Below are 110597 nucleotides of genomic sequence, written 5' to 3'. Positions count from 1 at the left end.
AGAGGGGTCCGGGCTGCGCGGACGGGTGAACCTGCTGAACTGGGACGGCCGCGGCGCCCCGCCCGGGCTCTTCCCGGACAAGGGGCCGGAACCGGGCACCCTGGCAGCGGCGGAGGACCAGCCATGAGCCGCCGCGACCGGGTGCTCTACCTCGCCGCCGCGTGGTGCCTGTCCTACCCGGACGAGGACCTGCTGGGCAAGGTCCCGCTGATGCGGGCCGCGCTCGCCGAGTTCCCCGGTGCGGGGGCGGACTTCGACGAGGTGCTGGACGCCTTGGAGAGCACGCCGCTGATGGAAAGCCAGGCCGGCTACGTCCGGGAGTTCGACCTGGGCAAGCGCCACGCCCTGCACCTGTCGTACTGGACGGACGGGGACACCCGTCGGCGCGGCGAGGTGCTCGGCAGCTTCAAGGCTGCCTACCGGCAAAGCGACGTGCTGGTCGACACCCAGGGGGAACTGCCGGACTACCTTCCCATGGTGCTGGAATACGCCGCCCGGGTGGACCTTGAGGCCGGCCGCGGGCTGCTGGGCCGGTACCGGGCCAGCCTGGAGATGCTGCGCTTCGGGCTGCTCCGGGACGGGCTGCCGCACGCCCGGATCCTGCAGGCCGTCTGCGCGACGCTGCCGGGAAAGTCGCCCGCGGATGAGCAGGCCGTCATGCGGATGGCCGGGTACGGGCCGCCCACCGAGGCCGTGGGGCTGGACCCGTACGACCCGCGCCTGCTGCCCGTGAAGGGGGTCTGACCATGGAGCTGTCGGTGCTCGATATCGTGCTCTGGGGGGTCCTGCCCTACGTCATGGTGGTGGTTCTGGTCGGCGGCCTCATCTGGCGCTACAAATACGACCAGTTCGGCTGGACCACCCGGTCCTCCCAGCTCTACGAGTCCCGGCTGCTGCGGATCGCGTCGCCGCTGTTCCATTTCGGCCTGCTTGCCGTGATCGCCGGGCACTTCTTCGGCCTGGTCATTCCGATGGCGTGGACCGAGGCCGTGGGGATGAGTCAGGAGTTCTACCACTTCAACGCCCTGCTGGTCGGCGGGATTGCCGGGGTCGGGACGCTTGGCGGGATCATCCTGCTGATTTACCGGCGGCGCACCACCGGGCCGGTCTTCATGGCCACCACCAAGAATGACAAGACCATGTACGTCGTCCTCACCGCGGCCATCGTCTTCGGGCTCTGGACCACGCTGGTGAGCGTGTTCGAGGGCGAGCACGGACACAACTACCGCGAGACCGTGTCCCCGTGGTTCCGCTCGCTGTTCATCCTGCAACCCGACATCGCGGCGATGGCGGAAGCCCCGTTCTCCTTCCACCTGCACACCCTGGTGGGCATGGCGCTGTTCGTGATCTGGCCGTTCACCCGGCTGGTCCACGCGTTCACGGCGCCGTTCCACTACCTCTTCCGGCCCTACATCGTGTACCGCTCCCGCGACCGGGACCGGAACGGCAAACGCCGCGGGGTCCAGGCGGGGGCCGCCACCCGCACGCCCTCCACCGCCGCGCGGCCCGGCTGGTCCGCCGTCGGCACCCGCGACCGTGACACCCGGAACCGCTGACCCGCCCGCGGCGCCGGGACCGCGCCGCCGCACCGAGAGGAGGCCGCCATGGCCGAAGTAACCCCGCCCGCGGCGGCGGCGACGGCGGCAACCGCGCCGGCAGGACAGACGCTCAACCTCGTGCTCGCCACCGCGGCCTCGGTGGCGGGGTTCTGGGCCTGGAATTCGGTGGCCACCCTCGGGGCGTTCTACACGCAGAACCTCCAACTCACCCCGGCCACCACGGGGATCCTCGTCGCCATGCCGGTCTTCGTCGGATCGCTGGGCCGGATCGTCGTCGGCGCCCTGACGGACAAGTACGGCGGCCGGGCCCTGTTCAGCTTCGTCCTGCTCGCCGCCGTCGTGCCGATCCTGCTGGTCGCCGTCGGCGGCAGCATCCGGTCCTTCCCGCTCGTGCTCGGCGCAGGGCTCCTGCTGGGGGTGGCCGGCACCGTGTTCGCCGTCGGTATCCCCTTCGTCAGCGCCTGGTACCATCCGTCGCGGCGCGGCTTCGCCACCGGGGTGTTCGGCGCCGGGATGGGCGGCACCGCCCTCGCCGCGTTCCTGAACCCGCGGCTGGTGGCCTGGATCGGCTACTTTCCGACGCACCTGCTGATCGCCGCGGTCCTGGTGGTCATGGCCGCGCTGGTCTGGTTCCTGATGAAGGAATCCCCGGCCTGGCACCGCAACGACGCCCCGGTGCTGCCCAAGCTGATCGACGCCGCCAAAACCCCGGTGACGTGGAAGATGTGCTTCCTCTACGCCGTCGTCTTCGGCGGCTTCGTGTCCTTCGCGACCTACCTGCCGACGTACCTGCGCGACATCTACAGCTTCGACCCGAGCGCCGCCGGCGCGCGCACGGCCGGCTTCGCCCTGGCGGCCGTGCTGGCCCGGCCCGTCGGGGGAGTGCTCGCGGACCGGTTCGGACCCAAACCCGTCGTGGTGGTCTCGCTCGCCGGGGTCGCGATACTCGCCTGGGTGGTGAACCTGCAACCCGACGGCGATGTCCCCGCCGGGCTGACGTTCGTCGCGATGGCTGCCGCCCTGGGCCTGGGCACCGGCGGCGTGTTCGCGTGGGTCGGGGTGCTCGCCCCGGCCGGGAAGGTGGGCAGCGTGTCCGGCGTGGTCAGCGCCGCCGGCGGCCTGGGCGGCTACTTCCCGCCGCTGATCATGGGCGCCACCTACGACGCCGCGTCGCGCAGCTATTCGATCGGGCTCATGCTGCTGGTGGTCACCGCGCTGGTGGCGCTGGCGTTCACGGTCTTCGCCATGCGCGCCCGGCCCAAGGCCACCGTCGCCCCCGCCTGACCCGCCCCGCCCCGGAAGCGTGAACGGACACTTGGGGCCCCCCGGAAGCGCGAACGGACACTTGGGGCCCTTAGCGCTGGGCGCGAAGTGTCCGTTCGCGCTCTTGTGCAGGGCGCGAACGGACACAGCCTCCTGCTAGCTTGGTGGCATGAGACGGGGCTGCAAAAGGGACAGGCGCGGCGCCTGCCTGGGAAACGAGACCGGCTACGCGCGGGTCTCGACGAGGGCCCGGGACCTAGCATGACGACGCATGTTTCAGTACGAGATGCAAAGGCCAACTTGCGCGCCGAGATTCGTCTCCGCCGCCGCAGCCTCCCGGCGAGAGAGCAGGAGACGGTAACGGCCGGCCTGACAGAGCACCTGGTAGCTCTGGTCCGTCACAGGGCCCCTGGCTTGGTGGCCTGCTACCTCTCCGGCGGGGACGAACCGAACACCCGGCCGTTCCTGGCCTGGGCCGCCGCGAATGGCGTGGAGGTTCTCGTTCCGGTGAGCAGGCAGGACGGGTTGCTGGACTGGGTACCTGCATCAGGCGGCCGCGAGCAGGTTGGCTTGTTCGGCATCTCCGAGATGATCGGTGAGGTGGTGCCAGCCGGTGTGTTCCAGACCGTCGATCTGTTACTTATTCCCGCAGCTGCGGTTGACGGTTCGGGAATGCGGATGGGATGGGGCCGCGGGTACTTCGACCGGGCTCTTGCGTCTTTGGAGGAACCTCCAGCGGTATTCGCGGTCATTTACGACGACGAGTTCCTTGAAGCCGTACCGCGCGAGAGCCACGACCGGCCCGTTGACGGAGTGGTCATGCCCAGCGGGATCCGAGTGTTCTGACCGGCAAGACCCTCTTTGGCTGCGCCCGTGCGGCCGTGTTGCGCCCGGTCAGAGGGCGTCGGTGGGGGCGGCCCGGTGATCTATTTCGGCCGTGAGTTTGTCGATCCGGCCCAGGGCGGCATTAAGCCGCTCCACGGTCGTCCACAAATCCGGGTGCTCGTGGCGGATCTGCTCGAGTGTGGCGCCGGCAGAGGTCAGGGTGGAGAGATCGTAGCTGACGTTTGTGCGTGCTCCTGTCAGCGCTGCCCGTAGGGCGCCGAAAGCGACGACGACATCGGCGATAAGCGCTGGATTGCCGTTGGTGGCAAGCCATTCCAGGTCTGTGATGGCACCGATGGCCTGCTTGCCGAGCAGCGCGGAGGATTTTGCGGCTTCGACGGAGGCTTTCTTTATGGCGTCCTCGCGTTCGGGACCGCGCTCGAGCCGGAACGCGGCCCCGAACGCTTTTGACGCGGACGAGTCGTCGTCGGCCAGTTGGAGGGCAGCTTCCCGCAGGGACCGCGCCCGGGCATGAACGTTGTCGAGTTCAGCGCGTTGGTGCTCGTCGGCGTCGGTGTATCCGGCGACCATGGACGTCAGTGACGCGGCTATGGCTAGCATCAGCCCAGCCCCGGCACCACCTCCCGGCGAACCCGCGGATTCCGCCAATGCGCGCGTCCAGTCCTCAACTGTCGAACCCTGCGTCGTTACTGCCTCAGAGTCAGCCACGAACTAAGTGTGCCCGGAACACATGTGTGCCGCCACCCGGCAGCGCAGGGCGCGAAGTGTCCGTTCGCGCTGTGTGGGGCGGGCCTTGAGTGTCGTTCGGGCTGTGTGGGGCGGGCCTTAAGTGTCCGTTCGCGCTGGGTCAGCCGAAGACCAGGTTGGCCGCGGTGAAGATGGCGAGGCCGGCCAGCGCCCCCACCACGGTGCCGTTGATCCGGATGAACTGCAGGTCCTTGCCGACCTGGAGTTCGATCTTCTCCGAGGTCTCCTCGGCGTCCCAGCGGGCCACCGTGTCGGTGATGACACCCGCGATGTCCGAGCGGTAGTTGTTCACCAGGTATCCGGCGGCGTCGCCGATCCAGGCGTTCACCTTGCCGGCCAGCTCCGGGTCCACCACCAGCCGGGTGCCGAAGTCGTGCACCGCGGCCTTGAACCTTACCGTCAGTTCGCTGTCGGGGTCGTCGACGGCGGTGAGCAGCGCGGACTTCACGGTGCCCCAGGTGCGGGAGGCCAGTTCACGCACCTCGGGATCGCCGAGCACCTGGGCCTTGACGCCCTCGGCCCGGGCAATCATGACCGGATCGTGCTGCAGGTCCTGCGCCAGCGACTTCAGATAGGTGTCGATGGAGAGCCGGACCTGGTGCTGCGGATCGGATTGCACGGCGCGGGTGAACTTGAGGATTTCGACGTACACCTTGTCGCCCACCAGCCCGTCGACGAACGTCGGAACCCACGAGGGGGAGCGGTCCGTGACCAGCCGGTTGACCGTCTCGTGGTTGTCCCGCACCCAGTCGACGGCGCGGTCCACGAGCAGGTCCACCAGCGCGTGGTGGTGGCCGTCGTCGAAGACCCGCTCCGCGAGCCGGCCCACCGGCGGGCCCCAGGGCGGAGCGAGCAGGTGCCGGCGGACCATGCCCTCGATCACGGCCTGGACATCGTCGTCGTTGAGGACCTTGAATGCACCGCGGATCACGGCCGCGCCTTCCTTGGCCACACGCTCGGGACCGCCGGGGCCGGACAGCCAACCGCCGACCTTGCGGGCGACGTCCACGCTGGCCAGTTTCTCCTTGACCACCTGCTCGGAGAGGAAGTTGGTTTCCACGAATTCGCCCAGCGACGCCCCGATCTGGTCCTTGCGCCGGGGAATGATGGCGGTGTGCGGGATCTTCAGGCCCAGCGGGTATTTGAACAGCGCGGTGACGGCGAACCAGTCCGCCAGCGCGCCCACCATCCCGCCCTCGGCCGCGGCCCGGACGTACTCCAGCCAGGGGTACTGCTTCTGCAGGGCGAAGGCGATGACGAAGATGACGGCCATGCCGATCAGCAACGACACAGCCAGCAGCTTCATCTTCCGCAGCGCCGCGGCCTTTTCGGCGTCTGCGGGTGAGAGCCGGTGTTCGACGCCGGCCGGGGGGACGGCGGTACGGGCTGGTCGTTCAGTGTTCACCTGCATGTGCCCAGCCTATCCGCGCATCCGTTACCGACGTCCGCTAACGTGTCAGCATGACTACCGAGGAGTCCGCCGCCGCCCGCCCGCTGGTGTACGCCCACCGGGGCGCCAGCGGCGCCTTCGCCGAGCACACCCGCGCCGCGTACCTGCAGGCAATCGCCGACGGCGCCGACGGCGTCGAGTGCGACGTCCACCTCACCCGCGACCAGCATGCCGTGCTGATCCACGATGCGACCCTGGACCGTACGTCCAACGGCACCGGCCCGGTCGCGGACCGCACCCTCGAGGAGCTCCGCCTGCTGGACTTCTGCTCCTGGAAGGGCGCCCGCATCCCCGAGGAGTACGGCGCCCCCTCCGCGCAGTTCCTGACCCTGCCCGAGCTGCTGGACCTGCTGCGCCTGGCCGGCCGCGAGATCGGACTGGCGGTCGAACTCAAGCACCCCAGCCCCTTCCAGCTCAAACTCGAGGACCGGGTCCTGGAAATCCTCGAGGCCGAGGGCTGGGACCGGGAGACGTCGATGCTGGATAACATCCGGGTGTCCTTCATGAGCTTCAGCCCGGACTCGGTCAAACACCTGCTCCGGTCCGTGCCCGCCTCCGCCATCTGCCAGCTGGTGGATGACGTGAACGTGGTGGAAATCCGGGAGGAACTCGGCCTGGGCGCCGTCACCGGCGGCGCGCTGGCCAACGTCCTCAAGGCCGCTCAGACCGAGGGGGAACGCATCCTGGACGATTGCGAGGTGGGCCTCGCCGGGCCGGGCATCGGCTACGTCCGCGGGCATTCCCGCACCGTTCGACGCTGGCTCGCGTCGGGCCGCCGGTTCCGGGTCTGGACGGTGGACTCGGCGGCCGACGTCGACCTCTGCCGGGAACTGGGCATCCAGGAGCTCACCACCAACCGCCCCGCCGAGGTCCGCGCCCAGCTCCTCGCCCGGGCAACGGCGAGCTAGTCCGAAGCGTCCGCGACGCCGGGCGGCCAGACCAGGTCGAAGCGCTCAAAGACGATCTCGTCCAGCTCCGACCACTCGCGGCCGGCCGCGGCGCTGGTGCGCGTCCAATAGGCGCGGTGTTCGCGCTGCCAGCTCTCAAGGCTCAGGTCGTCCTCACCTTCATCGCGGGCGAACGCCGCGTCGGCGCTGCTGAACGGACCGATCCGGAGCTCGGTGCTGCGAATGATCACCCGGGGCACCCCGTCGCCGTCGCACGCTATCCAGTGGGATCCGATCCGCGGCACCTCGTCGCCCCGGGCGGTGAAATCCAGCACGAGTTCAGCGGTCGCCCGCTTTCGACCGCTCAGGACCAGGGCGAGCAGCTCGTCAGCGAGCCGTTTCGAATCCCCGAAGTGTTCGACGGTGTATTCGGGCGCCGCGAGGACCCGAGCAGGGTGCGCTGCCGCGTAGGCGGCCCACAACTGGGCTGCGGCTTCAAGGTCGACGGGGGCGACGGGGCGGTTCTGCATCCGGCCATCCTTTCAGGAAAACGGCGCCGGATCAGATCAAGAGGTCAGGCAGCGAGGTCCCGCCGCCGCCAGCCGAGGTAGCCCAGCGCCCCCAGGGCCGCGGCGACGGCGGTCAACGCCGCCAGCCCGGGCAGCGCGTCCGGGCCGACCGGCAGCAGCGGTGAGTGCCGGAAGGGTGAGAGATCCATCAGCCATTCGGGGGCGTTCCAAAGCACGCCGAATTCACCGAGGGCGACAAACCCCAGCAGCACCACCCAGACTGCCCCCGCCAGCCGGGGCGCCCAGCCGAACACCGCCAGCGACACACCGATCAGTACCCAGGCGGCGGGAATCTGGGCCAGGGAGGCAGCCGTGGCGCTGCCGACCAGCGCGGGATCCTGCACGGCGAGGGCGGCACCGAGGCCGATCGACACCCCCGCGAGGGTCATCAGGGCGGCGGCTCCGGCCAGCGCGACAATGTAATGGCTGCTCGCCCAGCGGCTCCGGGTCGTGGCGGTCGCCAGCAGGGCCTCGGTGTGGCCCGCCGCTTCCTCGCTGCGCAGGTGGTTTGCCGCCGCCACGCCGTAGGCCGCAGCCAGCAGCCCCATGATGCTGATTTCCGCGGCCAGGAAGGCCTCGCGTAGCGCGGCCGCCCCGCCCAGCAGCTTGATCAGGTCCTGGGCATTCGGGGAACTGAGCAGCTCCGCGACGTTGCTGACCAGCGACCCGATCACGACGCCGAAGACCGCGAAGGCGACGGCCCAGGCCAGCCACACCCGGTGCTGCAGGCGCACGGCCAGCGCCCAGATACCGGTGAGCGACCCGACGGCCGGTCCAGGCCGCTCGTAGCGCAGCCCGGCGCCAAGATCCCGCCGCGCCCGGAGTGCAAAAGCAGCGGGGATGAGGAGCACAGTGAGCGCGGCCGGCAACGCCAGCACCCACCACCGGTCCCCGGCGAACGCCCGGATCTGCTGGTTCCACCCGATCGGCGAGAGCCAGGACAGGACAGAGGGTCCCGGCTCGGCAAGGTCGCCGACGGCCCGGAGCCCGTAGGTGACCGCAATGACGCCGATGCTGATGCCGGTCGCCGCCCTGGCGCCCGCGGTCAGCTGCGCCGCGACACCGGCCACGGCGCAAAAAGCCATTCCGGTGGCGGCCCAGCCCAGGCCGAACGCCAGGGAACCCGCCGCGGGAAGGCCCCCGGCAGCCAAGGCGGCGGCGGAGAGCAGCCCGACGGCCAGGCTGGCACTGAAACCGATGCCGAGCGCGGCGGCCAGCGGAGCGTCCCGTCCCAGCCGTCCGCCGGCCAGCAGCTCCAGCCGGCCGGTCTCCTCGTCGGCCCGGGTATGCCGGATGACGAGGATGGCCATGAGAACGGCCAGGATGGCGGTCATGAACGCCGTGTACTTGATCAGCGACAGAGCCCCCAGCGAGGCGGGGTCGTAGATCCGCCCGAACAGCGCGACCATCGACGCCGTGGCATTGAGCGCGTTGGCAGCCTCGACCCGGCTGCCAACGTCCGGGTAGAGATCCGCGCCGGCCAGCGCCGTCGAATAGGCAACGGCTGCGAAGCCGGCCACCCACAGCGACAGCAGCCAGCGGTCCCGCCGCACACCGAGCCGGACCAGGACCCCGGTACCGGCCAGCGTCTCAGGCATCGCCCGGCCCCGGGACGCCGGCCCCCGGGCCCCCGCCGGAAGCGGCCGCGACGGCGCCGGGCCCTTCGGCGCCGGGCGTCCCGGTGCCGTCCCCGGAGCTGTCCACGGCGCCGTAGTGCCGCAGGAACAGGTCCTCCAGCGTCGGCGGCTGGCTGGTGAGCGCCCGCAGCCCGGCCCCCGTCAGGACCTGCAGGAACGGGCCCAGTCCGGCGGGATCCAGCTGGGCGCTGACCCGGTGCCCGGCCACCGCCAGGTCATGGACGCCGGGCAGGAGACCCAGGTCCGGCGGCACCACGTCGACGTCGGCGGTCACGGAGGTCCGGGTGAGGTGCCGGAGCTGCTCCAGCGGCCCGCTCTCCACCACCCGGCCGGCCCGGATGATGCTGACCCGGTCGGAGAGGGCCTCGGCCTCGCTGAGAATGTGGCTGCTCAGCAACACCGTCCGGCCCTGGGACCTCAGGTCCCTGACGCAGCCCCGGAACGCGTCTTCCATCAGCGGGTCCAGTCCGCTGGTGGGCTCATCCAGCAGGAACAGTTCCGCGTCGGTGGCCAGCGCGGCGACCAGCGCCACTTTCTGCCGGTTGCCCTTGGAATAGATGCGGGTCTTTTTCGTCGGGTCCAGCTCGAACAGCGCCAGCAGCTCGTCCCGCCGCGCCGGGTCCTGGCCGCCCTGCAGCCTGCCGAGCAGCTCGATCACCTCGCCCCCGGTCAGGTTGGGCCACAGCGCCACATCGCCCGGGACGTAGGCCAGCCGGCGGTGCAGCCGCGCCACGTCGCGCCACGGATCGAGCCCCAGCACCCGGGCGGAGCCGGCGTTGGCGCGGAGCATGCCCAGCAGGAGCCGCAGCGTCGTCGACTTGCCGGACCCGTTGGGGCCCAGGAAGCCGTGCACCTCCCCGGCGGACACCTCGAAATCCAGCCCGTTGAGTGCGGTCACGGGCCCGAACCGCTTCACGACGCCGGCCATCTCGACGACACTGCCCATGGCCCCCACGCTACGCCCGGCACCCGGCCGCGGACCCCTGCGGAAGGTCCCGTTTTCCCCGCCCCGGGCAGGTTACGCCCCGGGTTCGCGGGCGCCAGCGCGGCTGTGGTTGCATGGTTCCATGCATTTCCGCTGGTCCCCCCGGGCAACCACCACGCTCTCCGCGGCCGCCCTGAGCGGACTGCTGCTGGCCAGCGCGGCAAAACACTTCCGCGATCCGGACTTTTTCGGCCCGGTGGTTCCGGACATCCTGTGCCGCGACGACTCCGGCAGCCGGCCCAACGGGCCCCTGGCGGTGCTCTCACGGGAGGAATGGGTGGCGTTGAGCGGGCTGCTGGAGGCCGGGGCCGCCGTCGGGCTCCTCGTGCCGCCCGCGCGCCGCACGGTGGCCGGCTGCGTCGCGGCCATGTTCACCGCCTTCCTGGCCGGACACCTCGACGCGCTCCGCAAAGCGTACGGGCCCGGCGGGACGCCGGCCCAGCGCCGCCTCCACACCCTCCGCCTGCCGCTGCAGGCGCCGCTGATCGGCTGGGCGTGGAGCCTGGCGCGGCCGAAGCGGCGGCCCCGGTGAAGCTCTCGCAGTCTCCGGCGTTCCGGGTGGGGCTCTCGATCAGCGTCGCCACGGGCCTCTACGGCGTGTCCTTCGGCGCCCTGTCGGTGGCCTCCGGCCTCGACTTCTGGCAGACCATGGCGCTGAGCCTGCTGCTGTTCAGCGGCGGCTCGCAGTTCGCGTTCATCGGCGTCATCGCCGGCGGCGGGTCCGGCCTCGCCGCGATGAGCGCGGCCACGCTGCTGGGCATGCGCAACGGCATCTACGGCATGCAGCTCAACGCGCTGCTCCAGCCCCGCGGCTGGCGGCGGTTCGTGGCGGCCCATGTGACCATCGACGAGTCCACGGCCACCAGCACCGGCCAGACCGACCCGGCGGAGCAGCAGCGCGGATTCTGGACGGCCGGGATCGGTGTGTTCGTCCTCTGGAACGCGTTCACCGCGGTGGGCGCACTGGCCGGGGCGGCCCTCGGTGATCCGAAACAATGGGGGCTTGACGGCGCCGCGGTGGCGGCCTTCCTGGGCCTGCTGTGGCCGCGGCTCAAGGGCCGCGAACCCGTCGCGATCGCCGTCGTCTGCGCGCTGGCCACCGTGCTGGCCGTGCCGCTGGTGCCGTCCGGCGTGCCGATCCTGGTCGCCGCGCTGGTCGCTGCGGTGATCGGTTGGTTCAGTCACGGACGCAGGGACGAGGGTCTGGAACCCGACGTCGACCCGTACGCGGCAGAGCACGACGCCGGCCGGCGCGCCGCCCGCACCGCGGAGGAGGCGGGATGACGCTCTGGTGGTGGCTGCTGCTGTCCTGCGTGCTGGCCTACGCCTGGAAGCTCGTGGGGTACCTGGTGCCGGCCAGCCTGCTGCGGAACCCGCGGACCTCACGCGTCGCGGGGACCATGACGATCGGGCTGCTGGCCTCCCTGACGGTGGTGAACGCCGTGGCGTCGGGACAGGCGCTGGCGCTCGACGCGCGGCTGGGAGCGCTCGCCGCTGCCGCCGTCGCACTCCTGTTCCGGGCCCCGTTCCTGGTGGTGGTGCTGGCCGGCGCCGGCGCCGCGGCCGGACTGCGGCTGCTGGGCTGGGGGTAGGTGCCCGGGCTTTAGCCCCTTGTTGTGCCCGGGTGCCGGTGGGACGATTCGAGCATGACCGACAATGACGCTCAGCCTGCCGCTGCCCCCGGCCCGGACGTCCCCGAAGGCAAGCCGGCCAAGGCGCACGAGCACTTCGTCTCGCCCGGGGCCGAGTCCACCCGGGAACTGCGCGAAATGGCCCGGCGCCGGCGAGAGGCAGAGGAGAAACTGCAGCACCACCTGCAGGAAGCCCACCACCTGCACGATGCCAGGGAAAAGCCGGCGGCCGGGAAGTCCGCGCCGGAGAAGCCTCCCGCGGACTGACGCACCGCTGCGGGCGGTCCGGTTACGGCGGGTGCCGCGGCCCGGGTGGCTCAGACGGAGGCGAGGAACCCCAGTACCCGGTCCTTCAACAGCCCAGCCGCGTCGGGGTCAAAGGCATCGAGCGAGGAGTCCGCGAAGAGGTGCTGGTCGCCCGGATAAACGAACAGCTCCGCGGCCGCTGCGGACGCGGCGAGGTCACGTGCCGCCGGCAGGTCCTCGTCGAAGAACTCATCGTCCTGCTTGCCGTGGATCTGCACCGGTACGTCGGCCGGCCACGCGTCCCCGAACTCGGTGACCGGCAGGCATGAATACATCAGCAGGGCACCGCGGGCGCCGGACCGGGTCTGTGCCAGCCGTTGGGCGATCGTCACTCCAAAGGAGAACCCGGCGTAGACGACTCCCGGGCCGAGGCGGTCGGCTGCGGCGGCGCCGCGGGCCCGGATGGCGTCGAAGCCGGTCCGGCCGGCGAAGCCGAAGCCCTCCTCGATGCTCGCGAAGGTATGGCCGTCGAACAGGTCGGGAGCATGCACGGTATGCCCCGCGTCCCGCAGCTCGTCGGCAAACGCCCGCACCCCCTCGGTCAAGCCCTGGATGTGGTGGTACAGCAGCACTTCGGCCATGTCAGCGGCTCTCCCTCGGCGGCGATCAACTCCCGGCTGGAACGTCCCCGCGATGCTAATCCGTCCCGCCGGGGCAGGCAACCCCCGCCCGGGGCGGAAACCCCGGGCCGGGCCGCTGAGGTTCCGGCGCTACTCGCCGTCGACCGTGACGACGATCTTGCCGCGCGTGTGCCCCTCCATGTTGAGCCGGAATGCGTCCGCCGCCCGGGCCAGCTGGAAGGCCTGCGCCACCTCGACCCGGAGCTTGCCCGCGCGAAACAGGCGAATGCAGACCAGCAGAGTAGCTGCGTCCGTGTTAGAGCACGGAGAGGAACTCGCCCGGTTCGACGTCGAAAGCCCGCGCGCCGCTGAACCAAGAGAGATCGCCACGCTGGACGACGCCACTCGCAGCAAAGCTCAGTTGTCGCTTGCCCGTGCAGCAGACCCCAAGATGTACTATTACTGGCGCGGCTTCACGTGAATTTCAAAGCAAAGCGAAAGGCCGCGATATCGACGCAATGGTGCGCGAAAGGAATCAGAATGAGGATGGCCGACGTGGATTTCGATACACCATTGTTCACGGATCACCCCCCAGGATGGCAGACACCGTCGGACATCGTTTCAGGGTTCAATCTCGCCTGGGCGCTCGAACTGAAGGAACGGATGCGAATATCGTCGTCCCAACCGCACGCTGAAGGCGTTCGTCAGCTACTGCCAGCAGAATATCGATTTGACACGCTTGGTCGTCTCATTACTCTGAACCCCCTTGCCTCAATTGCACAATTCGGCCGCAACCCTCTCATCCGACTGAGCTCACTTTGTGGGGCGTGGCAGCTCTTCGACCTCATGAATCAGACCTGGAGGATCAAGCCAGGTGATTTTCAACAATTCTCTGACCTTCTTGCTTTTGTAACGGGCGGGAGGGAGCGACCGTCGCTGTATCGGGACCTGAGCGCGAACATCAGTAAGTGCCTGCTGGCCGTGCGCGTTCGTCGTGCATACAGCGAACAGGACGAGCTGGACCTCGCTGAGGAGTGGTTCCTCACTGGCGACGAAGAACTCACCTTTACGGATAACCGCGGGTCTGGCTCCCTTCTCTTCCACTTCAGTAAGATGCACCAAGTGCCTCTGCCGCTCTTCAGCCATGAGTTCGTAGAGACCGTGTGGGCTACCGCTCGGGTTACTGTGGATCGGCTCGGCCCCGACCGCGTGATTGCCATGCACAGCGATCGCATCGAGTCATTGACGGACCTGCTAGAGCGAGGCGCCGAGAAAGCCACGAAAGCGCAGCAGGAGATGCCATGGCAAAGCTTCCAGTGGTTCGATTATTGGCCAGGTTGGCGCTGATCGGCGGCCACCCACTTCAAATCATCGGCGAGGCCGCAGTGGTTGAGAGAGTGCGGCAAGTCACGCAAAACAGCCGGACCGGCTATTCCGGCGCCCCGGCCCCGGCCGGCACCCGGCCGCCGCGGCGCCCAGGAACCGTTACCTGGCGGCGCCGAGGCCCGCGAGTTTCAGGATCAACTGCAGGCCCTCCGGGGTGCCGGGCCAGTGCCGTTTCACCGCGTCCCCGCCCGCCCGGGCCACCACGGAACGCAGCACGAGGGCCACGATGACGACGTCGTCCGCGTAGCCGATCACCGGGATGAAATCCGGGACCAAATCGATGGGGGAGAGCAGGTAGGCCAGCAGCAGGGCCAGCCGGATCCTGACGCCCACCGCCACGGTTCGGTCCGCCACCAGGCGCCGGATCAGCCGGAGCAGGTCGGGCAGCAGCCGGAGGGCGTCCTTCATGGTCACGGTCTCCGGGTGCCGCCGGGCGTAGCCCCACAACAGCGCCAGCAGGACCGCGTAGACCAGCAACAGGCCGCCCACTACGCCGGCAAGGGTTTCCCAGCTCACGGGGTCAACGCTACGTGCTCCGGGGGGTTGAGCTGAAGCCGACGCCGAACGCGGTCCCGTACGTCGTTCCGGGCATCAGCGACTGGGGCGGCAGCGGGCGGTCCGGCCGCTCGGCCCGGATGGCGTCCTCCACCAGCGCCACCGGACGGCGCCACGCGTCCGACCCCGCTTCCATGGTGTCAACGACACCGATCAGCATGGCCAGGAGCCGGATGATGTCCGTCATCGAGATGTCGCTGCGCAGCGTGCCCTGGCCCTGGCCCCGGCCCAGCAGGACCGCGACGGTTTCGATCAGGTCTCCGGTGATCCCGGTCAGCACGCCGCGCCGGCCGGCGACTGCCCCGAGCAGGTTGGCCTCGTCGCTGGCGACGGCCATCAGCGCCTCGACCACCCGGAACAGGCCCTCGGCGGCGTCCTTGCCCGCCAGCGCCTCTTCGATAACCGGGTTGACACGCAGCTTCAGCTGCTGGTGCAGGGCGGCGAGGACCAGTTCTTCCTTGTCGGCGAAGTTGCGGAACAGCGTGGCCGGGCCCACCCCGGCGGTGACGGCGATGGTCTGCAGCGGGACCTCGGGCCCGTGTTCGCGGAAGCATTGGCGGGCAGCGGCAATGATTTTGTTGACGTTGCGGGCGGCGTCCGCACGAAGCGGCCGGCGCTCTACTCCCCGGTTCATTTGCTCAGGGTAGCAACGCGGGGAGGGAGTGGACCTGTTACCGGCGGGTACACATTTTTGTGACAGGCCGGCGGGATCCTGCAGCCGCCGGGGCCGTCCCGGCGCGTGGCACACTGGAGCCATGTTGCTTGCATTTTCAGTCGCCCCCTCGGGCCGGCCGGAGGGCGCTGCCGCCGGCGGTGCCGCCGACGACGCGTCGGTCCACGACGCCGTCGCGGCCGCCGTGCGGATCGTCCGGGACTCCGGCCTGCCGAACCACACAGACTCCATGTTCACCACCATCGAGGGTGCGGAAGTGCTCGAAGGGAATATGAAATGATCGTCGCCTTCTCGGTGGCTCCTTCCGGCGCTCGAGCAGACGGGGCAGCGCCAAGCGACGCATCCGTGCATGAAGCTGTCGCCGCGGCTGTTCGTGTTGTTCGGGAATCCGGTTTGCCCAACCGGACGAGCTCGATGTTTACGGAGATTGAAGGCGACTGGGATTCCGTCATGGACGTTGTGAAGCGGGCAACCGAAGCTGTCGGTGCCTACGGTTCCCGAGTGTCCCTCGTCCTCAAAGCGGACATTCGACCCGGATACTCGGGCGAGCTTGACGGGAAAATTCAACGTCTCGAAGCGGAACTGTCCAAATAGATCCAGGATTTCTCGTCCGGGGCCGGTCGTGCGGAAGAGTTCGAAGCTTCAGCCCTCGGGGTCGACGGCGATCCGAACGTTGGGGCCTGACGAGGCTGAATACAGAATTCTTCAGGTTGGACTCGAACCGTATTTAGTGTGGAGCTTCCGTCCGGAGATCTTGGCGGACACTTCAAGGTTGGGGTGGGGTTGCTTGGTGTGGCGGGTCTGAGCGCAAGGTTCCTTGTAATGTTCTCTGACTCTTCAAGGTTGGGGTGGGGTTGCTTGGTGTGGCGGGTCTGAGCGCAAGGTTCCTTGTAATGTTCTCTGACTCTTCAAGGTTGGGGTGGGGTTGCTTGGTGTGGCGGGTCTGAGCGCAAGGTTCCTTGTAATGTTCTCTGACTCTTCAAGGTTGGGGTGGGGTTGCTTGGTGTGGCGGGTCTGAGCGCAAGGTTCCTTGTAATGTTCTCTGACTCTTCAAGGTTGGGGTGGGGTTGCTTGGTGTGGCGGGTCTGAGCGCAAGGTTCCTTGTAATGTTCTCTGACTCTTCAAGGTTGGGGTGGGGATGCTTGGTGTGGCGGGTCTGATGTTCTCTGACTCTTCAAGGTTGGGGTGGGGTTGCTTGGTGTGGCGGGTCTGAGCCCAAGGTTCCTTGTAATGTTCCCTGAGTCTTCAAAGTTGGGGAGAGCCATGCCGTGCCGATGCTGCAACTATCAGATCGCGCCAACAAACTTACAAAGTAGATGGACTCTTCAAGGTTGAGGCGTTATCCTTGATAAGTGGATATCAAAGCCTTCGAAGCGTCCCCAGCGGGTAAGCTCGTCCCAATCTCCGGCACGGACGCTAGGAGCGAAGAGCCTTGGGCGCATTTTGCCTATGTGCCGAATCCTCTCCCGCCAGAAGTTCCACTGACGCCTGAGGCGCAGATCGCCCTCGGTGAGGCGGACAGGGCGCTCGGAGCCCTTAATGCGTACCTCACGCTGATCCCTGACCCGCAGTGGCTGGTTCGACCAACGCTTTCAAAGGAAGCAGTCAGCACTTCCGCGCTGGAGGGAACTTTTGCTTCTCTTGAAGAGGTGTTAGAGGCGGATTACATAGATGAGAAGAAGTCGACAGCTCAGGTCCGCGAAGTTAGGAACTACTTGCGGGCAGCGGAACGATCTCTCGAGTCGCTGAAGACTCGACCGGTATGTCGAAGTGTCTTAGAAGAGTTGCAGGGAATTCTGGTCAAGGGAACCAGGGGTGAAACCTATGATTCAGGGCAGTTGCGGAAGCGTCAGGTCTTCATAGGCAACCATGGCCGCCCGGTCTCCGAAGCGCGCTTCGTTCCGCCGCCGCCGGGGAAGGTTCTCGAGGACGGATTTTCTGATTGGGAAAAGTGGATCAATTTGGCGGACCGCGTGCCGCTACTCATCCGCGTGGCCCTCGGCCACTATCAGTTCGAGACACTTCACCCATTTGCGGACGGCAATGGCCGAATCGGTCGCCTGGTGATGACTCTGCAGCTCATTGAAAGCAGGGTGCTGGATTACCCGATTCTAAACATGGCTTCATGGCTAGAACCGCGGCGCGAGGAATATATTGACCATCTGCTCAAAATGAGCCAAACCGGTGACTTCGATCCGTGGATTCGGTTCTTCATGAAAGGCGTTGCGGAGCAGTCGCTGGCAACAACGAAGGCCATCCGTGCGCTACTTCAGCTAAAAGAATCGATGCAGCAACAACTCCGTGACGTGAAAGACAAGAGTATTGCAACATCCCTAGCTGCCGACCTTATCGGGAACCCCATTTTTGATGTGAGTAGTATTGCGCGGCGCTATGACGTTTCTCCTCAGGCCGCGAATAACGCCGTCCACAAGCTACTCAAGTTGGGGCTCGTGGAGCAGGTTGGTCAGCGAACCTACGGCCGTCTTTTTGTTTGCAACAAGGCCATGCGCATCATGAATTCCTTCTAATTTCTGCAGGTGAGCCGTCCTAGGCCTTGCCTATTGGCGATTCCTCCTCAGGGAGGATGCAAGCGAAGTGTTCCTCTGATACTCCGTTCAGGCTCGGCGGTCTGAGTGGTGGATCGGTCCACGACCTCAAGTAATCGAGGGCGAATGGGACGAGGTGTTCGACGTCAAGCGCGCCACCGAGGCGGTGGGCCGCTACGGCAGCCGGGTCTCCCTGGTCATCAAGGCCGACATCCGGCCCGGCTACAGCGGCGAACTGACCGGCAAACTCGACCGGCTGGAGCGGGCCCTCGGCCCTACCGCGGGGTAGCAGCAACTGCAAGACTGGGCCGCATGATCGAGCACCGGCCCGAATCGCGCTGGACCGCCGTCGAGGAGTACCTCTCCGGGCTGGTGGTCCGGCCCGACGCGTCCCTGCGGCACGCGGTGGAGGCGGCGCTGGAAGCGGGGATGCCGCCCATCGAAGTGGCCCCGAACGCCGGCAAGCTCTTGAAGCTGCTGGTCCAGCTCTCCGGCGCCCGGCGGGTGCTGGAGATCGGCACCCTGGCGGGGTTCAGCACCCTGTGGATGGCCCAGGGACTGCCCGACGGCGGCCGGATCACCACCTGCGAATACCTGCCCCGGCACGCCGAGGTGGCGCGCGCCAACCTCGACCGGGCCGGGCTGGGCCACCTGGTGGAGATCCGAGTGGGGCCGGCCCTGGACACGCTCCCTGCGCTGGAGGGCGAGGCCGCGGGGCCCTTCGACTTCGTGTTCATCGACGCGGACAAGGAAAACAACGTCCGGTACCTGGACTGGGCCATCCGGTTGGGCCGCCCCGGCACCACCGTGGTGATGGACAACGTGGTCTGGGAAGGTGCGGTGCTCGATCCCGGCCGGGACGCCGTCAATGCCCCCGGGATCGTCGCGGCGCTGCAGATGATGGGAACCGATCCCCGGCTGGACGCGACCGTCATCCAGACGGTCGGATCGAAAGGCTGGGACGGCTTTGCCCTGGCACTGGTCCGCTGACGCCGCCCCGGCAGGACCTCCCGCCCCGGCCCGAAGTGCTAAGTGTGCTTAGATTTAGGCAGGAGCGGCTTCGGCCGCCGGCAGGACAGCACCAAGCGCACTTCGCAAAGGACACGGACGACCCGATGAACGCGACCCAGGACCCCGGGCGTCCCCGCGCCGTGCGGATCAGCTCGACCCCGGACGACCTTGCCCGCCTGCAAGCGCTGCTGGAGGCTGCCGAAGCCGGCGTCGGGGATGTCCCTGCCCTGCTGGCTCTGGCCACGGAGGCGGGCACGGTGACGCCGAAGCCCGGCTCGGGCGGAACGGCCTTCCTCTGGGAAACCCTGGCCTCGGTCACCGCCGTCGACACCGCCGCCGGACGGATCCTGGAACCGCACCTGGACGCCGCCGCGATCCTCGCGCAGGCCGGCGCCGAAACCGGCGGCCCGGACGTTCCGTGCGAGGGAACCTGGGGAGTCTTCGCCGCCGAGGCGCCGGGCCTGAAACTGGAAGCCACCGACTCCGGTGCCGGCACCGTCCTCAGCGGCGCCAAGCCCTGGTGTTCCATCGCCGCGCAGCTCGACCACGCCGTCATCACCGCGCACCTTCCCGACGGCGGCCGCGCGGCCTTCGCCGTCGACCTCCACGCCGCCGGGGTCAGTTTCGAGGACCCGGCATGGTCCAGCCTGGGCCTGCGCGAGATCCCCAGCGGGACCGTGCACTTCGACGCCGTCCCGGCCGTGCCGCTCGGCGGAGCAGGCTGGTACTACCGGCGCCCCGGGTTCGCCTGGGGCGGCATGGGCGTCGCGGCGTGCTGGCTGGGCGGCGCCGTCGCGGTGGCCCGCAGCTACAAGGACGGGCTGCAGAAGGCCGCCGACGGCGGCCGCGAACCGGACCAGCTGGCCCTCGCGCACCTTGGCGAGATCGACCGGACGCTCACCGGCCTCATCCATACCCTTGCCCGCACCGCCGCCCGGATCGACGCCGGGGAGCTTTCCGGCCCCGGCGCCTGGAGCGAGGCGCTGCGCGTGCGCGGCAGTGTCGCCACCGCCGTCGAACGCATCCAGGCCCTGGTGAGCCAGAACCTGGGACCGGGTCCGCTGGCCTTCGACGCCCGCTACGGCAAGCGGATGGCGGACCTTGCCCTCTACGTCCGCCAGCACCACGCCATGCGCGACGACGCCCAGCTCGGTGCCCTGACGTTCAAGGGGGACCACCCGTGGTGAGCTTCACGCACCACGACGCCGGCACCAGCGAAAGCGCCTGGGCGGCCAGCGGCGTCCCCGCCCTCCCGGAGCTGCCGCTCGATGCCGGGGAACTGGCCGGTTCCGCGTTCATCGTGCTCGCCGCCCACCCCGACGACGAGTCCCTGGGAGCCGGCGGGCTGATGGCCCGGCTGCACGGCCTCGGCGCCCAGGTGCGGGTGCTGCTGTGCACCGCCGGGGAGGCCTCGCACCCGGACTCGCCCAGCACCACCCCGGAGCGCCTCGCCGAGGTGCGGCTGCGGGAGTTCGACGGCGCCCTCGGCGGCCTCGTGCCCGGCGCCGACTGGCAGTACCTCAGCCTGCCCGACGGTAAACTCGCCGCCCACCGGGACCGGATTGTGTCCGCCCTCCACGAGGCCGCGGCCGCCACCGGCCAGCCCCCGCAGCGCATCGTGCTGGTGGCCCCGTACCGCAACGACGGGCACACCGACCACGACACCGCCGGCGCTGCTGCCGCCGAGGCCGCCGCCTCCGCCGGCTACGGGCTGCTGGAATACCCCATCTGGTACTGGCTCTGGGCCGGCCCTGAGGACCGGGCCTGGCATTCCTGGCTCCGGCTGCCGCTGCAGCCGGCGGAGGAACAGGCCAAAGCACGGGCCATGGCCGCCCACGCCTCGCAGGTCCGCGCGCTCTCCGACCAGCCCGGGGACGAGGTCCTGCTCCCGCCCGACTTCCTGGAACATTTCGCCCGGTCCTGGGAGACCTTCGCCTGGCAGCCGCCCTCTGTCGCCGGCTCCGGAGGCTACGCAGCCGCCGACGCGGAGGGCCTGTTCGACACGGTCCACGCCGGCAGCGACGACCCCTGGCAGTACACCACCAGCTGGTACGAGCAGCGCAAGCGTGCGCTGACGCTCGCAGCGCTGCCGGGCCGGGACTACGCCGCCGGCCTGGAAATCGGCTGCTCAATCGGCACGCTGAGCGTGGAACTGGCCGAACGCTGCGGCACCTTCCTGGCCGTCGACGCCAGCAGCGCCGCGCTCGCGCACGCCACGCGGCGGCTCGCCCACCTGCCCGGCGCGCAGACCCGGCACCTGACCGTTCCGCAGGACTGGCCGGAGGGCGAGTTCGACCTGATCGTCGTGTCCGAGGTCGGCTACTACCTGGCCCCCGGGGAACTGGACGTGCTCTTCGAGCGGGTCGAGGCGGCGCTGCTCCCCGGCGGCACGCTCGCGCTCTGCCACTGGCGGCACCCGATCGAGGGCTGGGAGCTCGACGGCGACGCCGTGCACGCCGCGGCGCGGCGGCAGCTGCGCTGGGCGGACGCCGGCCTCTACCGCGAACGCGACTTCGTCCTGGAAATCTTCCGTGCCCCCGGGGCGCCGCAGTGAGCAGCGCGGCGCCGGCGCCGCAAAAGCCGCACCGCCGCCCCGGCATCGACGCGTTCGCCGTGGTCATGCCGGCGCACAACGAGGACCAGCACATCGACCGGGCGCTCCGGGCGGTGCAGCGGGCCGCCGATGAGCTGCAGGCCGTGCGGCCGGACGTCTCCGTCCGGGTGATGGTGGTGCTGGACAGCTGCACCGACCGCTCGGCCGGGATCACCGCCGGCTACGTCAGCACCGACCCGCGCTTCACCATGCTCGAGGTCCAGCTGCGCAGCGCCGGGGCCAGCCGGGCGGCCGGTGTCCGGGCCGCCGTCCTCGGCCCGCGCCGGCGCACCCCCGGCCAGCGGTCCCGGCCGCTGCCCTGGCCGGGCCGGACCTGGCTCGCCAACACCGACGCCGATTCGCAGGTCCCGCCGAACTGGCTGGTGCGCCAGCTCGAATTCGCGGAGGCCGGAGCCGACGCGGTCCTGGGATCGGTGGAACCCGACCCCGTCGGCATGGATCCGGAACTGCTGCGCCGCTGGCTGGACCGCCACCCCTTCGAGGAGAACCACCCGCACATCTACGGGGCCAACTTCGGGGTCCGGGCCTCGGCCTACCTGGCCGCGGGCGGCTTCTCCCAGCTGGAATCACACGAGGACCGCACCCTGGTCCAGAGCCTGCGCGGCCTGGCCTTCACCGTCCTCGCCACCGACAGCATGCGGGTGCTGACCTCCGGACGGACCCACGCCCGGGCGCCGCACGGCTTCGGTACCTACCTGCGCTCGCTGGGACGGCAGCGGCCGCCGGCCGCGACCGGCAACTGACGCCCCGTCCGCCCCGGCGGACCGCGGCCGTGCGGTGACTTTAGGCCCTAACCCGGCCTGCCGGTCCGGCGCATCCTCGAAGTCATGAGGTGCCGGGGTCGGGGCCCGGTGCTGCGCGTGACGGGCGGCGGGCGGTGAATCCGAGCGCCGGCGCCACAGCCGGTGCCGCGGGGGGCGCCCTCGCCGGCCTGAGCTCCGAAGAGGCGGCGCGCCGGTTGCGGCAGGCGGGGCCGAACCGGCTGCCCCGGACCCGCGCGGTGCCCGGCTGGCGGCGGCTGCTCGCCGAGATGACACACTTTTTCGCCGTGATGCTCTGGGCCGCGGCCGCGCTGGCGTTCGTCGCCGGCATGCCGCAGCTGGGCATCGCGATCATGGTCGTCATCGTGGTGAACGGGGTCTTCGCCTACATTCAGCAGGAGCGCGCCCAGCACGCCGCGGCGAAGCTGCGCGAACTGCTGCCGGCCATGGTCTCCGTCCGGCGCGACGGGCGCATCGCCAAGGTCCACACCACCGAACTGGTGCCGGGCGACGCCGTCGTGCTGGTTGCCGGGGACCGGATCCCCGCGGACCTGGTCCTGGGACTCGCGGCGGGCTGCTCGGTGGACGAATCGATGCTCACCGGCGAGAGCGAAGCGGTCCGCAAGGCCGCCGGCGAGGAGGTGTTCGGCGGCACGTTCCTGGTCATCGGCTCGGCCGAAGGGGTCGTCGCCAGCACCGGCGGGCACACCCGGCTCGCCGAGATCGCCTCGCTCACCGGCCGGGTCGAGCCGCCGCCGAGCCCGCTGGCCCTGGAACTGCAGCGGATCGTCCGCCTGGTCGCCGGCGTCGCCCTGGGCATCGGCGCCCTGTTCTTCATGCTTTCGCTGCTGGTGGGAATCTCCTGGCGCGACGCGTTCCTCTTCGCGATCGGCGTGGCCGTGGCACTGGTTCCCGAGGGCCTGCTGCCCACCGTGACCCTCTCGCTCGCCGTCGGCGCCCAGCGGATGGCCGCGCGGAACGCGCTGGTCCGCAACCTGCAGGCGGTGGAAACCCTCGGCTCCACGACCTTCATCTGCACGGACAAGACCGGCACCCTGACCCAGAACCGGATGAACGCCGTCGAGGTCTGGACCCCGGCCGGCCTGCTCGAAATCAGCGGGCAGGGGTACGGGCCGGACGCGCGCATCAGCGCCGGGGGAGGCGCCGCCGGCGCGGAGGCGCTCCGGGCGGCGCAACGGCTCAGTACTGCGGCGCGTGCGGCCTCGGTGGGCCGGGCGGTGCCCTACGAGGGCCAGTGGGTCGCCGAGGGTGACCCGATGGAAGCCGCCATCGACGCACTCGCCACCCGGCTGGCCGGCCTCGGCGCCGCGGGCAGCGGCGGGTCGGGCAGCGGCGGGTCGGCGCCGGAGCCGACCCGCCGCTTCGCCTTCGACCCCCGCCGGCTGCGCGAGTCCGCGCTCGCCGGAGCCACCCTGTACGTGAAGGGCGCGCCCGAGTCCGTGCTCCCGGTGTGCCTCGGCGAACCCGGCGCCGCCCGGGACCTCGTGGACCAGATGGCCTCCCGCGGTCTGCGGGTGCTGGCAGTCGCCGAACGGCAGCTGCCCGGGCCGGTTCCCGACGGCGCGGCCGCCGAAACGCTGGAGACCGGACTGACGCTGCTGGGCCTGATCGGCCTGCACGACCCGCCGCGCGCGGAGGTCCGGCTCTCGCTCCAGGCGGCCCGCGAAGCCGGGATCCGGGTGGGCATGGTCACCGGCGACCACGCCTTCACCGCCGCCGCCATCGCCCGGGAGACCGGCCTGATCGGCACCCCGGAGCTGGTGCTGGAAGGCCACACCCTGCCCGAAGATGACCAGGTGCTGGCGGCGCTGCTGGACCGCGACGGCGTCGTGGTCGCCAGGGTCTCGCCCGAACAGAAACTGCGCGTTGCCCGGCTGCTGCAGCACCGCGGCCACGTGGTGGCCATGACCGGCGACGGCGTCAACGACGGGCCGGCGCTGCAGCAGGCGGACATCGGCGTGGCCATGGGCCGCAGCGGCACCGACGTGGCCCGCGAAGCCGCCGACCTGGTGCTGCTCGACGACGACTTCGCCACGATCATCGCCGCGGTGGAGCAGGGCCGGGCCACCTACGCCAACATCCGGCGCTTCCTGACGTACCACCTCACCGACAACGTCGCCGAACTGACCCCGTTCGTCTTCTGGGCTCTCTCCGGCGGCCGGTTCCCGCTGGCCCTCAGCGTGCTGCAGATCCTGGCCCTGGACATCGGCACCGACCTGCTGCCCGCCCTGGCCCTGGGCAGCGAGGCGCCCAGCAAGGGTGCCCTGAAACGGCCCCCGGAACGCCGCCACCTGATGGACCGGGCCCTGATGATCCGGGTGTTCGGCCTGCTGGGGCCGGTGGAGGCCCTGATGGAGATGGCGGCCTACACCGCCGTGCTCCTGGGCGCCGGCTGGAGCCCGGGGGCCGAGCTGCCGGCGTCGGACGCGCTCATGGCCGCTTCCGGCGCCGCGTTCACCACCGTCGTCCTGGCGCAGCTCGCCAACGCGTTCGCCTGCCGCAGCGCCACCGAGCCGCCGTGGCGGCTGGGCTGGTTCACCAACCGGCTGCTGCTCTGGGCAGTGCTGGCCGAGCTGGGCCTGCTCAGCGTGTTCCTGTTCCTCGGCCCGGTCGCGGCCCTGCTGGGCCACGCGCCGCCGTCCGCCGGGGGCCTGGCCGTCGCGCTCGCCGCCGTCCCGGCGGTCCTGGCCGCGGACTGGCTCTACAAGGCCGCCAGGCACCGCCGCCCGGCCGCCTCGGCTGCAGGCCCGGCTGCTCCCGGAAGCCCGGGGGCCCGCCGGGGCGCCTGACGGGTCCTTAGGCCCTGACCCTGCGGCCTGCCTAGCAGCAGGATCGGAGCATTGGCGGACGAACACCCCAAGGAGCGCCGGCATGCCCGAGCACGTGATGTGGTTTGACGAGATCGCCCTGGGCGACATCCCGCAGGTCGGCGGCAAGAACGCCTCCCTGGGCGAACTCACCCGTTCCCTGAAGGCCGGCGGCGTACGGGTACCCGACGGCTTCGCCACCACCGCCGCGGCGTACCGGAGCTTTGTCGAGGCGAACGGGATCGAACCGGCCATGCGCTCGCGGATCCTGGCCTACCGCTCCGGCGACGCCACGCTGCGCGAGACCGGGGAAGCCATCCGCGAGCTGTTCCTGGCCAGCGACTTCCCGGCCGCGATTGCCGCGTCGATTCTTGAGCACTACCGGGAGCTGGGCCGGCGCGCGGGGCTGGAACGGCTTTCCGTCGCGGTCCGCAGCAGCGCCACGGCCGAGGACCTGCCCGACGCCAGCTTCGCCGGACAGCAGGAGACCTTCCTGAACGTCGCGGGTGAGCGGGAACTGATGGACGCCTGCCGGCGCTGCTACGCCTCGCTGTTCACCGACCGCGCGATCAGCTACCGGGAAGTCAAAGACTTCGACCACCTCGACGTCGCGCTCTCGATCGGGGTGCAGCGAATGGTGCGCTCCGACGTCGGCGCCTCCGGGGTAATGTTCTCGATCGACACGGATTCCGGGTTTCCGCGGGCGGCCGTGATCAGCGCGGCCTGGGGCCTGGGCGAAACCGTGGTCCAGGGCAGCATCAACCCGGACAAATACCTCGTGTTCAAGCCTTTGCTGGCCGGGGCCGAAGGCGAGGGTCCCAGCCCGATCATCGAGAAAACCCTCGGGTCGAAGGCCCAGAAGATGGTCTACAGCCGCGGCGGCCACGCCCGGACCCGCACGGTGGACACCTCGGAGGCCGAGCGGCGCTCCTTCGTCCTGGCCGACGCCGAGATCCTCACCCTGGCCCGCTGGGCGGTCCGGGTGGAGGATCACTACGGCCGGCCGATGGACATGGAATGGGCCCGGGACGGTGAGACCGGCGAACTGTTCATGGTCCAGGCCCGGCCCGAGACCGTGCAGTCGCTCAAGTCCGGCAGCCGCTTTACCCTGCACCACCTCCGCGGCTCCGGGCCGGTGCTGGTGACCGGCGCCGCGATCGGCGACTCCATCGCCCACGGCACCGCGTGCGTGATCCGCAGCGCCGCGGACATTGCCACGTTCCGCGACGGCGCCATCCTGGTGACCGAAATGACCGACCCCGACTGGGTCCCGATCATGAAGCGCGCGGCCGGGATCGTCACCGACCGCGGCGGCCCGACCAGCCATGCGGCGATCGTCAGCCGGGAGCTTGGGGTGCCCGCCGTCGTCGGAACCGGCAACGCCACGGGCGCCCTGGCGGAGGGGCAGGCGCTGACCCTCTCCTGCGCCGAAGGCGATACCGGCCGTGTCTACGACGGGACCCTCGCCTTTGACACCGAGGACGTCGACCTGGGCGCCCTGCCGCCGACGCGCACGAAAGTCATGGTGAACATCGCCAGCCCCGCCGCCGCGTTCCAGTGGTGGCGGCTGCCGGCGGACGGCGTCGGCCTGGCCCGGATGGAGTTCATCATCAGCGCCCTGATCCGGGTGCACCCCATGGCACTGGTGCACCCCGACCGCGTGAGCGACCCGGAGGAGGCGGCACAGATCCGGGAACTGACGCGCGGCTACGAGGACCCGCAGGAGTACTTTGTGGACGCCCTGGCCCTGGGTATCGCCAAGATCGCCGCGCCGTACCACCCGAACCCGGTGATCGTGCGGCTCAGCGACTTCAAGACCAACGAGTATGCGCACCTTCTGGGCGGTGCCGCCTTCGAGGAGGCCGAGGAGAACCCCATGCTCGGCTTCCGCGGCGCCTCACGGTACTACGACGACCGGTACCGGGAAGGCTTCGCGCTCGAGTGCCGGGCCCTGAAGCGCGTCCGGGAGCAGATCGGCTTCGGCAACGTGATCGTGATGGTTCCCTTCTGCCGGACGCCGCAGGAAGCGGACAGGGTGCTGGCGGTGATGGCGGAGAACGGCCTGGTCCGCGGCGAGAACGGCCTGCAGGTCTACATGATGTGCGAGATCCCCTCCAACGTGGTGCTGGCCGGGCGGTTCGCCGAGCGGTTCGACGGGTTCTCGATCGGCTCGAACGACCTCACGCAGCTGGTCCTGGGCGTGGACCGGGATTCGGCGCAGCTGGCCGCGTTGTTCGACGAGCGGGACGAAGCCGTCATGGCGATGATCAGCGAGGCGATCCGGAAGGCGCACGAGGCCGGGATCAAGATCGGCATCTGCGGCCAGGGCCCCAGCAACCACCCGGAGTTCGCGGCCTTCCTGGTGGGCGAGGGCATCGACTCGATTTCGTTGAACCCGGACAGCTACCTCAGGACCGTTCCGCGGATCGCCGAAGCCGAGCAGGGCCGCTCCCGCGGCTAGCCGGCCCGTCCGCCCGGTCCGTCCTCTCAGGTGCCGGTGTCCGGCGGCCGGGCCCCAGGGCGCGCAGCGCGTTCAGGATGGTGGCCAGGTCCACGACCTCCTGGGACAGGGCGCCGGCGACGGCAGGCACGTAGCCGGCCGCCGCCGCGATCATCAGCGCCACGCTCAGGGCGATCCCGATCCAGATGCTCTGCAGCGCCACCTTGACGGTCCGCTGGCCGATCCGCACCGCGGAAGCGACCTTGGACAGGTCATCCAGGATGATCACGACGTCGGCGGACTCGCCGGCCGCCGTCGAGCCGCGCGCCCCCATGGCGATGCCGACGTCGGCGACGGCCAGGACCGGGGCGTCGTTGACGCCGTCGCCGACCATCATGACCGGGCGGCCGGGCAGGGCGCGCACCGCCTCGACCTTGTCCGGCGGCAGGCACTCGGCGCGGACGTCCGTCAGCCCGGCGGCTTCGGCAATGTGCTCGGCGGTGGCGAGGGCGTCACCGGTCAGCATCACCGTCTCGGTCACGCCCAGGCGCTGGAGCTCACCCAGGGTGCGGCGGGCCTCGTCGCGGATCGGATCGCTCATCACGAGGCACCCGGCGAATTCACCGTCCACCCCCACGTAGATGGCCAGTTGCCCGCTGGCAAGCTCTATTTCCTCCACCCCGTCGACCGATTCCGCCACGAAGTTCGGCTTGCCCACCACCACGTCCTGGCCGGCCAGCCGGGCGCGGACCCCGTGGGTGGCGTACTCGGTGGCCTCCGAGGCCCCCTCGAAAGCCAGCACCCGTGAGCGGGCCGCGTCCATCACGGAGGCGGCCAGCACGTGCGAGGAGTACTGCTCGGCGGAGGCGGCCAGCCGCAGGACCTCGTCCTGGGACAGCGACCCGGTGGCCCGGACTTCGACCAGCGCCGGCCGGCCGTAGGTCAGGGTGCCGGTCTTGTCGAACGCGGCGGTCCGGATCCGGCCCAGCAGTTCCAGCACCCCGGCGTATTTGACGATGATTCCGCCGCGGGCCGCCCGGCTCATGCCGCCCAGGAACGCCACGGGCGCGGCGATCAGCAACGGGCAGGGCGTGGCCACCACCAGGACCTCGGCGAAGCGGGCCGGGCTGCCGCTGATGATCCAGCCGGCGGCGCCGAGGACGTAGGCCAGTGCGGTGAACGGCACCGCGTACCGGTCGGCGAGACGGACCATGGGGGCCTTGCTTTCGGCCGCCTCCTTCACCAGGGCCACGATCCGGCTGTACTGCGAGTCCTCCATCCGCGCGGTGACCCGCATCCGGATGGCGGCCTCGCCGTTGAGCGAGCCGCTCATCAGGCCATCGCCCGCGGCGCGTTCCACCGGCAGGCTTTCGCCGGTGAGGGAGGACTCGTCGAAGGTTCCGGATTCGGAGAGCAGGATGCCGTCCAGGGGCACCACTTCACCGGGCCGCACCAGGAGGATGTCGCCGACGGCGACGTCGGTGGCGGCCACGTCCTCGTGGTGGCCGTCGGTGCTGGTTGCATTGCCGTCGTTGGCGCCGGCGCGTTCCCGGTGGGCGGTCTGCGGGACCCGCTCCAGCAGGGACGTCAGTTCCTTCTTGGCCCGCCCGGCGGCGTAATCCTCGAGGGCGGTGCCGCCGGCCATCATGAGCACGATGATCATCGAGGCGATATATTCGCCCACCAGGACGGTGCTGACGATGGCGGTGACGGCCAGGATGTCGATGCCCCACTGCCCGGCGAGCAGCCGGCGGACCATGCCGACGGCGAGGTAGGCGGCCACGGCCAGGGCGTAGACGCTGGCGGCGGCCCGCGCGATGCCTTCCTGGCCGGAGACCAGCAGCAGTATCACCGCCAGGAGGGCGGCGACCGTGCCCGTCACCAGCGGATACCGGAGCACAAGTTTCACGGTTGTCCCGTTCCGTCCGTTGCGCAAGACCGGAGCCTGCGCCTCCTTGCATCCTACTGCCGCCCCGGCAGCCCCCGCTTAGGTTGCGCGAACGGACACTTGGCGCCCCAGGGGTTGCGCGAACGGACACTTGGCGCCCCAAAAGCGCGCCGCGCCAGAGCCTGAAGTGTACGTTCGCGCGAGGGAGGGGGCCTGAAGTGTACGTTCGCGCGAAGCCGCGGGCCTTTCAGCCCTAGCCCGCCCGGGGCCCCTGGTGCCACGGTGAACCATGTGGTCGACCTTCGCCGCGGACCGGCGCCGGCTGATTGCCCTCGCGGCGTTGGCGCTGCTCATCGCCGGCATTGTCGTGGCCGCGGTGGTCCTCGCTGCCGGGCCGCCGGCCTCCGCACCCCAAGGCCCCGGCGCGGCAAGCAGCACCGTAACCCCGCCCGCGACCCCGACGGCCACCCCGAGTACCGCCCGGGCCACGCCGTCCCCACCGCCAACTACGCGGTCTCCAACTTCGACTCCTACGACGCCGCCGGTCACCGCGCCGCCCGCGCCTCCGCCGTCGAGGCCTCCCGCCACCGTCGCGCCGCCACCGCCCGCGGACCCGTTCCCCGCGGCGCTCCGGGGGATCGACGTCGAGGTCATCCCCGGTGCCGGCCGCACGGTGGCCCTGACGTTCGACGCCGGGGCGAACTCCGCAGGCCTGCCGTCCATCCTGCGGACCCTGGCTGCCAGCGGCGTGCGGGCCACCTTCTTCCTGACCGGCACCTGGGCCAGCGCCAACCCTGCCGGCGTGGCGTCGATCACCGCGGCCGGGCACCGGGTGGGAAACCACTCCATGACCCACCCCGGGTTCACCTCGCTGAGCGACGCGCAGATCGCCGCACAGCTGGCCGACGCCCGGGCGGCCATTTCCGCCGGCGGCGCCGAGCCGCGGCCGCTGTTCCGCTTTCCGTTCGGCGAGCGCGACGCCCGGACCATCGCCGCCGTCAACGACCTGGGCTACGTGCCGGTCCGCTGGACCGTGGACACGCTGGGCTGGAACGGGACCAGCGGCGGCATCACGGCCCGGATCGTCGAGGACCGGGTGCTGGCCGCCCTGCAGCCGGGGGAGATCGTCCTGATGCACATCGGCTCCAACCCCGACGACGGCACCACCTTGGACGCGGACGCCCTGCCGCGCATCATCGACCGGATCCGCCAGGCCGGCTACGGCTTCACCACCCTCGACGCGCTCCTCGGCTGAGTCCGCGCGCCCGGATGCCGGCACTGTTGCCGGGCCCCGATGACTGGTACGAATGACGCATGACGGAGTCGCCGACGGTTGCAGCTGCACTGGCGCCCGTCGATGCGGTGGTCTTCGGGCTCGACGGCGTGGTGCTGGACACCGCAGAGGCCCCGGCCGGGCCGCCGGCCTTTCCGGGCACGGTGTCCCTGCTGGAGAGGCTCAAAGCGGGACGGGTTCCGGTGCTCCTGGCCACCCCGGTTCCGGGCGCCGCGGCGCTGCTGGACAGCGCCGGCCTGACCGGGTTCTTCGACGAGGTCGTCGACGGGGACTGGGCCGCAGCGCAGACCGGGGAACCCGCCGCCGGCCGAAGACCCGACCCGGCGCTGGAGGCGGTGCGGCGGCTGGATATCCGCCCCGCCCGGGCCTTGGCCATCGTCGCCGAGCCCGCCGGGGCCGCGGCCGGCCGCCGGGCCGGCTTCGGACTCATCGTCGGCATCGACCGCGCCGGCCGCCGGGCCGAGCTGGAAGCCGCGGGCGCCGACGTCGTGGTCGAGGACGTCAGCGAACTGGACATCGGCCTGGTCATCAGCCACCCCTGGCTGCTCGTCTACGAGGGGTTCGACCCGGCGCACGAGGGACACCGCGAAGCCCTGACCACCCTGGGCAACGGCTACATGGCCACCCGCGGTGCCGCCCCGGAACACCGCGGCGGCGGCATCAACTACCCGGGCAGCTACCTGGCGGGCGTCTACAACCGGCTCGCCAGCGTGGTCCAGGGCGAACTGACCGTCGACGAACACATGGTGAACATTCCCAACTGGCTGCACCTGGACCTGCGGGTCGGCGACGGCCCCTGGTGGTCCGAGGGCGGGCTCACGCTGCGCAGCGAGCGCCGCACCCTGGACCTGAAACGCGCCCTCCTGACCCGGGAGGCGGTGCTGGAGGACGACGCCGGGCGGCGGCTGAGGGTGGTGCAGCGCCGCCTGGTCTCGATGGCGGAGCCCCACCTTGCCGCCCTCGAGACCGTGCTCACCGCGGACGGCTGGAGCGGCCGGGTCAGCGTCCGCAGCGGCTGCGATACGGAGGTCACCAACACCAATGTGCCCGAGGACGCCCAGCTGTCCACCCGGCACCTGGCGGGGGTGGAGGTGAGCGAGGAAAGCGCCGGCCGCGGCGCCGTCGGTCTGAGGGTGCAGGCACAAACGAGCCAGAGCCGGGTCGGCATCGCCCTGGCGCTGCGCACCGAGGTATCCGGGCCGGCGAACCCGGCGTTCGAACGGCTCGGCGGCCTCTACGCCCACCGCTTCGAGGTGCCGGCCGCGGACGGGGTACCGGTGACGGTGACCAAGACGGTGGGGGTGGCCAGTTCCCGGGACCACGCCGTCTCCTCGCCGCTGACCGGGGCCGAGGCGGTGCTGGCGCGCTCGGGCAGTTTCGAGGCGCTGCTGGCCGAGCACGAGCGGGCGTGGTCGCTGCTGCTGGCGCCCTTCATCATCGAATCCGACGCGCCCTCGCAGGCGCAGCTGATCCTGAACCTGCACGTCTTCCACCTGCTGCAGACCCTGACCACGCACACGGCGGAACTCGACGCCGGGGTCCCCGCCCGCGGCCTGCACGGCGAGGGCTACCGGGGGCACGTGTTCTGGGACGAGCTGTTCGTGCTGCCGGTGCTGAACTCCCGGCTGCCCTCGCTGGCCCGGGAACTGATCGACTACCGCTGGCGCCGGCTCGGCACCGCCCGCGACGCCGCCCGGCGGGCCGGGCTGCGGGGCGCGCTCTTCCCCTGGCAGAGCGGGAGTGACGGCACCGAGCAGACCCCGACGCTGCTGTACAACAAACTGTCCGGTCACTGGATGCCGGACTACTCGCACCGGCAGCGCCACGTCGGACTGGCCGTGGCCTACAACGCCTGGCAGTATTTCGAGGCCACGCAGGACCGCGGCTGGCTGACCCAGCACGGCGCGGAGCTGATCGTCGACGTCGCGCGCCTCTTCGCCTCCCTGGCCGACTACGACCCGCTGGATGACCGGTTCCACCTGCGCGGGGTGATGGGCCCGGACGAATACCACACCGGTCCGCCGGACAACCCCGGCGGAGGGCTCGACGACAACGCCTACACGAACATCATGGCCGCCTGGGTGTTCGACCAGGCCGAGTGGATCATGCGCTCGGTCCGGGGCTTCGACATGGAGGACCTCCGGGCCCGGCTGGGCGTCAGTGCCGGGGAGATCGCAGCCTGGGCGCGGCTGAGCCGGCGCATGTTCGTGCCCTTCCACGGGGACGGGATCATCAGCCAGTTCGCCGGCTACGAGGCGCTGCGCGAACTGGACTGGGACCACTACCGCCGCAGCTACCGCAACATCGAGCGGCTGGACCTCATCCTGGAAGCCGAAGGGGACAGCACCAACCACTACCGGCTGGCCAAGCAGGCCGATGTCCTGATGCTGTTCTACGTCCTGGGCGAGGACCAGCTGGCGGGCTTCCTGGCCCGGCTGGGCTACCCCGTCACCGCCGGGCAGCTGGCCGCGACCGTGGACTACTACCTGGCCCGGACCGCGCACGGGTCCACGCTCAGCCGGGTGGCGCACGCCTCGGTCCTGGTCCAGTACGATCCCGAACGCGCCTGGGCCACTTTCCGCTGGGCCCTGGACGCGGACCTGGACGACACCCAGGGCGGCACCACCAGCTCCGGCATCCACCTGGGCGCCATGGCCGGGACGATCGACGTCGTCCAGCGCAGCTTCGCGGGGCTGCGGATCACCCGCGACGCGCTCGACTTCACCCCGCGGCTGCCGGCCGAGCTCCGCCGGGTCGCTTTCCAGGTCCGCTACCGCGACCAGCTGCTGGCCGTGGACCTGGAAACGGACCGGCTGGTGGTGTCCGCTGCCCCCGGCGACGCCGCCCCGGTCCTGGTCCGGGTGGGCGGCCAGCATGTGCTGCTGCGGGCGGGGGCGCGGCATGAATTCTCCACGTTCCCCGCGGCGCGCCGCCGGGGCGGGGGCAGCTGGGGGGGGCGGACGGACCCGGGCTAGGAGCTGACGCGGACGACGGCGGCGCCGGTCACCCGGTCGGCGGCCAGGTCCCGCAGGGCCTGGTCGGCAGCCTCAAAGGGGTAGGCCACGGTGGTGGGGCGCAGCGGGATTTCGGCGGCGATCCGGAAGAACTCCTCGCCGTCGGCCCGTGTATTGGCGGTGACGCTGCGCAGCTGGCGCTCCTGGAACAGCTCGGACGCGTAGTGCAGGGGCGGGATGTCGCTGAGGTGGATGCCGGCGACCGCGAGCGTCCCGCCGCGGTCCAGGGCCCGCAGCGCGGGCGGCACCAGCCCGCCGGCGGGGGCGAAGAGGATGGCGGCGTCCAGCGGCTCCGGCGGTTCCTCCTCGGCGCTGCCGGCGAAGCTGGCCCCGAGGTCCAGGGCCAGCCGCCGGGCCTCCTCCGACCGGGTCATGACATAGACGCGGGCGCCCTGGTACAGCGCGATCTGGGCGGCGAGGTGTGCCGAGGCACCGAACCCGTAAATGCCCAGCCGGCCCCCGGCCGGCAGGTCGGCCCGGAACAGGGCGCGGTAGCCGATGATCCCGGCGCACAGCAACGGGGCGGCCTCCTCGTCCCGGAACGAGTCGGGGATCCGGTAGGCGAAATCCTCGGCGACGGTGAGCAGTTCGGCGTAGCCGCCGTCGCGGTCCCAGCCCGTAAAGGTGGGGGACAGGCACAGGTTTTCCTGCCCGCGCAGGCAGAACCGGCAGGACCGGCAGGTGCCGCCCAGCCAAGCCACGCCCACCCGTTCGCCGGGCCGGAACCGGGCGGCGTCGCGGCCGTTGCGGACTACCTCCCCGACCACCTCATGGCCGGGGATGACGCCCGGGTGCCGGGGCGCCAGGTCGCCCTCGGCGAGGTGCAGGTCCGTTCGGCACACCCCGCAGGTCCGTACCCGCACCAGCACCTCGCCCCTGCCCGGCTCGGGGTCCGGGCGCTCGCCGGATGCCAGCGGCCCGGAGCCGATCGGTCCCGGCTGCGCAACCCACCACGCTCGCACGCGGCCTCCCTTCCCGGTGTCTGCTTCGAACCGGCTCCCTGGGTGGGCCGGTTCTCCCACCCGGGGCTGCGGCCGCGGGGCCGGAGCCCCGGCTCAGCGGGTGATCATGACATTGCAGGCGGCCTTGTGCAGGACTGCCGACACGGTGTTGCCGATGCCGCCGTCGCGCCGGTGGGTGCCCAGGACCAGCACATCGGCGTCCTCGGCGGCTTCGACGAGTTCCCTGGCTGCCGAGCGCCCCTCCGCCAGGGCGCCGGTGACGGCCAGGTCCGGGTTGAGGCGCCGGGCTTCCTCCACGGCATAATCCAGCAGTTCCGCTCCGCGCAGCGGGGTGTGGCGGCCGTGCGCGGGAGCCCGGTTGCCGTCCGGATCGACGTGGATCAGATGCAGGCCGCCCCCGACGGCGGCGGCCAGGGCGGCGGCCTGCGCCACCACTGCGGAGCTCTCCGGGGCGGCGTCGATGCCGACGGCGATGGGTTTGCCCGGCAGCTGCGGCCGGCGGACCACCATCAGCGGGCCGGGCGCGGAGGCGGCGAGGTCCAGGCACACCGAGCCGGCCAGGTGGCCTAGGACCCCGCCCATGCCGCGGCTTCCGACAACGAGCAGGGCGGCATCTTTCGCCGCCAGGCGCAGGACCTGCGCCGGTAGCCCGGCTTCCATGACGCCGTCCACGTCGAGCCCGGGGTCCACGCCCCGGGCCAGGCCCAGGCCCTCGGCCAGGATGGTTTCGGCCGAGTGCCGGAGGCCGCTGCCGGCCACGCCTTGGACCGGTCCGAGGTCCTTCGTGAACATGGGCCAGACCCACGCATGCACGACCCGCAGGGGCATGCCCCTGGCTGCGGCGTGTTCGGCGGCCCAACGGACGGCCAGCTGGGAGGATTCGGAACCGTCGTACCCTACGGCGACGGCCGGGGCCCGGGAACCTGCTGCGGGTGCGGACATGGATCCTCCCGGATAGGCGGACATCACACCCCCAGCGGTGCGTGTGCCCATTACAGCCGGAGCGGACGACAGGGGCTAGGGGCTTTGGGCCCTGCGCCCGTCCGGACGCCCGGCCGGATGCCCGGCCGCGCGCCTAGGCCCGGCCGTACGCCTAGTCCCGCGACCGGTCCCGCGCCTGATCCCGTCCCAGATCCTGGGCTGCCGCGTCGGCGCTGTGCTCTTCGCGGAGCTCCCGGCCGCGGCGGATGTCCTCCTCTTCCTTGGCCTGCAGCTTGTCGCTCTTTTTGGTGTCCCGGGGCGGCAGCTGGATGGTTTCCTCGGCCGCGATGCCGGCCTGGAGCTGGCGTCCGCGCTCGGTTTCGGCGTCGAACTCCGCGCCGAAGAGCAGCGACATGTTCAGGATCCAGAGCCAGAGCAGCGCGATGATCACACCGCCGATGGCCCCGTAGGTCTTGTTGTAGCTGCTGAAGTTGGCGACGTAGAAGCCGAAGGCCAGGGAGGCCAGCAGGAACACCACGAGGGCGATGGCCGAGCCCATGCTCATCCAGCGGAACTTCGGCTGCTTGACGTTGGGGGTGGCGTAGTACAGCAGGGCGATCGCGAGGATGACGAGGACCAGCATCACCGGCCACTTGGCGATGTTCCACACGGCCAGGAAGGCGTCGCCCAGGCCGAGGAGGTTGCCGACGGATTCGGCGACGGGACCGCTGAGTACCAGCATCGCGGCCAGCACGACCACAATCAGCAGGTTGACCAGGGTGACGCCGAGGATGGTCCCGCGCAGCTTGATGAAGGTCCGGCCCTCATCGATTTCGTAGACCCGGTTCATGGCCCGGGAGAACGCGCCGACGTAGCCGGACGCGGACCACAGAGCGGTAAGCAGGCCGATGACCAGCGTCAGGCCGGCCGCGGAGGAGCTGGCCAGTTCCTCGACCACCGAGCGGAGCGTGTCCACGGTCTGGCCGGGGGCGATGCCCTGGACGACGTCGAGCAGCGCCGAAGTGGTCTTCTTAGGATCCCCGAACAACCCGAGCAGGGACACCAGCGCCAGCAGGGCGGGGAAGAGAGAGAGCACCGCGTAATAGGTCAGCGAAGCGGCGAGGTCCGGGCACTGGTCCTTGGTGAACTCCCGCAGGGTCTTCTTCGCAATGTATTTCCAGGACGGCTTCGTCACCTCCGACGGGCTGTCGGGCTTGCGCGCGTCCTCGGGAGCGGGTGCGGTGCGGGCTTTGGCGGTGCTGCTTTCGGTGGTCTCGGCGTCCATGGAGCCAGTTTCCGCGCTGGTGGTGTTCTTGGCCATCGCAATCTTCTTTCGTGGTTAAGCGCAGCGGCCGGTCGCCCTTCGCGTCAGCGGGGGCAACCGGCCGTCTACCGGGTCGGATCAGGCCTGCTGGACGTTGTCCTTGGCGTCCGCCGCGCGGTCCTTTACGTCGGAGACGGCGCTCTGGCCTTCCCCCTTGACGTTCTGGGCGGCGTCGGTGGCCGTGGCCTTGACGTTCTCCATGGCTTCCTGGGCCGGTTCCCGAAGCCCTTCGGCGACGTTCTTGGCCGCGTCGGTCAGCTCCGTGGTGAGCGGCTCGGCCGCCGACTTCAGGGCGTCGGCGGCTTCCCGTTCCTTGGTGCTCGCCGGGATCAGCGAGGACACCAGCAGGCCGGCGCCGAAGGCGATCAGCCCTGCGGCGAGCGGGTTGCCCTGGGCCTTCGCCTTCACCTGGTGCGGTGCATCGGCGACGGCGGAACCGGCGTCGCTCAGGTGGGACGCGGCGCTGCCGCCGGCGGAGTGGACGTTTCCGGCGGTGTGGTCGGCGGCTCCCATGACTTTCTCCTTCACTCCGAAGACGGCGTCTTTCACCTTGTCCGTCTGGCGGTGGACGATGTTCGACGGGGTGACCTTGTCAGCCACGGCGTCAACGTTGGTTCCGAGCCGGGCGCGGGTAGCTTCAATGTCGGCGCGGATTGCATCAGGGTTCTCACTCATTGTGTCTTCCTCGCTTTAGTGGCTGGGCTTGAGGGTCGGGGGGATTTCCTGGATCGTCTCGGCGGTCTGGGGCATGCCCTTGATCGCCTTGATTTCCTTGCGGCCGATCGAGGCCAGGACGGCGGCGATGATGCCCCAGATGACCGCGACAATGACGCCGGACCACCCGAGCCCCATCAGTGTTCCCAGTCCCCACCAGAGGGCGAGGGAAAGGAACAGCAGGACGAAGTGGCCTGCGACGCCGGCGCCGGCGAGCATGCCGCCGCCCTTGCCGGCGCGGCTGGTGGTCTGTTTCAGTTCGGCCTTGGCCAGTTCCACTTCCTGACGCATCAGGGTGGACATGTCGCGGGTGACCTCACCGAGCAGGTCGCCCAGGGAGGTGGTTTCCGCCTTGACGTGGGCCTCCGTGGGAGGCATCGGGGTGCCCGTGGGCATGTCGGCGCTCATCGATTGCCTCCGTCGAACGGATCCTTACGGTCGGGGTCGATGGCCGGATCGACACGGTAGGGGTCGGCAGCGAGCGGATCGTTCGCCCACGGATCGGCTGCGGTTCCGGAACCCTCCAGCGGGCTGGGCGGGTAGGTTTCGGCGCCCGTGGCCGCCGGGTAGGCGCCGGCGGTGCCCGCCGTCGTCGTCTCCGGGTAGGTCACCGGCGGCGGCGGCACGGCGACGCCGGCATCCGGAACCCGGGTGAACGGGGCGGCGTGCTGCGGGCCGGCCTGGGTGGTGCCCGTGGTAGCCGTCTCCGGCGCTCCGGCGCTCAGGCTCCGGCTCAACCGGCCGGCCAGGATGCCGGCGCCGGCGGCGGCGAGCAGGAAGGTGCCGGGACGCTGCCGGGCGAAGGACTTCACCTCGTTCAGGAGCGATCCCGGGTCCCGGTTGTCGAGCCAGGACGCCACGGAGGAGGACCGCTCGGCGGCCTGGCGGATCAGGTCGGTGGCGACACCGGGCTGCTCCGAGGAATCAGCCATGCTGTGCAGTTCGCTGGAGATCGAGCGAAGGCCCTCGGCGGCCTTCTGCTGCTGGGTTCCCGCCTGGGCGGTGAGGTCGGTCCGCGCCTGGTGCAGGAGATCCTTGGCGTTGCTCTTGACCTCCCCGGCGACGTTGGCCGCTTCGGCCTTGGCGGTTTCGGTGACGTTCTGGGCTGCATCCGCGGCCTGTCGGGTCACTTCGCCGGCCTCGCCCTTGGCGGTGTCGGTCTTCGAGGACGTCCCGGTGGAAGCGGTCGGGAACGTCGAGGTCTGCCGCAGGTCCGGCTCCGTCCCCTGCACCGTAGCGGGGGTGCCGTAGCTGCCGTCCTGGGGCCACTGGTTCTCTGTCATCGTCGCTCTCTTTCCCTGTAGATCTGCCGCTGGCGGTGAAACCAGCAGCGGCGAACTCGAATAGTAAGCATGATTACTATCGAATGATAAGCACGCTTCCAATTTGTTTTCAAGAACAATCCGAAAATCGTCCGGACGAGGGCGGCTAGGGTAAGAGCATGAGTACGACGGCGGACGGCTGATGGCCAAGCGGGGGAGGGCGGCCGGCCGCAGCGCGGCAAGTCCCACGCCCGGAGTGGTGGAGCTGCCGCGGGGTTCGCGGCCGGACGGACCCGTCGCGGGCGTGTACTACATCGACACCGGAGACTGCGAGCTGGTCCCGGACCAGGACAATTCGACCGGCTGGCTGCTGCGGATCAACGGCGTGATGAGCTCGCACATCGACCTCGCGGACCCCCTGTTCCTGGACTTCGAGTACATGCGCTGGATCGCCGCGCTGGTGGAATCACGCTGGCCGCCGGCGGACCGGCCCCGACTGCGCGCCCTGCACCTGGGCGGCGGAGCCTGCTCGCTGGCCCGCTACTTCCACGCCGCCTACCCGGAAGCCCGCCAGGTGGTGGTGGAACTGGACGGCAAGCTCGCCGAGTACGTCCGCGGCTGGTTTGACCTGCCCAAGGCGCCCCTGCTGCGCCTGCGGGTCGGGGAGGCCCGCGAGGTCACCGAGTCCCTGACGGCGCAGACACGCGACCTCATCATCCGTGACGTCTTCGCCGGTTCCCTGACGCCGCGGCCGCTCACGACGAGCGAATTCACCGCGCACGCCAAACGCGTCCTGGCTCCGGACGGGATCTACGTGGTGAATTCCGGCGACGCCCCGGCCCTGGCCAACGCCCGCGAGGACGCCGCCACCATCGCGGCAGCGTTCGCCCACGCGGTGATCATCGCCGACCCGGCCATGCTCAAGGGCCGGCGCTACGGCAACATGATCATCGCCGGCAGCGACGCGCCCCTCGGCGCCGATCCCGGCCTCGCCCGGCGCCTGCTCGGCGGCGCGGTCCCCGCCCACATCTGGGACGACGCGAAGGTCCGGGCCTTCGCCGCCGGCGCCATGGTCCGCCACGACCCGCCGGCTCCGCCGGCCCTGGGCGCGCAGGCCGCCGCGCCGCCGGGCGCTCCGCCGTCGTCGACCGCCCCGTAGCGGCCCTTATGCGGCCCCTGCGCGGCGTCTACGGAGCAATCGTTCCGGCCCCGCCGCGGCCCAGCAGCGCCTCGCGGTGCGCCTCGGTCTGCTCGCGCAGGGCCTGGACGACGGCGGCGACGGCCGGCCGGCGCATCGAGTCGGGGCGCAGGACCATCCAGTAGGGGAGCAGTTCGGCGAACTCCTCCGGCAGGAGCCGGACCAGGTCCGGGTGCAGGTCCGCGGCAAAACAGGGCAGGAAGCCGATTCCCGCGCCCGCGCGGGTGGCCTCCACGTGCACGAAGACGTTGGTGGAGCTCAATCCGTCGCGCATGGTCGGCACCAGCCGCCGCGGGGCGTCGAGGTCATCCACCTGCAGCATCGAGTCGACAAAGTAGACCAGCGGATGCGCCTTCAGTTCGTCCACCGACGTCGGGGTCCCGTACTCGGCCAGGTAGCTCCGGGAGGCGTACATGCCCAGCATGTAATCGCCCAGCCGGGCCGCCTCCGCCCGGTGCACCTGCGGCTCGCCGACCACCACCTCGATGTCCAGGCCGGAGCGCTGCTGCAGTGCCCGCCGGGTGACCGTGATGATCTCCACGCTGAGCCCGGGGTGGTGCCGGCGCAGCCGGGCCACCGCGGGCGCCGCAATGTAGGCGCTGAACCCGTCTGTGGCCGTCATGCGCACGACGCCGGTGACCGGGTCCGGCGTCGTCCCCGGCTTCTCCAGCGAACGCACCGCGCCCTCGACCTGCTCGGCCACGGCAACCGCGGCGGCGCCGAGTTCGGTCAACTCCCAGCCTCCGGAGGCCCGGGAGAGCACCCGCCCGCCGAGGGCCTTTTCCAGCGCCGCGATCCGCCGCGAGACGGTGGTGTGGTTCAGCCCCAGCACCTGCGCCGCCGTCGTGAACTTCGCCGAACGGGACACCGCCAGCAGCACCAGGAGATCGTCGGGATTCGCATTCATATCTGCAATTCTGCACATAGCCGGTGCCCGTTTGGCCATTGAATCGCAGAAAATGTGCGGCAATACTCGATAAGGCCCATTTTCAGTGCCGTGCATCACAGCGCGTGTCATCGTGGACACTAAGGAGAACTACATGAGCGTAGACCAACGCTCCGCAACACCCCCCGCCGCAGCCGCCAAGGGCGCCGGCCTCAAGAAAATCGTCGCCGCCTCGATGGTCGGAACCGTCGTGGAATGGTACGAATTCTTCCTCTACGCCACCGCCGCCACCCTGGTCTTCGGCAAATACTTCTTCCCCGCTACGGGCAACGAGCTCGATGGCATCATCCAAGCGTTCCTGACCTACGCCGTCGGCTTCGTGGCCCGCCCGCTGGGCGGCATCGTCTTCGGCCAGATCGGCGACAAGCTCGGCCGCAAACCCACCCTGCAGCTGACCATCGTCATCATCGGCGTCTCCACCTTCCTGATGGGCTGCCTTCCGGGCTTCGCGGAACTGGGCTACCTCGCCCCGGCCCTGCTGGTCTTCCTGCGCTTCATCCAGGGCTTCGCGCTGGGCGGCGAATGGGGCGGCGCCGTGCTGCTCGTGGCCGAACACAGCCCGAACGCCTCCCGCGGGTTCTGGTCCAGCTGGCCGCAGGCCGCCGTGCCGGTCGGAAACCTGCTGGCCACCCTGGTCCTGTTCATCATGTCCAACGTCCTCAGCGCCGCCGACTTCCTCGGCTGGGGCTGGCGCGTGGCGTTCTGGCTGTCCGCCGTGATCGTGTTCGTCGGCTACTACATCCGCACCCACGTCTCCGAGGCTCCGATCTTCCTGGAGGCCAAGGCCCAGCTCGAGCAGGAACAGGCCGTCAGCTACGGCGTCCGCGAAGTCATCCGCAAATACCCCAAGGGCATCCTCCAGGCCATGGGCCTGCGGTTCGCGGAAAACATCATGTACTACCTCGTGGTCAGCTTCGCCATCGTCTACCTCAAGAGCGTGCACAAGTACGACACCTCCTCGCTGCTGCTGGCGCTGCTGATCGCCCACGTCATCCACTTCCTGGTCATCCCGCAGGTCGGCCGGCTCGTGGACAGCTGGGGCCGCAAGCCGGTCTACCTGGTCGGGGCCATCAGCGGGGCCTCCTGGCCGTTCTTCGCCTTCCCGATGTTCGACACCCGCAACCCGGCCATCATCGTGCTCGCCGTGACGATCGGCCTGTGCCTGCACGCGTTCATGTACGCCGGCCAGCCCGCCCTGATGTCCGAGCTGTTCCCGACGCGGATGCGCTACGCCGGCGTCTCGCTGGGCTCCCAGGTCACCTCGATCTTCGCCGGCTCGCTGGCGCCCCTGCTGGCCACCGCATGGCTCAAGGACACCGGCTCCTGGCTGCCGACGGCCATCTACCTCGTGGTGGCCTGTGCCATCACCACGGCGGCCGTCCTCAGCCTGAAGGAAACCAAGGGCATCGCCCTGGAGGACGTGGACCGGGCCGACGCCGAACGCGAGGGACTGGTCCCGGCCGGACGCTGAACTGCTTGACTCGTCACCGGAGGTCGGTGGACCGTTTGACTCGAACCGTGTGTCTCTACGAATGGAAGGCTGGGTAATGGAAAATTCACTCAATGGCCGAAAGGCCCTGGTTACCGGCGGCGCGGGCGGGATCGGCGCGGCCAGCGTCCGCGCCCTGGCAGCGCGGGGAGCAAAGGTGGTGGTTGCCGACGTCGACGAAGCCGCGGCGTCCGCCCTCGCCGACGAGGTCGGCGGCACCGCCTGGGCGGTGAACCTGCTCGACGTCGACGCCCTGCAGACGCTCAGCCTGGACTGCGACATCCTGGTCAACAACGCCGGGATCCAGCGGATCAGCGCGATCGAGGACTTTGATCCGGCGGACTTCCGCCGCCTGATCACCCTCATGCTCGAAGCCCCGTTCCTGCTGATCCGGGCCGCGCTGCCGCACATGTACGCCAACAACTTCGGCCGGATCATCAACCTGTCCTCGGTCCACGGGCTGCGGGCGTCACCGTTCAAGAGCGCCTACGTCTCCGCCAAGCACGGCCTGGAAGGGCTTAGCAAGGTGACGGCGCTGGAAGGCGGCGCGCACGGCGTGACGTCCAACTGCATCAACCCCGGCTACGTCCGCACGCCGCTGGTCGAGTCGCAGATCGCGGACCAGGCCAAGGTCCACGGCATCCCGGAGTCGGAGGTGCTGGCCAAGATCATGCTCACCGAGGCGGCCGTCAAGCGGCTGGTCGAGCCCGAGGAAGTCGCGTCGCTGGTCGCGTGGCTGGCTTCGAACGACGCCGGCATGGTGACGGGCGCCAGCTACACCATGGACGGCGGCTGGTCCGCCCGGTAAATCCCGGCACCCCCGCCCCGCCACTGGAACCCGTCCGGACGTCAGCGTCCGGGCGGGTTCCGGCGTTGCGGTGCCCTGCACATCCTGTTGCACGGCCGCCCGGCCGCCCTGGCCGCTCCGGTAATCAGCGGAGGGCTTCGACGTCACGGTGGTCGAAATAGACCAGGGTGCCGGCCGGAGTGCCCGGGATGCGCAGCCCGACAAACGGCGCCCGGATGACCGTGACGGTTCCGGTGCGGCGGCCATTGAACGGGTCGTCCCCGGTGACCACGTCGCCGATCCGGAAGGGCGGGTGCGCCCCGCGGAGGCGGCCGGCTGCCCGCCCCAGGAAGCGTACGACGCGCGCCGCCGGCTGAAGAGGTGCGGGATGTGCTGAGGAAATGCCCATCGGACGGCTCCTTGCCTGCGAACGACGTTCATTCGCGGGGGACCGGAACGGGTGGACGGGCTCCCCAGCCTTGCCGCCTGTGTTCCGGTGCCCCCGTTCCGCAAGCGTAGGGACAAGGCACACCAGTAACACGAGTAACATTTACCTCTTCTTTTCAGAGGGCTACTTGGCCCGCGGCCGAACATACTCAAGTGGTTGCCTCCCGGACGCGGCAGCGCCAGGCATCGTCTGGTATTACAGACACCGCGATCAACCCTCGTGCCGCCTGGGCCCGGAGCCGGGTGCATCCTTAAGTACGGGATACCGGACACCACTCGACGCCGAAGAGGACCACATGACTGCAGCCACCCCGCCCCGGGAAACGCCCGGCACCGCGCCCAGGCAGGCCGCCAGGCCGGTCGCCAGAGCCGCTTCCAAGGTGCCGGCGGCCGAAAATACGCTGCGCATCCTAAAACTGCTGGCCTCAAAACGCGGGCCGATGGCGGCGTCGAACATCGCCACCACGCTGGGGCTGCCGCGGTCCAGCGTCTACCACCTGCTCGGCGTGATGGAGGCGAACGGCTTTGTGCTGCACCTGCACGAGGAGCAGCGCTACGGCCTTGGCATCAGCGCCTTCGAACTCAGCTCCGCCTACTCCCGCCAGGAGCCGCTCTCCAGGCTCGGCCGGCCCATGCTCGCCTCGCTTGTGGACGTGATCGGAGAGAGCGCCCATCTGGCCGTCCTGCACGGACGGGACGTGCTGTACATCGTCGAGGAACGGGCGAAAAACCGCCCCTCGCTGGTGACCGACGTCGGCGTCCGGCTGCCCAGCCACCTCACCGCGAGCGGCCGCGCCATCCTGGCCGCGCTGCCGAAATCCCAGGTCCGGGCGCTGTACCCGAACGCCGCGGCCTTCAGTTCCCGGCACGAGACCGAATCGCCGATAACCAAGTACTCCACGCTGTCCTCGCACCTGGACCAGGTCCGGCAGCGCGGCTACGCCACCGAGCACGGCGAGGTCACCCCGGGCTTCGGCTCGATCGCGGCCGCCGTCACGGACCACACCGGCTGGCCGACGGCCGCCGTCGCCGTGACGTTCCTGGAGGACAAGCTGCCCGCGGACCAATGGCCGGTGCTGGCCGCGCGGATCAAGAAAGTCGCCGACGAGCTCTCGCTCAGGATCCACGGACGCCGGAGCCCGCCGGACCGCAGTAGCTCCGGCGCGCGGCCGCCGAAGCGCATCCAGCCCGCGTCAGGCGGGTCTGGTATCCCGGACAGTGCCGTCCGAAACCCTCTGTTTGCGGGGTTCAGGACAGGCTTTAGTTGATACAGAACCTCTTCCCGGAACCACACGAGACAACGAAGGAGCCCCCATGGCACCCGCCGATTTCACCACCGGTGCCCGCCCGGTCAAAGCAGCCCGCGGCACCGAGCTCACCGCCAAGAGCTGGCAGACCGAAGCCCCGCTGCGCATGCTGATGAACAACCTGGACCCCGAGGTCGCCGAACGCCCCGATGACCTGGTGGTCTACGGCGGCACCGGCCGCGCGGTCCGGTCCTGGGCCGCGTTCGACGCCATCACCCGCACCCTGGAAACCATGGAAAAGGATGAGACCCTGCTGGTGCAGTCCGGCAAGCCCGTCGGCGTCTTCCGCACCAACGAATGGGCCCCCCGGGTGCTGCTGGCCAACTCCAACCTCGTCGGCGACTGGGCCACCTGGCCCGAATTCCGCCGGCTCGAGACCGAGGGCCTGATGATGTACGGCCAGATGACCGCCGGGTCCTGGATCTACATCGGCACCCAGGGCATCCTGCAGGGCACCTTCGAGACGTTCGCCGCGATCGCCCGCAAACTCACCGGCGACGAGAACGGCACCCTCGCCGGCACGCTGACCCTCACCGGCGGCTGCGGCGGCATGGGCGGCGCGCAGCCGCTCGCCGTGACCCTCAACGAGGGCGCCTGCCTGATCGTCGACGTCGACGAGACCAGGCTGCGCCGCCGCGCCGGCAAACGCTACCTCGACGAGGTCGAAACCGACCTCGACGCCGCAATCGCCAAGGTCCTGAAGGCCAAGGAAGAGCGCCGCGGCTGGTCCGTGGGCTACGTCGGCAACGCCGCCGAGGTCTTCCCCGAGATCCTGCGCCGGCACAACGCCGGCGAGCTCACCGTGGACATCGTCACGGACCAGACCTCGGCCCACGACCCGCTGAGCTACCTGCCCGAGGGCATCACGGTCGAGGAATGGCACCGCGAAGCCGCGGCCGACCCGGAAGGCTTCACCAAGAAGGCCCAGGCCTCGATGGCCCGGCACGTCCAGGCCATGGTCGAGTTCCAGGACGCCGGCGCCGAGGTCTTCGACTACGGCAACTCGATCCGCGACGAGGCCCGCAAGGGCGGCTACGAGCGCGCCTTCGAATTCCCCGGCTTCGTCCCGGCCTACATCCGCCCGCTGTTCTGCGAGGGCCTGGGCCCGTTCCGCTGGGTGGCCCTCTCCGGTGACCCCGAGGACATCGCGGTCACTGATGCGGCGATCAAGGAGCTCTTCCCGGAGAACAAGCACCTGCACCGCTGGATCGACGCCGCCGCCGAGCGGGTCGAATTCGAGGGCCTGCCGGCGCGGATCTGCTGGCTGGGCTACGGCGACCGCGCCAAGGCCGGGCTGCTGTTCAACCAGCTCGTCAAGGACGGCAAGGTCAAGGCGCCCATCGTGATCGGCCGCGACCACCTCGACTCCGGCTCCGTCGCCTCCCCGTACCGTGAAACCGAGGCCATGGCCGACGGCTCCGACGCGGTCGCCGACTGGCCGTTGCTGAACGCCCTGCTCAACACCGCCTCCGGCGCCACCTGGGTCTCCCTGCACCACGGCGGCGGCGTCGGCATCGGCCGTTCGATCCACGCCGGCCAGGTCTCCGTCGCCGACGGCACCGACCTCGCGGCGCAGAAGCTCGAACGCCTCCTCACCAACGACCCCGGCATGGGTGTCATCCGCCACGCCGACGCCGGTTACGACCGCGCCGTCGAAGTCGCCAAGGAACGCGGCGTCCGCATCCCCATGAGCGAATCCCGCTAACCCAGCCCCCATCGCCGTCGATTGCTCCGTAATCGCCGTTTTGAGCCCTCAAAAGGGCACCTACGGAGCAATCGACGAGGCTCCCAGGACCACACCCTCAAATTCAGGAAGGTCGAAATGACCGTCACAACCCACGAACCGCTCACCGTCACCCTCGGTTCCAGCGGCGTCACCCCCGAGGACGTCGTCGCCGTCGCCCGCCACGGCGCGCACGTGACCATCGCCCAGGACGCCCTCGACGCCGTCGCGAAAGTCCGCGCGCACATTGACGACCTCGCCCACAGCGAGGTCCCGGCCTACGGGATCTCCACCGGCTTCGGCGCCCTGGCCAACCGGCACATCCCGACCGAACTGCGCACCCAGCTGCAGAAGTCCCTGATCCGCAGCCACGCCGCCGGCATGGGTCCGGCGGTGGAACGCGAAGTGGCCCGCGGCATCATGTTCCTGCGCGCCAAGACCCTCGCCTCCGGCCGCACCGGCGTCCGGCCTGTAGTGCTGCAGACCATGGTCGATGTCCTGAACGCCGGCATCACCCCGGTGGTCCGCGAGTTCGGGTCGCTCGGCTGCTCCGGCGATCTCGCCCCGCTCTCCCATGTGGCCCTCGTGCTGATGGGCGAAGGCGAAGCCACCGGCCCCGACGGCGAACTGTACGGCGCCGCCGGAACACGGCCGGTCGCCGAGCTGCTCGCCGCGCACGGCATCGAGCCGGTGACCCTGGCCGAGAAGGAAGGCCTCGCGCTGGTCAACGGCACCGAGGGCATGCTGGGCATGCTGCTGATGGCCATCGCGGACCTCCGCCAGCTGCTCACGACGGCGGACATCACCGCCGCGCTCAGCGTCGAGGCGCTGCTCGGCACCGACCAGGTGTTCCTGCCCGAGCTGCACGCCGCGCTCCGCCCGCACCCGGGGCAGGCCGCGTCCGCGGACAACATGCTGCGGGTGCTCGCCAACTCCCCGATCGTGGCCTCGCACCGGGTCAACGACACCCGGGTCCAGGACGCCTACTCGCTGCGCTGCGCCCCCCAGGTGGCCGGAGCGGTCCGCGATACCGTCGACCACGCCGCCCTCGTGGCCTCCCGCGAGTTGGCCGCCGCGATCGACAACCCGGTGGTCCTGCCGGACGGGCGGGTCAGCTCCAACGGCAACTTCCACGGTGCCCCGGTGGCCTACGTGCTGGACTTCCTTGCCGTCGCCGTCGCCGACCTGGGCTCCATCGCCGAGCGCCGCACCGACCGGATGCTGGACCCGGCCCGCTCGCACGGCCTGCCAGCCTTCCTGGCCGCGGATCCCGGCGTCGATTCGGGCCTGATGATCGCCCAGTACACCCAGGCCGGGCTGGTCTCGGACAACAAGCGGCTGGCCGTCCCGGCATCGGTGGACTCGATCCCGAGCTCGGCGATGCAGGAGGACCACGTGTCGATGGGCTGGCACGCTGCCCGCAAACTCCGCCGCGCGGTGGAGAACCTGCGGCGGATCCTGGCCATCGAGCTGGTGACCTCCGCCCGGGCCCTGGATATCCGCACCCAGCTCTCCGGCGGCGAACTGACGCCGGGCCCGGCCGGGTCCGCCGTTATCGCGGCGCTCCGCGAGGTCGTCGAGGGCCCGGGCACCGACCGGTTCCTCTCGCCCGAGCTGGAAGCCGCGGATCGGCTGGTCGGTTCCGGCGCGGTCCGCGCAGCCGCCGAATCCGCCGTCGGAAATCTGGCCTGAAAACAAAGAAAATACGGGGCGGAACGACATTTCCGGTCCGGGCGTAAATGTTCGGCAACACGGCGGGCGCCGGCGCCGGAAATGTAGTAGGAATATGACCAAGACCACACCAATGACGTTGTGGCACAAAACTACAAACAGGAACCTACAAAGGGGTAGAAGTTCATGAAAGCACGCGGGACGGTTCTGTCCAGGCGCACGGCGTTCGCCGCCACGGTAACCGACTGGAAGAGCCTGCGGGCCGGGGACCGGGTGGAGATCGTCAAGCACGCGCAGGTTCTGGCGGCCGGGGACGTGGAGGAAGTGTCCTCCAGCGGCAACGTGCTCTGGCTGGTGCCCGAGGCGCCGTCGGAGGCACAGTTGTTCCTCAAGTCCGACGGCGTCCAGGTGCGGCGGAGCTAGGCGGCAACAACAAAAGGCAGGGGTCGGCGGGGAATGATCCCCGCCGGCCCCTGCCTCGTCTGCCCCAGGTGGGACCGGTGGAACTACGCGGCGGCAGCCTCGCGGGTTTCGCCGAAGGGAACCGTCTCGTCGAGCGCCACGGTGTACGCGCCCGGCTCGTGCCGGGTGACGGTGATCCCGCAGCGGCGGTCCCGGGCGGCCGAGGCGATCAGCGTGTTGACGGCGTTTTCGAGGCCATGGTGGACCTCGTGGGCGCTGGCGAACGAGAGCTTGATGGACGTGGCCTCGGAGGCCTCGGTCCGCATGGTGTGTGTGTTCATAAACTGGTCTTTCCTAGAATCAGGCCGGTTGGCCACCCTCTATTCTAATGGCTGCGGCGTGGCGTCCCAGCCTTGGGCGGATAGTGTGCAGTCAGCGGTATATCTTGGGGAGTGAGGGGCGCCGTTCTGTCTGGAACGGCGCCCCGACCCATTCCGGGGACGCTCCCGGTCGCGGCAGGAGGGCGTACCCATGTTTGAAGGACCCAGCGTCGCGTTCGTTGCGGCGGGAATCGCGGTTTTCGTCGCGGCCGTGCTGCCCAAGCTGCTGCGCAACATGCCGCTCTCGATGCCCATGGTGTTCCTGGGCGCGGGCATGCTGGCATTCACCCTGATGCCCGGCCTGCCCAACCCGGACCCCCTGCAGCACGGGGAGTTCGTCACGCACCTGACCGAGGTCTGCGTCATCATCTCGCTCATGGGCGCCGGGCTGGCGCTGGACCGGCCCGTGGGGCTCCGCCGCTGGTCGACGACCTGGCGGATGCTGGGCCTGGCCATGCCGCTGTGCATCATCGGGCTGACCCTGCTCGGGCTCTGGTTCCTGGGACTCGGCCTCGGCGCAGCGCTCCTCGTCGCGGCCGCGCTGGCCCCGACCGACCCCGTGCTGGCCTCCGAGGTGCAGGTGGGGGAACCGGCCGACGAGGATGAGGCAACCGAGCGCGAGGATGAGATCCGCTTTGGGCTGACCTCCGAAGCCGGGCTGAACGACGGGCTCGCCTTCCCGTTCGTCTACCTGGCCATCGCCATCAGCTTTGTCGGCGCCGCGCCGTCGGGCTGGCTGGGGAACTGGCTGGCCGTGGACGTGCTTTGGCGGATCGTGATCGGCGTGCTGCTGGGCATTGGTACCGGGAAGCTCCTGGGCCGGCTGTTCTTCTCCGCCCGGCATGAGAGCATCCGGCTGTCCAACCACTCCGAGGGGTTCGTCGCGCTGGCGGCGACGTTCCTGGCCTACGGTGTGACGGAGCTTGCCGAGGGGTACGGCTTTGTCGCCGTCTTTGTCTGCGCCGTCACCATCCGTGCCGCCGAACGCACCCACGGGTTCCACCGGGTCATGCACTCCTACGTGGAGCAGCTCGAGCGGCTTCTGACCGTGGTGATCCTGGTCCTGTTGGGCGGGGCGATTGCCCGCGGCCTGCTGGCCGGGATCGGGTGGGCCGAGGTGCTGGTGGCGCTGGCCTTCCTGTTGCTGGTGCGCCCGCTGGCCGGCTGGATCGGACTGGCCCGGGGCAAGACCGGGCCGCGGGAACGGATCGCCATCGCCTTCTTCGGAATCCGCGGCATCGGCTCGCTCTACTATCTTGCCTTCGCCCTGGGCCACGGGAACTTCGGCGCCCAGGCCCAGGAGCTCTGGGCCTTCGTGGCCCTCGTGGTGGCGATGTCCATCGTGCTGCACGGGGCCACCACCGCGCCGGTGATGAACCGGCTGGACCGGCTGCGCGAGCGCCGCGCGGTGGAAAAGCACGGCGACGAGGGCCAGGCCCCGCATACGGCCATCTGAGCGGCCCCTCCGGCGGCGCGGGGCGGCGGTCCGCCGGCCCCGGCGGCTACCGCAGCAGCGTGTTGACCAGCCGCGCGGCGACCTTCCCGGTGCGGCCGTCGACGTCGAATTCGGGGTTCAGTTCCGCGACGTCCAGGTGCAGCAGCTTCCCGCTCGCAGCAATCTGGCGGCAGACGGCGCTGATCACCGGCAGCGGGACGCCGTAGGCCGCGGGCGCGCTGACGCCCGGCGCCACGGATGCCGGCAGCACGTCGAGGTCGATCGTCAGGTGCACGGCATCCACCTGCGCGAGGAACGCGGCCACGAAAGCCTGCGCCGCCTCCGCGGAGCAGTCCTCATCCAGCAGGTAGTCCACGTCCAGTTCCGCAGCGGTCCGGAACAGCGCGGCGGTGTTGTTCGGTTCGGAGATCCCGACGACGGCGTACGTCAGTTCCCGGCCCGCGGCGGCCTCGGCCCGGGCCATCTGCAGGAACGGGGTGCCGGAGCTGGGTACCGGCTCGTCGCGGAGGTCGAAGTGGGCATCGAGGTTCAGCACGCCCACCCGGAGGCCTTCGCGGACCGCGGCGGAGCCGGCCACGCCCAGGTAGCTCGCGAACGCGGTCTCGTGGCCGCCGCCCAGGACCACGGGGAGGGCGCCGGCGTCGAGCAGCCCCGTGATGGCGAGCCCGGCGCGCGCCTGCCCGGCCTCCAGCGCGTCGCCGGCCACGGTGACGTCGCCGGCGTCGTGGACGTCGCGGTCGAGGTGGAAGGCGAGCGGGGACAGTGCCGCCCGGAGAGCTGCCGGGGCCGCCGCCGCCCCTGCCCGGCCCTTGTTGCGCCGCACGCCGGCGTCGCTGCCGAAACCGAGGATGACGGCGGGCCGGGCGCCGGCCTGGCCGGGCCCGCGGTGCTGCGTCGAAGGCTGGGCGAAGGGCGTCACGGCCTGCCACCAGCGGCGGTGTTCGGCGCCGTCGCCGTCGAACCTCCCGGTCCAGGGCTGCGGCGGAACATCGACGGTAGTGGTGGCGGAAGGCATGCTCCAAGCTCACAGCAGGCCGGGCCGGAAAACCAGCAGCGCCGCCGTCGGAGTGTCCGAAATCCCGGAAACTCCCTTAAATGCCGCCGAGATGACAGTTCACCGCAGTGTTTTCGAGAAACACTGCCGCGATCTGTCATCTCGGCGGAGGGGACGGCGCGCGGGGATCCTAGTGGATGCCGAGCGCCGCCTCGATCGGACCGATGCCGAAGAACAGCAGGAACGCGGCGGCCACGGCCCACATCAGCGGGTGCACTTCGCGGGCGCGGCCCTGGAAGAGGCGGATCAGCACGAAGGAGATGAAGCCGGCGCCGAGGCCGTTGGCGATCGAGTAGGTGAACGGCATGAGGGTGAAGGTCAGGAAGGCGGGGATCGCGATGCCCCAGTCCTGCCAGTCGATCTTGCCGACCTGGGAGACCATCATGAAGCCGACGACGACGAGCGCCGGAGCCACGGCCTCGAACGGGACGAGGTTGATCAGCGGGGTGAAGAACATGGCGACCAGGAACAGCAGGCCGGTGACGATCGAGGCCAGGCCGGTGCGGGCGCCTTCGCCGATGCCGGCGCCGGATTCAACGTAGATCTGGTTGGAGGACACGGACGCGCCGCCGCCGACGATCGCGCCGAGGGCATCGATCTGCAGCACACGGTCCACGTTCGGGATGTTGCCGTCCTTGTCGATGGTGCCGGCCTCGGTGGCCAGGCCCACCATGGTGCCCATGGCGTCGAAGAAGATGCTCAGCAGGATCACGAAGGCCAGCAGGGTCGCGGCCACGAAACCGAGGTGTTCGAACGCGCCGAACGGGTTGGCCTTGCCGATCAGGGACAGGTCAGGTGCGGCCCACTCGGTGAACTTCGGGGCCACCAGGGACCAGCCCTGCGGGTTGAAGTTCTTGCCGTCGAAGCTGGGCCCGATGTGCAGGGTGAATTCCAGGATCACGGCGAGGATGGTGGAGGTGACGATGCCGATCAGGATGGCGCCCTTGACCTTCCGCACCACGAGGGCGATGGTGAGGACCAGGCCGACGACGAACACCAGCGTGGGCCAGCCCAGGAGCTTGCCGTCGAAGCCAAGGCCGACCGGGACCGTGGTGCCGGCGACGTCGGGGATGCGGCGGACGAAGCCGGCGTTGACCAGGCCGATCAGGGCGATGAACAGGCCGATGCCGACCACGATCGCCGTCTTCAGCCCCTCCGGAACGGCCTTGAAGACCGCGGTCCGGAAGCCCGTGAGCACCAGGATCAGCATGGTGACGCCGGAGAGGACCACCAGGCCCATCATGTCCGGCCAGGTCAGGCCCGGGTTGGTCGCGACGGTGACCGCGACGAAGGCGTTGACGCCCAGCCCGGTGGCCAGGGCGAAGGGATGCTTGGCCCAGGCGCCCATCAGGATGGTCAGGATGCCGGCCGCGAAGGCGGTGACGGCTGCCACTGCCGGGAACCCGAGCGTGCCGCCGGAGGAATCGGCGCCGGAGAGGATCAGCGGATTGAGCACCACGATGTAGCTCATGGCGAAGAAGGTGGCGAACCCGCCGCGGATTTCGCGCGAGAAGTTCGACCCCCGCTCGGAAATCTTGAAATACCGGTCGAGTGCAGAGCCCTGCTTAAGCATTGGTCCTCCGGGAGGGAAAAAGGGTGTCACCTAAATCCTATTAGGCCCGGGCGCACCGCCCCGCCAATCTCGCCTAGTCTGTAAGGAAGCCAACATCAAGGAGTGCCTTCGTCATGCCCAGCATCCGCCAGCTTCCCCACGCCGTACTCAGGGCCATCCTTGCAGCCGCCGTCCTCCTGTCGGCAGTCCTGCTCGGAGCGGCGCCGGCGTCGGCGCACGACGCCGTCGGATCGACCAGCCCGGCCGACGGTGCGTCCGTTCCGGTCCCGCCGCAGCAGGTCGAACTCACCATGAGTGAGCCACCCCTGGCACTGGGCACCCAGGTCAAGGTCAGCGACGGCGCCGGCACCAACTGGGCCGACGGTGCGGTCGAGATCCAGGACAACGTGGTGTCCCAGAAGCTTAAGGAGGGCGCACCGGCCGGGGCCTTCACCGTGCAGTGGCGGGTATCCAGCTCCGACGGCCACCCCGTCGAGGGGACCTTCACCTTCACCGCGGCCGCACCGGCAAGCGGAAGCACGACGCCGGCCACGTCGCCGGCGGCCGGCACGGCCCCCGCGGCCGGCAATGTCCCCACGCTGGGAACCGCCCAGCCGGGAACCACCGTGGCGCCCACGCCGGCGCCCGACGCTTCGCAGCCCTTCCCGTGGAGCATTGTGATCTTCGTTGCCGTGGCCGTGGGCATCCTCGTGGCCCTGGGCCTGATGGCCAAGCGTCGCCTCGATGACCGGGGCGGCGACGACGGCGCGCGCGCCGGCAGCGCCCCGGGCGAGGGGCCGCGGGACTAACCAGGAGGCGGAGCCCGCGGGCTGAGCCCGGCCCGGGCTTCCGGGCCTAGGCGGGCAGTGCCAGCCCGCCCGGAAGCAGGGCGGGCATGCCGTCGGAGTTGACCTTCGCGGAGATGGCCTGGCCGACGAGCTTCGCCTGGCGCAGCACTTCCTTCGGCGTCGGGGTGATCAGCTCACCCACCCCGACAAGGTACATCCCGATGGCGTGCATGGCGGCCATGAGGTTCTGGCCGGCGGCCACGCCAAGCTCGGCCAGCATCCGCCGCAGCTGGCTGTGCGCGCAGCGGGTCAGCACCAGGTGGTCCGCGTAGAGGATACCGCCCGGGGTGCTGACCGCCCAGTGCTGGGCGGCATTCCCCGGGACGGGCAGCCCGTGTCCGCCGGCCAGCGGGCCGTCGGCGTCGAGGTGGTCCAGCTGCAGGGCGCGGACGTTGTTCCGGACATCAAGGTTGTGGCTGGCAGCGTAGTTCCGCAGGTGGCGCAGGATCTCGTTGCGCTCCCGGAGGGTGGCGGCGTCCGCCGCATCGCACCGCTGCAGCGACGAGGTGTTGGCCGGGTTGCCGGCGCCCAGCAGGTCGAGTCCGTCCACCACGATGGCTTCCACCCCGCGGCGCTGCAGCTCGCTGGCTACCGCCAGCCCGGACAGGCCGGTGCCGATTACCACGGCGCTGGTCCGCTCGATTCCGCCGCAAACAGGCATGCTCGACACTGCGGAGTCCTTCCTCGAATAACGCCGGTTCCGGGCCAATCCCGGAACGTCCTTCCCCGGCTGCCCAGCCGCGCTTCACCCGGAAGCGGCGATCTGAAAGACGAGTCTCGGTTTAGTAACGCCTCAGAGGATACCCAAGATTCTGCGCCCTGAACAGGGTTGCTCCGGGACCGGTTGTTTCCCCGTTTTCCGGCTCCCGGCGCCCTGCGCGCCGCACCGCGGCACTTCTGGCAGAATAGCCGCAACACAGCCACGAGACGCGAGGAGGCGGACCCCATGGCCCGAGAACAGGTGCACCCGGATTCGGCCGGAGACTCCGCTGGGGCGCGTTCGGCGCCAGGGGGCATCGTCGTCGGCGTGGATGGTTCCGACCACAGCCATTGCGCCCTCGTCTGGGCCGCCCGCGAGGCGCAGCGGCGGGGCCGTCCGCTCCACATCGTCACCGCCTACTCCGTGCCGGTCTTCGCCGCATCCGGCCTGGACGGCGGCTACGCCACGGTCGATGACTCCGTGATCCGCGAAGGAGCCGAGGCCATCCTGAAGCAGGCGCTGGACAAGGTGGCGCGGTACAGCATCGACGTCGACGCTTCGGTGGAAAACGGCGACGCCTCCGGGGTGTTGCTGGAGCTGTCAGAGAGCGCAGAACTGCTGGTGTTCGGCACCCGCGGCCGCGGCGGCTTCGTGGGCCGCCTCCTCGGCTCGGTCAGCAGCGCGCTTCCCGCCCACGCCAAGTGCCCCACGGTCACGGTGCCGCTGGTCTGCGGCGACCGGCTGGGCGAAACCACCGACGACAAACACGTCCGGGCCGAGCGGGAGAAGGCCGGCACCCAGCCGGTGGAAAACGTCGTGGTCGTCGGCGTGGACGGCTCGGACCAGGCCCGGGTTGCGGTGCTCGAAGCCGCGGCCCAGGCCGAACGCCTCTCCACGCCGCTGCGCCTGGTCTGCGCCGTGCCGCAGTACAGCGGATCGCTCGCCTGGGTGCCGGCCCCGATGGACCGCGAGGCCCTGTTCGCCGATATCCGGGTCCAGCTCGACGCCGGGGTGGCATGGCTCAAGAGCCACTTCCCCCGGCTGGAGGTCCAGACCGAACTGGTGGACGGCTCCCCGGTGGACATCCTCGTGGACGCCAGCCGGCATGTTGAACTCGTGGTGGTCGGCACCCGGGGCCGGGGCGGCTTCGCCGGAATGCTGCTCGGATCCACCTCCGACGGGATCCTGCACCACGCCAAGGGGCCGGTCATGGTCGTCCCGGACCGGGAGGACCCGCGGCTGGCCGACCGGCCCAGCTTCGGCCCGATGCTCGGCTCCTGACCGGCCACTGGCGGCGCCGGATCCGGCGCCGCCAGTGACGCCGCCCCCGGTGATCCCCGCCCGGGACAGGCGTAACCTTGAGGTATGAGCTGCCATGACGGAGCGCGGTCGTAATGACCCGCAAGTGGTTGCGCTGGCTGCCAGCCGCAACCGTTCCCGCTGTAATTGCCGCCGGGGTGCTGGCGGGTTCACTGCCGGCCAACGCCGGGGACCCGCTGCCCGACAAGTCACCTGCGCAGGTGCTGGCCCTGGTCACCGGGCACCGGGACGCGGCCTTCTCCGGAACCGTGGAGCAAACTTCCAGCCTGGGCCTGCCGGAACTGCCGCCGGCAAGCGCCGGGGGCGATACCGCCTGGCTGGAGCTCCTGACCGGGCCGCACACCGCCCGGGTCTACCGGGGCGGGCCGGAGCAGGCCCGGATCCAGGTCCTGGACCGGTTCGCCGAGCGGAACGTGGTCCGGAACGGGCAGGATCTCTGGTTCTACAACTCCAAGGACAACACCGCGGCGCATGCGAAGCTGCCGGCCGGTACCCGGCCGGAACCGCGCCAGGATGCCGTCCCCCAGCCGGACCGGCTCGCCGAGGCGCTGCTGGCCCGGCTCGGGCGCAGCAGTGACGTCACCGTCGGGCCCGAAGCCGAGGTTGCCGGCCGCGCGGCGTACCGGCTGGTGCTGACACCGCGGTCCTCCACCAGCCTGCTGGCTGCCGTGGAGATTTCGGTCGATGGCCGCAACGGCATGCCGCTGGGCGTGCAGGTGAAAGCCCGGGGACAATCGGAGCCGGCGTTCAGCGTCGCGTTCAGCAAACTCTCCCTCGAGGCCCCCGATGCCTCTGTCTTCCGGTTCAGCCCGCCCCAGGGTGCCGCCGTCAAGGAGTTGCCGGTGCCGGACCACAGGGCCGGAGACACGAAGCGGCCCGGCCCTAACGCGCACGGCAAGGTACATCCGAAGGGCGAGGCCAAGGTCAGTGGCACGGGTTGGGAGTCGGTCGTCGAACTGCCCGCGGGGGCGTTTGCCGCCGACGCAGCCCGGCAGCAGGGCGGCAACGGCGACGCCGCCGCGCTGCTGGCGAAGGCCGCGGTCCCCGTTCCCGGCGGCAAGCTGCTTTCCACCGCCTTGCTGAACGTGTTGATCCTCGACGACGGGCGCGTCCTGGCTGTCTCCGTCCCGCTGGAGCGGCTCCAGGCCGTGGCCGCCGGCCGGTGACCGGCGTCGGCCCCGCCGCGCCGGCGGCCACCGTCGCGGGGGTCGCGGTTCCTGACGCGCCGCCCGCCGAACTGAGCATCGAGACACGGGGCCTGAGCAAGCGCTTCGGCCGGCAACTGGCGGTCGACGGGATCGATTTGGCCGTTCCCCGGGGTTCGGTGTTCGGGTTCCTGGGCCCCAACGGCTCCGGCAAGACCACCACCATCCGGATCCTCCTGGGGCTGGCCGCAGCCTCCGGCGGGTCGGTCCGGGTCCTCGGCCAGGAGATGCCGCGGCAGCTGCGCACCGTGCTGCCCCGGGTCGGTGCCCTGGTCGAGGGGCCGGCGTTTTACCCGTTCCTCTCCGGGGCCGCGAACCTGCAGCGCTTCGATGCCGCGGATCCGGACGCTCCAACCCGGACGCGGCAGGCGCGGGTGCGCACCGCCCTGGAACGGGTGGGCCTGGCGCACGCGGCGGACAAGAAGGTGCGGGCCTATTCGCTCGGGATGAAGCAGCGGCTGGGGATCGCCAACGCCCTGCTGGCGCCCCGGGAGCTGCTGGTCCTGGACGAGCCGACGAACGGGCTGGACCCGCAGGGCACCCGGGAGGTCCGGCACCTGGTCCGGTCACTGGCAGCGGACGGGGCCACCGTGTTTGTCTCCAGCCACCTGCTCGCGGAGGTGGAGCAGATCTGCACCCACGCGGCGATCATGAGCGCCGGACGGCTCGTGGCGCAAGGTGCCCTGGCGGAGCTGCGGCAGGCCGGCCAGCCGAGGGTGCGGCTGGTGACCCCGGATCCCGGTGGTGCCGCGGCGGTGCTGGCCCGCTTCGGGTTGACGTCCGACGGCGGCGGGTTCAACGGCGGTTCGCCCGGCAATGCGCCGGACGGGGCGGTGCTGCGCGCCCGGTTGCCGGCCGGGCCGGACACCCCGGCGCCGGAAACCCTCGTTGCGGCGCTGGTGGCGGAGGGAGTCCGGGTCCGGGGCTTCACCGTGGAGCAGGGCAGCCTCGAGGACCGCTTCGTTGAACTGACGGGGGAGGGGTTCGACGTTGCCCAATGACCGGAGGCCGGCTGGTTCCGTGCCGACATCCCTGCCCGGGCTGCGGCTGCTCGGCTCCGAGCTCGGCGTGCTGTTCCGGCGCCGCCGGACCTGGGCCATGCTGCTCGCGCTCGCCGCCGTCCCGGTGCTGATCGCCGTCGCGGTGCGGCTCTCCTCGGCGGTCCCGCCCGGACGGGGCCCTGCCTTCCTGGACCGGATCAGCCAGAACGGGCTCTTCGTCGGCATCACGGCCATGCTCGTCGCTGTCCCGCTCTTCCTGCCGCTCACGATCGGCGTGGTGGCCGGAGACACGGTGGCGGGCGAGGCCGGTCTGGGCACCCTCCGCTACCTTCTCGCAGGCCCCGCCGGCCGGGGCCGGCTGCTGCTGGTCAAGTACGCCGGCGCCGTGGTGTTCGCCATCGCGGCACCGTTCACGATCGCCCTCGTCGGGGCCGGCATCGGAGCCGTGCTCTTCCCTGTGGGGCCAGTGACCCTGCTGTCCGGGGACTCGATCGGACCCGCCGAGGCGGTGGGGCGGCTGCTGTTGATCGCCGCGTACCTGGCCGTATCGCTCGTGGGCCTGGCCGCCGTCGGACTGTTCATGTCCACCCTCACCGACGTGCCCGTCGGCGCAATGGCGGCCACGGTGGTCCTGGCGGTCGTCACCCAGGTTGCGGACGCGCTGCCGCAGCTTGACTGGCTGCACCCGTGGCTCTTCAGCCACCGCTGGCTCGACTTCGCCGATCTGCTGCGCCAGCCCGTGGTCTGGGATTCCTTTGCCGCCAACGCCCTGCTGCAGGCCGGCTACGTGGCGGTGTTCGGCGCGCTGGCTTACGCCCGGCTCGCGACCAAAGACATCCTGTCCTAGGGCGGTCCGGCCTTAGGCGTGCTGGTGGGCCTCGTGCTCCGCATGCGTGGCCGGTTCGAGCTGGAAGGTGCAGTGCTCGGTATCGAAATGCGATCCGAGGCAGGTCACCAGCTTGTCCAGCACCCGGTCCGCCCCGCGCGCGCCCAGCGCCTCGTCCTCCACGACGACGTGGGCAGAGAAGACCGGGACACCGGACGTGATGGTCCAGATGTGGATGTCGTGGACGGACACGACGCCGTCGACGGACATGATGTGCTCGCGGATCATCTGGACGTCCACACCCTTGGGGGTGGCCTCAAGGAGCACGTCCACGACGTCGCGCAGCAGGTGCCAGGCGCGGGGCAGGATCATCAGCGCGATCAGGATCGACGCGATGGTGTCCGCCGCCTGGTAGCCGGTCACCATGATGACGACGGCGGCGGCGATGACGGCGAAGGAACCCAGCAGGTCACCGAGCACCTCAAGGTAGGCGCCGCGGACATTGAGGCTTTCCTTCTGCGCGCCGCGGAGGATCAGCAGCGAGACCAGGTTGGCCACCGCGCCCAGCACGGCGGCGAACAGCATGACGTCGGTGTGCACCTCGGGGGCCGAGCCAAGCCTGCGCAGGGCTTCCGTGAAGATGACGACGGAGATGACGATCAGCACCAGGGCGTTGGCCAGGGCCGCCAGGACCTCGGCCCGCTGGTAGCCGTAGGTCCGCTGGTCGCTCGCGGGCCGCGCGGCGATCCAGGCGGCCAGCAGCGCGATGAACACGCCGGCGGCGTCGGAGAGCATGTGCCCGGCGTCGGCCAGCAGCGCCAGGGACCCGGAAAACAAAGCCCCCGCGACCTGGATCAGGACCACGGACAACGTGATGCCCAGGACGGCGACCAGGCGCTTCCGGTGCTTCCCGGTGGCCGTGATGCCGTGCGAATGGCTGTGGTCGTGTCCCATGGGTTAAAGGCTAGCCGCCCGTGCAGGCAAGGGCGCATCCGGGCAGCCGGGCAGGGCGGACGCTGCGCCGCTCGTGGGAAGCCGGGACGGCCGGGCTACCCCCAGCCCAGTTCGTGCAGCCGCTCGTCGCTGATGCCGAAGTGGTGCGCGATCTCATGGACCACGGTGACTGTGACTTCCTCGACCACGTCTTCGCGGGACGAGCACAGCTCCAGGATCGGCTGGCGGTAGATGACGATGCGGTCCGGCAGCGAGCCCGCGTCCCACCAGGAATCCCGCTCGGTCAGCGGCACCCCTTCATAGAGGCCCAGCAGCACCGTGTCCGGGTCTTCGCCGGGCTGCGGGACGTAATCGTCCTCAATGAAGACGGCGACGTTGTCCATGGTCCTGGCCAGCTCGGCCGGGATCCGGTCCAAGGCATCGGTGACTGCCGCCTCGAAGTCGTCCTCCGACATGGGGAACGGTTCGCCGGCGGGCAGCTGCGCGCCGGGTCCGCCGTCGTCGTCTCCGGACGGCAGGATCGGCAGCCCGGGCGGCAGGGAAACTGGCATGCCGGAATCCTACGCCCCGGCCTGGGTGCGGCGGCGAGGGCGGCGACGGGTCAGGGCGACGCCGACCAGGCAGATCGCCCCGCCCACCAGGCCCCAGACGGTGGGTATCTCGCCCAGGACCAGCCAGGAGATCAGGATGGTGGTGCCGGGCACCAGGTAAGTGGTGGCGGCGAGCCGCCCGGCGTCGATCAGGGACAGGGCGTAGGCCCACGTGGTGAACGCGATCGCCGTGGGGAAGACGCCAAGGTAGACCAGGCCCAGCGTGGCCGGCAGGGGAGCGGCCTGCAGCTCGGCGGCGAGCTGGCCGCTGAAGGGCAGGCAGCACAGTGCGCCGATCAGGATGCCGTACCAGGTGGCCTGGGCCGCGGGAAGCTTCCGCAGGACCGGCTTTTGTACGATCACGCTGACCGCCGCCAGGGCCGCGGCGAGCAGGCAGAGCAGCACTCCGGCCACATCCGCCGTCGACCGCTGGCCGGAGCCGAGGGCGATCACCGCCACGCCGCCGAAGGCCACCAGGCTGCCGATGATCAGCCAGCGCGGGAAGCCCTCCTTCAGGATGATGCCGGCCATGACGGCGACCAGGATGGGGTTGACGTTGATCAGCAGCGCCGCGGTGCCGGCGTCGAGCAGGTGTTCGGCGGCATTGAGGGCGACGTTGTAGCCGCCAAACCACATCACGCCGTATGCCAGGATCGGCCACCATTCCCGCCCGCGGGGCAGCGTGGCCGCCTTCCGGAAGGTCGGGAGGACCACCAGGCCCAGCACGACGGCGGCCACGGCCAGCCGTCCCAGGGTCAGCGCACCGGGCGAGAAGCTCGGACCGACGGCGCGGATGCCCACGAACGCCGAGGCCCAGAGCACCACGGTCACGACGACGGCGGCGATCCCGAGCCGGCTGATCTGCCCGGACGGCGGGTCCGCCTGGCGGGAAGGGTGGCCGGCGGGAGCCGCGGCGCCGGGCTCGGGCGCCGGGGCGGCGGGGGTGATGCTGTCGGGCCGGGGACTGCCGGTGGATGTTGCCATGCAGCCAATCTAGCCCGTGCCGGGGCGCCGCGGCTGGCGGAAATCGGTCACGTCTCGACGGTTTCCCGCCAAAATTCCGCCGGTGTCAGCGGCGCGCCCAGTCGAGCAGCCGGTCCACCGGCCAGGTGGTGATGATCCGCTCCGCCGGAACGCCGTTCCGCGCGGCCCGCTCCGCGCCGTATTGCAGGAAATCCAGCTGCCCCGGGGCGTGCGCGTCGCTGTCGATGCTGAAGAGGCAGCCGGCGTCCAGGGCCAGCTGGATCAGCTCGTCCGGCGGGTCCTGCCGTTCCGGCCTGGCGTTGATCTCGACGGCCACGTCATGGTCCGCGCACGCCGCGAAGACGCGCTTGGCGTCGAAGTCCGACGGCGGCCGGGTGCCGCGCGAGCCGTTCAGCAGCCGACCGGTGCAATGGCCCAGCACCCGCGTGTGCGGATCGGCGATCCCGGCCAGCATGCGCCGGGTCATGGTGCGGCTGTCCGAGCGGAGCTTAGAGTGCACGCTTGCCACCACCAGATCCAAGCGGTCCAGCAGTTCCGGGGCCTGGTCCAGCGTCCCGTCCTCGAGGATGTCCACCTCGATACCGGCGAGCAGCCGGACCCCCGCCGCCCCGGCCTTACTGTCGCCCCCGCCCTTGCCGCCGTCGGTGCCGAGCCCGGCAATGACGTCCAGCTGTTTGGTGAGCCGTTCGGCGCTGAGCCCGTTGGCGATCCGCAGGGTCGGGGAGTGGTCGGTCAGGGCGAGGTATTCGCGGCCCAGCAGCGCGGCCGCCTCAAGCATGGCCTCGATGGGCGAGCCGCCGTCGGACCAGTCGCTGTGGGTGTGCAGATCGCCGCGGAGCTGTGCCAGCAGTTCGCCGCCGCCCTCGGCCAGCGGGGCGGCGCCGCGTTCCCGCAGGCCGGCCAGATAGTCGGGCACGCCGCCGTCGACCGCCTGCGAGATCACCTCGAAGGTCCGGTCCCCAATGCCCTTGGTCCGCTTGAGCCGGCCGTCCGCCACGCGGGCGGCCAGCTCCTCGGCAGACAGGTCCGCAATGACGGCGGCTGCCTTGCGGAATGCCTGGACTTTGAAGGTGGTGGCGCGGTCGCGTTCGAGCCAGAAGGCGATCTCATTCAGCGCAGCTGTGGCATCCATCCGACCATCATTGGCCTACCCGGCGGGGTGCTGTCCAGAGCTTATTCCCGGGTTGGGGCACCAATTTTGGAGATTCCGGAACTTGGCCCTATAGTTTTATAGGTCCAGTTCGGAGGAACCCGAAGGGCGCTGAAACGGAAGGCTTAGGCCCAACATTTTTGCCCTTGCTGCAGTGGTTTTACCGGACGGCGTCCTGGCCCCCATCGTCTAGCGGCCTAGGACACCGCCCTTTCACGGCGGCGGCACGGGTTCGAATCCCGTTGGGGGTACGCAAGGAAACTGGTCAAGCCGGCTGAAAAAGTCTGGTAGGCTAAAGACCTTGAAAAAACGCGGTAGCGATACTGCGGAAGCAAGGAAAGCAGTACAAGCAAGGCCCTGTAGCGCAGTTGGTTAGCGCGCCGCCCTGTCACGGCGGAGGTCGCGGGTTCAAGTCCCGTCAGGGTCGCTCTGATTGCCAGAAGAAATTCCGGCCGTCATGGTGACACGTCACCTAGGCTCTGTAGCTCAGTTGGTAGAGCGTTCGACTGAAAATCGAAAGGTCACCGGATCGACGCCGGTCGGAGCCACCAGCTAGAACCCCGCAGTTCCCAGTGTTTACACGGGAGCGGCGGGGTTTTTCGTTCTTAAACCCGTCCCTGCTCAGCGAAGCTCTCTCAGCTGCACCGGCACCTCGTCGAACGGCGGGTCCCGCGCCGGCAGGTGGACATACCTTTCAGTTGCTGGCGATGAACGGGCCGCAGTGTCCTAGACAGGGGACGGCGCACGGGGTAGACATTGAGCGGACCCGTTGCGTAGAGGGGGAGGACGCTCTGTGGAGATCGCTGACATCTCGGATCTGCTCGAGACGGACACCCCTGTGCGCGGGGGCCTCCCGGGGCGGGGCAACGGATGTTTGTGACTTTTTGGCGGTTCCGCCGGGCTCTGAAACCGCGCGCCGTCGCGCTGGCTGCCGGGGCCGCCTTGGTGGTCCTCGCGGCTGCCCTGCAGGTGGCCCTGCCGTGGCCCCTGAAGATCATCGTCGATGATGTGCTCAAGTCCCCGGGCGGGGCGAGCCAGAACGAATTCCTGCGGGCCATCGGTGCGGCCGGGCTGGAGCCGCAACAGCTGCTGTGGGTGGCCATAGCGGGCCTGTTGGCGCTGACGGTGGCCAATGCGGCGGCCCACTACTTCGGGGCCCGGCTCCTCAACGGCGTCGGCGAGCGGGTCATGGCCTCCATCCGCTCCGAGGTGTTCACCCACCTCCAGCGCCTGTCGCTGTCCTTCCACGACAAGCAGAGGCTCGGTGACCTGGTGACGCGGGCGACCACGGACATCGACTATGTGCGGGCCATGATCATCTCAATGCTCGCCGTCCTGGTCCCAAACGTCCTCATCCTGGCGTTCATCACGACGATCTGCATCGTCGTCGATCCGGGCTTTGCCCTGATTGCCCTGGCCGTCTCACCGGTGCTGTTCGCCACCGTGCTGCTGTACCGCCCCCGCATTAAGGCCGCGTCCCGGGCCGCGCGCAAGAAGGACAGCGACATTGCCTCCACGATGACCGAGACGTTCTCCTCGGTGCGGGTCATGCAGTCCTCCTCGAGCGAGGCGCGCCACGAGGCCGACTTCCAGGACCGCAACGCTGCGCGGATGACGGCGGGCCTGCGGCTGGTCCGGCTCCAGGCGGCGCTGTCCCCGCTCGTGGATGTCATCGTCACGCTCGGTACCGTCGTGGTGCTGTGGGCCGGGGTGCAGCGGGTGCTGGACGGGTCGATGACGCTGGGCCTGCTGCTGGTCTTCCTCGCCTACCTCAAGGCCCTTTACGATCCGATGAAGGAACTCTCGAAGCTGACGACGGTCATGAGCCGGGGCCAGGTCAGCGCGGAACGGCTCCAGGACGTCCTCAACACCGCCCCGGCGATAACGGATCCCCCCGGTACGCCGCCGGCTCCGCTGCTGGCGGGCGCGGTGGAGCTGCGGGACGTCGACTTCCACTACGACGACGCCGAGGTGCTGCACAAGATCAACCTGCGGGTGGAGCCGGGCCGGATGATCGCACTGACCGGGCCCACCGGCGCGGGCAAATCGACAGTGGTCAGCCTCATTCCGCGGCTCTACGACGTGACGGGCGGTGCCGTCCTCCTGGACGGCATGGACGTCCGCGACCTCCAGCTGGCCACGGTGCGCCGGCAAATCTCGATGGTGCTGCAGGAATCCATCCTGTTCCACGGCACCATCTACGACAACATCGCCTACGGATCGGATGCCGCCACCCCGGAACAGGTTTTCGCCGCAGCCCACGCCGCGCACGTCGACGAGTTCGTTGACCGGCTGCCGCTGGGCTATGACACCCCGGTCGCAGAGCGGGGCGTCAGTCTTTCCGGAGGGCAGCGCCAGCGCATCGCGATCGCCCGGGCCCTGGTCCGGGACACGCCGATCGTCATCCTGGATGAACCCACCTCCGGCCTGGACGCCATTTCCGAACAGTACGTGATGGAAGGCATGGACCGGCTCATGGCCGGGCGGACGGTCATCGTCATCGCACACCGCCTCTCCACGCTCCGGCGCGCGGACCGGATCTACGTGCTGGACAAGGGGCGGATTGTCGAAAGCGGCGACCATTCCCAACTCCTCGCCGCCGGCGGTCTCTACAGCAGACTCGACGGACTGCAGGGGACACCGGGGAAGCCGGTCCTGCCGCCGGCCGTTCCCGGCGTGATCCGTGAAACGACGACGGCGATGCCCCGGACCTCCGGAGCACTTCCCTGGCGGGTAGGAAGGGACGGGGCCCTGGAGGTCCTGCTGGTGCACCGGCGCAACCATCAGGACTGGTCCATTCCCAAGGGAAAGGCTGAGCCGGGCGAGACGGACCAGGAGTGCGCGCTGCGGGAAGTGGGCGAGGAAACGGGCCTCGTCTGCCGGGCCGGTTCCGAGTTGCCGCAGGTGACCTACCTGGACCGCCGCCGGCGCCTCAAGACGGTCCGCTACTGGGCCGCCGAGGCCCAGGGCGGCACCTTCTCGGCCAACGCGGAAGTGGACGACGCGCGCTGGTTCAGCCTCCCTGCAGCCCTGCGGACGCTGAGCGAACCACGCGAACGACCCGTGATCCTCGCCCTGGGCGTGGTGCTCGAGCGGGAACTCGGAGTCCGCGCAGCTCCGGCCCGGGACAGGATGCTCCTGCTCGTCCGCGGGGCCTCAGCCACCCCGCGGCACCTGTGGGACCACTCCGAAATAACCCGGCCGCTCGCCCACGAAGGACACACAACGGCCCGCTCCCTCGAGGGCCTCGGCTCGTTCTTTGAAATAGACCGGGTGCTCTCCGCGCCGGCGGCCCGGTGCATCGACACCGTAGGGCCGCTGGCCCGCCGTGCGTCCCTCTCGGTGGAAGTGGCCGGCGATCTGTCCGACGGCCGCATCGACCGGGCGATGGGGCTCGTCGACAACGCCCGTGGCACCGGGACCGTGCTCTGCACGCACGAGGATGTCATCTCCTCGGTCCTCGACCGCCTGGCCGCCCGCGACGGGACCGCCCTCGACAGCCGCGCCGGCCGCCGCCGCGGTTCGGTCTGGGCCCTGACCGGGGACGCGTCACGCTACACCTGCGCGTACTACCTCCCCATGCCCCAGGCAGTCCCGCTGACCGGACAGTGCGCTTCCATCAACTGAGTCCTGCCCCCGCATCCCCGTCGCTCCTGGGGAGGGGTTGGGGACACGCCGGCGGGTCCGGCTAGACTCGCTCGCTGGGGAAAACGCCATTGCCGCGGGCCGTCCTGAACCGGTCCGGGGCGCACCGCCCGAGCAGAAGAGTAATTGTGAAGACCGCAGCACCGACCGTAACCGCACTCCTTGCCGCCCTGGCCCTTGCCGGGTGCTCTGCGCCCGGGACCACGGCCCCGCCCGCTCCGCCGTCGTCGTCGGCTCCGGCGGCAGCCTCCACCCCGGAAGCCACCACCACCGCCTCCGCCGGGCCCTACGGCGACTTCCCCTCGGCGGCCGAGGCCTGCAAGACCATCGCGGAGCAGGCCACCGGCGCCTCCCTGCTGCCGCTGTCGGCGGCGCAGGGTAAAACCGCCGAACTGGAGCAGCTCAAAGCCGAACTCAGCCGCACGGCAGAGCGGGCACCGGAAAGCATCAAGGCCGACTTCGCCGAGCTCAACCGGGTGGCCGTCGCCGGCCTGAGCGACCAGACCGTCTACTCCAGCGGCAAGTTCGAGGAAGCCATGGCCCCCGTGACCGGCTGGATTGCAGCGAACTGCAAGTAGGCCGCTCTCGGCCCTGAGCCACAGGGGACCCTCCCAACCGGCGAATTCTGCGAGCTGGCGGTGCTCGACAACGGCGCCACACGGTCCCAGGTCCCGAAAGCCATGCGAGGAATCGTTCCACAGCAAGCTGGCAGGGGTGTCCACCCGGGGTGGCGCTCTCGGTCTGATGTCACTGGGGGGAGGGCCGTGGCCGGGGTCGAGATCCGGCGGACTGTCCGTCCAGGGCAGGCAAGTACGGAATGGAAAGCTGGACTCGGAAGCCGCTGTCGAGAGGTCCGGCTGTCACGGTGCCGCTAGCGAGGTCCGCGCGTTCGGTCATGCCGGTCAGGCCGTACCCGGGGTCCGCCGCGGAATCCGAGATGCCGGTGCCGCTGTTGGTGATGCGAAGGTCCACCCTGTCCGGTCCCCAGACGAGCTCTACCTCGACATCGGATCCAGGGGCGTGTTTCCGGACGTTCGACAGCGCTTCCTGCGAGGTCCGGTAGAGGGCCAGAGCTGCCTCCGGAGGGAGCGGAACCGGTTGTCCCAAGGTGCGGTAGCGCGCCATGCCGCTGGAGGCGAGCCGGTGCTGGTCGACCAAGGAACCGATTGATTCGGGTCCGGGAATCTCCTCGCCGCGGAGGGTCCGGACCGCGCGGCGTGCCTCCGTGAGGCCCGAGCGGGACAGTTGCTGGGCCCGTTGGATTGTCTCGAGCAGTTGGGTATCGGTGTTGGTGCTTTGGGCCAGCAGCCGTGCACCTTCGAGCTGGAGTGCCAGCCCCGACAGGGTGTGGGCCAGGACGTCGTGCATTTCCCGTGCCATTCGGCCGCGCTCCGCGGCCAGGGTGGCTGCCTGCTCCGCCTCGCGGCTGGCCTGCAGTTCCTGGAGGAGCGCGGTAATGCGCAGCCGCTGCTCGCTTTCCGTCCGGAGCAAGGTGCCGACAAGGAAGAAGAACGCCGCGCCGGCGTCGGTTGCGACGATCAACGGGAGGGCGGAATGCCCGGAGCTGAGCTGGAGGACGTTGAATGCCAGCACCCCCAGCAAAGTCACGGCGGCCAGGACGGCCCGCGGGGGACGCAGCGGCGCAAACGCTGCCAGCAGGAACAAGGCGATGACCTCGCCTGCCGGGTCCGCGACGCGCATCCCCACCACAGCCAGTGCCATGAGTGCCGTGAGTGCGGCGTAGGCGGCCGGTGGCAGGGTCTTGCGGGTCAAGAACGGAACGGCGGCGCCGGCGAAGGCCAGTGCTGCCAGCGCGTTAAGGAGTCCGGGGCCGCCGGTTGCAAAGCCCGGGTCGCTGAAGCCTGCGGTGAGGGCCACCAGGGCGACCATGGCCAGGCCCAGCGGGGTGAGCCATTGGCGCGGGAAGTTCATGGCTGGAATCGTCCCACACTCCGTCACCGTCTTCCTCAGACCTGGAGTGGAGATTACCCGCGACGGTCCGTACCGGGCGACCACCGGGCATGTCGGCGTGAGATGCTGGTGGCACTGAGCGGAGGGGAGCGGGCGGTGCAGGAAGCCGGGGTGCGGGTGCTGATCGCTGACGACCAGAAAGTGGTCAGGGACGGCCTGTCCATGATCCTGGGTCTGCTGGAGGGTATCGAGGTCGTCGGAACCGCTGTCGACGGCGCCGACGCCGTCCGCCAGGCTCAGACGCAGAGGCCCGACGTCGTCCTGATGGACCTTCACATGCCGGTCATGAACGGAGTCGAAGCCACCGACCTCCTCAGCCAGCAAACACCCGCAGTCCGCGTCGTCGTCCTGACCACCTATGCAGACGACCAATGGGTGTTCTCGGCGCTGCGGGCCGGCGCGCGGGGGTTTCTGACCAAGGACGCCGATGCCGAGGAAATCAAGCACGCCCTGGTCACCGTCGCCGCCGGCGAAGCCCAGTTGGACCCCACCGTCCAGCGGCGCCTCCTTGAAGCTCTGGCCCGGGGTGACCATGCAGGCCTGATCCCCGGCGCCGGGGATGCCCCGCCCGCCAAACGGCCCCACGGCCTCACCCCCCGGGAGACCGACGTCCTGGTCCTCGTGGCCGAAGGGCTGTCCAACGGCGAAATCGCCGACCGCCTGTTCGTCTCTGATTCAACGGTGAAAACACACATCAACCACCTGCTCGCCAAGACAGGCATGCGGGACCGGGCCCAACTGGTCGGCTTCGCCTTCCGCCACCGCCTGGTCACCGGCTGAGCCTCCCGGCTCTCCATCCAGCCGGCCCTACCTGGCTCTCCACGGAGGGAATGAGGCCTCCACCCCCGGGTGGACAAGGTGCCGGTTCGGAATCCACCGCCGGGCCGAATCCGTCCCCGATTCTCCTGCGTAGCTTTGAAGAAAGCACACCCCACGGGCTGCATGGCCGCCCCAGTACGTACCGGAGAATCCCATGACCACCGCACAATGGCTGCTCAACATCGGCCTCCTGATCTTCATCCTCGCCACCAACCTCGGCACCCGGCCCGTCACCCGCCGCCGCCTCGCCATGCCGCTCCTGCTCGCCGCCGTCGCGGGGGTTCTGTTGCTCGCCAACGTCCCCACGCGGGGCAACGACGTCGCCCTCGACTTCATCGGCGGCGGCGCCGGCGTCGCCCTGGGCATCCTCGCCGGCGTGCTCATGCCGGTCCGGCGCCGCGCCGACGGGGCCGTGACCAGCACGGCCGGTCTGCCGTACGCCCTGCTGTGGCTGCTGGTCATCGGGGGACGGATCGCCTTCGCCGAGTCAGCCAACGGATGGGCCGCGGCCGGAATCCGGGACTTCTCCATCAGCAACGCCATCACAGGAGCCGACGCATGGACCGCAGCCTTCGTGATCATGGCACTGTCCATGGTCGCCGCCCGGGCGGTCACTACCGTCATCCGCTGCCGGGTCCTGCCCCTGTCCGCCGATTCGGGGGCACCCGTCCCCGTCCCCGCACCCACCCACGGCTACTGAGCACGGGCACTGAACCGGAAGGAAGAGAGACTATGACCGAAACCCAAACCGCCGCCCCGGCACGTCCCCTGCGCACCCCCCTGACCCTGACAGGAATCACCATAGCGGCCACGCTCCTCGCGGCCCTGCTCATCAACTGGCTGGCCCCTGGCTTGGAACCCATGCAGCAAAGGTTCATCGCTGTGCTGGCCCTGGCCGCCTTCGCGTGCATCGTCGTCGCCGCGACCAGCCGCGACCTCTTTACCGCCGGCAGGGTGCACGCCGGGTTGCTCATCGTCCCCGCGCTGGTGATCCTGGCGCCCTTCGCGGCAGGCATCAAAGACATCGGATTACAGGCCGGAGCGACACTCGTTCTGGGCTACCTCGCCACCGGCGTCTACGAGGAGCTGTGGTTCCGCGGCTTGATCCTGAAAAGCCTCGCATCGTGGACCCCGACCAGGGCCGCACTGCTGTCCTCCGCGCTCTTCGGCCTGACACACCTGGCCAACATCGCCTTCGGAGCCAACCCTGCCATCACCGCAGCGCAGGTGGTCGGGGCTACGTGTTTCGGGATGGGCCTGGCGGCACTGCGGCTGCGGGGCGTCTCACTGTGGCCCCTGATCATCCTCCACGCCCTCGGCGACATTGCCCTCCAGCTGGGGGACGTCAGCACGGCGTGGCGGTGGACCTTCATGGTCGGCGGAGACGTCACCCTGCTCATCTTTGGGTTTCTGATTCTCCGCACGGTCCCCACCGAGTCGGCCAAAACCACCGGCAATTCATGACTCGGAAACGATGCGCTGGATCCTCGTTGCAGGTCACGGTGACCAAGCCGCTGCGACTCAACCTGCTGAGGCGCCCCTGCAGCTATTGTGGTCGCAGCGGTGCCCCGGCGCGCGTTCGCCGCAGGGTTCATTACTATGACGGGATAAAGGACGGCAACTTATGAGCCTCTCGAGCGCCCGCGAACTCCCGGCAGGGAAACCTTACGCCGGGACACGCAGAGCGACGCTGGCAGACACGGGCACCGCAGCGGCTACGCTGGCGGCGGCGTTTAGAGACTATGTATGGACACGCTGGGTGCTGCCGGAAGCGAACTACGAGCAGCGTCTCCTTGAAGCCTTCAAAGTGGATCTCGAAACAACCGTCAAATACCTGGGTGAGGTCTGGATGACTGACGAGGGGTCGAGCGTCGCCGCCTGGATACAGCCGCAGCCCACAAGCATCCCGAAGCACGACAGTGACCGACGTGAAGCCGTACTACGACGGGTTGTTGGCGTGAATGCCTCCAGCGTCCAGGCCGCCGAAGATGCAATCGCCGCGCGCCGTCCCGGTTCCAAGTACTGGTATCTGGCAACTATGGGTACGGCGCCCGAACGCCGGAGGCTTGGTCTCGGCGGCGCCGTGCTGTCACCGGTGTTGGCCCAGTGCGACGAGACTGGTATCCCCGCACTGCTCGAGACCTCAAGCGAGGATAATGTCAGGTTCTACAGCCAGTTTGGCTTCGAAGTCACTTCGGAACTCGCGCCGCCCCATCAGGCTCCGTATACGTGGCTCATGACTCGGCCTCCGCAAGGAAGTTCGGTGTAGACCCGCTCAGTAGCAAGCCAGCACCCAGGAGGCCCACCCCTAGGACGCCTGCGACTACGCCATTATTTCTCTGGCGGTAGCCCCGGTGACCGGCTGGATTGCAGCGAACTGCAAGTAAGCCGCTCCCGGCCTCGAGCCAACCGCGGATTTCCCGGCGGGGCTGGCGCCGCCGTCGGTCCCTGGGACTAGGGTGGAGTCAAAGAGAAGGGGGAGTGCCAGATGGAGTACCAGGATTCTCAGCCCGCCGCGGTACCGGAGGCGGGACCGCCGCCCGTGGCCCGCATTGCCACCGGCCGCACCGTCATCTCCGAGGCCGCGGTGGCCAAAGTCGCCGGCATCGCCGCCCGCGCGGTCCCGGGTGTCTATTCCCTGGGAACCGGACCGTCCCGGGCCCTGGGAGCAATCCGGGACGCCGTCGGCAGCGCGGACCACGCGGCCGGCGTGCGCGCCGAGGTCGGCGAGACACAGGTGGCCGTGGACATTGACCTCGTCGCCCTCTACGGCACGCCGCTGCATCCGCTGGCGGACCAGATCCGGGCCGCCGTCTACGCCGCCGTCGAGGAACTGGTGGGCCTGCAGGTGATTGAAGTCAACATCGAAATCCACGACGTCTTCGTGCCCGGGCCGCCGAAACCGTCGGCTGCCGTCGAGGCGCGGCCCGCAAGGGAGGCACTGCAGTGAACCTGACCGTAGTCGGCCTGGCCGCCGGCGCTTTCCTGGCCTTCATGTCCTTCGCCTTCGGGGTCTGGGGCTTCCTGGGCTCCCTGCTCTTCATGGCCCTCGGCGCCCTGCTGGGCCGCGCGGCGGAAGGGAAGCTGGACCTGCGCAGCGTCGTGGATGCCATCACGGGCCGGCGCTCCTCCTCATGAGCATGCCCGCGGTCCGGCCCCTGGCCGGACACAACCGGATCAGCACGCAGGCCCTCACCAGCGTGGCCCGCGCGGCCGCGGCCGAGGCCCTCGGGGTGGCCGCGCAGGACGTGCGCGCGGACTGGAACGACGACGGCGGCCTGCTGGCGTTGTCGCTGGTCACTCCCATCGCGGTACCCTCGCTGACCTCGGTGCTGCGGGACCCGCACCGGGTGGGCGCCCTCGGCGGCCCCATCTGGGACCGTGCCGTGACCGCGAAGGCGCAGATCCTGCGCCGGGTGACGGAACTGAGCGGCGCGCAGCTGAGCCGGGTGGACATCCGGATCAGCGGCGCCAGCGTCACTGACGGCGGGAGGGTCCGATGAGCCGGACTGCCGAGCGCAGCGACACAGCAACGCCGGCCACCGGCGCCGGGTCACCCGCGCCGGACCGCCCCGGCGGGGCCGGCCTGGACCGGATCCTGGCCAGGGAAACCACCTCCTCCCGCGCGGCCGCCTCCGTGATCGCAGCGGTCCTCGTCATTGGTTTGTGCGGCTATGCGCTGCTGGAAACCGCGGTCCGGGCCGTCGGCCAGCCCCCGTGGCTGATCGATCCGCAGACCGCCGCGGAGCGGATCACCGCGCTGCCCGCCGGCGTGCCGCCCCTGCTGCTCGGCGCAGCCGGCGCAGTGGTCTTCGTCGCGGGACTCTTCTTCTTCCTCAACGCCGTGCTTCCGGGGAGGAGGGCCCGGCACGTGCTCGCAAACCCGCGCGCCGCCGTCGTGGTCGACGACGAAGTGATCGCCTCCGCGCTGGCCCGCCGTGCCCGGCTGGCGGCCAACGTCACCCAGGAGCAGGTCATGGTGGTGGTCTCCCGGCGCGAGGTGCAGGTGAACGTCCGCCCCACCTCGGGGGTTCCGTTGCAGGCTGCGGACATCCAGGCGGCCGTCGAGGACGAACTGCGTGACATGGCCCCCTCGCCCCTGCCCGTGGTCCGGGTCAACCTGGCGTCCGCGGGGGTGATCGGCGCGTGAACGGCACCCCGCGGATCCTCAACCGCATCCTGCTCGGAATCCTTGGCCTCAAACTCCTGCTGATCGGGGCGCTGCTGGTCCTGCTGGCCACCGTCCCCGCCGTCGGCCCGTGGTGGCAGGGCTGGTCCGCGGGCCTGTGGGACGGCCTGCGCGGACTGTTCGACCGAACCCGGATCCCCGGCCAGCCGGTGAGCTGGCTCTGGATGGTCATGGTGGTCCTGTTGCTGCTCGTCATCGGCCTGATGGTGGCCTGGCTCGCGCAGCAGGGTAAGGGCCGGGCCAACCTCCTGGTCGCCGAAGACGACGCGGGCCCCGTGCCCGGAAACGTCCGGATCGGCGGCGGAGTGGCCGAACAGGCCCTCCGTGCCGCACTGGCCGACCGCCCGGATCTCGCCGGGGCGACGGTGGCCACCTACGAATTCGAGGGCGAGCCGGCCCTGCGGATCCGGATCCAGCCGCGCCAGGGCGTCGCTCCGCATACCCTCGCCGCGGAACTGACGGCCCTCGTGGAGGCGCTGGACGCCGTCGTGGGCAAGCGCACGCCGGTGTTGCTGCACCTCGGATCCGGGGCTCGGTCCAGGTTCCGCCGCGCCGAACGCGTCCGCTGACCCAGCGCCGGCCCCGGCGACATTTTCCGAAACATCCGCCCCCTGCGTATCGCCTGTACCGCCCGCGCGCAGACGCCCCTGAGCCGGACCGCCGGGGGCGCGCCCTCGGCACCGATGGATCTCCGTTGGGTAAAGCTGTGATGTAAACGCTTGCATTCGACGCGGTGGTGTCGCTACTGTGATTGGCACCACAGAAACTGCACCACCGGTCCACGCCGGTACTCAGCGAGGAGCACCTGTATGAAAAACCGTAAGTACCTACTTCCTGCGGCCGCGGCCGGTGTCCTGGCCCTCTCCCTCACAGCGTGCGGAGGCGGCGGGAGCAGCTCGGGCGGCGGCGGGGCGGCCGGCGGCGGCGACGCGGCAGCCAACCTCGATGGCCGCGGCCCCATCACCTACGTACAGGGCAAGGACAACAGCAACGTGGTCCGGCCGCTGATCGAGAAGTGGAACAAGGCGCACCCTGACGAAAAGGTCACGTTCAAGGAGCAGACCGACCAGGCCGACCAGCAGCACGATGACCTGGTTCAGAACTTCCAGGCCAAGAACGCCAACTACGACGTCGTCAGCGTCGACGTGGTCTGGACCGCGGAGTTCGCCGCCAAGGGCTGGCTGCAGCCGCTCAAGGACAAGATGGCGCTGGACACGTCCGGCATGCTGGAGCCGACGATCGAAGCCGCGTCCTACAAGGGCACCCTCTACGCCGCGCCGGAATCCTCCGACGGCGGCATCCTGTACTACCGCAAGGACCTGGTCCCCACGGCCCCCAAGACCTGGGACGAAATGATGGGCATGTGCTCCATCGCCAAGGCCAAGAACATCGGCTGCTACGCCGGCCAGTTCTCGAAGTACGAGGGACTCACGGTCAACGCCTCCGAGGCGATCAACTCCTTTGGCGGTTCGGTGCTCGACAAGGACGGCAAGCCGAGCCTGAACACGGAAGAAGCCAAGGCCGGCCTGAACAACCTGGTCAAGGCCTACGCTGACGGCAACATCCCCAAGGAAGCCATCACCTACAAGGAAGAGGAATCCCGGCAGGCCTTCCAGGACGGCAAGCTCCTGTTCCTGCGCAACTGGCCGTACGTCTACAACCTGGCCACCACTGAAGGCTCGTCCAAGGTCAAGGACGTCCTCGGCATGGCCCCGCTTCCCGGCAAGGACGGCCCCGGTGCCTCCTCGCTCGGCGGCCACAGCGCCGGCATGAGCGTCTACTCCAAGAACAAGGCCACCGCGCTGGACTTCCTGAAGTTCCTCACCACCGAAGAGACCCAGAAGTTCTTCGCCACCCAGGGCTCGCTTGCTCCGGTGCTGACCAAGCTCTACGACGATAAGGAACTGGTCGCCAAGCTGCCGTACCTGCCGGTGCTGAAGACCTCGATCGAGAACGCCGTGCCGCGTCCGGTGACCCCGTTCTACCCGGCCGTGACTAAGGCCATCCAGGACAACGCGTACCCGGCGATCAAGGGCGAGAAGCCTGTGGACGCCGCGCTGTCCGACATGCAGAAGTCCATCGAGACCCAGTCCAAGTAGTCCCACGATGGCAACCGAATTGGGCCCGACGCCGGTGAAGAAACCGGCGTCGGGCGGGAACGGGCTCCACCACGCACCCAAGGGGGTGGGGGAGGACAACGCGATCGCCAGCCAGGGCAAGTGGGCCTCGTGGCTCCTGGCGCCGACCATCATCGCCCTGGCCGTCGTGATCGTTTACCCGATCATCAGCGCGATCGTCATGTCCTTCCAGGCCGACGCCGGAGTCGATCCGGAAACCGGGTTCTTCACCGAGGGCGGTCCGGCCGGCTTTACGAACTACATTAACTGGATCGCCCAGCAGTGCGCCTCACCCGCGGGCGGCACCGTGGCCTGCCCGCCGGGAACCCTGGGTTCCCAGTTCTGGTCCGCGACGGCGACGACGTTCTTCTTCACCGTGGTCACCGTGGCACTGGAGACCGTGCTCGGCTTCTGGATGGCCATGATCATGGCGCGCACCTTCAAGGGACGCAGCCTGGTCCGCGCCGCCGTTCTGGTGCCGTGGGCCATCCCCACCGCCGTCACGGCCAAGCTGTGGCTGTTCATCTTCGCCTTCGAGGGCATCGCCAACAAGCTCTTCAACACCACGATTCTGTGGACCGGCAGCGAATGGCCGGCCAAGTGGGCGGTCATCATTGCCGATGTCTGGAAAACGACGCCGTTCATGGCGCTGCTGATCCTGGCCGGCCTGCAGATGATCCCCGCCGAGGTGTACGAGGCCGCCAAGGTCGACGGCGCCACGGCGTGGCAGCGGTTCCGGATGATCACCCTGCCGCTGGTGAAACCGGCGCTGATGGTGGCCATCCTCTTCCGCACCCTCGACGCGCTGCGCATGTTCGACCTGCCGTACATCCTGACCGGCGGTGCGAACAACACCACCACGCTGTCCATCCTGGTGATCAACCAGATCAGGCAGGGCTTCAACGTGGCGGCGGCGCTATCGACCATCACATTCATCATCATTTTCCTTGTCGCCTTCATCTTCGTGCGCTTCCTGGGCGCGAATGTGGTGGAGCAGCAGACCGGCGCCAGTAAGGGGAAGAAATGACCGCCGCGACCGAGCTGCGCGCGCAGCAGGACCGGGGGCGCAAGGTCGCCCAGAACCGGGAAAAGTGGGCCCAGGGCCGGACCTACATCAGTGCCCTGGTGATCCTCATCTGGTGTCTCGCCCCGGCCTACTGGATGGTGGTGACCGCCTTCCGCGACGTCGGATTCACCTACGACACCTCAATCCTGCCGAGTCACGTCACGCTGGATAACTTCAAGACCGCGTTCGACACCTCGTTTGGAAACCGCTTCGGGCAGGCGCTGATCAACAGCGTGTTCATCGGCGTTGTGGTGACCGTGGTCTCGCTGCTGATCGGCGTGTTTGCCGCCTACGCCCTGGCCCGGCTGAATTTCCGGTTCAAGTTCCTGGTGCTGGGCTTCATCCTCGGAGCCTCAATGTTCCCGGGCGTCGCCCTGATCACCCCGCTGTTCCAGCTGTTCACCAACATCGGCTGGATGGGCACCTACCAGGCCCTGATCATCCCGAACATCTCGTTCGTGCTGCCGCTGACCGTCTACACGATGACGTCGTTCTTCCGCGAAATGCCGTGGGAGCTCGAGGAATCGGCCCGAGTGGACGGCTGCACGCAGGGTCAGGCCTTCCGGAAGGTGATCATGCCGCTCGCGGCTCCGGCCATCTTCACCACGGCGATCCTGGCGTTCATCTCCTCCTGGAACGAGTTCCTGATCGCCAGCCAGCTCTCGTCCGACGCGACCCAGCCGGTCACCGTCGCGATCGCGAGCTTCGCCGGCGCCCAGCCCAACCAGATCCCGTACACGGCGATCATGGCGGCCGGCACCATCGTGACCATCCCGCTGGTGATCCTGGTGCTGGTCTTCCAGCGCAAGATCGTCGCGGGCCTCACGGCAGGCGCCGTCAAGTGACGGCCCGCCGATGAGGTCCCGGACGATGGCAGGGACGTGATGGCGGAGAACCAGGGCGAGGTCCGCAGCACGCAGCGCCGGGTGCGCTCGGGCGAGGACTTCGACATCATCATCGGCTTCCTGGGCTTCTGGGCCGTGGTCCTGCTGGCGGTCACCGTCTGGATGGAGGTGACCGCCCAGCCGGCCCTCGGCTGGGCCCTCGGACTGCTGGTGACGTTGCTGGCACTGTACGGCATGATCCGGCTTCGACGGCGGCTGCCCGGGCGGACCGGGACCCGCCGCCGCTGAGGACGGCCGGAGGATAGGAAAGAGACGGCGCCGTGGGGGCGGCACGCCGGCCGCGGCGGAGCGGCCGGCCGACAAGGGGACACGGTGGCACGGACAACTGACAGGGCGCAGCGCGGCGGCCACACCGGCGTCAGCATCGAGGACGTCGCGGCCGCCGCGGGCGTTTCCACCGCCACGGTCTCCCGGGCCGTCCGCGGGCTGCCGAGGGTCTCGCCCGCCACCCGGGAGAAGATCCTCGACATCGCGGCCGCCCTGGGCTACGTGGCGTCATCCTCGGCGTCGGGCCTGGCCACCGGCCGCACCCGCACCATCGGGGTGCTGGCCCCGTTCGTGAGCCGCTGGTTCTTCTCCAAGGCCATCGAAGGAGCGGACCGGGAGCTGCACGGCCGCCAGTACAACCTCTCGCTGTTCAACCTTGGCGGCCACGGCAGCCACCGCGAGCGGCTCTTCAGCAAGACCATGGTCTACAAACAGATCGACGCGCTCCTGGTCCTCTGCATGGCCCTGACCCGGGAGGAACTCGAGCACCTGCAAAAGATCGACATCCCGCTCGTGGTAGTCGGCGGGCACGTCGAAGGCTGCGCCTACATCGGGATCGACGATTACGAGGCGGCCTCCACCGCGGTGCGCCACCTGATCGGGCTCGGCCACACGGACATCGCGCTGCTGCACGGCGACGACGAAACGGACTTGAACTTCGACGTTCCGCGGGTGCGGATCAAGGCCTTCCAGGACGTCATGGCCCAGTCCGCCCTAGCTGTCCGGCCGGAATGGGACGAGTGGGGGGACTTCACTGTCCGCAGCGGCCAGGAAGCGTTCCGGCGGCTGTGGGACCGGCCCGGGTCCAAGCCCACGGCCATCTTCTGCGCCTCCGACGAGATGGCCATGGGCGTCATCTTCGAGGCCCGGCGGGCGGGGCTGCGGGTCCCGGAGGACCTCTCCGTCGTCGGCATCGACGACCACGAATTTTCCGCCGCCGTCGGGCTCACCACCGTGGGCCAGCGGCCCGACGAGCAGGCCGAACTCGGCACCAAGATGCTGCTGGATGAACTCGACGGGCTGGCCGGGTCCGTGCGGTCCACGGTGGCCCCGCACCGGCTGATCGTCCGGGACTCGACGGCGGCCCCGCGGCCGGCCGGGTGACGGCTCAGGAGACGCGGCTCAGGAGGCGCGGGCCAGCTGGCGGATCGGGATCCAGCGGGACGCGAGCCGGCGGTACGCGGCTGCGGCGCCCGTCATGTCGCCCTCGGCGAGGCATTCGATGCCGAGCCGCACGTCCAGCGGCGAATCGTCCGGGTAGACCTTGTCCGCCACCGCGCCGTAGTCGAGTTCCACCACGGAGTCCGGGTGGAAGAGCTCCAGCCATTCGGTGAGCTGGGTCAGGTCCTCGAGCATGTCCAGTTCCGGGGCCGCGAGGGCCAGATGCGCGACGGCGTGCCGGACGCGTTCCAGCGCCGCAGCGAGGGTCGTCCGGATCCGGACCGTGACGATCCGGCCGCCGGCCTCCACCACATCCGTCGGGTCCGATTCCTGGAACAGGCAGAACCAGCTGAACGGAATGCCCCAGGTCGAGGCGCGGGTGTGCACCCGGGCGGCGCCCTCCCGGGCTTTTACCTGGTCGATCCGCTCCTGGTGCCGGTCCCGTTGCTCCTCGGGGATGAGCAGCTGGGCGAGCGGGCCATGGATCCCCTCCAGCAGGGCGTTGGCAGCCAGTCCGGCGCGCAGCACCAGCTGGCTCGGGCAGTACAGCAGCCGCGCGGGCCAGCTGCCGCCGTCGCCGTCGCCGTGGCTCCCGCCGCCACCGTCGCCGTCGTTGCCGCCGCCCGACGTGCTGACCGCCAGCACCCGCACCAGGTCTGTTTGCCCGGTGGGGAAAGGGTCGCCGCCCGGCCGGGTGATGCGGCCCAGCGAGGCCAGCAGTTCGGCGTTTTCGACGGCGGCGCGGGACTCGGACCTGGCCCCGGCCTCGCGCAGGGCCTCCTGCTGCCCGGCCGGAAAAGCCTCCAGCGGCTCATAGGCCCGCAGGGTCGAGGAAAACGGCAGGCCGGCCTGGCCGCGGTAGAGGCTGCCAGTCATTGCGGTCCTGCGCTTCCCCAGCGGCCGCTCATCAGCCCGCCAGCTCCACGATCACCGGAGCGTGGTCGGAGGCGCCCTTGCCCTTGCGCTCTTCGCGGTCGATCGAGGCGCCCGTGACGCGCGCGGCCAGGGCCGGGGACGCGAGGACGAAGTCGATACGCATGCCTTCCTTCTTCGGGAAGCGCAGCTGGGTGTAGTCCCAGTAGGTGTACACGCCGGGGCCGGGGGTGTGCGGGCGGACGACGTCGGCGAAGCCGGCCTCCTCGAAGGCGTGGAAGGCGGCGCGCTCTGGATCGCTGACGTGCGTCAGGGCGTTGGCCCGGAAGTAGTCGATGTCCCAGACGTCCTCGTCGCGCGGGGCGATGTTCCAGTCACCCATCAGGGCGATCTGCGCCTCGGGGTCCGCCTGGATCCAGCCTTCGGCGTGGCTGCGGAGCGTGTCCAGCCAGCTGAGCTTGTAGGGCATGTGCTCATCGTCAAGCGCCCGGCCGTTGGGCACGTAGAGGCTCCAGACCCGGATCCCGCCGCAGGTGGCGCCGATCGCGCGGGCTTCCTGCACCTCGTCCAGGCCGCCCTTGCCGAAGACCGGCTGGTTCAGGAAGGTGCGTTCGACGTCGTCGAGCCCCACGCGGGAGACGATCGCCACCCCGTTCCACTGGTTCAGGCCGAAGTGGGCCACCTCGTAGCCCATCTTCTCGAACAGGTCCCAGGGGAAGTTCTCGTCCTTGCACTTGGTTTCCTGGATGGCCAGGACGTCGCAGTCGGTGCGCTGGAGCCAGGCCTCAACGCGGTCGGCACGGGCACGGAGCGAGTTCACATTCCAAGTAGCAATCTTCACGGTTCCTAACTTACCGAACTTGGACCCCGCCCGGGGGCGACCGGACCGGGGGGCGGCCGGCCGGGCGGCCGGCGTGGGACCGGGGGCCGGGGCCTGGCTGCGGGCCGCGGCTCTGGAGATTAGTAGGAAGTCCGAGTATATTCGGTGCAGAGATGATCTAGGTCACATGCAAAGGAGCATTCCATCATGGTTCGTGAGCTTTCCCATTACGTCGGCGGACAGCACGTGGAGGGCACCTCCGGGCGCTTCAGCGACGTCTACGATCCCTGCACCGGCGAGGTCCAGGCCCGGCTCCCGCTGGCCAGCGCAGAGGAGGTCCGCAATGTGATCGCCAACGCGGAAAAAGGCCAGCTCGAATGGGCCGCCATGAACCCGCAGCGCCGCGGCCGGATCCTGCTGAAGTTCGTGGACCTGGTCAACCAGAACATGGACGAGCTCGCCACGCTGCTCTCCTCCGAGCACGGCAAGACCTTCCTGGACGCCAAGGGCGACATCCAGCGGGGCATCGAGGTCGTCGAATTCGCCGCCGGCGCCCCGCACCTGCTCAAGGGCGAATTCTCCGACAGCGCGGGCACCGGCATCGACGTCCACTCGATGCGCCAGCCGCTCGGCGTCGTCGCCGGCATCACGCCGTTCAACTTCCCGGCCATGATCCCGCTGTGGAAGTCCGGCCCGGCGCTCGCCGCGGGCAACTCCTTCATCCTCAAGCCCTCCGAACGGGACCCCTCCGTGCCGCTGCGGCTGGCCGAACTGTTCACCGAGGCGGGCCTTCCCGACGGGGTGTTCAACGTCGTCAACGGTGACAAGGAAGCGGTCGACGCGCTGCTGGAAGACCCCCGGGTCCAGGCCATCGGCTTCGTCGGTTCCACCCCGATCGCGCAGTACATCTACGCCACCGCCGCCGCGCACGGCAAACGCGCCCAGTGCTTCGGCGGCGCCAAGAACCACATGGTGATCATGCCCGACGCGGACCTGGACATGGCTGCGGACGCCCTGATCGGCGCCGGCTTCGGCTCGGCCGGGGAACGCTGCATGGCGATCTCCGTGGCCGTCCCGGTCGGCAAGGCCACCGGCGACGCGCTCGTGGCCAAGCTGCAGGAACGGATCGCCGACCTCAAGGTGGGGCACAGCCTGGCCAAGGACTCGGACTTCGGCCCGGTCGTTGCCGCCTCCGCCAAGGAACGGATCGAAGGCTACATCGCTGCCGGCGTCGAGGAAGGCGCCAGCCTGCTCGCCGACGGCCGCGGCCTCACGGTCGAGGGCTACGACGGCGGCTTCTGGGTGGGCCCGACCCTCTTCGACAACGTCACCAAGGACATGACGATCTACAAGGAAGAGATCTTCGGCCCGGTGCTCAGCGTGCTCCGCGCCGAGGACTACGACGAGGCGCTGCGCCTGTGCAGCGAGCACGAGTTCGGCAACGGCGTCGCCATCTTCACCCGCGACGGCGACGCCGCCCGCGACTTCGCCAGCCGCGTCCAGGTCGGCATGGTGGGCATCAACGTCCCGATCCCGGTGCCGATCGCGTACTACACCTTCGGCGGCTGGAAGGCCTCGGGCTTCGGTGACCTCAACCAGCACGGCGCCGACGCGTTCCGCTTCTACACCAAGACCAAGACGGTCACCACCCGCTGGCCCTCCGGCATCCGCACCGGCGCCAGCTTCGTGATGCCGGAAGGCAGCTGATGACGGAACAGCGCCCCGGAGAAGCGACCGCAGAGCCAGCCGCCGAGGTCCTGTTTGAGCGCCGCGGCCGGCTCGGCGTCGTCACCCTGAACCGGCCCAAGGCCGTCAACGCCCTGACCGCTGGCATGGCGGCGGCCATGCTGGAGCAGCTGACGCTCTGGGCCGAGGACGACGCCGTGGCCGCGGTGCTGGTCCGCGGCGCCGGCGACCGCGGGCTGTGCGCCGGCGGCGACATCGTCGCCATCTACCGGGACATGCTCGACGGCGGCGACGCCACGGCGGACTTCTGGGCCGTCGAGTACCGGCTGAACCTGCTGATCTCCGACTACCCGAAACCTTATGTGGCCTTCATGGACGGCCTGGTGCTGGGCGGCGGGGTGGGTATCTCCGCGCACGGCTCGGTCCGGATCGTCACCGAACGCACCCGGACGGGGATGCCGGAAACCACCATCGGGTTCGTGCCCGACGTCGGCGGAACGCTCCTGCTCTCCCGCTCGCCCGGCGAGACCGGCACCCACGCAGCCCTGACCGGGGCGCACCTGAGCGGCGCCGACGCGCTGTTCCTGGGCCTCGCGGACACTTTCGTGCCCTCCGGGCAGCTCGCCGGGCTGGCGGAGGCGCTGGAAACCGAGCCGGTGGACGCCGCCGTCGCACGCTTCACCGAGCAAGCGCCGCCCTCTGTCCTGGCCGCGCAGCAGGAGTGGATCGACGCCTGCTACTCCACCGACGACGCCGAGGAGATCGTGGATCGGCTGCGCACCGTCGGGGGCGAGGCCGTCGACGCCGCCGATACTATCGCGGCCAAGTCCCCGACCGCCGTGAAGGTCGCCCTCGCCTCGCTGCGCCGCGCGAAGGGGCTGGGCCTGGCCGAGGCCCTGGAACAGGAGTACCGGGTGGGCCTGCGGTTCCTGGACGGGCCGGATTTCCGCGAGGGCATCCGCGCCCAGGTCGTGGACAAGGACCGCACCCCGCACTGGCAGCCCGCCAGCCTGGCGGAGGTCAGCCGCGACGACGTCGAAGCCTACTTCGCGCCGCTGGGGGAGCGGGAACTGAAACTTACGAAGGAGCGCGACAATGTCTGAAGCATCGCCGTCTGAAGCATCGACCGCGCCGGCGCGGTCCGGCGCGCCCATCGGCCCCATCGCCTTCCTCGGCCTGGGCCACATGGGCGGCCCGATGGCCGTCAACCTGGTCAAGGCCGGCTACGCCGTGACCGGCTACGACGTCGTTCCGGCGGCGCTGGAAGCCGCCCGCGCCCACGGGATCACCACGGCGGAGACCGCGGCGGCAGCTGTCGACGGAGCCGCCGTCGTGCTGACCATGCTGCCCAGCGGGCAACACCTGCTGGACGCCTACCGCGGCACCGCGGGGCAGGACGGGCTGCTGGCCGCCGCGGCGCCGGGAACCATGTTCCTGGACTGCTCGACGATCAATGTGGACGAGGCGCGGGAGGCCTCGGCCCTGGCCGTCGCGGCCGGACACCGGGCCGTGGATGCGCCGGTCTCCGGCGGCGTGGTCGGCGCCGAGGCCGGAACGCTGACCTTCATGGTCGGCGCATCCGACGAGGACTTCGACACCGTCCGGCCGATGCTGGAGGTGATGGGCAAGCGCGTGGTCCACTGCGGCGGCCACGGCGCCGGCCAGGCCGCCAAGATCTGCAACAACATGATCCTTGGCGTTTCCATGATCGCCGTCAGTGAGGCCTTCGTGCTCGGCGAGAAACTGGGGCTGACCCACCAGGCGCTGTACGACGTCGCCTCCGCCGCGTCCGGCCAGTGCTGGGCGCTGACCACCAACTGTCCGGTCCCCGGTCCCGTGCCCACCAGCCCGGCCAACCGCGACTACCAGCCGGGCTTCGCCGGGGCGCTGATGGCCAAGGACCTGAAGCTGGCACTCAACGCCCTGCACAGCACCGGCGTCGCCGCCCGGCTGGGGCCGCTGGCCTCCGAAATTTACGATACCTTTGCCGCGGAAGGCGGTGCCGGCCGGGACTTCTCCGGCATCATCACCGACATCCGGGACAAATCCGACCAGCCGAAGGGACAGGCATGACCGAGTACGCAAACATTCTGGTGGAGCGCCGCGGCCGTGTGCGCCTGGTGACCCTGAACCGGCCGGAGGCGCTGAACGCCTTGAACAAGGCCACCATGGACGACGTCGTTGCCGCCGTGACCGCGATGGACACCGACCCGGAGGTCGGCGCCGTCGTGCTGACCGGCTCGGCCAAGGCCTTCGCCGCCGGTGCCGACATCAAGGAAATGCAGTCCAAGGGCTACATGGACATGTACTCCTCCGACTGGTTCCGCGGCTGGGAGGATTTCACCCGGCTGCGCATCCCGGTCATCGCCGCGGTCTCCGGGTTTGCCCTGGGCGGCGGCTGCGAACTGGCCATGATGTGCGACTTCATCATCGCGGGCGACAACGCCAAGTTCGGCCAGCCGGAAATCAACCTCGGCGTCCTCCCCGGCATGGGCGGCTCCCAGCGCCTGACCCGCGCGGTGGGCAAGGCCAAGGCCATGGACATGATTCTCACCGGCCGCTTCATGGACGCCGACGAGGCCGAGCGCGCCGAACTGGTGTCCCGCGTGGTCCCCGCCGCCGACGTCGTCGAGGAAGCCGTCAAGGCCGCCGAGGTGATCGCCTCCAAGTCCAAGCCGGTGGCGATGGTGGCCAAGGAAGCGGTCAACGCCGCGTTCGAGACCGGGCTGGCACAGGGTGTCCTGTTCGAGCGCCGGGTGTTCCACTCGCTCTTCGCCACCGAGGACCAGAAGGAAGGCATGGCCGCCTTCAGCGAAAAGCGGCAGCCGGACTTCACCCACCGCTAGGCGGCCGCGTGACGCGGCGTCGTTTCCGCGCCGGTTTCGGTTTTGCGCGCCTGTTCCGGACCGCCGCTGCCCGGGCCCGGGGTGCGGCCGTCCGGAACAGGCGCGGAGATCCGGAGGCCTAGCCCGCGTCAGGCCCTGCGGTGGGCGCGGAGCACGGAATCGTGCACGGTCGGCGGGGCGCCGTCGGAATCGGTGGTCTCCCGCGGCCGGGACGCGCAGGTGATGACTTCCCACTCGTCCGGGTCCAGCTCCACGGCGATCTGTTCGGCCGTGAACAACAGCCCGGGCACCGAGGGGCGCCGCACGGTGGTCTCCAGGTCCGAGGGGTGGTGGCCCACAATCAGCAGCGTCCCGCCGGGCGCCACCGACGCGGCGAGCCGGCTGTAGACGGAGCCGCGCTGCGGCGCGGGCAGGTGCAGATACTGGGCGGTGACCAGGTCGAACGTTCCGGCCGGCGGCGGCGAGGCCGTCAGGTCCTGGTGCTGCCAGACGATCCGCGCGGCGGTATCCGGTTCATCGGCGACGGCGGCCGCCGCGCGTGCCAGGGCGACCGAGGAGATGTCCACCGCCGTGACCCGCCAGCCGTGCCGGGCCAGCCAGGCGGCGTCGGCGCCTTCGCCGGTGCCGACGTCGAGCGCGGAGCCGGGCACGAGGTTGGCGGCTTCGGCGACCAGCTGGGCGTTCGGCTGTCCGCTCCACACCGCACCGTGCTCACCGTGCTGGCGGTACCGCTCGTCCCAGAACGATTCGTCGAAATCCATGCGGCTCTCCTCGCGGGCGGGTCGTCACGGCAGGGTCCTGGCCGCCAATCCAGTTTAAGCACGCGGCGGCGCGCACGCCGTCCTGCGTCCGCGGCCGGGTGCCCGCCCCGGCGCCGGGGCAGGAGCCGGAGCGGTCAGGCGGCGCTGATTCCGAACAGCCCGATGATCAGGGCCATCACCATCAGGGTGACCAGTTCGTGCGCGCAGTTCAGCACGGTCAGGCCGGCGGGGCGGCCCTCGAAAGCGTCGTGCGTGATGAAGCGGGCGGCGGTGAACCCGGCCCACAGAATCAGGGCGGTGACCAGGGTGTTGGCGAGGAAGTTCCCGCCGTAGAAGTGCTGTGAGATGGCCGCCGAGCCTGCCAGGACCCAGGCGCTGACGAAGCTGACCAGCAACGTGATCAGGATGGGTTTGACGGCGTCCCTGGCCGCTCCGCTCGGAGTGACCTTGGCGATGCGCATCCAGTAGTTGCCGAACACCTTGGGCGTGTACCAGACGGACCCCACCACCATGCTGGACAGCGTGGCCAGCAGGACCGCCCAGATATTGATTTCCGGAATCATGGCGCTCTCCTCAGCTCCGGGACCGTCCGGCCGACGGCCCCGCACACGAAGTGTACGGCTCAGCCGTCGAAGTCCCCGGCATTGCGCCGGAAGTCGCCCAGGATCCGGACCAGCTGCTCCACATCGGAGGCTGCGAACCCGGACTGGGCGAAGACCTCGGCGTTGAGCGCCGCCGTCGCCCGTTTGGCGAGCGTCCGCCCCGCCGAGGTCAGCTCAATCAGCGTGGTCCGCCCGTCGGTGGGGTGCGGGGACCGCAGCACCAGCCCGGCCTCCTGCAGGCGGTCGACGGCGTTGGTCACCGAGGTGGGATGGACCTGCAGCAGTGCGCTCGCCTTGTTCATCGGCAGTGCGCCGCTGCGGGCGAAGCTGAGCAGGGCCAGCAGTTCGTAGCGGGCGAAGGTCAGGCCGAACGGTTTCAACACCGTTTCGATCCGGGCCAGCAGAATCTGCTGCGTCCGCATGATCGCCGTGATGGCCGCCATCGGGGCGGCGACGTCGGCCCAGCCGTGCCGCTCCCAGTTCCGCTGGGCGTCGGCGATCGGATCCCGCGGCAGCGGGGTGCCCACGCTAGCCCTGGCCCTTCAGCCCGGGAAAGTCCGCCTCGGAGTACTCGGTGCCCAGGCCCTCGGGGGCCCGGCCGGTGCCGTGCCGCAGCTCTTCGCTGTGCCGCAGTTCCACCCGCCGGATCTTGCCGGAGATGGTTTTGGGCAGCTCGGCGAACTCCAGCCGGCGGATCCGCTTGAACGGCGCGAGGTGGTCCCGGCAGTAGCGCAGGATGTCCTCGGCCAGCTTCGGCCCGGGTTCGTGGCCGGCGGCCAGGACCACGAAGGCCTTGGGCACGGACAGCTTGAGCGGGTCGGGGGAGGGGACGACGGCGGCCTCGGCCACCGCCGGGTGCTCGATCAGGACGCTCTCCAGCTCGAACGGCGAGAGCCGGTAGTCCGAGGATTTGAAGACGTCATCGCCGCGGCCGACATAGGTGATGATGCCGCGTTCGTCCCGGCTGGCCATGTCCCCGGTGTGGTAGTAGCCGTCGCGGAAGGCTTCGGCCGTCTTTTCCGGGTCGCCGTAGTAGGCCTTCATGAGTCCCACCGGGCGGGGATCCAGGCGCAGGCAGAGCTCGCCGTCGTCCCCTTCCTCACCCGTCGCTGGATCCACCAGGACGACGTCGTAGCCCGGCAGCGGCTTGCCCATGGCGCCGATTTTGATCGGCTGGCCGGGGGTGTTGGCGATCTGCACGGTTGACTCGGTCTGTCCGAAGCCGTCCCGGATGGTCTGGCCCCAGGCCCGGTTGACCTGGTCGATCACCTCGGCGTTGAGCGGTTCGCCGGCGGAGACGACCTTGCGCGGCGGGTTCTTCAACAGCGTCAGGTCGGCCTGGATCAGCATCCGCCAGACCGTGGGCGGGGCGCAGAAGCTCGTAACCCGCTCGCGGTCCATCTGCTCCATCAGCGCCTTCGCGTCGAAGCGCTCGTAGTTATAGATGAAGACGCAGGCCTCGGCGATCCAGGGCGTGAACACGTTGGACCAGGCGTGTTTCGCCCAGCCCGGCGAGGCCACGTTCAGGTGCACGTCGCCCGGCTCCATCCCGATCCAGAACATGGTCGACAGATGGCCCACCGGGTAGGAGGTGTGGGTGTGCTCCACGAGCTTGGCCTTCGAGGTGGTCCCGGAGGTGAAGTACAGCAGCAGGGTTTCGTCGGCCTTGGTCGGTGCGTCCGGGGTGAAGTCCGCGGAGGCGCCGGCCGCGTCGGCGTAGCGCAGGGCGGAGGCGCCTCCGTCGGCGTCCGCGCCAACCTCAATCAGCGTGTAGTCGCCCGGCACACCCGCGAACTTGGCGATGTTGGCGCTCCCGACGGCGGCCCAGTTGGCGCCGCCGCGTTCCACCCGGTCCTGCAGGTCCGCGGGGCCCATCAGGGTGGTGGTGGGAATCATCACGATGCCGAGCTTGATTCCGGCGAGCATGAGCTCCCACAGCTCCACCTGGTTGCCGAGCATGATGATCATCCGGTCCCCGCGCCGGACGCCCTGGTTCCGGAGCCAGTTGGCGACCCGCGACGAGGCGGCCGAGAGGTCCGCGAAGCTGCGCCGGGTGGCGGAGCCGTCCTGCTCCACGATCACGAGGGCCGGCTTGTCCGCCTTGGCCGGGTCGGCAGCGAGCTGGTCGAACCAGTCCAGGGCGAAGTTGAACTCCTCAAAGCGGGGCCAGGCGAACTCCTGCCGCGCGGCGTCGTAGTCTTCGCGAAGCGCCAGCAGCCTGTCCCTCGCAGCACGGAATTCCTCAGTGACGGTCATGGTGCACCTTTCGCAGCCGGTCGCAGCCGGGCGGCCGGGTGCCGGCCGCCGCTGGCCAAGGGATCCCCATCCCTAGTGATCAACATCACTGTGCAATATACTAGGACATCCAAGGGTTTGGAAGAGCCGATGTTGCCGCCCCGGGCGGCACATTACGAAGGGATAATCGCCCGTGCAGACACAAGGAAGTGCCGCCGGAGACACCGGACAGAACACCCGCACCAGCGCCGCGGAAGGCGGCCACAGGTCCGCGGCTGCGGCGGCGCCGCCCTTCGCGGACGCCGACCTGATGTACATCGTTGACCTGCTGCCGGCCGATGAGCGGGCCCGGTATGAGGAGGTCCGGGGGTTCCTGCAGAGCCGCATCCGGGCAGCCTCGATCGACTACTGGAACCGCGAGGAGTTCCCCTTCGGCCTGGTCGCGGAGCTGGGCAAGTACGGCCTGGGTGGCCTGCAGACCGACGGGACCTCCAAGCTCTTCAAAGGCCTCATGTACGTGGAGGTGGCCCGCGCCGACGTCTCGCTTTCGGCCCTGGTGGGCATCCACAACGAGCTGATCGTGGGCATGATCGACGAACTCGGCTCCGAGGAGCAGAAGGCCCGCTGGCTCCCCGGGCTGACCGCCTTCACCCAGCTGGGCGCCTTCGCCCTGACCGAACCGGACCACGGGTCGGACATCGCCGGGGGACTGGCCACGACGGCGCGGCGCGAGGGCGGGGAGTGGGTGATCAGCGGTGCCAAGCGCTGGATCGGCGCCGGCACGATCGCCGACTTCGCCCTGGTCTGGGCCCGCGACGTCGCGGACCAGCAGATCAAGGGCTTCATCGTTGAGACCGATCGGCCCGGCTACACGGCCACCAAGATCGCGAACAAGATCGGGCTGCGGATCATGCAGAACGCGGACATCGTCCTGGACGAGGTCCGGATCCCGGAAACCAACCTGCTGCCCGGCGCCACGGATTTCTCCCGGGCCAACGAGCTGCTGCGCGACTCGCGCGCCTGGGTGGGCTGGCAGGGCGCCGGCATCCAGCTGGCCGCGTTCGACGTCGCCCGGGCCTACGCGCTTGAGCGCAAGCAGTTCGGCAAGGAGCTGGCCCGCTTCCAGCTGGTCCAGCAGCAGCTGGCCGAAATCCTCGGCAACGCCACCGTGTCCCTGGCGTTGATGGCCCAGCTGGCCCGTATCCAGCAGGACGGAAAGCTGGAGATGGTGCAGGCGGCCATGGCCAAATCCACCACCACCCGGCTGGCCCGGGCGTCCGTTGCGATGGGCCGCTCACTGCTGGGCGGAAACGGGATCAGCAGCGACTTTGAGATGGCCAAGCTCTTCGGCGACGCGGAGATCCTCTACACCTATGAGGGCAGCTATGAGATCAACTCGCTGATCGTGGCCCGGGCCGTCACCGGCAAGTCGGCGTTCGTCTAGCCGGTCGCGTCCCTTAGCTGCCGGCGCCGTAGCGTTCGCTGCGGTTCCGGCCGGCGTGCTTCGCCGCGTAGAGCGCCCGGTCCGCGCACGCCAGCAGGCTGTGGCTTCCGGCGTCGCGGAGCTCGCAGACGCCGGCGGAGACGGTGATCCGGCCGACGTCGCCGAACGGTTCCGCCTCGATGGCCGCGCGGGCCCGTTCCGCCGCCGCCAGGGCCTCCGCGCCGTCGGTGCCCGGCAGCAGCCAGACGAACTCCTCCCCGCCGAAGCGGGCCACGATTTCGTCCTGGCGCGCCACTGCGCGGAGCCGGGCGGCGACGTCGGCGAGCACTTCGTCGCCCATGAGGTGGCCGAAGGTGTCGTTGACCCGCTTGAAGTGGTCGATGTCCAGGACGATGGCGCTGAGACTGGTGCCGCGGGACGCGGCCAGCTCGATCTCATGGGCCAGGTGCTGCTCCAGGGCCCGCCGGTTGGGCAGCCCGCTGAGCTGGTCGGTGGTGGCCTGCAGTTCCAGGCTGGTGCGGGCCTCGGCGTTGCCGATGGCGATCTCCACCAGTTCCGAGAACTGCGCCAGGCGGTCCAGCATCGCCCCGGTCACCCCGGTGGCGGACTTCGAGGTCAGGGACACCACGCCCCACAGGCTTCCGTGGACCCTGATCGGGGCGGCAGCGGCGGACCGGAAGCCCCCTGCCTGCATCTGCTCGGCGGCCGGTCCGCCCTCCGGGCCGTAGACGACGATGGCCGGTTTGCCGGTGGCGGCGACGCGGACGGTGGCGGAGGTGTCCGACAGCGAGAAGACCTGGGTGCGGTCCAGGGTGGGCGGCAGGGCCGGCGCCATGGCCACGATTTCCGCTGACAGGGCGCCGGTAAAGCGGACGACGGCGGCCGAATCGACGGCGAAGAGGTCCCGCAGGATGAAGGCGACCCGCTCCGAGATGTCCGCCGGAGCGGCGTTGCGGGCGACGGCGGTGGCGATCTCATGCAGGGCTGCCCAGGTCTCTTCCTGCTGGAGCCGGTCGGTGACGTCCACGGCCACCACCATGCCGGTGCTGGCACCGTCGTCGGACTGCGCGGGGCCCGCCTTGAGCCGGTACGTCCGGGGCCCGATCCGGCGGCTCCAGGACACCTCCTGCCCGAACAGCGCCGCCCGGTAGCGGGGCTCGAGTTCACTGGCCAGGTTGCCGTCGAGGACCTCGTGGATGCGCCGGCCCTCCAGCTCGGCGGAGCGGTAGCCGAAGGACTCCAGCTCCTGGCCTTCAGCGATCAGGTAGCGCAGGTCCGAATCGAACAGCAGCACGAAGACGCCGGGAACGCTGCGCGCGAGCGCCCGGTACCGGTCCGTGTCGCGCTGCTGGCGGCGCTCGGCGAGGATCCGCTCGGTGATGTCCGTGACCATCACGAAGAAGCCCTGGACCCCGGCGCTGCCGCTGCCGTCGCCGTCGCCGTCGCGCACGTCGGGCATGTAGGAGACCTCGGCGAACCGGGTGGCACCCTTTGCATCAGTGAGGGTGCGCTTGAAAAGCTGCGGCTCCCCCTCAAGCACCCTGGCCATGTACGGGTAGTTGGCCTGGAACACGTCCTCGCTCAGCAGGTCCTGGATGTGCATGCCGTGCAGCTGTTCTGGCGTGACGCCGAACCACTCCCGGTACGCGTCGTTGGCCAGCCGGTTGCGCAGCCCGGCGTCCCAATAGCCCACCATGGCGGGGATGCCGTTGAGGACGGCCCGCAGCTGGGGCGGAACCTCGGGCAGCGGCGGCTGCGGTGCGTTCCCCCGGGCGGGAGCGCTGTGAAAGTCCATTGCCCCAGTATCTATTGCGGTGGGGCTACGCGAGAAACCGGGACGGCGGCGGTCAGGGCAGGAAGCGGTAGCCGATGCCTGCCTCCGTGATCAGGTGGCGCGGCGCTGCCGCGTCCGGCTCCAGCTTCCGGCGCAGCTGGGCCATGTACACGCGCAGGTAGTTGGTTTCCTTGGCGTAGGCCGGACCCCACACTTCCGAAAGCAGATGCTGCTGGGTGACGAGCTTCTCCGGGTTCCGCACCAGCACCGCCAGCATCTTCCATTCGGTCGGGGTCAGCCGGATGTCTTTGCCGCCGCGGGTGACCCGGCGCTTGCCCAGATCCACGGTGAAGGCCTCCGTAGCGATCACCTGCGGCGCGGCGGTGTCGTTGCTCCGGCGCAGGAGGGCCCGGAGCCGGGCAAGGAGTTCGTCCAGGCCGAACGGCTTGGTGAGGTAGTCATCGGCACCGGCGTCGAGCGCTTGGACCTTGTCCTCGGAACCATGCCTTGCCGAGAGCACGAGGACCGGGGCCTGGCTGAAGTCCCGGAGCTTGGCCAGGACCGCGGTCCCGTCCATGTCGGGGAGCCCCAGGTCGAGGATGACCAGTTCGGGCGGTGTGCGGGCGGCTGCCTGCAGCGCCGAGCGCCCATCCTCGGCCTCCGCGACCTCGTAGCCGTGGGCGCGCAGCGTGATGCGCAGGGCACGCAACAGGTAGCGGTCATCGTCGACCACCAGCACCGCGGTCATGGCTGGTCTGTGGGCGAGGACAGGAGCGGCGGGGCGTGGTGCCGGCTGGCCATCGCGGACTGGGCTTCCAGCGGCGCCTGGCCGGGGCGTCCCTGGAACGGAACGCCTTCGGCGAGCGGCAGGCTGATCACCATGGTCAGGCCGCCTCCGGGCGTGGCTTCCGCGCCCAGCCGGCCGCCCATCGCCTCGGTGAACCCCTTGGCCACGGCCAGGCCGAGCCCTACGCCGCCGGCCGCACCGGAGTCGCCCAGCCGCTGGAACGGGCGGAACATCTCGAGGACCTGCGCCGCCGGAACGCCGGCTCCGTGGTCGATGATCCGCAGCTCCCCGGCCGGTCGGCCGTCCACGGCGGAGAGGGCAAAGCCGCCTGCGGCGCCGGTCAGCACGACGTCGGAATCCGGGGCGTATTTCAGCGCGTTCTCCACGACGTTCGCAATGACGCGTTCCAGCATGGCCGGATCCGCCTGCACTTCGGGCATGTTGGCTGGCAGCTCCACCCGGACCCGGTCCGTTGCGATCCCGCGCAGGCCGCCGCTGACCGCCTCGTACCAGCGCACGGGCCGCAGCAGCGGCGTGGCAGTGTCGGAGCTGATCCGTGACATATCCAGCAGGTTGCCCACGAGGGTGTCGAGCCGGTCGGAGCACTCCTCGATGGTCTGCAGCAGCTCGTGCTCTTCCTCCTCGGTGTAGCGGACACCGGGCTGGCGCAATCCGCCCACCGCCAGCTTGATCCCGGCGAGCGGTGTGCGGAGGTCATGCGAGACGGCGCGCAGCAACGAGGCCCGCACGGTGTTGTTTTCAGCCAGCCGCCGCAGCTGGTTTTGGCGGGCCAGCAGCTGCCGGTTCTCCAGCTGGGCCGAGAGGTGGGCGCCGAACACCGCCAGGAGGCGGCGGTCGCTGGCGGGCAGGACCCGGCCGGTGAGCACCAGCCGCGTGGTGGGATTGATCTGTTCGACGTTCCCGCTCCGCGGCTCCGTGGCAGACGGCACCGTTCCGCCGTCCGCGTCAGCGGGCGCTGCGGCCCCGACGCCGGCGAGCAGCCGCCAGGGGACCGGGCCGCCGGGTGCCAGCGTGCTATCGGGGGCCGACGTGTACACCGCGGCGCCACTGGCCTGGAAGACATCCAGGGCCTGCTCCAGCAGGCCCGTCACTGGGTCCTCGGCGCCGGCGGTCCTGCGCGAGAGTTCCGCCAGGGTGGCGGCCTCAGTCCTGGCCCGCGCGGCTTCCTTGGATCGCCGGGCGGAGACGTCCACGACGACGGCCACCGCGGCGGACACGCCCACGAACACCAGCAGGGCGAGGACGTTTTGCGCGTCGCTGATGGCCAGGTTTCCCACCGGCGGCGTGGAGAAGTAGTTCACCAGCAGGCTGCTCCACAGCGCAGCGAGGACCGCCGGCCATAGGCCGCCCACGAGCGCCACAGCGACCGACCCGGTGAGCTGCACCAGCATGAAGGCGGCCAGGCTCTTCTCCGGGCTGAGCTCCAGCACGAGCTGGAGCAGCGCGGGCACCACGACGGCCAGGACAAATCCGACGGCGACCCGGCGTCGGCCCAGGTCCTCGTGCCGGGCCCGGCGCCCCTCGGGCACCGGGCCGTCCTGCGTCACCAGGTGGACATCGATGCCGCCGGAGTCGCGGAGCGTCCGCGCCGTGGTGCCGCCGCCGCGCAGCGCTGCCTTCAGCCGGGCGGCGGGCCCCCGGTGGGAGGCCCCGAGCACCAGCTGGGTGGCGTTGACGCTGCGGGCGAAATCCAGCAGGGCCGCTGCGGGGTCCCCGCCGGTGACAACGTGGTAGCTGCCGCCCAGGTCCTGCACCAGCTGCCGCTGCGCTTTGAGGGCCTGCGGCGACTCGTCAGCGGACCCGTCCGGGTCCCGCACATGGACAGCCTGCAGGCCGCTTCCACTGACCCGGGTCAGCAGCCGGGCGCCGCGGCGGATCAACGCCGCCCCGTCGCTGCCCCCGCCCAGTCCAACCACGATCCGCTCCCGGGCGGGCCCGGTGGCGCTGCCCAGGCCGTGCTGCGGCTCGGCGGCCAGACCCTCGTCCACCCGGTCCGCCAGCCACAGCAGCGCCAGCTCGCGCAGCGCCGCCAGATTTCCGGGACGGAAGTAGCCCGACATGGCCGCATCAACCCGGTCCGGCGGCACGATCTTGCCGGCCGCCAGCCGCTGCCGCAGGAGCTCGGGGGAGAGGTCGACGAGCTGCAGCTGATCGGCCCGCCGGACGATACCGTCGGGGACGGTCTCGGCGGGCCGCCCGCGGGTGATGGCGCTGACGACGTCGGACAGCGAGGCCAGCTGGTGGATGTCGAGAGTTGACAGGACGTTGGTTCCGGCCGCCAGCAGCTCTTCAATGTCCTGCCAGCGGTGCCCGTTCCGGCTGCCGGGGGCGTTGGTGTGGGCGTACTCGTCGACCAGCGCGGTAGCCGGCGCCCGGCGCAGGACGGCGTCCAGGTCCAGTTCCTCGACGTCCACCCCGTTCACCGGCACGCGCCGGGGTGCGAGGGCATCCAGGCCGGCGAGCAGTTCCCGGGTATCGCGGCGGCCGCGGTCGCGGGCGAAGGCGACGACGACGTCCTCGCCGGCTTCCCGGAGCCGGTGCCCTTCCCGCAGCATCGCGTAGGTCTTGCCCACCCCGGGGGCCGCGCCCAGAAAGATCCGCAGCGTTCCACGTGCCATGGTGCCATTCTTCCATTCCGGGCCGCCCAGGCTGGAGGGCGCTGCATCAAGGAATCGTCAAGATCCGTCCCCGGGCAGGGCCGTGCCGGTTCCGCGCTGCTAGCTTCGCAATTGAGGGCGACGCCCGGCGCCCGCCCGTCCCCAAAGCGCCGCGACGAAAGGAAACGATGACCACCCTGAGCAGGCCGCCGGCCGATCCGTCAGCGCTGAAGCCCCGGCGCAGGGCCACGCTGCGGAACTGGCTGCTGGTAGGGCTCCAGGACAGCAAGGGTGCCCACCAGGGCCCGGGCGGCGTGCCCACGGCCCACGAACAGAAGCACAGCTGGTGGCAGGTCATGTGCCTGACCGGCGTCGACTACTTCTCCACCCTGGGCTACCAGCCGGCGATCGCGGCGCTCGCCGCCGGGGTGATCTCGCCGCTGGCGACCCTGGTGCTGGTGGCCATCACCCTGCTCGGCGCCCTGCCGGTGTACCGCCGCGTCGCCGGCGAGAGCCACCGCGGTGAAGGCTCCATCGCCATGCTGGAACGGCTGATGCCGCGCTGGGGCGGCAAACTCCTGGTCCTGGTCCTGCTCGGCTTCGCCGCGACCGACTTCATGATCACCATGACACTCTCCGCCGCCGACGCCACGGCGCACCTGGTGCAGAACCCGGTGGCGCCGCCGTGGCTGCAGGGCCAGACTGTCCCCCTCACCCTGCTGCTCCTGGCCCTGCTCGGGGCCGTGTTCCTGCGCGGCTTCAAGGAGGCGATCGGCGTCGCCGTCGTGATCGTGGGGCTCTACCTGGGCCTGAACGTCGTGGTGGTGGCCGCGTCGCTGTGGGAGGTGCTGAACCAGCCGCCGGCCGTGGGCACCTGGTGGCAGGCCATCTCCACCTCGCACGGGAACCCGCTGCTGGCGGTCGGGTTCGCGTTGCTGGTCTTCCCCAAGCTCGCCCTGGGCCTCTCCGGCTTCGAGACCGGCGTCGCCGTCATGCCCCAGATCCGGGGACAGGCAGGGGACACCGAGGAGTATCCCGCCGGCCGCATCCAGGGCGCGCGCAAGCTGTTGACCACCGCCGCCCTGATCATGAGCAGCTTCCTGCTCCTGAGCAGCTTCAGCACCGTCGTGCTCATCCCGGAGGCCGAGTTCCAGCCGGGGGGCCAGGCCAACGGGCGCGCCCTGGCCTTCCTGGCCCATGAATACCTCGGGGTCGGTTTCGGCACGGTCTACGACATCTCCACCATCGCCATCCTGTGGTTTGCCGGCGCTTCCGCCATGGCCGGGCTGCTCAACCTCGTGCCGCGCTACCTGCCCCGCTACGGTATGGCCCCGGGCTGGGCGCGGGCCGTGCGGCCGCTCGTGCTGGTCTTCACCCTGATCGGGTTCCTGATCACCTGGCTCTTCGAGGCCGACGTCGACGCCCAGGGCGGCGCGTACGCCACCGGCGTGCTGGTGCTGATGACCTCCGCCGCCGTCGCGGTGACCCTGTCGGCCCGCCGCAAACGCCAGGGCAAGCGCACCATCGGCTTCGGCGTCATCGCCGTCGTGTTCATCTACACCACGGTCGCCAACATCATCGAACGTCCCGAGGGCATCCGTATCGCGTCGATCTTTATCCTCGCGATCATCGTGATCTCCCTGCTCTCCCGGGCCCGCCGCTCCTTCGAGCTGCACGCCACCCACGTCCACCTGGACCGGCAGGCGCTCGAGTTCATGTCCGACGAGCTGGACGGGCCGCTGCGGATTGTCGCGCACGAGCCGCTGCGCCTGAGCCCGGAGGCCTACCGGCAGAAGCTCGAGTCGGCGATCGCGGTCAGCCACCTGCCGCTGGACTACCGGGCGCTGTTCCTTGAAGTCGTTGTGGACGACTCCTCGGACTTCGAAACCGAACTTGAGGTCCGGGGCATCACCCGGCACGGCTACCGGATCCTGGAGGTGCACGGGCCCGTGGTGCCCAACACGATCGCCTCGGTGCTGCTGCATATCCGGGACGTGACCGGGCTGATGCCGCACATCTACTTCCGCTGGACCGAGGGAAATCCGCTGACCAACCTGCTGCGCTTCCTCGCGTTCGGCGAAGGTGAGATCGCGCCGGTCACGCGGGAGGTGCTGCGCGAAGCCGAGCCGGAGGTGACCCGCCGGCCGTGGGTCCACGTGGGCTGAACACGCAGCAGCCCCTCCGGAAGGATCCTTCCGGAGGGGCTGCTGTTCTTCTAGGAGAAGTGATCCGGCAGGCCGGGCTTTCCTGGGAGCTTAGAGCGGGCGGATGTTCTCAGCCTGCGGGCCTTTCGGGCCCTGGGTGACGTCGAACTCGACCTTCTGGTTCTCGTCCAGCGAGCGGTAGCCGCTGGTGGCGATTGCCGAGTAGTGGGCGAAAACGTCGGCCGACCCGTCATCCGGGGCAATGAAGCCAAAACCCTTTTCGGCGTTGAACCATTTAACTGTGCCTGTAGCCATGCCTTTATCCTTCTGAAACGCTGCTCTCCGGCGGCCACGCGAGGCCAACGGCTGCGGAGACATTCGTCCGCTGTCCCCAACGTACGGGGCGCCGGGCCCGGGTGCAAGAGCCAAAGCGCGGGAGTTATGCCCGGTCAGGGGCTATAGTCGGCTCACCATGTCGACAATTTCGGTGGTGATCCCGACCCGGAATGACGCCTGGCTGCTGGCGGGATGCCTCGAGGCCCTGGCCCGGCAGAGCCGCCGCGCCGATGAAGTGATCGTGGTGGACAACGGCAGCACGGACTCTACCGCCGCGGTCTGCGCCGCCGCGGGGGTGCGGCGGATCCCCGTCGACCTGCCCGGCATTGCCGCCGCCGCGGCCTGCGGTTTCGACGCGGCGGCCTCGGAGGTCATCGCCCGCTTGGACACCGACTCCGTCCCGCCCCCGGACTGGCTGGAACGGGTCGAGTCGATCCTCGCCGGGGCCGGTCCGCTGGCGGCGGTAACCGGGCCCGGGGACTTCTACGGCGGGACCCGGGCGGCCCGGTGGGTGGGCCGCCGCGTGTACATCGCAGGCTACTTCTGGGCAATCGGGCTGCTGCTGGGGCACAAACCGTTGTTCGGTTCGAATTTCGCCCTGCGGGCCGGTGTCTGGGAACGGATCCGGGGCCGGGTGCACCGCGGCCTGCCCCCGGTGCACGACGACCTCGACATCTCCTACCAGCTCCCCCGGAGGTGACTGTGGTCTATGACCCCACGCTGCGGGTCGGCGTCTCGGCGCGGCCCTTCGCGACCCGGCACGACGTCGGCCGCCGGCTCTCTATGGCGTGGACGACATTCGGCGTCGAGTTCGCCTCGGATCCGCCGCTGCGGCGACGCCGGCGGCGCCGGCAGTGGGAGCGCGGACCGCGGCGCGGGCCGGGAGCCTAATCGGCGTAGAGCGCGATCAGGTCCCGGCTCATCTGGTGCGGCGATGTTTCGCTCGGGCTGTGGCCGCCGCGGTAGACCGCGATCTTGGCGCCGATCGCCTGCGCGAAGCGCCGGTGGAGGGCCAGCGGCCACAGGTCGTGTTCGCCGACGGCGACAAACTTCGGCAGGGATGCCGCGGCGAGGACCGGCCTGAGGTCCGGGGCGTGCTGCATGAGTCCGAAGATGTCGCTGACCGAGGACCGGCGGGTGAAATCGAACCGGTGGCGGACAAAGCGCATCCGGTTGGGCGCGACCCGGACCACGTTGCTGCGGATACCCAGGATCATCAGCGCGGCGCCGACCCGGGGGCTGGCCCAGCCGCTGAACCGTCCTATCCGCTGGACTCCTCGGAAACTGTTCCCGGGCTCGGGCGGGCAGCTGAGCAGGGTCAGGCTGCGGAACAGCTCGGGCCGCTGCGCATACGCGAGTTGGGCCACGACGGCCGCGAAGGAGTAGCCGACGACGTGCGCCGCACCGCCCCCGGCCTCCAGCAGGGCGATCAGGTCGGCCGTGAAGAGGGGGTAGTCGTAGTGTTTCCGCGGCGGGTCAAGATGTTCGGGACCGGCCCCGGACGATTCGTACTGGCCGGCGATGTCGCAGCTGACCACAAAGTAGCCGGCCGCGGCGAGCGGGGGCAGCATCAGCGAGAAATCTTCCTTGGACCCGGTGGCGCCCGGAATGAGCAGCACCCGGGGGTGGGCCGGGTCGCCCATGGACAGGGTCGCGAGCGTGCCGCTGGGGGCCTGGAATTCGCCGCGGACCGCGCCGGGCGGCGGGGTGAACCAGTCGACGTCGTCGAGGGCGGTGTCCAGCCGGGCAGCCTCGTCGATGAGCCCCGACCCGAAGACCTCGGGGTCGGGCTCCGGTGCGCCGGGAAGACGACGGCCTGTTGACGCCATGGACTAAAGATAGCCGCCGGCGCGACGGTGCGGGCCCTAGGCTCCGGCGACGCGGCGGACGAAGGCCTGCAGCCGGCGGTAGACCTCCTGGGATTCCGGGTGGCGGGAGTCCTGCTGCCAGGTGTGTTCCGTGTTGGGGGCGTCCCAGCCGTAGATCAGGGTGTCCACGTGCACCCTGTGCCGCCGCAGGCGTTCGATGAAGTTCAGGTTCGCGGTGTAGAAGAAGTCGCGTTCCGAGGTGGACACGAAGACCGGCGGGAAGCGGGAATCGAGCCATTCAATCGGGGACAGGTACGCCGCGGCGGCGCGCAGCTGCGCGGCCCCGCGCCGGCCGGCCGCGGGCAGCAGCATCCGGACGAAGTTCAGGCTGAGGACAAAGCCCTTTTCGAAGAACACCGAGAAATCGGTGACGCTGCAGTGCTGCACCAGCCCGCGCAGGCTGGCGGCCGGGGTCGCCGGGGCCAGCCCGTGGTGGCCGGAGAGCTCGGGATGGAAGCTGGCGGCGGCCAGCAGCGCGGCGATCTGCCCGCCGGCCGAGTCGCCGCCCAGGACGATGCGGCCGGGGTCCCCGCCGTAGCCGGCGATGTTGTCCCGGACCCAGGCCAGGGCCGCATCGGCGTCCTGGAGCACGTGGCCCATATGGAATCGCGGCGCCCTGCGGTAGTTCACATTGACCGCCACCATGCCGCCACGGGCCTGGCTGGCGCAGTACTTGGTCAGCGGGGCCTTGTCCCCGGAGGTCCAGCCGCCGCCGTGGAAGTACACGTAGACCGGCAGGGCCCCGCCGCTCTCCGCCGCGCCGGGCGGTGCGATCACGTCCAGGCGGTGCGCCCGGATCCCGTCGCCGACAAAGTCGATGTCGTGGAAGTAGTCGACGCCGGTGACGGGGTCGGCGTTGAAGCGGGCCTCCTCGCCCGGACCCAGCGCACGCATCAGGGCCCTCCAGGCCCAGACCGGGACCCGGCGCAGGATCCCGCGCGCCCGGCGCGCCAAGCCGAACGCGAAGGAGGCCTGCGGGGAGGGCTGAAGCGCCTGCGTCATACCGCCATTCTATCTGGCACGGTCGTGCTATTTCGGTGAGGGCAGCCTGCCCTGCCCTGTCCTGCTTGGGTCTTCGGCACGCCAACCCCCGGGGCCGGGGCTACTCCGGCGGACTGCCGGGCTGGTTATTGTCCGGCACCCCGTCGGGCAGCACCCGGACCGTGCCGGCGGCCCCGTCCACAGTGACCCGCTGCCCGGTGCGGAGCCGCAACGTGGCTTCCGGCAGGCCCACCACCGCGGGAATGCCGTACTCGCGGGCGACCACGGCACCGTGGGAGATGACTCCGCCCATCTCCATGACCAGCGCTCCGGCGGTCATGAACAACGGGGTCCAGCCGGGGTCCGTCGAAGGGGCCACGAGGATCTCGCCGGGCTCCAGCCGGGCACCTACCGGGTCAAGGACCACCCTGACGGTTCCGGTCGCGGTCCCGGCCGAGGCAGGGGTCCCGGCCAGGGCGTCCGACGGCGGCGCCTTCGCCATCGCGGCGGCCTCGACGTCGGTTCCGTCGGAGAGCAGCAGGCGCGGGATCCGCCGCCGCCGCAGTTCGACGTCGTACAGCCCGCGGCGTTCGGCGACGAGCGGCCGCAGGGACGCTCCGCGCAGGCCGATCCGGAGCTCCGCGAAGTCCAGGAAGAAAACGTCGTCGGCGGCTGCGATGACGCCGGCGCGCTCCAGGTCGGCGCCGATCAGCAGGAGCTGACGGTGCATCTCGCCTAGGATCTTCACGATGTAGAACTTGGGCAGCTCCCGCATCCCGGACAGCTCCCGGACCTGCCGGAGGGACAGATCCAGCAGCCGGGCGCGCCATGTTCCGCGCGCGGCCGCACGCTGCACCAGGCTGCGGATCCTTTCCTCCGCGTGCTCCGCGGCGCGGCGGAACTGCCGGTCCGGGGCCTGCTCGGGGTCCTCCACCCGCAAGTAGTTGGAGATCATTCCCAGGATGTGGTCCGGCTCCTCGGACCAGCGGGGCATACCGAGGTCGATCTCGGCCACGGCACGGTGGCCGTACCGGGCGAGGAACCGCCGGACCCCGGCCTGCGCCGGTTCCGGCAGGGCCCCGTCACGGTAGGCGGCGGCGAGCGCAGCGGGCTCCCGGGACAGGAACGCCTCCCGCCCGGCGGACTCCGAACCGATCTCGACCGCCAGCCGCCAGAGCTCCAAATCCATCTCGGTGGTCACGTTGTGCGGCAGCCCGCGCAGCACCGCCTCCAGTTCCCGGGGCGCGGCGATGCCCCGCAGCAGCCTCCGGGCGACCGCCAGCATGATGTAGCCCACGGACGGCCCGGCGAGGGTGGCCCGGATCAGGGCGTCGATGTTCCGGTCGACGACCTGCTCGACGAACTCCAGGCGTTGCTGCGCGGTGGCCGGCTCGGGCAGGCGCAGCTGCGCCTCGAGGCGCTTTCCGTAGCTCTCCGCCCGGCGGAGTTCGGCCGCGGGGTGCAGTGCCGCGGCTACCAGTCCGGGCAGCAGGCCCAGCATCATGGCCAGGCTGGCGCCGGTTTCGCTGCCGCGGGCGCCGCGCCCCGGCCGGGACGCCGGGGCGGGTTTGCGGGGCCGCTTCCGCGCCGTCCGCCGGGCGCCCCGGGGGGCGGCAAAGCGCGGATCGGCGAGTAGCTCCGGGAACACGGCGGCGGACCGGCCGTCCGCCAGCGGGAGCACACGTGTCAGGTAGCGGCGTCCCCAGGCGCTGCGCAGGATGGCGGTCACGTCCACGTACATCCGCAATCCGGGATTGACGTAGCGCCAGGGCCCCCTGCGGTTGCGCATCACGCCCATGGCGGCCAGCCCGATCGGAGTGATCGGCCGGGTGAGGCCCTGGAACAGGGTCCCGCACATGTACACCCGGGGACCGGCGTCGGGGTCCGGGTTGAGCGCGGCGGGGTCGTCCGAGAGCGGATCCTCCAGCGGATACAGCGTGGTGATGGGCCGGGACTGCGTCAGCCACGCCTTGCCCGCGGCGTCGATGGCCCACTCGATATCCTGCGGGGTCCCGAAAAGCTGCTGCACGGCGCTGCCCAGCACGGTCAGGTCCGCCAGCTCGCGGACGGAAATGCTCCAGTCCGCCCCGGGGCCGGCGGATCCCCGCTCCCGGTGCAGGATCCGGGCCGTGGCGGTGTCCAGCGTGAACTGGTCGGGGTTCACCGCGCCGGAGACCACAGCCTGCCCGGCCCCGCGGCTGGCATTGATCACCGTCTGGGTCCGGGTGCCGGTCAGCGGGTTGGCGGTGAAGAGCACGCCGGCGCTGGCGGCGTCGACCATGCGCTGGATGACGACGGCGAGGGTGACGCTGCGGTGGCTGATGCCGTTGGCGGAGCGGTAGGCGACCGCCCGGTCGCTCCACAGCGAAGCCCAGCAGCGGCGGACGGCGTCGAGGACCGCGTCGGCGCCGGCGACGTCGAGGAAGGAATCCTGCTGCCCGGCGAAGCTGGCGAAGGGCAGGTCCTCCGCCGTGGCCGAGGAGCGCACCGCGACGGCGGTCTCCGCGCCGAGGGCGGTGCAGGCGGCCCGCACCGCGTCCTCGACTGCGGCGGGCACCGGCGCGGCCAGGATCAGCCGGCGGGCGCTCTCGGCCAGCGGCTCCGGTTCCTCGGGGCTTTCCGCCCCGGTGTCCGGGCTTCCCGCGCCGTCGAGCCGGGCGGCCAGCTCGGCCAGGCCCGGCGGGACCGCAAGCAGGTAGGCGGCGGTGGTGAGGCAGAAGCCGCGGGGGACCGGGAATCCGGCCGCGGTGAGCCGGCCCAGGTTCAGGGCCTTGCCGCCCACCAGGCCCAGCGTCGTCGTGCCCCGCCCGTCCAGTTCCAGCAGGAGGGGCGCGGTGGCGGCGGGATCCGGCGGCGGGCCGTCCGGCTCGGTGTGCACGGTCCGGAGCCTAGGCGGCCGGACCGTCGCCGGCGTCCTCCCAGAGGACGTCGAGGTTGCGGAACACCGGCGGGGCATCGCAGAGGGCTGCCATGCGGGCCGCGAACTCTGAGGTCTCCGGCCGGCCGGAGTTCTCCATGGCGGACTCGTAGGAGTCGAACTCAACGATGGTGTAGTAGCTGCCGGGCCGGTCACGGTCGGCCGTGGCGAGGATCCGGCGGAAGGTCGGGGCGGTGTCCCCGTCCGTCCGCGACGGCCTGCCGAGCGCCTCGATCTCCTCGATGCGGGAGGACTGGAATTCGATGATCTGCACAAACCTGGCCATGACGGCTCCTTGACGGCTGCGGGTGCTGATGCGGCTCACGGTAGACCCGCCCGGCCCGGCAGTGCAAGGGCACACCGGCTCTGCCGGTCAGGGCGTCAGCAGCACCTTGATGGCGCGTCGTTCGTCCATGGCACGGTACGCCTCCGCGGCCTCCTCCAGCGGCATGACGACGTCGAATACCCGGCCGGGATTGATGCTGCCGTCAAGCACGTCGGCGAGCAGCTCGGGGATATACGTGCGGGCCGGGGCCATCCCGCCGCCCACCGAGATGTTGGTGTCAAAGAGGTAGCGCAGCGGGACCCCGCCGCCGCCGGTGGGGACGCCCACGAACCCGAGCGCGCCGCCGGGCCGGACGCTGTGCAGTGCCTGCTCCATCGATTCCTCGGTGCCGACGCATTCGAGCACGGAATCTGCCAGCACTCCGCCGAGGAGCTCGCGGACCTTGGCGACGCCGTCCTCGCCGCGTTCCTCGACGATGTCCGTGGCGCCGAACTCCCGGGCGATCGCCTGGCGGTCCGCGTGCCGGGACATGGCGATGATCCGTTCCGCGCCGAGCCGCCGCGCCGCCAGGACCCCGCACAGGCCCACGGCGCCGTCGCCCACCACGACGACGCTCCGGCCGGGACCGACCTTCGCGGCCAGCGCGGCGTGGTGCCCGGTGGCCATGACATCGGAGAGGGTCAGCAGGCTGGCGCGCAGGGCGTCGTCGGGCTCGGTGATGCCCGGAACCTTGACCAGGGTGGCATCGGCCAGCGGCACCCGCACCGCCTGGCCCTGGCCGCCGTCGATTGGCAGCCCGGCGTCGTCCTTGCCGCCCCAGCCGGCCAGGCGGTCGCAGGCGACGGTGACGCCGTTGCGGCACTGCGGGCACTCGCCGCAACTGACCACGAACGGCGCGATCACCAGATCGCCCACGGCCAGTCCGGTGACGGCCTCGCCGATGCTCTCGACCACGCCGATGAACTCGTGGCCGATCGCGCGCGGCTCGTGCGTGGGCCTCACACCGCGGTAGGGCCACAGGTCCGAGCCGCAGACACAGGCGGCGGTGACCTTCACAACGGCGTCCGTGGGTAGCTGGACGGTGGGGTAGTCGCGGTCTTCGACCCGGATATCGCCGGGGCCGTGGATGATGGTGGCGCGCATGGGGACTCCTCGCAAATGGTGGCGGCGGACTTAGTGCGAGTCTAGTCCCGCGCCCGGCGCCGGGCCCTGCCCCGACGATGTGCTGCCGGGCGGGTCAGAGCGCTTCAAGCACGCTGACATAGTTCGCAATGCCGACGCCGCCCATGTTCTGCACCGCAGCTCGCCGCGGTGCGGCCAGCTGCATGTCCCCGGCCGTCCCGGTCAACTGCATCGCGGCGAGAACGTGCTGCGAAACGCCGGTGGCGCCCACCGGGTGGCCCTTGGCCTTGAGGCCGCCGGAGACGTTGATCGGCAGCTTGCCGTCCTTGAAGACCCAGCCCTCCTTGACTGCCAGGGCGCCCTGCCCCGGTTCGGTCAGGCCGATCGCCTCATACATCAGCAGTTCGGCGATCGTGAAGCAGTCGTGGACCTCCGCGAGGTCCAGGTCCTCCAGCCCGACGCCGGCCATGCCCAGGGCCCGCTGCCAGGACGCGCGGGTCGCGGCGAAGGCGGTGGGGTCGCGCCGGTCGGTCGGGAAGAAATCGTTCGCCTGGCCGAACCCGGCCAGGCGGACCGGGGCGGTGGCGCCGCCGGTGGGCGCGACGGACAGCACGACGGCGGCGGCGCCGTCGGACACGGGGGAGCAGTCGGTGCGCCGCAGCGGGTCGGCGACCATGGGGTTCTTGTCCGAGACCGTCTGGCAGAATTCTTCGCCGAGGTCCTTGCGGAGCTGGGCGTAGTGGTTGTCCACACCGTTGCGGTGGTTCTTCGCCGCGATCGTGCCGAGCACGTCCGAGACAGGGCCGTAGCGCTTCTCGTAGTGCTTGGCCACCTCGGCAAAGAGGCCGGTGAAGCCGGTGCTGGAGGGCTTGCCGGCCATGTCGTAGTCGGCACCGAGCAGGGCCGCGCCCACGACGTCGGCCCCGGCCTGGGTCATCTTTTCGGCACCGATCACCAGGACGGTCTTGGCCGTGCCGGCCAGCAGCGACTTGGTGCCCTGCTGGAAGGCGGCGGAGCCGGAGGCGCACGCGTTCTCGACCCGGGTCGAGGGCACGTTGGCGAGCTGCTCGGAGACCTGCAGCGCCAGCGAGGACGGGAACGCCAGCGGCATCATGCCGGAATTGAACTGGCCGACGTAGATTTCGTCGATTTGGCCGGGTTCGATCCCGGCGTTGCCGATCGCCTCGGTGGCGACCTGCACGATCAGGGACTCAAGGGTCTCGTCCGTGAGCTTGCCGAACCGGCTGTGGCCCCAGCCGGTGAGCAGGACGTCCTTGCCGAACTGGTCCTTGAGGCTCATGCCGTGGCTCCTTCCAGGCTGGTCTGCGAGTCGGCGGTGCCGGTTGCTTCGAGGGAGGGGTCGACGTCGAATTCCGCCTCCGTCTTTTCGCGGATTTCCGCCACGGTGACGCCGGGGGCGAGCCGGGTCAGCGTGAGCCGCCGGTGGCCCGTTCCGTCCTCGGGCTTCACGAGGTCGAACACCGCCAGGTCGCTGATGATGCGGTCCACGCAGCTCAGGCCGGTCAGCGGCAGGGTGCATTCCTTGACGATCTTCGCGGTGCCGTCCTTGGCGTTGTGTTCGGTGAGGACCACGACGCGCGGGGTGCCCGCCACGAGGTCCATGGCGCCGCCCATGCCCTTGACCATCTTGCCCGGGATGGTCCAGTTGGCCAGGTCGCCGGCACCGGAGACCTGCATGGCGCCGAGGATCGCGACCTTGACGTGGCCGCCGCGGATCATGCCGAAGGAGGTGGCGGAGTCGAAGATGCTGCCGCCGGGCAGGACGGTGACGGTCTGCTTGCCGGCGTTGATCAGGTCCGCGTCCTCCTCGCCCTCGTAGGGGAAGGGGCCCATGCCGAGCAGGCCGTTCTCGCTCTGCAGCACCACGCGCACGCCCTCGCGCAGGTTGTTGGCGACGAGCGTCGGGATGCCTATGCCGAGGTTGACGTAATCGCCGTCGTTAAGTTCTTCGGCCGCGATGGCGGCCATTTCATTGCGGGTCCAAGCCATGATGATTCTCCTGAAGAGTAAGGGTGGCGGCGCTCAGGCCTGGTTAGACGGCGACGGCGGCTGTTTCGGACGCCGCGGACGCTTCGGCGCGGGGCCGGACGGTGCGCTGTTCGATGTCCTTGACCCGGTCGCTGGCCTGGACCAGCCGCTGGACGAAGACGCCGGGGGTGACGATGTGGTTCGGGTCCAGTTGCCCGGGCTCGACGATCACCTCGGCTTCGGCGACCGTGACGACGCCGGCCGTGGCCACCACCGGGTTGAAGTTCTGCGCCGTGTAGCGGTAGATCAGGTTGCCGTCGGTGTCGGCGGTGTGCGCGTGGACCAGCGCGACGTCGGCCTTGATGGCGCGCTCCTGGACATACGTTTCGCCGTCGAACTCCGCCAGCGGCTTGCCTTCGGCGACGAGGGTGCCGACGCCGGTCTTGGTGTAGAACGCCGGGATACCGGCGCCGCCGGCGCGCAGCCGCTCGGCGAGGGTGCCCTGCGGGGTGAACTCGACCTCGAGCTTGCCGGCCAGGTACTGCTCGGCGAAGAGCTTGTTTTCGCCGACGTAGGAGGCGATGACCTTGCGGACCTGCCCTGCCTCGATCAGGACGCCCAGGCCCTTGCCGTCAATGCCCATGTTGTTGGAAACGACGGTCAGGTCCTTGACGCCGGAGTCGCGCACGGCCTCGATCAGGTCCGCGGGGATGCCGCTGAGGCCGAACCCGCCCACCGCGAGTGTCATGCCGTCCCGCAACACGTCCTGCAGCGCGGCTGCCGCGCCGGATTTCACCTTTGACATATGGATCTCCTCATTGAGCCGTGAAGTCTCCGGCTGCCATGGCCTGGGCCGCGCCGCCGGCATCCACTTTGTGGACTGTCTGCCTGAAGAAGGAGCCTATGGCGTGGCGTAGAGCACTGTCAACGCGCAAATTCGCGGATATCCGGCCCGTTTCTACAGTGTGGACGCGGTGCGCCATACCGTCCATAATGTGGATACATTGAATGATCCAGTTGCCTGCGAGGAGAGCCAAGATGACGTCTGCCCCGGTTCAGGGAGCCCAGGTGGTGCGCCGGGCGGCGGCCCTGCTGAGGATCGTCGGGCGCAAACCGGAAGGCTCCCCGCTGGTGGAGCTGGTCCGCGATTCCGACCTCACCCGGCCTACCGTCCACCGGCTGCTGACGTCTCTGGCCGCCGAGGGGCTGCTGGACCAGGATCCCGGAAGCGGCAACTGGGTCCTGGGCCCGGAAATCCTGCTGATGGGGTCGGTGGCCTCGGCGCGGTTCCCGCTCGAGGACATCGCCCGCCCCAGCCTGCGCCGGCTCGCGGAGGAGACCGGCGAGAGCGCTTTCTTCTCGATCCGTCGCGGCGCAGAGACGGTCTGCCTGCTCCGCGAGGAGGGCAGCTTCCCGGTGCGGTCCTTCGTCCTGCACGAGGGTGTCCGCTTTCCCCTCGGCGTGGCCTCCGCCGGCACTGCCATCATGGCGTTCCTGCCCGACACCGAGCAGGAGGAACTACTCGCGGGCTGGACCGCCCACGCCGGAAGTTTCGCCGCCGCGCACACCGCGGACGTGGTCCGGGCCAACCTGGAAGCGACGCGGCAGGCGGGCTACTCGGTCAACCCCGGACTGGTGCTCGAGGGCAGCTGGGGGATGGGTGCCGCCGTCTTCGACCAGCGCGGCCGGCCAGCCTGGGCACTGTCCCTGACCGGCATTGAACCCCGCTTCCGCGCGGACCGCCGGGATACCCTGGGGCGGCTGCTGATGGAAGAAGCGCACAGGATCTCCCTGCAGCTGCAGGGCGCCTAGGGGGTCAGTGGCGCCTGCGGCATGGGTGCTGCCGGGAGCTCCGCGGCGGGCCCACCCGTGGCTAACCATCCGGGGGCACATTGCCAAGGACACGCCGACGACGACGGCGGGGACCGGCGTCGTCAGGCCCCGAAGTAGCCGCGGGCCGCTGCAGCGGAGCCTAGGAGCTTACTGCTTCCACCAGGTGTCGAAAATGGTGACCGGGACGGTCCGCTTGTGCCGGGTCCGCAGGTACTTCTGCTCGATCAGTTCGGCCGCGGCCTCGGGGATCTCGCGGCCTTCGAGGTAGTCATCAATGGTGTCGTAGCTCAGGCCGAGTTCGTCCTCATCGGTGCGGCCGGGCTGGCCGTCGAGCAGGTCCGCCGTCGGCACCTTTTCCCAGACCCGGGCCGGCGCGCCGAGCTCGGCGAGCAGGGCCCGGTTCTGGCGCTTGTTCAGGCCGTACAGCGGCAGGATGTCCGCGCCGCCGTCGCCGTACTTGGTGAAGAACCCGGTGACCGACTCGGCTCCGTGGTCGGTGCCGATGACCAGGTAGTTGTGCTCGCCGGCCAGGGCGTACTGGGCGATCATGCGGGTCCGGGCCTTGGTGTTGCCCTTGTGGAAGTCGGAGATGCCGTTGCCGACCGTCTTCTCGAACTCGTCCTCGAAGCCGTCCACGGCGGCGGAGATGTTGAAGGTCCATTCGGTCTTGGCGCGGATGAAGTCCAGCGCAGCCTGGGCGTCGGCCTCGTCATGCTGCACGCCGTACGGCAGCCGGACCGCCACGAAATTCGCCTCAATGCCCTCGGCGTCGAGCTCCTCAACAGCCAGCTGGGCCAGCCGCCCGGCCAGCGAGGAATCGAGGCCGCCGGAGATCCCCAAGACGAATCCCTTGGTGTGGCTGGCCTTGAGATAGTCCTTCAGGAATGTGACGCGTTTGCGCACCTCCTCGGCCGGATCGATCCGGGGCCGAACGCCCATTTCCTCAATGATCTTCGCCTGGAGTTCACGCATGCCTCTCAGCCTAGCCAGCCGTGTCAATCAGCCTCAACTGTTGCCCGCCGCGCCCGGTGGGCTCGGCAGGAGTACGGCTCCGGCTTCATCGCGGCTCCGGAGCCGGACTGCGCGGTTCCAGCGGATCTGCGCTGCGGTTCCGGACCCGGACTGCGCGGCCCTTACGGATTTACGCTGCCGTTCCGGACCGGCGCGGCCCGGGCCCGGGGTGCGCCTGTCCGCACCGGCAGCCCCTGTCCGGAACCGCCGCGCCTGTCCGGAGCGGCAGCCTTCGTCCTAACCGGCAGCCGGCGTCCGGAACGGCCGCCGCCGACCCCTCCCGCGGCATGGCCGGCAGGCGTAGCGTTAGGCCATGGAGAAGACCGGATGCGTGGTGGTGGGCGGCGGCCCGGCCGGGCTGATGTTGGGCCTTTTGCTGGCCAGGGCCGGGGTGCAGGTGACCGTGCTGGAGAAGCACGCGGACTTCCTGCGCGATTTCCGCGGCGACACGGTCCACCCGTCGACCATCCGGCTCATTGACGAACTCGGCCTCGGGCAGGAGTTCCGGCGGCTGCCGCAGAGCCGCCTGCAAAGCGTCGTCTTTCCGGTTCCCGGCGGCCGGCCGGTCACCATGGGCGACTTCGACGCGCTGCGTCCGCCCTACAACTACATCGCCATGATGCCGCAGTGGGATTTCTTGAACTTCCTCGCCGCCGCTGCCGCCGAGGAACCGGGATTCACCCTCTTGACGAGCCACACGGTCACCGGACTGATCCGCGACGGCGGCCGGGTCCGGGGGATCCGCTTCCGGACCCCGGACGGCAGCCAGGACGCGCTGGAGGCTGACCTGGTGGTGGCGACGGACGGCCGCCATTCCTTACTTCGTGACGCGGCCGGACTGGCGCCGAAGGAGTTCCCGGTTCCGTTCGACACGTGGTGGTTCCGGCTGCCCCGGCACGAG

At 70.1% G+C, this 110597-nt stretch carries 106 protein-coding genes, 3 tRNA genes and 2 pseudogenes (2 of these 111 cut by a window edge); 65 read left to right on the top strand and 46 right to left on the bottom strand.

The features are described 5' to 3' along the window. The 5 genes from narH to ACTWLI_RS04835 all read left to right on the top strand — a co-directional run. Positions 1 to 127: the final stretch of a nitrate reductase subunit beta gene (gene narH, locus ACTWLI_RS04855; RefSeq protein WP_445155538.1), read on the top strand. The gene continues 1568 nt to the left of window position 1, outside the view; the window shows 127 of its 1695 coding nt (coding positions 1569–1695); its start codon lies off the left edge, out of view; the stop codon is at positions 125 to 127. After that, positions 124 to 744: a nitrate reductase molybdenum cofactor assembly chaperone gene (narJ, locus tag ACTWLI_RS04850; RefSeq protein ID WP_445155537.1), complete on the top strand. Its 621-nt coding sequence runs from the start codon at positions 124 to 126 to the stop codon at positions 742 to 744. The genes narH and narJ overlap by 4 nt, the downstream gene beginning before the upstream one ends. A 2-nt stretch (positions 745 to 746) precedes the next feature. Beyond that, positions 747 to 1556, top strand: coding sequence for a respiratory nitrate reductase subunit gamma (narI, locus tag ACTWLI_RS04845; RefSeq protein ID WP_445155536.1), 810 nt, complete (start codon positions 747 to 749; stop codon positions 1554 to 1556). A gap of 48 nt (positions 1557 to 1604) precedes the next feature. Further along, a complete protein-coding gene (locus ACTWLI_RS04840) occupies positions 1605 to 2843 on the top strand; it encodes an MFS transporter (RefSeq protein WP_445155535.1) in 1239 nt (412 codons plus the stop codon). Between the two features lie 240 nt (positions 2844 to 3083). Beyond that, entirely contained in the window at positions 3084 to 3668 is a 585-nt protein-coding gene (locus ACTWLI_RS04835; RefSeq protein WP_445155534.1) for a 5-formyltetrahydrofolate cyclo-ligase, read from the top strand. A 48-nt stretch (positions 3669 to 3716) separates the two neighbouring features. Here ACTWLI_RS04835 and ACTWLI_RS04830 read toward each other — a convergent pair whose 3' ends face one another. Beyond that, positions 3717 to 4376: a cyclodeaminase/cyclohydrolase family protein gene (locus tag ACTWLI_RS04830; protein WP_445155533.1), complete on the bottom strand. Its 660-nt coding sequence runs from the start codon at positions 4374 to 4376 to the stop codon at positions 3717 to 3719. Between the two features lie 139 nt (positions 4377 to 4515). Beyond that, positions 4516 to 5826, bottom strand: a complete 1311-nt coding sequence (locus ACTWLI_RS04825) for a DUF445 domain-containing protein (RefSeq protein ID WP_445155532.1) — start codon at positions 5824 to 5826, stop codon at positions 4516 to 4518. Between the two features lie 50 nt (positions 5827 to 5876). Here ACTWLI_RS04825 and ACTWLI_RS04820 point away from each other — a divergent pair, with 50 nt between their 5' ends. After that, positions 5877 to 6773 carry a glycerophosphodiester phosphodiesterase gene (locus tag ACTWLI_RS04820; protein WP_445155531.1) on the top strand — a complete coding sequence of 299 codons (897 nt, stop codon included), beginning with the start codon at positions 5877 to 5879 and terminating at the stop codon, positions 6771 to 6773. Here the strand turns inward: ACTWLI_RS04820 and ACTWLI_RS04815 are convergent. Genes ACTWLI_RS04815 through ACTWLI_RS04805 form a run of 3 tightly spaced genes read right to left on the bottom strand, consistent with a single transcriptional unit; the run spans position 6770 to position 9904 of the window. Continuing rightward, the gene (locus ACTWLI_RS04815) at positions 6770 to 7282 is read right to left on the bottom strand and encodes an ASCH domain-containing protein (RefSeq protein ID WP_445155530.1); all 513 of its coding nucleotides are present in this window, start codon (positions 7280 to 7282) and stop codon (positions 6770 to 6772) included. The two genes, ACTWLI_RS04820 and ACTWLI_RS04815, sit on opposite strands and share 4 nt — an antisense overlap. A 44-nt stretch (positions 7283 to 7326) precedes the next feature. Further along, positions 7327 to 8919, bottom strand: coding sequence for an ABC transporter permease (locus tag ACTWLI_RS04810; protein WP_445155529.1), 1593 nt, complete (start codon positions 8917 to 8919; stop codon positions 7327 to 7329). Beyond that, a complete protein-coding gene (locus ACTWLI_RS04805) occupies positions 8912 to 9904 on the bottom strand; it encodes an ATP-binding cassette domain-containing protein (protein ID WP_445155528.1) in 993 nt (330 codons plus the stop codon). Before ACTWLI_RS04805 ends, ACTWLI_RS04810 begins: the two co-directional genes overlap by 8 nt. A 121-nt stretch (positions 9905 to 10025) precedes the next feature. Here ACTWLI_RS04805 and ACTWLI_RS04800 point away from each other — a divergent pair, with 121 nt between their 5' ends. Genes ACTWLI_RS04800 through ACTWLI_RS04785 form a run of 4 tightly spaced genes read left to right on the top strand, consistent with a single transcriptional unit; the run spans position 10026 to position 11841 of the window. After that, the gene (locus ACTWLI_RS04800; protein WP_445155527.1) at positions 10026 to 10475 is read left to right on the top strand and encodes a DoxX family protein; all 450 of its coding nucleotides are present in this window, start codon (positions 10026 to 10028) and stop codon (positions 10473 to 10475) included. Continuing rightward, the gene (locus tag ACTWLI_RS04795) at positions 10433 to 11227 is read left to right on the top strand and encodes an AzlC family ABC transporter permease (RefSeq protein ID WP_445156122.1); all 795 of its coding nucleotides are present in this window, start codon (positions 10433 to 10435) and stop codon (positions 11225 to 11227) included. The genes ACTWLI_RS04800 and ACTWLI_RS04795 overlap by 43 nt, the downstream gene beginning before the upstream one ends. Next, a complete protein-coding gene (locus ACTWLI_RS04790; protein WP_445155526.1) occupies positions 11224 to 11535 on the top strand; it encodes an AzlD domain-containing protein in 312 nt (103 codons plus the stop codon). The genes ACTWLI_RS04795 and ACTWLI_RS04790 overlap by 4 nt, the downstream gene beginning before the upstream one ends. Positions 11536 to 11589: 54 nt before the next feature. After that, a complete protein-coding gene (locus tag ACTWLI_RS04785; protein ID WP_445155525.1) occupies positions 11590 to 11841 on the top strand; it encodes a hypothetical protein in 252 nt (83 codons plus the stop codon). A 50-nt stretch (positions 11842 to 11891) separates the two neighbouring features. Here ACTWLI_RS04785 and ACTWLI_RS04780 read toward each other — a convergent pair whose 3' ends face one another. Both ACTWLI_RS04780 and ACTWLI_RS04775 read right to left on the bottom strand, forming a co-directional pair. Next, entirely contained in the window at positions 11892 to 12461 is a 570-nt protein-coding gene (locus ACTWLI_RS04780; RefSeq protein WP_445155524.1) for a dienelactone hydrolase family protein, read from the bottom strand. Between the two features lie 129 nt (positions 12462 to 12590). Beyond that, complete coding sequence (locus ACTWLI_RS04775; protein ID WP_445155523.1) at positions 12591 to 12830, bottom strand: zinc-binding dehydrogenase; 240 nt, start codon at positions 12828 to 12830, stop codon at positions 12591 to 12593. Between the two features lie 150 nt (positions 12831 to 12980). Between ACTWLI_RS04775 and ACTWLI_RS04770 the strand changes: the two genes are divergently transcribed. After that, on the top strand, positions 12981 to 13787 hold the full coding sequence (locus ACTWLI_RS04770; protein ID WP_445155522.1) for a hypothetical protein: 807 nt from the start codon (positions 12981 to 12983) through the stop codon (positions 13785 to 13787). Between the two features lie 138 nt (positions 13788 to 13925). On the opposite strand, the gene ACTWLI_RS04765 is transcribed toward ACTWLI_RS04770, so the two are convergent. Beyond that, positions 13926 to 14342 (bottom strand): YkvA family protein, encoded by a 417-nt coding sequence (locus tag ACTWLI_RS04765; protein ID WP_445155521.1) that lies wholly within the window; start codon positions 14340 to 14342, stop codon positions 13926 to 13928. A 10-nt stretch (positions 14343 to 14352) separates the two neighbouring features. After that, positions 14353 to 15015, bottom strand: a complete 663-nt coding sequence (locus ACTWLI_RS04760; RefSeq protein ID WP_445155520.1) for a TetR/AcrR family transcriptional regulator — start codon at positions 15013 to 15015, stop codon at positions 14353 to 14355. Positions 15016 to 15136: 121 nt separating this feature from the next. Here ACTWLI_RS04760 and ACTWLI_RS04755 point away from each other — a divergent pair. The 10 genes and pseudogenes from ACTWLI_RS04755 to ppsA all read left to right on the top strand — a co-directional run. Beyond that, positions 15137 to 15304 (top strand): annotated as a pseudogene (locus ACTWLI_RS04755) (thiamine-binding protein); the annotation flags it as partial. Positions 15305 to 15330: 26 nt separating this feature from the next. Further along, positions 15331 to 15648: a thiamine-binding protein gene (locus ACTWLI_RS04750; RefSeq protein WP_445155519.1), complete on the top strand. Its 318-nt coding sequence runs from the start codon at positions 15331 to 15333 to the stop codon at positions 15646 to 15648. 758 nt (positions 15649 to 16406) lie between these two features. After that, on the top strand, positions 16407 to 17582 hold the full coding sequence (locus tag ACTWLI_RS04745) for a Fic family protein (RefSeq protein WP_445155518.1): 1176 nt from the start codon (positions 16407 to 16409) through the stop codon (positions 17580 to 17582). A 133-nt stretch (positions 17583 to 17715) separates the two neighbouring features. Then, a pseudogene (locus tag ACTWLI_RS04740) lies at positions 17716 to 17889 on the top strand (thiamine-binding protein); the annotation flags it as partial. A gap of 23 nt (positions 17890 to 17912) precedes the next feature. After that, the gene (locus tag ACTWLI_RS04735; protein ID WP_445155517.1) at positions 17913 to 18590 is read left to right on the top strand and encodes an O-methyltransferase; all 678 of its coding nucleotides are present in this window, start codon (positions 17913 to 17915) and stop codon (positions 18588 to 18590) included. Between the two features lie 125 nt (positions 18591 to 18715). Next, positions 18716 to 19798 carry a hypothetical protein gene (locus ACTWLI_RS04730; RefSeq protein ID WP_445155516.1) on the top strand — a complete coding sequence of 361 codons (1083 nt, stop codon included), beginning with the start codon at positions 18716 to 18718 and terminating at the stop codon, positions 19796 to 19798. After that, positions 19792 to 21165 (top strand): PIG-L family deacetylase, encoded by a 1374-nt coding sequence (locus ACTWLI_RS04725; RefSeq protein WP_445155515.1) that lies wholly within the window; start codon positions 19792 to 19794, stop codon positions 21163 to 21165. Before ACTWLI_RS04730 ends, ACTWLI_RS04725 begins: the two co-directional genes overlap by 7 nt. Positions 21166 to 21230: 65 nt before the next feature. Next, positions 21231 to 21968, top strand: coding sequence for a glycosyltransferase (locus tag ACTWLI_RS04720; protein WP_445156121.1), 738 nt, complete (start codon positions 21231 to 21233; stop codon positions 21966 to 21968). A gap of 134 nt (positions 21969 to 22102) precedes the next feature. Then, a complete protein-coding gene (locus ACTWLI_RS04715) occupies positions 22103 to 24796 on the top strand; it encodes a cation-translocating P-type ATPase (RefSeq protein WP_445155514.1) in 2694 nt (897 codons plus the stop codon). A gap of 82 nt (positions 24797 to 24878) precedes the next feature. Further along, positions 24879 to 27275 (top strand): phosphoenolpyruvate synthase, encoded by a 2397-nt coding sequence (gene ppsA, locus ACTWLI_RS04710; RefSeq protein WP_445155513.1) that lies wholly within the window; start codon positions 24879 to 24881, stop codon positions 27273 to 27275. On the opposite strand, the gene ACTWLI_RS04705 is transcribed toward ppsA, so the two are convergent. Further along, positions 27223 to 29163 (bottom strand): heavy metal translocating P-type ATPase, encoded by a 1941-nt coding sequence (locus ACTWLI_RS04705; RefSeq protein ID WP_445155512.1) that lies wholly within the window; start codon positions 29161 to 29163, stop codon positions 27223 to 27225. The two genes, ppsA and ACTWLI_RS04705, sit on opposite strands and share 53 nt — an antisense overlap. Before the next feature lie 268 nt (positions 29164 to 29431). On the opposite strand from ACTWLI_RS04705, the gene ACTWLI_RS04700 reads away from it, so the two are divergent. Beyond that, a complete protein-coding gene (locus ACTWLI_RS04700; protein ID WP_445155511.1) occupies positions 29432 to 30397 on the top strand; it encodes a polysaccharide deacetylase family protein in 966 nt (321 codons plus the stop codon). Positions 30398 to 30456: 59 nt separating this feature from the next. After that, positions 30457 to 33411, top strand: a complete 2955-nt coding sequence (locus tag ACTWLI_RS04695) for a glycosyl hydrolase family 65 protein (RefSeq protein ID WP_445155510.1) — start codon at positions 30457 to 30459, stop codon at positions 33409 to 33411. Here the strand turns inward: ACTWLI_RS04695 and ACTWLI_RS04690 are convergent. The 6 genes from ACTWLI_RS04690 to ACTWLI_RS04665 all read right to left on the bottom strand — a co-directional run bounded on the left by ACTWLI_RS04690 (position 33408) and on the right by ACTWLI_RS04665 (position 38654). Then, positions 33408 to 34412 (bottom strand): zinc-dependent alcohol dehydrogenase family protein, encoded by a 1005-nt coding sequence (locus tag ACTWLI_RS04690; RefSeq protein ID WP_445155509.1) that lies wholly within the window; start codon positions 34410 to 34412, stop codon positions 33408 to 33410. The genes ACTWLI_RS04695 and ACTWLI_RS04690 overlap by 4 nt on opposite strands. A 93-nt stretch (positions 34413 to 34505) precedes the next feature. Then, positions 34506 to 35354: a universal stress protein gene (locus ACTWLI_RS04685; RefSeq protein WP_445155508.1), complete on the bottom strand. Its 849-nt coding sequence runs from the start codon at positions 35352 to 35354 to the stop codon at positions 34506 to 34508. Between the two features lie 151 nt (positions 35355 to 35505). After that, entirely contained in the window at positions 35506 to 36654 is a 1149-nt protein-coding gene (locus tag ACTWLI_RS04680) for a YihY/virulence factor BrkB family protein (protein ID WP_445155507.1), read from the bottom strand. 81 nt (positions 36655 to 36735) lie between these two features. Further along, on the bottom strand, positions 36736 to 37332 hold the full coding sequence (locus ACTWLI_RS04675) for a DUF3618 domain-containing protein (RefSeq protein ID WP_445155506.1): 597 nt from the start codon (positions 37330 to 37332) through the stop codon (positions 36736 to 36738). A 15-nt stretch (positions 37333 to 37347) separates the two neighbouring features. Continuing rightward, positions 37348 to 37749 carry a phage holin family protein gene (locus ACTWLI_RS04670; protein WP_445156120.1) on the bottom strand — a complete coding sequence of 134 codons (402 nt, stop codon included), beginning with the start codon at positions 37747 to 37749 and terminating at the stop codon, positions 37348 to 37350. A 26-nt stretch (positions 37750 to 37775) separates the two neighbouring features. Beyond that, positions 37776 to 38654 carry a hypothetical protein gene (locus ACTWLI_RS04665; RefSeq protein ID WP_445155505.1) on the bottom strand — a complete coding sequence of 293 codons (879 nt, stop codon included), beginning with the start codon at positions 38652 to 38654 and terminating at the stop codon, positions 37776 to 37778. Between the two features lie 181 nt (positions 38655 to 38835). On the opposite strand from ACTWLI_RS04665, the gene ACTWLI_RS04660 reads away from it, so the two are divergent. Next, positions 38836 to 39792 (top strand): spermidine synthase, encoded by a 957-nt coding sequence (locus ACTWLI_RS04660; RefSeq protein ID WP_445155504.1) that lies wholly within the window; start codon positions 38836 to 38838, stop codon positions 39790 to 39792. Positions 39793 to 39820: 28 nt separating this feature from the next. On the opposite strand, the gene ACTWLI_RS04655 is transcribed toward ACTWLI_RS04660, so the two are convergent. Beyond that, the gene (locus ACTWLI_RS04655) at positions 39821 to 40738 is read right to left on the bottom strand and encodes a LysR family transcriptional regulator (protein ID WP_445155503.1); all 918 of its coding nucleotides are present in this window, start codon (positions 40736 to 40738) and stop codon (positions 39821 to 39823) included. Between the two features lie 133 nt (positions 40739 to 40871). On the opposite strand from ACTWLI_RS04655, the gene ACTWLI_RS04650 reads away from it, so the two are divergent. After that, entirely contained in the window at positions 40872 to 42248 is a 1377-nt protein-coding gene (locus tag ACTWLI_RS04650; protein WP_445155502.1) for an MFS transporter, read from the top strand. A 76-nt stretch (positions 42249 to 42324) separates the two neighbouring features. After that, the gene (locus ACTWLI_RS04645) at positions 42325 to 43074 is read left to right on the top strand and encodes a 3-hydroxybutyrate dehydrogenase (protein WP_445155501.1); all 750 of its coding nucleotides are present in this window, start codon (positions 42325 to 42327) and stop codon (positions 43072 to 43074) included. A gap of 124 nt (positions 43075 to 43198) precedes the next feature. Here the strand turns inward: ACTWLI_RS04645 and ACTWLI_RS04640 are convergent, their stop codons facing one another. Further along, complete coding sequence (locus ACTWLI_RS04640) at positions 43199 to 43462, bottom strand: hypothetical protein (RefSeq protein WP_445155500.1); 264 nt, start codon at positions 43460 to 43462, stop codon at positions 43199 to 43201. Positions 43463 to 43796: 334 nt separating this feature from the next. Between ACTWLI_RS04640 and ACTWLI_RS04635 the strand changes: the two genes are divergently transcribed. From ACTWLI_RS04635 to ACTWLI_RS04620, 4 genes are all read left to right on the top strand, one after another. Next, positions 43797 to 44768 (top strand): IclR family transcriptional regulator, encoded by a 972-nt coding sequence (locus tag ACTWLI_RS04635; RefSeq protein ID WP_445155499.1) that lies wholly within the window; start codon positions 43797 to 43799, stop codon positions 44766 to 44768. A 46-nt stretch (positions 44769 to 44814) separates the two neighbouring features. After that, the gene (locus ACTWLI_RS04630; protein WP_445155498.1) at positions 44815 to 46512 is read left to right on the top strand and encodes a urocanate hydratase; all 1698 of its coding nucleotides are present in this window, start codon (positions 44815 to 44817) and stop codon (positions 46510 to 46512) included. Positions 46513 to 46629: 117 nt separating this feature from the next. After that, positions 46630 to 48222 (top strand): histidine ammonia-lyase, encoded by a 1593-nt coding sequence (hutH, locus tag ACTWLI_RS04625; protein WP_445155497.1) that lies wholly within the window; start codon positions 46630 to 46632, stop codon positions 48220 to 48222. Positions 48223 to 48387: 165 nt separating this feature from the next. Continuing rightward, positions 48388 to 48624: a hypothetical protein gene (locus ACTWLI_RS04620; protein ID WP_445155496.1), complete on the top strand. Its 237-nt coding sequence runs from the start codon at positions 48388 to 48390 to the stop codon at positions 48622 to 48624. 83 nt (positions 48625 to 48707) lie between these two features. On the opposite strand, the gene ACTWLI_RS04615 is transcribed toward ACTWLI_RS04620, so the two are convergent. Continuing rightward, complete coding sequence (locus tag ACTWLI_RS04615; RefSeq protein WP_200947914.1) at positions 48708 to 48944, bottom strand: hypothetical protein; 237 nt, start codon at positions 48942 to 48944, stop codon at positions 48708 to 48710. A gap of 190 nt (positions 48945 to 49134) precedes the next feature. Between ACTWLI_RS04615 and ACTWLI_RS04610 the strand changes: the two genes are divergently transcribed. After that, entirely contained in the window at positions 49135 to 50439 is a 1305-nt protein-coding gene (locus tag ACTWLI_RS04610; protein WP_445155495.1) for a cation:proton antiporter, read from the top strand. Between the two features lie 46 nt (positions 50440 to 50485). On the opposite strand, the gene hutG is transcribed toward ACTWLI_RS04610, so the two are convergent. Both hutG and ACTWLI_RS04600 read right to left on the bottom strand, forming a co-directional pair. Further along, entirely contained in the window at positions 50486 to 51454 is a 969-nt protein-coding gene (gene hutG, locus ACTWLI_RS04605) for a formimidoylglutamase (protein WP_445155494.1), read from the bottom strand. A gap of 169 nt (positions 51455 to 51623) precedes the next feature. Then, positions 51624 to 53066, bottom strand: a complete 1443-nt coding sequence (locus tag ACTWLI_RS04600; protein WP_445155493.1) for an NCS2 family permease — start codon at positions 53064 to 53066, stop codon at positions 51624 to 51626. A gap of 113 nt (positions 53067 to 53179) precedes the next feature. On the opposite strand from ACTWLI_RS04600, the gene ACTWLI_RS04595 reads away from it, so the two are divergent. After that, positions 53180 to 53854 (top strand): copper resistance CopC family protein, encoded by a 675-nt coding sequence (locus ACTWLI_RS04595; protein ID WP_445155492.1) that lies wholly within the window; start codon positions 53180 to 53182, stop codon positions 53852 to 53854. Positions 53855 to 53900: 46 nt separating this feature from the next. Here ACTWLI_RS04595 and ACTWLI_RS04590 read toward each other — a convergent pair whose 3' ends face one another. Next, complete coding sequence (locus tag ACTWLI_RS04590; protein ID WP_445156119.1) at positions 53901 to 54554, bottom strand: FAD-binding protein; 654 nt, start codon at positions 54552 to 54554, stop codon at positions 53901 to 53903. A gap of 285 nt (positions 54555 to 54839) precedes the next feature. Between ACTWLI_RS04590 and ACTWLI_RS04585 the strand changes: the two genes are divergently transcribed. The 4 genes from ACTWLI_RS04585 to ACTWLI_RS04570 all read left to right on the top strand — a co-directional run bounded on the left by ACTWLI_RS04585 (position 54840) and on the right by ACTWLI_RS04570 (position 58966). Continuing rightward, positions 54840 to 55874 (top strand): universal stress protein, encoded by a 1035-nt coding sequence (locus tag ACTWLI_RS04585; protein WP_445155491.1) that lies wholly within the window; start codon positions 54840 to 54842, stop codon positions 55872 to 55874. 113 nt (positions 55875 to 55987) lie between these two features. Continuing rightward, positions 55988 to 57079, top strand: coding sequence for a LolA family protein (locus ACTWLI_RS04580; protein ID WP_445155490.1), 1092 nt, complete (start codon positions 55988 to 55990; stop codon positions 57077 to 57079). 71 nt (positions 57080 to 57150) lie between these two features. Continuing rightward, entirely contained in the window at positions 57151 to 58119 is a 969-nt protein-coding gene (locus tag ACTWLI_RS04575; RefSeq protein WP_445156118.1) for an ATP-binding cassette domain-containing protein, read from the top strand. Further along, complete coding sequence (locus ACTWLI_RS04570; protein ID WP_445155489.1) at positions 58109 to 58966, top strand: ABC transporter permease; 858 nt, start codon at positions 58109 to 58111, stop codon at positions 58964 to 58966. The genes ACTWLI_RS04575 and ACTWLI_RS04570 overlap by 11 nt, the downstream gene beginning before the upstream one ends. Positions 58967 to 58978: 12 nt before the next feature. Here ACTWLI_RS04570 and ACTWLI_RS04565 read toward each other — a convergent pair whose 3' ends face one another. The 4 genes from ACTWLI_RS04565 to ACTWLI_RS04550 form a co-directional block, all read right to left on the bottom strand. Continuing rightward, a complete protein-coding gene (locus tag ACTWLI_RS04565) occupies positions 58979 to 59899 on the bottom strand; it encodes a cation diffusion facilitator family transporter (protein WP_445155488.1) in 921 nt (306 codons plus the stop codon). Positions 59900 to 59994: 95 nt separating this feature from the next. After that, positions 59995 to 60450: a metallopeptidase family protein gene (locus ACTWLI_RS04560; RefSeq protein ID WP_445155487.1), complete on the bottom strand. Its 456-nt coding sequence runs from the start codon at positions 60448 to 60450 to the stop codon at positions 59995 to 59997. 9 nt (positions 60451 to 60459) lie between these two features. Further along, positions 60460 to 61473 (bottom strand): DMT family transporter, encoded by a 1014-nt coding sequence (locus ACTWLI_RS04555; protein ID WP_445155486.1) that lies wholly within the window; start codon positions 61471 to 61473, stop codon positions 60460 to 60462. A gap of 85 nt (positions 61474 to 61558) precedes the next feature. Further along, complete coding sequence (locus tag ACTWLI_RS04550; protein ID WP_445155485.1) at positions 61559 to 62605, bottom strand: PHP domain-containing protein; 1047 nt, start codon at positions 62603 to 62605, stop codon at positions 61559 to 61561. A 196-nt stretch (positions 62606 to 62801) separates the two neighbouring features. Here ACTWLI_RS04550 and ACTWLI_RS04545 point away from each other — a divergent pair. The 5 genes from ACTWLI_RS04545 to ACTWLI_RS04525 all read left to right on the top strand — a co-directional run bounded on the left by ACTWLI_RS04545 (position 62802) and on the right by ACTWLI_RS04525 (position 66846). Beyond that, positions 62802 to 62874, top strand: a tRNA-Glu gene (locus ACTWLI_RS04545). Positions 62875 to 62976: 102 nt separating this feature from the next. Further along, a tRNA-Asp gene (locus ACTWLI_RS04540) sits at positions 62977 to 63050 on the top strand. Between the two features lie 48 nt (positions 63051 to 63098). Further along, positions 63099 to 63174, top strand: a tRNA-Phe gene (locus ACTWLI_RS04535). 325 nt (positions 63175 to 63499) lie between these two features. Beyond that, entirely contained in the window at positions 63500 to 66250 is a 2751-nt protein-coding gene (locus ACTWLI_RS04530) for an ABC transporter transmembrane domain-containing protein (protein WP_445155484.1), read from the top strand. A 146-nt stretch (positions 66251 to 66396) separates the two neighbouring features. Then, positions 66397 to 66846 (top strand): hypothetical protein, encoded by a 450-nt coding sequence (locus tag ACTWLI_RS04525; protein WP_445155483.1) that lies wholly within the window; start codon positions 66397 to 66399, stop codon positions 66844 to 66846. Between the two features lie 169 nt (positions 66847 to 67015). Here ACTWLI_RS04525 and ACTWLI_RS04520 read toward each other — a convergent pair whose 3' ends face one another. Further along, positions 67016 to 68200, bottom strand: a complete 1185-nt coding sequence (locus ACTWLI_RS04520) for a sensor histidine kinase (RefSeq protein ID WP_445155482.1) — start codon at positions 68198 to 68200, stop codon at positions 67016 to 67018. A 108-nt stretch (positions 68201 to 68308) separates the two neighbouring features. On the opposite strand from ACTWLI_RS04520, the gene ACTWLI_RS04515 reads away from it, so the two are divergent. The 14 genes from ACTWLI_RS04515 (at position 68309) to ACTWLI_RS04450 (ending at position 78706) form a co-directional block, all read left to right on the top strand. Continuing rightward, positions 68309 to 69019 carry a response regulator gene (locus ACTWLI_RS04515; protein ID WP_445155481.1) on the top strand — a complete coding sequence of 237 codons (711 nt, stop codon included), beginning with the start codon at positions 68309 to 68311 and terminating at the stop codon, positions 69017 to 69019. Between the two features lie 193 nt (positions 69020 to 69212). Next, positions 69213 to 69758, top strand: a complete 546-nt coding sequence (locus tag ACTWLI_RS04510) for a hypothetical protein (protein WP_445155480.1) — start codon at positions 69213 to 69215, stop codon at positions 69756 to 69758. A 32-nt stretch (positions 69759 to 69790) separates the two neighbouring features. Next, positions 69791 to 70522: a CPBP family intramembrane glutamic endopeptidase gene (locus ACTWLI_RS04505; protein ID WP_445155479.1), complete on the top strand. Its 732-nt coding sequence runs from the start codon at positions 69791 to 69793 to the stop codon at positions 70520 to 70522. A gap of 160 nt (positions 70523 to 70682) precedes the next feature. Next, the gene (locus ACTWLI_RS04500; protein ID WP_445155478.1) at positions 70683 to 71327 is read left to right on the top strand and encodes a GNAT family N-acetyltransferase; all 645 of its coding nucleotides are present in this window, start codon (positions 70683 to 70685) and stop codon (positions 71325 to 71327) included. A gap of 219 nt (positions 71328 to 71546) precedes the next feature. Continuing rightward, positions 71547 to 72008 (top strand): Asp23/Gls24 family envelope stress response protein, encoded by a 462-nt coding sequence (locus ACTWLI_RS04495; RefSeq protein ID WP_445155477.1) that lies wholly within the window; start codon positions 71547 to 71549, stop codon positions 72006 to 72008. Next, on the top strand, positions 72005 to 72196 hold the full coding sequence (locus ACTWLI_RS04490; RefSeq protein WP_056736281.1) for a hypothetical protein: 192 nt from the start codon (positions 72005 to 72007) through the stop codon (positions 72194 to 72196). Before ACTWLI_RS04495 ends, ACTWLI_RS04490 begins: the two co-directional genes overlap by 4 nt. A 2-nt stretch (positions 72197 to 72198) precedes the next feature. Beyond that, positions 72199 to 72561 carry a hypothetical protein gene (locus tag ACTWLI_RS04485; RefSeq protein ID WP_445156117.1) on the top strand — a complete coding sequence of 121 codons (363 nt, stop codon included), beginning with the start codon at positions 72199 to 72201 and terminating at the stop codon, positions 72559 to 72561. Continuing rightward, positions 72558 to 73208: a hypothetical protein gene (locus ACTWLI_RS04480; RefSeq protein ID WP_445155476.1), complete on the top strand. Its 651-nt coding sequence runs from the start codon at positions 72558 to 72560 to the stop codon at positions 73206 to 73208. The genes ACTWLI_RS04485 and ACTWLI_RS04480 overlap by 4 nt, the downstream gene beginning before the upstream one ends. Further along, positions 73205 to 73816 carry a hypothetical protein gene (locus ACTWLI_RS04475; RefSeq protein WP_445155475.1) on the top strand — a complete coding sequence of 204 codons (612 nt, stop codon included), beginning with the start codon at positions 73205 to 73207 and terminating at the stop codon, positions 73814 to 73816. Before ACTWLI_RS04480 ends, ACTWLI_RS04475 begins: the two co-directional genes overlap by 4 nt. 240 nt (positions 73817 to 74056) lie before the next feature. After that, entirely contained in the window at positions 74057 to 75346 is a 1290-nt protein-coding gene (locus ACTWLI_RS04470) for an ABC transporter substrate-binding protein (protein ID WP_056736274.1), read from the top strand. A 7-nt stretch (positions 75347 to 75353) separates the two neighbouring features. Further along, a complete protein-coding gene (locus ACTWLI_RS04465) occupies positions 75354 to 76391 on the top strand; it encodes a carbohydrate ABC transporter permease (RefSeq protein WP_445155474.1) in 1038 nt (345 codons plus the stop codon). Next, positions 76388 to 77275: a carbohydrate ABC transporter permease gene (locus ACTWLI_RS04460; protein WP_445155473.1), complete on the top strand. Its 888-nt coding sequence runs from the start codon at positions 76388 to 76390 to the stop codon at positions 77273 to 77275. The genes ACTWLI_RS04465 and ACTWLI_RS04460 overlap by 4 nt, the downstream gene beginning before the upstream one ends. A gap of 39 nt (positions 77276 to 77314) precedes the next feature. Then, positions 77315 to 77563 (top strand): hypothetical protein, encoded by a 249-nt coding sequence (locus ACTWLI_RS04455; protein ID WP_445155472.1) that lies wholly within the window; start codon positions 77315 to 77317, stop codon positions 77561 to 77563. Between the two features lie 84 nt (positions 77564 to 77647). Next, positions 77648 to 78706, top strand: a complete 1059-nt coding sequence (locus ACTWLI_RS04450) for a LacI family DNA-binding transcriptional regulator (protein WP_445155471.1) — start codon at positions 77648 to 77650, stop codon at positions 78704 to 78706. 18 nt (positions 78707 to 78724) lie between these two features. Here ACTWLI_RS04450 and ACTWLI_RS04445 read toward each other — a convergent pair whose 3' ends face one another. After that, positions 78725 to 79639 (bottom strand): hypothetical protein, encoded by a 915-nt coding sequence (locus ACTWLI_RS04445; protein ID WP_445155470.1) that lies wholly within the window; start codon positions 79637 to 79639, stop codon positions 78725 to 78727. A gap of 31 nt (positions 79640 to 79670) precedes the next feature. Further along, the gene (locus tag ACTWLI_RS04440; protein WP_445155469.1) at positions 79671 to 80477 is read right to left on the bottom strand and encodes an exodeoxyribonuclease III; all 807 of its coding nucleotides are present in this window, start codon (positions 80475 to 80477) and stop codon (positions 79671 to 79673) included. A 186-nt stretch (positions 80478 to 80663) separates the two neighbouring features. Between ACTWLI_RS04440 and ACTWLI_RS04435 the strand changes: the two genes are divergently transcribed. Genes ACTWLI_RS04435 through ACTWLI_RS04420 form a run of 4 tightly spaced genes read left to right on the top strand, consistent with a single transcriptional unit; the run spans position 80664 to position 84988 of the window. Beyond that, positions 80664 to 82163: a CoA-acylating methylmalonate-semialdehyde dehydrogenase gene (locus ACTWLI_RS04435; RefSeq protein ID WP_445155468.1), complete on the top strand. Its 1500-nt coding sequence runs from the start codon at positions 80664 to 80666 to the stop codon at positions 82161 to 82163. After that, entirely contained in the window at positions 82163 to 83245 is a 1083-nt protein-coding gene (locus ACTWLI_RS04430) for an enoyl-CoA hydratase/isomerase family protein (RefSeq protein ID WP_445155467.1), read from the top strand. The genes ACTWLI_RS04435 and ACTWLI_RS04430 overlap by 1 nt, the downstream gene beginning before the upstream one ends. Further along, on the top strand, positions 83238 to 84215 hold the full coding sequence (gene mmsB / locus ACTWLI_RS04425) for a 3-hydroxyisobutyrate dehydrogenase (protein ID WP_445155466.1): 978 nt from the start codon (positions 83238 to 83240) through the stop codon (positions 84213 to 84215). Before ACTWLI_RS04430 ends, mmsB begins: the two co-directional genes overlap by 8 nt. Further along, entirely contained in the window at positions 84212 to 84988 is a 777-nt protein-coding gene (locus ACTWLI_RS04420; protein ID WP_445155465.1) for an enoyl-CoA hydratase, read from the top strand. The genes mmsB and ACTWLI_RS04420 overlap by 4 nt, the downstream gene beginning before the upstream one ends. Before the next feature lie 128 nt (positions 84989 to 85116). Here the strand turns inward: ACTWLI_RS04420 and ACTWLI_RS04415 are convergent, their stop codons facing one another. From ACTWLI_RS04415 to ACTWLI_RS04400, 4 genes are all read right to left on the bottom strand, one after another. Beyond that, a complete protein-coding gene (locus tag ACTWLI_RS04415) occupies positions 85117 to 85749 on the bottom strand; it encodes a methyltransferase domain-containing protein (RefSeq protein WP_445155464.1) in 633 nt (210 codons plus the stop codon). A 134-nt stretch (positions 85750 to 85883) separates the two neighbouring features. Continuing rightward, complete coding sequence (locus tag ACTWLI_RS04410) at positions 85884 to 86312, bottom strand: DUF1761 domain-containing protein (RefSeq protein ID WP_445155463.1); 429 nt, start codon at positions 86310 to 86312, stop codon at positions 85884 to 85886. A gap of 59 nt (positions 86313 to 86371) precedes the next feature. Next, positions 86372 to 86878 (bottom strand): MarR family winged helix-turn-helix transcriptional regulator, encoded by a 507-nt coding sequence (locus ACTWLI_RS04405; RefSeq protein ID WP_445155462.1) that lies wholly within the window; start codon positions 86876 to 86878, stop codon positions 86372 to 86374. 1 nt (position 86879) lies between these two features. Continuing rightward, on the bottom strand, positions 86880 to 88607 hold the full coding sequence (locus ACTWLI_RS04400) for an AMP-binding protein (protein ID WP_445155461.1): 1728 nt from the start codon (positions 88605 to 88607) through the stop codon (positions 86880 to 86882). 289 nt (positions 88608 to 88896) lie between these two features. Here ACTWLI_RS04400 and ACTWLI_RS04395 point away from each other — a divergent pair, with 289 nt between their 5' ends. Next, positions 88897 to 90030 carry an acyl-CoA dehydrogenase family protein gene (locus tag ACTWLI_RS04395; protein WP_445156116.1) on the top strand — a complete coding sequence of 378 codons (1134 nt, stop codon included), beginning with the start codon at positions 88897 to 88899 and terminating at the stop codon, positions 90028 to 90030. Between the two features lie 13 nt (positions 90031 to 90043). Here the strand turns inward: ACTWLI_RS04395 and ACTWLI_RS04390 are convergent, their stop codons facing one another. From ACTWLI_RS04390 to ACTWLI_RS04380, 3 genes are read right to left on the bottom strand one after another with little or no spacing between them, the layout of a single operon-like run. Then, positions 90044 to 91825, bottom strand: coding sequence for a sensor domain-containing diguanylate cyclase (locus tag ACTWLI_RS04390; protein WP_445155460.1), 1782 nt, complete (start codon positions 91823 to 91825; stop codon positions 90044 to 90046). 52 nt (positions 91826 to 91877) lie between these two features. Further along, on the bottom strand, positions 91878 to 92552 hold the full coding sequence (locus ACTWLI_RS04385; RefSeq protein WP_445155459.1) for a response regulator: 675 nt from the start codon (positions 92550 to 92552) through the stop codon (positions 91878 to 91880). Then, positions 92549 to 95230, bottom strand: a complete 2682-nt coding sequence (locus ACTWLI_RS04380; protein ID WP_445155458.1) for a DUF4118 domain-containing protein — start codon at positions 95228 to 95230, stop codon at positions 92549 to 92551. Before ACTWLI_RS04380 ends, ACTWLI_RS04385 begins: the two co-directional genes overlap by 4 nt. Positions 95231 to 95397: 167 nt before the next feature. On the opposite strand from ACTWLI_RS04380, the gene ACTWLI_RS04375 reads away from it, so the two are divergent. Next, entirely contained in the window at positions 95398 to 97374 is a 1977-nt protein-coding gene (locus ACTWLI_RS04375; protein WP_445155457.1) for an amino acid transporter, read from the top strand. Positions 97375 to 97464: 90 nt separating this feature from the next. Here ACTWLI_RS04375 and ACTWLI_RS04370 read toward each other — a convergent pair whose 3' ends face one another. After that, positions 97465 to 97668, bottom strand: coding sequence for a cold-shock protein (locus ACTWLI_RS04370; protein ID WP_009357211.1), 204 nt, complete (start codon positions 97666 to 97668; stop codon positions 97465 to 97467). A 157-nt stretch (positions 97669 to 97825) separates the two neighbouring features. Here ACTWLI_RS04370 and ACTWLI_RS04365 point away from each other — a divergent pair, with 157 nt between their 5' ends. Beyond that, complete coding sequence (locus tag ACTWLI_RS04365) at positions 97826 to 98389, top strand: glycosyltransferase family A protein (protein ID WP_445155456.1); 564 nt, start codon at positions 97826 to 97828, stop codon at positions 98387 to 98389. After that, the gene (locus ACTWLI_RS04360) at positions 98386 to 98580 is read left to right on the top strand and encodes a hypothetical protein (protein WP_445155455.1); all 195 of its coding nucleotides are present in this window, start codon (positions 98386 to 98388) and stop codon (positions 98578 to 98580) included. The genes ACTWLI_RS04365 and ACTWLI_RS04360 overlap by 4 nt, the downstream gene beginning before the upstream one ends. On the opposite strand, the gene ACTWLI_RS04355 is transcribed toward ACTWLI_RS04360, so the two are convergent. The 8 genes from ACTWLI_RS04355 to ACTWLI_RS04320 form a co-directional block, all read right to left on the bottom strand. Beyond that, positions 98577 to 99518, bottom strand: coding sequence for an alpha/beta fold hydrolase (locus tag ACTWLI_RS04355; RefSeq protein ID WP_445155454.1), 942 nt, complete (start codon positions 99516 to 99518; stop codon positions 98577 to 98579). The genes ACTWLI_RS04360 and ACTWLI_RS04355 overlap by 4 nt on opposite strands. A 36-nt stretch (positions 99519 to 99554) precedes the next feature. Continuing rightward, positions 99555 to 100559 carry an alpha/beta hydrolase gene (locus ACTWLI_RS04350; protein WP_445155453.1) on the bottom strand — a complete coding sequence of 335 codons (1005 nt, stop codon included), beginning with the start codon at positions 100557 to 100559 and terminating at the stop codon, positions 99555 to 99557. Between the two features lie 100 nt (positions 100560 to 100659). Then, on the bottom strand, positions 100660 to 103416 hold the full coding sequence (locus ACTWLI_RS04345; protein WP_445155452.1) for a PEP/pyruvate-binding domain-containing protein: 2757 nt from the start codon (positions 103414 to 103416) through the stop codon (positions 100660 to 100662). Positions 103417 to 103426: 10 nt separating this feature from the next. Beyond that, positions 103427 to 103741 (bottom strand): hypothetical protein, encoded by a 315-nt coding sequence (locus ACTWLI_RS04340; protein ID WP_056736238.1) that lies wholly within the window; start codon positions 103739 to 103741, stop codon positions 103427 to 103429. Between the two features lie 87 nt (positions 103742 to 103828). Further along, a complete protein-coding gene (locus ACTWLI_RS04335) occupies positions 103829 to 104884 on the bottom strand; it encodes a zinc-dependent alcohol dehydrogenase family protein (RefSeq protein WP_445155451.1) in 1056 nt (351 codons plus the stop codon). 94 nt (positions 104885 to 104978) lie between these two features. Then, positions 104979 to 106163: an acetyl-CoA acetyltransferase gene (locus tag ACTWLI_RS04330; RefSeq protein ID WP_445155450.1), complete on the bottom strand. Its 1185-nt coding sequence runs from the start codon at positions 106161 to 106163 to the stop codon at positions 104979 to 104981. Beyond that, positions 106160 to 106873 (bottom strand): CoA transferase subunit B, encoded by a 714-nt coding sequence (locus ACTWLI_RS04325; protein ID WP_445155449.1) that lies wholly within the window; start codon positions 106871 to 106873, stop codon positions 106160 to 106162. Before ACTWLI_RS04325 ends, ACTWLI_RS04330 begins: the two co-directional genes overlap by 4 nt. Positions 106874 to 106916: 43 nt before the next feature. Next, positions 106917 to 107657, bottom strand: a complete 741-nt coding sequence (locus ACTWLI_RS04320) for a CoA transferase subunit A (protein WP_445155448.1) — start codon at positions 107655 to 107657, stop codon at positions 106917 to 106919. A gap of 233 nt (positions 107658 to 107890) precedes the next feature. On the opposite strand from ACTWLI_RS04320, the gene ACTWLI_RS04315 reads away from it, so the two are divergent. Beyond that, positions 107891 to 108664, top strand: coding sequence for an IclR family transcriptional regulator (locus ACTWLI_RS04315; protein WP_445155447.1), 774 nt, complete (start codon positions 107891 to 107893; stop codon positions 108662 to 108664). A gap of 168 nt (positions 108665 to 108832) precedes the next feature. Here ACTWLI_RS04315 and nadE read toward each other — a convergent pair whose 3' ends face one another. After that, positions 108833 to 109657, bottom strand: coding sequence for an ammonia-dependent NAD(+) synthetase (nadE, locus tag ACTWLI_RS04310; RefSeq protein WP_445155446.1), 825 nt, complete (start codon positions 109655 to 109657; stop codon positions 108833 to 108835). A 352-nt stretch (positions 109658 to 110009) separates the two neighbouring features. Between nadE and ACTWLI_RS04305 the strand changes: the two genes are divergently transcribed. After that, positions 110010 to 110597, top strand: partial view of an FAD-dependent oxidoreductase gene (locus tag ACTWLI_RS04305; RefSeq protein ID WP_445155445.1) — the start only. 666 nt of this gene lie beyond the right edge of the window; only the first 588 of its 1254 coding nucleotides appear in the window; the start codon lies at positions 110010 to 110012; its stop codon lies off the right edge, out of view.

It is taken from the genome of Arthrobacter sp. Hor0625, from assembly GCF_052567525.1.
Note: the sequence above shows the minus strand (reverse complement) of the source record. Positions and strands in the feature narration are given on the sequence as shown.

What these genes read in the sequence shown, in the direction of transcription:
- narJ (WP_445155537.1), top strand. Translation starts at nt 124, where the DNA reads ATGAGCCGCCGCGACCGGGTGCTCTACCTCGCCGCCGCGTGGTGCCTG.
- narI (WP_445155536.1), top strand. Translation starts at nt 747, where the DNA reads ATGGAGCTGTCGGTGCTCGATATCGTGCTCTGGGGGGTCCTGCCCTAC.
- ACTWLI_RS04840 (WP_445155535.1), top strand. Translation starts at nt 1,605, where the DNA reads ATGGCCGAAGTAACCCCGCCCGCGGCGGCGGCGACGGCGGCAACCGCG.
- ACTWLI_RS04835 (WP_445155534.1), top strand. Translation starts at nt 3,084, where the DNA reads ATGACGACGCATGTTTCAGTACGAGATGCAAAGGCCAACTTGCGCGCC.
- ACTWLI_RS04825 (WP_445155532.1), bottom strand. Translation starts at nt 5,826, where the DNA reads ATGCAGGTGAACACTGAACGACCAGCCCGTACCGCCGTCCCCCCGGCC.
- ACTWLI_RS04820 (WP_445155531.1), top strand. Translation starts at nt 5,877, where the DNA reads ATGACTACCGAGGAGTCCGCCGCCGCCCGCCCGCTGGTGTACGCCCAC.
- ACTWLI_RS04815 (WP_445155530.1), bottom strand. Translation starts at nt 7,282, where the DNA reads ATGCAGAACCGCCCCGTCGCCCCCGTCGACCTTGAAGCCGCAGCCCAG.
- ACTWLI_RS04810 (WP_445155529.1), bottom strand. Translation starts at nt 8,919, where the DNA reads ATGCCTGAGACGCTGGCCGGTACCGGGGTCCTGGTCCGGCTCGGTGTG.
- ACTWLI_RS04805 (WP_445155528.1), bottom strand. Translation starts at nt 9,904, where the DNA reads ATGGGCAGTGTCGTCGAGATGGCCGGCGTCGTGAAGCGGTTCGGGCCC.
- ACTWLI_RS04800 (WP_445155527.1), top strand. Translation starts at nt 10,026, where the DNA reads ATGCATTTCCGCTGGTCCCCCCGGGCAACCACCACGCTCTCCGCGGCC.
- ACTWLI_RS04790 (WP_445155526.1), top strand. Translation starts at nt 11,224, where the DNA reads ATGACGCTCTGGTGGTGGCTGCTGCTGTCCTGCGTGCTGGCCTACGCC.
- ACTWLI_RS04785 (WP_445155525.1), top strand. Translation starts at nt 11,590, where the DNA reads ATGACCGACAATGACGCTCAGCCTGCCGCTGCCCCCGGCCCGGACGTC.
- ACTWLI_RS04780 (WP_445155524.1), bottom strand. Translation starts at nt 12,461, where the DNA reads ATGGCCGAAGTGCTGCTGTACCACCACATCCAGGGCTTGACCGAGGGG.
- ACTWLI_RS04770 (WP_445155522.1), top strand. Translation starts at nt 12,981, where the DNA reads ATGAGGATGGCCGACGTGGATTTCGATACACCATTGTTCACGGATCAC.
- ACTWLI_RS04760 (WP_445155520.1), bottom strand. Translation starts at nt 15,015, where the DNA reads ATGAACCGGGGAGTAGAGCGCCGGCCGCTTCGTGCGGACGCCGCCCGC.
- ACTWLI_RS04750 (WP_445155519.1), top strand. Translation starts at nt 15,331, where the DNA reads ATGATCGTCGCCTTCTCGGTGGCTCCTTCCGGCGCTCGAGCAGACGGG.
- ACTWLI_RS04735 (WP_445155517.1), top strand. Translation starts at nt 17,913, where the DNA reads ATGATCGAGCACCGGCCCGAATCGCGCTGGACCGCCGTCGAGGAGTAC.
- ACTWLI_RS04730 (WP_445155516.1), top strand. Translation starts at nt 18,716, where the DNA reads ATGAACGCGACCCAGGACCCCGGGCGTCCCCGCGCCGTGCGGATCAGC.
- ACTWLI_RS04720 (WP_445156121.1), top strand. Translation starts at nt 21,231, where the DNA reads ATGCCGGCGCACAACGAGGACCAGCACATCGACCGGGCGCTCCGGGCG.
- ppsA (WP_445155513.1), top strand. Translation starts at nt 24,879, where the DNA reads ATGCCCGAGCACGTGATGTGGTTTGACGAGATCGCCCTGGGCGACATC.
- ACTWLI_RS04700 (WP_445155511.1), top strand. Translation starts at nt 29,432, where the DNA reads ATGTGGTCGACCTTCGCCGCGGACCGGCGCCGGCTGATTGCCCTCGCG.
- ACTWLI_RS04695 (WP_445155510.1), top strand. Translation starts at nt 30,457, where the DNA reads ATGACGGAGTCGCCGACGGTTGCAGCTGCACTGGCGCCCGTCGATGCG.
- ACTWLI_RS04685 (WP_445155508.1), bottom strand. Translation starts at nt 35,354, where the DNA reads ATGTCCGCACCCGCAGCAGGTTCCCGGGCCCCGGCCGTCGCCGTAGGG.
- ACTWLI_RS04680 (WP_445155507.1), bottom strand. Translation starts at nt 36,654, where the DNA reads ATGGCCAAGAACACCACCAGCGCGGAAACTGGCTCCATGGACGCCGAG.
- ACTWLI_RS04675 (WP_445155506.1), bottom strand. Translation starts at nt 37,332, where the DNA reads ATGAGTGAGAACCCTGATGCAATCCGCGCCGACATTGAAGCTACCCGC.
- ACTWLI_RS04670 (WP_445156120.1), bottom strand. Translation starts at nt 37,749, where the DNA reads ATGCCTCCCACGGAGGCCCACGTCAAGGCGGAAACCACCTCCCTGGGC.
- ACTWLI_RS04665 (WP_445155505.1), bottom strand. Translation starts at nt 38,654, where the DNA reads ATGACAGAGAACCAGTGGCCCCAGGACGGCAGCTACGGCACCCCCGCT.
- ACTWLI_RS04660 (WP_445155504.1), top strand. Translation starts at nt 38,836, where the DNA reads ATGGCCAAGCGGGGGAGGGCGGCCGGCCGCAGCGCGGCAAGTCCCACG.
- ACTWLI_RS04655 (WP_445155503.1), bottom strand. Translation starts at nt 40,738, where the DNA reads ATGAATGCGAATCCCGACGATCTCCTGGTGCTGCTGGCGGTGTCCCGT.
- ACTWLI_RS04650 (WP_445155502.1), top strand. Translation starts at nt 40,872, where the DNA reads ATGAGCGTAGACCAACGCTCCGCAACACCCCCCGCCGCAGCCGCCAAG.
- ACTWLI_RS04645 (WP_445155501.1), top strand. Translation starts at nt 42,325, where the DNA reads ATGGAAAATTCACTCAATGGCCGAAAGGCCCTGGTTACCGGCGGCGCG.
- ACTWLI_RS04640 (WP_445155500.1), bottom strand. Translation starts at nt 43,462, where the DNA reads ATGGGCATTTCCTCAGCACATCCCGCACCTCTTCAGCCGGCGGCGCGC.
- ACTWLI_RS04635 (WP_445155499.1), top strand. Translation starts at nt 43,797, where the DNA reads ATGACTGCAGCCACCCCGCCCCGGGAAACGCCCGGCACCGCGCCCAGG.
- ACTWLI_RS04630 (WP_445155498.1), top strand. Translation starts at nt 44,815, where the DNA reads ATGGCACCCGCCGATTTCACCACCGGTGCCCGCCCGGTCAAAGCAGCC.
- hutH (WP_445155497.1), top strand. Translation starts at nt 46,630, where the DNA reads ATGACCGTCACAACCCACGAACCGCTCACCGTCACCCTCGGTTCCAGC.
- ACTWLI_RS04620 (WP_445155496.1), top strand. Translation starts at nt 48,388, where the DNA reads ATGAAAGCACGCGGGACGGTTCTGTCCAGGCGCACGGCGTTCGCCGCC.
- ACTWLI_RS04615 (WP_200947914.1), bottom strand. Translation starts at nt 48,944, where the DNA reads ATGAACACACACACCATGCGGACCGAGGCCTCCGAGGCCACGTCCATC.
- ACTWLI_RS04610 (WP_445155495.1), top strand. Translation starts at nt 49,135, where the DNA reads ATGTTTGAAGGACCCAGCGTCGCGTTCGTTGCGGCGGGAATCGCGGTT.
- hutG (WP_445155494.1), bottom strand. Translation starts at nt 51,454, where the DNA reads ATGCCTTCCGCCACCACTACCGTCGATGTTCCGCCGCAGCCCTGGACC.
- ACTWLI_RS04600 (WP_445155493.1), bottom strand. Translation starts at nt 53,066, where the DNA reads ATGCTTAAGCAGGGCTCTGCACTCGACCGGTATTTCAAGATTTCCGAG.
- ACTWLI_RS04595 (WP_445155492.1), top strand. Translation starts at nt 53,180, where the DNA reads ATGCCCAGCATCCGCCAGCTTCCCCACGCCGTACTCAGGGCCATCCTT.
- ACTWLI_RS04590 (WP_445156119.1), bottom strand. Translation starts at nt 54,554, where the DNA reads ATGCCTGTTTGCGGCGGAATCGAGCGGACCAGCGCCGTGGTAATCGGC.
- ACTWLI_RS04585 (WP_445155491.1), top strand. Translation starts at nt 54,840, where the DNA reads ATGGCCCGAGAACAGGTGCACCCGGATTCGGCCGGAGACTCCGCTGGG.
- ACTWLI_RS04580 (WP_445155490.1), top strand. Translation starts at nt 55,988, where the DNA reads ATGACCCGCAAGTGGTTGCGCTGGCTGCCAGCCGCAACCGTTCCCGCT.
- ACTWLI_RS04565 (WP_445155488.1), bottom strand. Translation starts at nt 59,899, where the DNA reads ATGGGACACGACCACAGCCATTCGCACGGCATCACGGCCACCGGGAAG.
- ACTWLI_RS04560 (WP_445155487.1), bottom strand. Translation starts at nt 60,450, where the DNA reads ATGCCAGTTTCCCTGCCGCCCGGGCTGCCGATCCTGCCGTCCGGAGAC.
- ACTWLI_RS04555 (WP_445155486.1), bottom strand. Translation starts at nt 61,473, where the DNA reads ATGGCAACATCCACCGGCAGTCCCCGGCCCGACAGCATCACCCCCGCC.
- ACTWLI_RS04550 (WP_445155485.1), bottom strand. Translation starts at nt 62,605, where the DNA reads ATGGATGCCACAGCTGCGCTGAATGAGATCGCCTTCTGGCTCGAACGC.
- ACTWLI_RS04520 (WP_445155482.1), bottom strand. Translation starts at nt 68,200, where the DNA reads ATGAACTTCCCGCGCCAATGGCTCACCCCGCTGGGCCTGGCCATGGTC.
- ACTWLI_RS04510 (WP_445155480.1), top strand. Translation starts at nt 69,213, where the DNA reads ATGACCACCGCACAATGGCTGCTCAACATCGGCCTCCTGATCTTCATC.
- ACTWLI_RS04505 (WP_445155479.1), top strand. Translation starts at nt 69,791, where the DNA reads ATGACCGAAACCCAAACCGCCGCCCCGGCACGTCCCCTGCGCACCCCC.
- ACTWLI_RS04500 (WP_445155478.1), top strand. Translation starts at nt 70,683, where the DNA reads ATGAGCCTCTCGAGCGCCCGCGAACTCCCGGCAGGGAAACCTTACGCC.
- ACTWLI_RS04495 (WP_445155477.1), top strand. Translation starts at nt 71,547, where the DNA reads ATGGAGTACCAGGATTCTCAGCCCGCCGCGGTACCGGAGGCGGGACCG.
- ACTWLI_RS04485 (WP_445156117.1), top strand. Translation starts at nt 72,199, where the DNA reads ATGCCCGCGGTCCGGCCCCTGGCCGGACACAACCGGATCAGCACGCAG.
- ACTWLI_RS04480 (WP_445155476.1), top strand. Translation starts at nt 72,558, where the DNA reads ATGAGCCGGACTGCCGAGCGCAGCGACACAGCAACGCCGGCCACCGGC.
- ACTWLI_RS04470 (WP_056736274.1), top strand. Translation starts at nt 74,057, where the DNA reads ATGAAAAACCGTAAGTACCTACTTCCTGCGGCCGCGGCCGGTGTCCTG.
- ACTWLI_RS04465 (WP_445155474.1), top strand. Translation starts at nt 75,354, where the DNA reads ATGGCAACCGAATTGGGCCCGACGCCGGTGAAGAAACCGGCGTCGGGC.
- ACTWLI_RS04460 (WP_445155473.1), top strand. Translation starts at nt 76,388, where the DNA reads ATGACCGCCGCGACCGAGCTGCGCGCGCAGCAGGACCGGGGGCGCAAG.
- ACTWLI_RS04455 (WP_445155472.1), top strand. Translation starts at nt 77,315, where the DNA reads ATGGCGGAGAACCAGGGCGAGGTCCGCAGCACGCAGCGCCGGGTGCGC.
- ACTWLI_RS04445 (WP_445155470.1), bottom strand. Translation starts at nt 79,639, where the DNA reads ATGACTGGCAGCCTCTACCGCGGCCAGGCCGGCCTGCCGTTTTCCTCG.
- ACTWLI_RS04435 (WP_445155468.1), top strand. Translation starts at nt 80,664, where the DNA reads ATGGTTCGTGAGCTTTCCCATTACGTCGGCGGACAGCACGTGGAGGGC.
- ACTWLI_RS04430 (WP_445155467.1), top strand. Translation starts at nt 82,163, where the DNA reads ATGACGGAACAGCGCCCCGGAGAAGCGACCGCAGAGCCAGCCGCCGAG.
- mmsB (WP_445155466.1), top strand. Translation starts at nt 83,238, where the DNA reads ATGTCTGAAGCATCGCCGTCTGAAGCATCGACCGCGCCGGCGCGGTCC.
- ACTWLI_RS04420 (WP_445155465.1), top strand. Translation starts at nt 84,212, where the DNA reads ATGACCGAGTACGCAAACATTCTGGTGGAGCGCCGCGGCCGTGTGCGC.
- ACTWLI_RS04415 (WP_445155464.1), bottom strand. Translation starts at nt 85,749, where the DNA reads ATGGATTTCGACGAATCGTTCTGGGACGAGCGGTACCGCCAGCACGGT.
- ACTWLI_RS04410 (WP_445155463.1), bottom strand. Translation starts at nt 86,312, where the DNA reads ATGATTCCGGAAATCAATATCTGGGCGGTCCTGCTGGCCACGCTGTCC.
- ACTWLI_RS04400 (WP_445155461.1), bottom strand. Translation starts at nt 88,607, where the DNA reads ATGACCGTCACTGAGGAATTCCGTGCTGCGAGGGACAGGCTGCTGGCG.
- ACTWLI_RS04395 (WP_445156116.1), top strand. Translation starts at nt 88,897, where the DNA reads ATGTACATCGTTGACCTGCTGCCGGCCGATGAGCGGGCCCGGTATGAG.
- ACTWLI_RS04390 (WP_445155460.1), bottom strand. Translation starts at nt 91,825, where the DNA reads ATGGACTTTCACAGCGCTCCCGCCCGGGGGAACGCACCGCAGCCGCCG.
- ACTWLI_RS04385 (WP_445155459.1), bottom strand. Translation starts at nt 92,552, where the DNA reads ATGACCGCGGTGCTGGTGGTCGACGATGACCGCTACCTGTTGCGTGCC.
- ACTWLI_RS04380 (WP_445155458.1), bottom strand. Translation starts at nt 95,230, where the DNA reads ATGGCACGTGGAACGCTGCGGATCTTTCTGGGCGCGGCCCCCGGGGTG.
- ACTWLI_RS04375 (WP_445155457.1), top strand. Translation starts at nt 95,398, where the DNA reads ATGACCACCCTGAGCAGGCCGCCGGCCGATCCGTCAGCGCTGAAGCCC.
- ACTWLI_RS04370 (WP_009357211.1), bottom strand. Translation starts at nt 97,668, where the DNA reads ATGGCTACAGGCACAGTTAAATGGTTCAACGCCGAAAAGGGTTTTGGC.
- ACTWLI_RS04365 (WP_445155456.1), top strand. Translation starts at nt 97,826, where the DNA reads ATGTCGACAATTTCGGTGGTGATCCCGACCCGGAATGACGCCTGGCTG.
- ACTWLI_RS04355 (WP_445155454.1), bottom strand. Translation starts at nt 99,518, where the DNA reads ATGGCGTCAACAGGCCGTCGTCTTCCCGGCGCACCGGAGCCCGACCCC.
- ACTWLI_RS04350 (WP_445155453.1), bottom strand. Translation starts at nt 100,559, where the DNA reads ATGACGCAGGCGCTTCAGCCCTCCCCGCAGGCCTCCTTCGCGTTCGGC.
- ACTWLI_RS04340 (WP_056736238.1), bottom strand. Translation starts at nt 103,741, where the DNA reads ATGGCCAGGTTTGTGCAGATCATCGAATTCCAGTCCTCCCGCATCGAG.
- ACTWLI_RS04335 (WP_445155451.1), bottom strand. Translation starts at nt 104,884, where the DNA reads ATGCGCGCCACCATCATCCACGGCCCCGGCGATATCCGGGTCGAAGAC.
- ACTWLI_RS04330 (WP_445155450.1), bottom strand. Translation starts at nt 106,163, where the DNA reads ATGAGCCTCAAGGACCAGTTCGGCAAGGACGTCCTGCTCACCGGCTGG.
- ACTWLI_RS04325 (WP_445155449.1), bottom strand. Translation starts at nt 106,873, where the DNA reads ATGGCTTGGACCCGCAATGAAATGGCCGCCATCGCGGCCGAAGAACTT.
- ACTWLI_RS04320 (WP_445155448.1), bottom strand. Translation starts at nt 107,657, where the DNA reads ATGTCAAAGGTGAAATCCGGCGCGGCAGCCGCGCTGCAGGACGTGTTG.
- ACTWLI_RS04315 (WP_445155447.1), top strand. Translation starts at nt 107,891, where the DNA reads ATGACGTCTGCCCCGGTTCAGGGAGCCCAGGTGGTGCGCCGGGCGGCG.
- nadE (WP_445155446.1), bottom strand. Translation starts at nt 109,657, where the DNA reads ATGCGTGAACTCCAGGCGAAGATCATTGAGGAAATGGGCGTTCGGCCC.